Raw genomic sequence first — 114,096 nt, 5'->3', positions numbered from 1 at the left:
GTCATCGGAGAATGACTGGGAGTAGTTTTCTTCGCTCTCGGTGGTGTTACCGGTGGAAAGGCGTTTGATCCATTGAAACAGTTGAACCAGCATGGCGTTACCTCAAGTTTTGAAAGACGAAATCTGTGATGGGCAGGGCAAGAACCGGGTCTTGCGCGCCTACATTGCATGTCCGGCAGTTACGCATGCATGCGTGTTACACACCCTGAAAACGCAAAAAGCCCGTCGAGGACGGGCTTTCTTTTTATGAGTTCAGGTCTGCAGGCGTTTTCGGGGGCGATCACGAAACGGGTTCGTGAGCGTTCGGATTCGCGCCTGCGTGCCGATTTCGAAACATTTTAGAACAAATCATTTTCTCCATCTACCGCTGTCATGTAGATGTCAGACAACTGGTACTGCACAAGCGTGCGACACAGTGTCGCGCACACGTGCAAGGCCCGAAACAGGGCCACGCGCTCGCTGAATCATCAAAGCGATCAGTGAGTCAGGTTGTTTCCACAGCAGTCGGGCGCTGAGCGATAATGCCGCACTTCTTGTGTCCGTTTTCAGTCTTGTGTACTCATGTCCGACACCACTTTCATCGCCGCCCATAGCCAGGCCAGCACACTGTATCTGCCGCCGGGCCCCTGGCTGACCGTGCTCGACTGCCTGTGCGAGCGTTTCAGCGCCATTAGTCGCGAGCAATGGCTTGACCGCATCGCCCGCGGTCGGGTGCTCGATGGCGCGGGGCGGCCCATTGCCGTGGATCTGGCCTATCGCGAAGGGCTGCGCATCCATTATTTTCGCGAAGTGCCCAACGAAACGCCCATTCCAGTGCAAGAACAGATCCTTTATGCCGACGAGCATCTGGTCGTGGCCGACAAGCCGCATTTTCTGCCCGTCACGCCATCAGGGGAGTATGTCGAGCAGACCCTGTTGCGTCGCCTGATCCGTACTCTCGATAACCCCCATCTGGTGCCGCTGCATCGTATCGATCGCCACACGGCAGGATTGGTGCTGTTCTCGGCTAACAAAGAAAGCCGCTCGGCGTATCAGGCGTTGTTTCCTACACGCAAGATCGACAAACGCTACGAAGCGATCGCCCGTGCGCTGCCTGATCTGGAGTTTCCCCGCGTTCATGAAAGTTGCCTTGTTGATGGCGAGCCGTTCTTTCGCATGCAGGAAGGAGAAGGGCCGAGCAACACCGAAACCCGAATCGAGGTGTGTGAATGCAATGGCGATTTTTGGCGTTACGGGCTGTATCCGGTCACGGGCAAGAAGCATCAGTTGCGCGTACACATGGCCGCGCTGGGGGCGGGGATCTGCAACGATCCGTTTTACCCCGAGGTGATCAAGGACGCTGTGGATGACTACGCCAGGCCATTGAAGCTGCTGGCACAGGGGCTGCATTTCATCGATCCGGTGACGGGGCAGGAGCGGTTTTTCGAGAGCCGAATCAGGCTGGAGTGGTAGTGGCCTATTTCATGTAGGGCTTGTAGAAGCCCGGCTTGTCGGCGAAAGCGATGCTGAAATCTAGAGGGGGAATTGGGGCCTGCGCCGGGGTTGGTGGGGTGAGGAATTATGATTGGCTCTCGACTTTCAAAGTAGAGCTTTGAACTTGTCGAGAGCGTTCAATAAACCAGTCAGGCCAGCATCGTCCGGATCTATTCGGTGTCTCAATGGCTCTAGCCAATTGCGGACATCAGAATAGAGACAATTCAGGAATTGCTTTAGAGGTACCACTAGAGTTTGCGTTGTGTTCCAGATGGTTATGTCTGAGCCGGTTTTCTTCAGTGACAAGCAGAAAGAAGAATCTGTGCCGATGATCTGAAAAGCCTGCTGGCTTTTATTTTGGGTAAGTTCAAAAATCGAATCGAATAAGTCGCTTAAGAAGATGAATATCATCATTGATTGGCATGGCTTCCGGCCAGCGGATGTGATGGTTACCTGGTCATGTGTTAGCGCAATATCACCCAGCTCAAATCCGGTGATCTGAGAGTCGATGAGCCGCAGGATGATTTCTATTTTCATGAGTCAATGGCCTGAGATAACGGGAAACATGGTTATGACGGAGTTGTCTTTTGTATCAACAACCACCCTGACCAAATCTTTTTGTCTATTGACGATCATTTTTTTCTCAAATGTCTGCATTGGTCTGCTTGGGTCTGGCGTCAAGCGATGGCCTTTAAGTACCACTTTGGTCGCTGCTTGCTCCAACTGCCGTCTGGTCGTCCCAGCGCTGAACAGATCTCCCGGACCGTTTGGATGGTTACCTGATACATGACGTGCATCGATGTGTACCCATCCCTTTTTTAAATCTCCGTCATTGATAGTGGGTTTCGTGCGCGAACAACTCCACCCCCACGGATCCACCCACCCAACCGGATTCGGCGCGTACTGATACAGGTTCAACTCACCCGCCAATCCAATTGGGTCTGGCGTGGTGAAGCGACCTATGTCCGGGTCGTAGAACCTGAAGGTGTTGTAGTGCAGTCCGGTTTCGCGATCAAGGTATTGGCCTTGAAACCGCAGGTTCTGTGCCTCGATAGAAGTGTCGTGTTCTTCCGACAGCGTGTTGCCCCATACCTGATAGTGCGCTGACCAGACTCGCTTGCCGTCGCTATCGGTTAGCTCTTCCGGCAGGCCGTTGGGGTGGTTGTGAAAATAGTGAACGGTCCTGAACTCGCCTCGGGTGTCTATGCGAGCGAGGGGTTCGTGGCTGGAGTCGGCGTAGATGTATAGACATTGCCGTTGATGTGTTTCCTCCTGCAACAGGCGCAGGCCGTCCCAGGTGAAGCGCGTTTCGCTGATGGGTTGGTCGTGTCGGTTGCAGGTGCGTTTGGCGATGCGCCGGCCTAGCGGGTCGTAGGTCATGCGGATGACGTCGCCGTTGGGGTTGTGCACGGCGATCAGGCGGCTTTCGGCGTCGTATTCAAAGCGTTGGGTGCCGTGCTTCAGGCTGTGTTTTTCGTGCAGCCTTCCGAAGCCGTCGTAGCGGTAGCGTTTGTCCTGATAGTGCGTCAGCTGGTTGTGCCTGACGCCACCGGATGAGATGCGCCCGGTGTCGAACAGGTTGGCGGCGGCGTCGTAGGCGAAGGTTTGAGTGTGTCGGACGAGCTCGTCCTCACTGGCGATAAGGCGGGCGGTAGCGTCGTAGTGCAGGTGGTTGCGTGACGTGCGCGCGTCTGCCTGGCTCAGGCGAGTGATCAGATTGTCGGCCGGGTCGTAATCGTATTGCTTGACCCGGACCGGCGAGGACTGATCGGCGATTCGCTGAATACGCGAGCGCAGTCGGCCGCTGCGGTCATATTGGGTGCGTGTGGTGATAGGGCCTTGAGTACGCAGCACTTCGCGATGCAGGCGGTCACGCTCGAAGTCGCTGATGACCTGCCCATCGAGGTTGAGCTGGTGCAGGTGCTCGCTGCCGTAATACAGCCGGTTGAGCCAGCGGCCATCGGGGCACTGGGTTTGAATCAGATTGCCGAGTTCGTCGTAGTGATGCTGCAGGGTTGCGTTCGCGGTCTGCTCGCTGAGCAGCTGGCCCACGGCGTCGTAGGCGAAGGCGAGGTGCTGTGACCTGCCGCCATGATCGGTGAAGGTCATGGCGATCAGTTGGTCGAGCGGGTCGTAGCGGTACTCGGTGCGACCGTCCGAGGTGATCTTTGTCGTCAGCCGCCCGAGGGCGTCGCGCTCAAGTTCATGAACGATGACAGCTTCGAGTGGCTCACCTGCAACGGCTGCAGGGCGTTGTTCAACACGAATCGGGTTGTTCAGCGCGTCATGCCGGTAGTGGCGCTGACTGCCATCCAGACTGTGCTGCACGACAAGCCGATCGGCAACGTCCCACGCGAATCGGTAGCATTCACCGTTTTCATTGGTCAGGGTCTGCAGGCGACCATAGGCGTCGTAGCTGAACCGCACCTGACGTCGTAGCGCATCGGTGCGCAGGCGCAATTGGCCGCGCCGGTCATAGTCGTAGCGCGTGGTCGCGCCAGTGGGGTCGGTAAAGGTTATGAGCTGTCCGCTGGGGTTGCGTTGGTATTGGCTGAAGCGATCATCCGGTGTACGGCTGCCCAGCAGTCGGCCATAGCGGTCGTGCAGGTAGAGCGTGCGCTCGCCGAGCGCGTCGGTAATGGTGTGCAGGAATCCGCGCGCGTCGTGGGTAAACGAGGTGCAATAGCCAGAGCAGTCGACTTGTTCGACCAGTTGCCCCAGCGCATTCCAGTGCTGCACTCGGCTTTTGCCGCTCGGGTCGGTGATTTCGATGACCTGACCGAGGTCGTTATAGACATAGCGGGTGACGCGTCCCAGCGGATCGACAGCGTGGGTGCAGTTGCCCCGGCCGTCGTAGCGATACTGCCAGCTGTGGCCTGCGGTATCGGTTTGCGTTTTGGGCAGTGACCAGTGCTCAAGCCACAGGGTCAGCTCGCATTGGCCGAGCGGATCCTCGCTGCTTTCGAGGTTGCCGGCACGATCGTAGGTGTAGCGCCATTGCCCGCCCTGAGGGGCGGTGGCGCCCAGCAGTTGGCGCTCTTCGTTCCAGTGAAACTGCCAGGTGTGACCGAGGGCGTCGCTGTATTCGGTGATCTGATGCTGTGGGTTCCAGCGTCGCGTGCTGCGTCGGCTCAGGCCGTCGCTGACAACGGTCGAGCCTTGCTCCAGATCGTACTCGAAACGGTAGCGCTCACCGTCGTCGGTGTGATGGCCAACGACGCGCCACTCGCGGCCATCGATCAGCGCCCAGTCGTAAAAGCAGCGCTGGCCGCTGGGCAACTGGTGTTCGGTCATGCGCTGGCTGCTGTCGTAGGAGAATCGCCGCAGGACGTTGCCTGCGCTGTCGCGCACCTCGATCAGATCGCCGCAAGTATCGTAGGCGTAGCTCGCCAGCAACTCGCGGGTATCGTCGGCCAGCAGACGTTCAATGTGCGAGACCCGACCCGGCCATTGCGCCGAATACACCAGGCTCAGTCGCAACACATTCAGGTTGTCGTGCAAGGCGGTCAGGCGTTCCGAGGCGTCGTATAGCAGGTGCAGGCGGTTGTCGTTGCGATCGCCGATCTGGGCCAGTCGCAGCAAGGTGGGGTCGCGCAGGCTCGCCTCAAACAGTCGGTAAAGCCCGTCCTCGCTCTCGATCAGCACCCGGCCGTCTTCATGCCGTCGCACCGCAAGCCCTTCACCGGGGCTGAACACTGCGCTGCCGGGGGCGATCAGACCCATGTCGATGCGCCGCGCCTGTTCGTCGATATAGACCAGATGCTCGCGGCCCTCCGGATCGGTTGCGATACTCACGCAGACTTCGTACGGCACACTCCAGCCAGCGCCAAACAGCCCGTGCCGGCGCGTGTCACGGCTGTTGTAGAAGCGCTGCCATTCGATGGGCATCACGCCGGGGAGGGCGAAGTCCAGATCTTCTGCACCACCCAGTACCTTGGCGCCCGTGGCAGCGTGCACGGGGTGGGGAGAGCCCGAAATCGCCCGACTCAAAGCGTCAGTGACCTGACTGACGCCGTAGGCATTCACGCTGCCAAGCAGCATGCACGGCAGGTTGCTGGTGAACCGCCGGGGCCCGCCCTTGAGCATCATCAGTGCATTGACAGCCAGCCCCACGCCGGGCGGCTTGCTGCTGCGAATCGGTCGCACCACCTGTGGACCACCGCCGATACGCACGTTGGGCGAGATCTGCCCCGAGCCCACCACTGTGGCTTCACAGGTGCTGCGATCGCCGCTGCGCACAGCGGGCTGGCCATTGATGAACACCCGGTCCGAACCCTCGGCGATGTACTGCACGGGCATGGGTGCGTGGCGCTCACAGGTGATTTGATCCAGCCCCTTTGGGACAGCGCCCGGCGCAGGACTGGCCACGGTGGGCTGCCACAGCTCGGAGAAAAAGCCTTTGGCGATATCGAGAAAAGTGTCTTGCGCTGGTTCGTCATCGGGCAGTTCGACACCTCCGGCGCCTGAAGGCGGCACGGCGCCCGCCGCTCGCGCCGCTGGCAGGCCGTTAATGAAGACGTTCGAGGAGCCCGTGTCGATATGCGCGCAAACGCTGGGGGGAAAGAGGTCGTTCGCCAGGTCTTCGCAGAACTGGCCAATGCTGGCATCGGCACCGCTGAGGTTCATGCCCACGCCCACTGCGACATTGACCGCAGCGCCCAGCAGACAGGCGCCCAGGCCACCGGTGGCAACGGTCAGGCCGGCCGCGCCGACAATCGCCGCGCCAACGGCAGCCCCCACGGCCACGCTGGCAGCGACCGCCAGTACGCCGCCGAAGGCATCGGCCAGCATCGAGTTGTGGGCCAGGGCGTCGCCTTGGCGAGCGGCCCAGAGGGCGTCAGACATTCCGTGATCCGCGCTGAGAAAGCCGTGGAATCTAAGGGCTGAAAACAGGGCTGTCTGGGCGCTGAAACACAAAAGGCGTGGACTTCAGATCTTTCAGAAAGGGACTACAAAACCGTGGTATTGCGTCTTAGGCATCCGCACGAAAGGTCTGTCATTCAAGGGGCGGAAGTTTCAGAAGATTTCGGCGTGCGGAACCCTTGTACAGCCGCCGGGGTCGGTTAATTCGTGCCTGGAGAACAAATGTGATTTGTGCCCCCCGCGCTGTTTGAGGTCGTGCGACATGGCGATACTTTCAACGATTTTGTCAATTCAGAACGGGCCCACGAATGGCCGACACGAGGCTATAACAATGATTGTGTTGCAACGCGTTGCACTGCTGATGACCGCCGCCGCACTGCTCAGTGCCTGCGGGGAAAACTCCAAGCTGCCATTTCAGGCAGGGGTAGGCCCCAAGCCGCAGTTACCTGAGCCCACCACATCGCTGATCCCGACCTTGAAAGTCTCCAAGGCCGTGGGCTGGAGTGGCAGCGATATGCCCAAAGCCCCGGACGGCTTCAAGGTGCAGGCTCTGGCGGACAACCTCGATCACCCGCGCTGGCTGTACAAACTGCCAAACGGTGACGTGCTGGTGGCCGAAAGCAACACCCCGCCCAAGCCGGAAGGTGCAACTGACGGCGGCACCGGGCTGATGGCCTGGGCCAAGCGTACGGCGTCCGGGATTGTCATGGACCGCGCGGGCGCCAAGGCCCCCAGCGCCAACCGCATTACGCTGTTGCGTGATGCCGATGGCGATGGCAAGGCCGAAGTGCACAAGGTCTTCATCAGCGGCCTGACTTCGCCGTTCGGCATGGCGCTTGTGGGTAATGATCTGTTCATTGCTAACGCCGATGCCGTGGTAAAAGTGCCGTACACCGAGGGTCAGACCGAAATCACCGCCAAGCCGGTCAAGGTCACCGACTTGCCCGCCGGCATCAACCACCACTGGACCAAGAACATCGTCGCCAGCAGTGACGGCAGCAAGCTCTACGTGACTGTCGGCTCCAACAGCAACGCGGGCGAGAACGGTCTGGAGGCCGAAGAGGGGCGTGCGGCGATCTGGGAAGTGGACGCAAAAACCGGGCAGAAACGCCTGTTCGCCAGCGGTCTGCGCAATCCTAACGGCCTGGTATGGAAACCGGGCAGCACCGAGCTCTGGACCGTGGTCAACGAGCGTGACGAGATCGGCAGCGATCTGGTGCCGGACTACCTGACCTCGGTGAAAGACGGCGCATTCTATGGCTGGCCGTGGAGCTACTACGGCAATCACGTCGACGTTCGCGTGCAGCCGCCGCGTCCGGACATGGTGGCCAAGGCCATCGCTCCGGATTACGCGCTGGGCACACACGTCGCACCGCTGGGCCTGACCTTTTCCGACGCCCGCGGCATGCCGGAAAACTTCGCCAATGGCGTTTTCGTCGGGGAGCACGGTTCGTGGAACCGCAATCCGCAGGCGGGCTACAAGGTGGTGTTCATCGGATTCAATGATGGCAAGCCTTCGGGCATGCCGATCGACTTCCTGACAGGCTTCCTTAACGCGGACGGTGAGGCGCAAGGTCGGCCAGTGGGCGTGATTCTCGATCAGCAGGGCGCGTTGCTGGTGGCCGATGACGTGGGTAACAAGGTGTGGCGCGTTAGCCGGGCACGCTAGCCCAATCGGCATGTTGGACAGGGGAGCAGGCTGTGGTGTACTGCGCACCTTGCTCTGTTCCTCATCCAGTCAGCGGACGATCCGATGAACTCTTCTAACCGTTCCCACAGCCACGTGATTGGCATGTGGCTGATGGTCGGCGTGGCGTTTGTATTTGCCAGCCACGATGCGATTTCGAAAACCCTGATTCTTGCGCTGCCGGTTATGTTCGTGGCTTGGGCACGCTATCTGATTCATACCCTGATCGTCACCAGCGTGATCGTCCGGGAAAAACGCAAGAATGCCTTTCATACGCAACGGCCCTGGCTGCATGCGCTCAGGGCCGTTTTTCTGCTGGGTGACAGCCTGACCTTTCTGTTCGGGCTGACCCAAGTACCGCTGCTGAATCAACCGCACTGGTGTTTCTGGCTCCGGCGTTCGTCACGATTCTTTCGCCGCTGTTGTTCGGCATCCGCGCGGACCGTTTGCAGTGGCTGTCGGTGATCGTCGGTTTTGTCGGCGTGCTGGTGGTGATCAATCCGGGCAGCGAGGGCTTTTCCCTGTGGATGCTGTTCCCGCTGGCCTCGGCCTTCTGCTTCGCGGTCTATCAGCTGCTGACGCAACTGGCGGGAGAGTCCGACAGCCCATCGGTGTGCAGCTTTTATGTGGGCGTGTTCAGTACCGCGCTGCTGAGCCTGGTGGTGCCGTTCTACTGGGCGGCGCCGAGCCCTTCGCAGTGGGTGTTGCTGCTGATACTCGGCGGCCTCGGCATGACTGCGCATTTGCTGATTTCCAAGTCCTACCGCTATGCCTCGTCGTCGGTGCTTGCGCCGCTGGGCTACCTGCAAATCCTCTTCGCGGCCGTGTACGGGGTGCTGTTTTTCGACAGCTACCCGGTGCTGTCCTCGGCCTTGGGCATGGCGTTGATCTGCATGAGCGGGCTGTTGGTTTATCTCAAGCGCCCATCCGTAGCGGTGGCGGACTGAACGTGCGAGCCGCGCTCAGCGCGCAAATCGCCGAGCGCCGGCCACACACAGGATCACGGCCAGCGTCACGCCGACCATACCGACGCTGACGTGCTCATGCAGCAGGGTTGCGGCCAGTGCCAGGCCGAAAAACGGCTGCAGCAATTGCAGTTGACCCACTGCCGCGATCCCGCCCTGAACCAGCCCGCGATACCAGAACACGAAGCCGATCAGCATGCTGAAGAGCGAGACGTAGCCCAGGCTGAGCCACGCCGGCAGGCTGACGTTGGCGAAGGAGGATGGTGCGCTGTACCAGGTCAGCGCAAACATGACCGGCAACGACAGCACCAGCGCCCAGCAGATCACCTGCCAGCCGCCGAGGGTGCGCGACAGCTTTGCGCCCTCGGCATACCCCAACCCGCAGACCAGCATTGCCAGCAGCATCAGCAGATCACCGGTGGGCGACGCGGTAAGCCCCTGAGACACGGCAAACCCCACCACCAGCGAGCTGCCCAGAATCGAAAACAGCCAGAACACCGGGCGCGGTCGCTCGCCCCCGCGCAGCACGGCAAAAGCCGCCGTGGCCAGCGGCAGCAAGCCGACGAAGACGATTGAGTGCGCTGAAGTCACGTATTGCAGGGCCAGCGCCGTGAGCAGCGGAAAGCCCACCACCACGCCGAGCGCAACGATGCACAACGGCAGCAGATGGTTCCGAGTTGGGCGCTGTTCCTTGAGCAGCCACAGTATGCACAGCGCCACCGCTCCGGCGATGGAAGCTCGGGCAACGGTAAGGAACACCGGCGCGAAATCCTGAACGGCGATGCGCGTCGCTGGCAGAGAACCACTGAAAATGATCACGCCGATCAGGCCGTTGATCCAGCCATTCGACGCCTTTTGCGTGCTGCGTTGGGGCAGGGGCGATGCATGTTCCATGGGGGCGATATCCATTGTGGGCCGTTGCTTCGCCGCAATCCTAGGGCGCAAAATTGGTACAATCAAAAAATTGTCATGGATACATTGAGAGCCTTTGTCATGCCCCGCGCTCGCTATAAAACTCTGGTCGATACCTTCGCCCGCGACATTGCCTCGGGTGCTTTACCGCCTGGCACGCGGCTGCCCACTCACCGACAGCTCGCGCAAGAACAGGGCCTGGCGCTGGTAACCGCATCGAGGGTCTATGCCGAGCTTGAATCCATGGGCCTGATCAGTGGCGAAACCGGGCGCGGCACCTTTGTGCGGGAAATCGCGCTGCCCCTCAGTCACGGTGTCGATCAGCAGGCCGCTGTCGCCGGTGTGCTAGACCTGAATTTCAACTACCCAAGCTTGCCCGGACAGGCGGAAATGCTGCGCGTTGGTCTGAGGCAACTGGCACTTTCCGGGGATCTGGAGGGCTTGCTGCGCTATCAGCCCCATGCCGGACGCAGTCATGAACGGGCTTGCATCGCCCGGCATCTGGAGCGTCGGGGGCTGGGGGTTGATGCCCAAGAGCTGCTGATCGTCAGCGGCGCCCAGCACGGTCTGGCAGCAACCGTCATGGGGTTGCTCAAACCGGGTGACGTGGTCGCCGTCGATGCACTGACCTATTCGGGCTTCAAGGTCATCGCCGAGGCCCATCGGCTGGAAATGGTGCCCATCGCGCTGAAGGACGACGGCCCCGATCTCGATGCGCTGGAGAAGCTTTGCCGCGCGCGCCGGATCAAGGCGGTCTATACCATGCCGACGCTGCACAACCCCATGGGCTGGGTCATGGATCTTGCCTGGCGTGAGCGGTTGGTGGCGATTGCCCGGCAGCATGGGCTGATGCTGATCGAGGACGCGGCCTACGCGTTTCTGGCCGATGAGCCACCGACGCCGCTGCGCAGTCTTGCGCCGGAGTTGACGGTGTATGTGTCGGGGTTCTCCAAGAACGTCGCCACCGGGCTGCGCGTGGGTTTTGTCGTCGCGCCGCTGCCCTGGGTAGCGGCCATCGAACGCACCATCAGAGCGACGACCTGGAACACGCCGGGGGTCATGACGGCGCTGGTCTGCGGTTGGATCGAGGATGGCACTGTGGCGCGGCTTGAAGCTGAAAAACGCCAGGACTCCAGCCAGCGTCAGGCTTTGGCGCGCAAGGTGCTGGCAGGCTTGCGTATCGTCGGTCATCCAGCCTCTTATTTCCTTTGGGTTCAGCTGCCGGAGGATGCTCGTGCCGATCAGGTGGCGATGGAATTGCTGACGATGAACATCGCCGTGTCGACGGCCGAGCCTTTCGCTCTCTCAAGCCCGGTGCCCCATGCCATTCGCCTGGCGCTAGGCTCGGTGGACATGTCCGCGTTAAGCGACGCGCTGCATAAAGTTCGCCAGGTCGTGGGTCACTATGCAGGTGAGTTAGTCTGAATAAACATAGCGGGAAGTTGTTTTATTCGAGAAACCGTAAAGGACTCTTTCCGGCCACGTACCATTCGTGAAATCGATAGTTAACATCATCCATCGAGAGTTCTTTTTTTCCAGTAAAGGAGCAGGATAGAGCCATACCGAACTGGCTTTAGAAGGACACCCGCGATGAGAATTTCAACTCTGCTGACGCTTGTCGCCGTCCTGACTGGCGGTGTTGCCGCCTCCGTTCCCGCTTACGCTGCAACCTCGGCCGCAGCCACTGTTACCGACGAGCAGTCCTGCCATTTCATGCCGGTTGCCGACAGCAGCATCAGCCTGAGAAAGTCGCAGTCAGTGGGTGTGCTCTACAGCGAAAATACCGTCAACACCCTGCACTACCTTGAGCAATATCACGCTGTAGCGCTCAAAGGCGTAAAGAACGGCACGCTGGATTCGCGAATTCGTGAAGCCTTTGTGAACAGCTCCGATCCAAAACTGGCGATTGACTGGCTCAAAGGTTCGATTGCCAAAGAGTTTGCTTCGGTCACCGTTTACGACAACCTCGATGCCTTGATGAAAGCGCGTCCTGATGTGGTGGTGATGCTCGACACTTACAGCCAGTTGGTGACCCAGCGTAACAGCACGGTCCAAGCGCGCTTTGTGGCCAAGTTCTACGACTCGAACCTGCAATACGTCGGCAAGGCCGAAGGCGTCGGTGCGCAGGAACTGACCGCGGTCTGGGTGCATGACAAGGCCGCCCCTGAAATCGCGGCACAGATCGATCGGCAACGTGAGCTGCAAATCCATGCGCTGAAGCAATTCGATATGTCGCTCAAGGCGCTGGTGACTTCGGGTGAAGTGGCGCAGGTGGCGGGTAACTAGGACTTAATGGATGCGTGGCGTCTGTGGGAGTGAGCTTGCTCATGAAGGCGGCATCAAATTTTCAAACGATAGGGTGAACCTGCCGGCCTCTTCGTGAGCAAGCTCACGCCCACAGAGGTATGTACCGCTAGAGGCTGATCGAGTTTTCCAAACACCCAACAAAAACCCGCTGCCACCCAAGAGGTGACAGCGGGTTTTTGTTTATGCTCAGTTACTGGTTGTCGGGCAGCGCGTAAGCGATCACATAGTCGCCACGGTCCGCCGACTGACGGGCGCCGCCGGCGGTGATGACGATGTATTGCTTGCCGGTCTTCGGCGAGACGAAGGTCATCGGGCCGCCTTGGCTGCCCACGGGCAAGCGGGCTTTCCAGGCTTCTTCGCCGTTGGCGCTATTAAAGGCGCGCAGGTAATAGTCCTGGGTGCCAGCGATGAAGATCAGGCCGCCCTGGGTGGAGAGGGTGCCCCCCAGCGTCGGCATGCCGATCGGCAATGGCATGTGCATCTTGATGCCCATGGGGCCGGTGTCCTGCACGGTGCCGACCGGCACTTGCCAGGCGATCTTCTGGGTCTTCATGTCAATGGCGGTCAGGGTGCCGAACGGTGGCGCCTGGCAAGGGATGCCGGCGACCGACAGGAAGCGGTTCTTGTTCACCGCATACGGGGTGCCTTTGAGCGGCACGGCGCCCATGCCGGTATTCAGCGCTTCGCCGCCGCTGGAGGCCTTGGCATCTTTCTGCTGCGGCACCATCTGGCTCCACAGGCCCAGACGCATGTCGTTGACGAAGATGAAACCGTGGACCGGATCGGTCGACAGGCTGCCCCAGTTCATGCCCCCGAGCGAACCCGGGAAGCTCAACGAAACGTCAGTGCCCGGCGCGGTGTACAGGCCGTCGTAGCGCATTTTCTTGAACGAGATACGGCACAGCAGCTGGTCGAACGGCGTGGCACCCCACATGTCCGATTCGGTCAGGGTCTGCGCGCCGATTTCCGGCATGCCCACCGATTTCGGTTGGGTCGGCGAGTACGGTTCGTTCGGGATGTTCGACGGCTTGACCGGGACTTCCTTCACCTCGGTCAGCGGCTGACCGGTGTGACGATCCAGCACGTAGATTTGACCGGCCTTGGTGCCGATCACGACCGCCGGAACCTTGCTGCCGTCCTTTTTGGTGAAGTCGATCAGGCTCGGCTGCATGGGCAAGTCGAAGTCCCACAGATCGTTATGCACGGTCTGGTAGACCCACTTCTGCTCGCCGGTAGTGGCGTTCAGCGCCAGCACGGATGCGCCGTAGGTGTGGTCGAGCTGGGTGCGTTCAACGCCGTAGATGTCGGTGGACGAGCTGCCCATCGGTAGGAACACGGTATTCATTGCCGGATCGTAAGACATCGGTGCCCAGCTGTTCGGCGTGCTGCGCACGTAGGTGCCGCCGCCTTCCGGGGCTTTCTTGTCTTGCGGATTGCCCGGGTCAAAGGCCCAGCGCATTTCACCGGTGACCACGTCGAAACCACGAATCACGCCGCCAGGCATGTCGGTCTGCACGTTGTCCGCCACACGGCCACCAACGACCACGGTGGTACCTGCCATCAGCGGCGCCGACGACAGTTGGTAGTACGAGTCCGGCACGTTACCCAGGCCGGCTTTCAGGTCGATCTGGCCGTTGTCACCAAAGCCTTTGCACAGCTCGCCGGTGTCGGCGTCGACCGCGATCAGGCGCGCGTCGATGGTGTTGGTCAGCAAACGACGCTGGCAGTTGGCGCCCGCAGGGACGGCAACCGGCGCGGCAGGGGTGTTGCCATCGGTAGGCTGGGCGACGGCGGCGGCGTCGAAGTAGGCCAGGCCACGGCAACGCTGCCACACGGCGGATTTGGCGTTGGTTTCGTGCTTCCACAGCTCTTTGCCGCTGTCGGCGTCGAGCGCGATGATGTTGTTGTGCGGGGTGCAGATAAAGACCTTGTCGCCGATCTGCAGCGGGGTCATCTGATCTTCCGCGCCGTTGCCGTCGCTGATGGCCACGTCACCGGTGTGATAGGTCCAGACCGGCACCAGCCTGGAGACGTTGCTGCGGTTGATCTGGTCCAGCGCGGCAAAGCGGCTGCCACCTTCGTCGTTACCGTAGTGCGCCCAGTCTTTCTGCGCCTTGGCCGGGTCGACCTTGGTCAGCTCCGGGCCGTTGCCGGTAGGCGAAACCGAAGCGTGAGGCTGGAACATGCCCCAGAAACCGGCGGTTATTGCGATAGCGAGCACCGCGCTCATCGCGTAGCCGCCACGACCGGCAGCCAGGCCATTGGCCTTGCGCAGCATCGGGTAGATCAGCGCCACCAGCAGGCTCAACACGCCCAGGGCGAACAGGCGCGACACCAGCGGCCAGAACACCAGGCCTGCGTCGACGATGGCCCAGATCAGGGTCAGCACCATGGTGATCGCGAACAGCCAGGCACCGGCCAGGCGTTGTTTGAACATCAGGAAGGACGAGACGATCAGGCCCAGGCCTGCGAGCAGGAAGTACCAGCTGCCGCCCAGGGTGACGAGGTAGCCGCCACCTGCCGCGAATAGTAAGCCAAACACCAGCACGCCGAGGGCGACGACCCAGATGGGCCAGCGACTGACGGATACCGTAGGTCGAGACGTTGTCATGTTGCGTGATCCTGCTGACGCCGAGCGTTGCACAGACGCTCGACAGGTTGGGGAGACGGTTTTTTAAACGATGGCCCCGAAATCCGAGGGATGCGGGCTATTGAGTGAATAATTAACCAGTTAGTTAATTTGTTAAAGATACCAAAAAAAATTTCCGTCTGCGGCAAATTGTCCTCTGTGGGACGGATAAACACCGTTGTGGAATTGGTAATAATGAGCGGATACCCGCCCGCCCTGTAGCAGTACAGTTCGCTGGCGGTGGCGTATTGGAAATCGCTGCCGCTGGCAAGCCGGAGCGCTACAGGGGCGTATTCAGGGCTGCGTTACAGATCGCCATCTTCCATTGTCAGCATGATTTTCCCGACATTCGCTGACGACGGCATGCGCCCGCCTGCATCGGCAACGCGCTCGATGCTTATGCGCAGGAGCGGGCGGGGCAGCCGGTTTGAACTATCACCGGGCACTTGCGCCCTAATGCGCGAAGGCTGCAAACGCAGCGGCAGTAGGGGTGTTTTTCATGAATGAGCAAGCCAGGCAGGACATCCGCGCGCGCTATCACGGCTACATCGATTGTTTGAATCGGCAGGACTGGGCGGCCCTCGGCCAGTTCGTCGATCAGGATGTCTTCTACAATGGCCAGCGTATCGGGCTGGCGGGGTATCGGCACATGCTGGAGAACGACTTTCGGGCGATTCCCGATCTGCGCTTTGTCATCGAACTGCTGATCGCCGACCCGCCCCATGTCGCCGCGCGGCTGGTGTTCGACTGCACGCCGGTGGGCGAGTTGTTCGGGCTACCGGTCAATGGCCAGCGCGTCCATTTCAGCGAAAACGTGATCTACCAATGGCGCGACGGTCGCGTGTGTAACGTGCACTCTGTGATCGATAAGGCCGCGCTAGAGGCTCAGCTGACCGATTCTGCGCACAATGACCGCTAGCGCCTGAATAAACAGCCGGTTACGACAGCCATTGGCAACTGTCGGTGGACTCACGCCGCAGGCTTGTGACCAGGCTGCGAGCCGTTGTAGTTACCGCTGCATTCAGGTGTCTGCATGTTCAAACCCACACTCGTCGACTGAGTCGTTACCCGTCGCAGCCGCCAGTTGATCCTGCGTCTCTTTTCCGGCGATCTGCGCGCTACTGCTACTGATCGGTCTGAGCGGCTGCCTGCTGGTTCAGAACGCCCTGAATCAGGACCGCGACGTGCAGCAACGCTCGCGCATTTTTATCTCGCGCACCCTGAGCAATGCGCAACGCGGTGGGTCGTAACATCATCAACTACGCCAAGTGGGCGAGGCCTACAAACATCTGCACATGACCGTGGACAAAGTCTGGGTGGTCGAACAGCGTAACGTCGGCTCCATGGTCGAAACCCGGGAACAACTGGAGTGCCTGTAACGCTACCCGTGCGACGAAGTGCAGGGCTTTCATTTCAGTCGCGCCGTGCCGGCCGATCAACTGGCGGCGCTGTTTGCTCAGGATTCATCGCGCTTGGCGGACTGACGCATTTCCTTGTCCCGCGCCCTGCGGGGGATGAAGCGTTATAACAGGACGAAAGGACCACCGCAGAAACAGGCTTAACGGCAACGCCGCCTGCGATTGAAATGTGCTTGAGCCGCCCCAAGGTAACCGCATACCCTGAATCGTTCTGATATCACGCAGGTTCCCATGATCGACAGCAGCACGCTGCGGCGTCCCAGGGTTCACCCTCAGCGACCCCCCTTAGAGGTTTTAATTTCATGACGAAAGAAGCATACGTTCCGCCCAAGGTCTGGAAAAACGACGCCGCGTCGGGTGGCCAATTTGCCAGTATCAACCGCCCGGTTGCAGGGCCGACCCACGAAAAAGTCCTGCCGGTGGGCAAGCAGCCGCTGCAACTCTATTCGCTGGCGACCCCCAACGGCGTGAAAGTCACCATCATGCTCGAAGAGCTGCTGGCCCTGGGCAGGACTGACGCGGAATACGACGCCTGGCTGATCCGTATCGGCGAGGGCGACCAGTTCTCCAGCGGCTTCGTCGACATCAACCCCAATTCCAAGATTCCGGCCCTGCTCGATCGCAGCGTCGAGCCTGCGGTGCGCGTGTTCGAATCCGGTTCGATCCTGCTGTACCTCGCCGAGAAATTCGGCGCCTTGCTGCCCACGGACCCGGCAGGCCGCACGGAGACCCTCAATTGGCTGTTCTGGCAAATGGGCGCGGCGCCGTATCTGGGCGGCGGTTTCGGTCACTTCTACGTGTATGCGCCAGAGAAAATCGAATACGCGATCAACCGCTTCACCATGGAAGCCAAGCGTCAACTCGACGTGCTCGATCGTCGCCTGGCCGAAAGCCCTTATCTGGCCGGTGAGCAATACACCATCGCCGACATCGCAGTGTGGTCCTGGTATGGCCAACTGGTGCGCGGCACCGTCTACAACTCCGCCGAATTCCTCGACGCCCAACGCTATACCCACGTCCAGCGCTGGGCGGAAACCATCGCCAACCGTCCTGCGGTCGTACGCGGGCTGCGGGTCAACCGCACCTGGGGCGATGAAGACAAGCAGGTGCCAGAGCGGCATTCGGCGGCGGATATCAGCTGACACGATTTTTGGGGGGCAACCCCCGCTTCTGCCAGGAGGGCGTAGGAGTCCAGCTTGCTGACGATCTGCCGCGAAGCGGCAGTAAATCCGGTAACCACGTTGTGCCTGACACAATCAGGTCGCCTGATTTCGCTGCCGCTACGCGCCAGATCGCCTGCAAGCAAGGCTCCTACGCCCTTCGGGCAGAATCAAAAACATAGAAAAAGAGATTGCCTGATCCATGATCAAAGACACCCCGTTCCCCCAGGGCATCGACACGCCCATTACCCGCAGCGCGATCTTCATGGTCGCGACCATCGCACCCGGCAGTGATGCCGTCGAGGCCGTGCGGGCCTGGTGTGGGGACATTGCCGGGATGGTGCGAGCCGTGGGCAAGCGGATTCCCGATGGCAACCTGTCGTGCATCTGCGGGTTCAGTTTCAACGCCTGGGATTCGCTGTTCGGCAGCACGCGTCCGGCGTCGCTGCATACGTTCCGCGAGTTTGGCCCGCCGGAGCGCCGCGCCGTGGCGACCCCCGGCGACATCCTGCTGCATATCCGTGCCGAGCGCATGGACCTGTGCTTCGAGCTGGCCACTCAGCTGCTGGAACCTTTGGGCGCTGCAATCTCTGTGGTCGAGGAAGTCCACGGCTTCCGTAACTTCGACATGCGCAGCATCATCGGCTTTGTCGATGGCACCGAAAACCCCGAAGGCAAGCGCGCAGCAGAGGCGACCATCGTCGGTGACGAAGATCCCGGTTTCGCGGGGGGCAGCTACGTCATCGTGCAGAAATACCTGCACGACATGAGCGCCTGGAATCAACTGACCGTCGAACAGCAGGAGCTGATCATCGGCCGCAAGAAACTGTCGGACATCGAACTCGACGACTCGGTAAAACCGAGCAACTCCCACAGCGCCCTGACGGTGATCGAAAAGGACGGCAAAGAGGTCAAGATCCTGCGCCATAACATGCCATTCGGGCGACCTGGGGCAGGGGAGTTCGGCACCTATTTCATTGGCTACGCACGTTCGCCTGAGCCGCTGGAACAGATGCTGGAAAACATGTTCGTCGGGCGACCTGCCGGCAATTACGACCGGCTGCTGGATTTCAGCAAGGCGGTCAGCGGCGCGCTGTTCTTCGTGCCGTCCACGGATTTCATGGCAGCGCTGGGAGACTGACTCCTCCTTGAGGGTATCGGCCGTCGGGGTAACTCCGTCGGCCTTGCGAGACTTTCCGCTGAAAAACCGGATAATGGCCGCCATTCGTTTTTCACGCTGCCGGTACCCTCATGGAAATCAAGGTCAACTTTCTCGACAACCTGCGACTTGAAGCCAAGTTCGACGACTTCACGGTGATTGCCGACCAGCCCATCCGCTACAAAGGCGATGGCTCGGCACCGGGGCCGTTCGACTACTTCCTGGCGTCGTCGGCCTTGTGCGCGGCCTATTTCGTCAAGCTGTACTGCCAGACCCGCAACATCCCCACCGACAACATTCGCCTGTCGCAGAACAACATCGTCGACCCGGAAAACCGCTACAACCAGATCTTCAAGATCCAGGTCGAGCTGCCCGCCGACATCTCCGAAAAAGACCGTCTGGGCATCCTGCGCTCCATTGACCGCTGCACCGTGAAGAAGGTCGTGCAGGCCGGCCCCGAGTTCGTCATCGAAGAGGTGGAAAACCTCGACGCCGACGCCCAGGCCCTGTTGATGCCTGCTCTTAATGAAGAGGGCGTCCACGGCGCCAACACCTACATTCTGGGCAAGGACCTGCCGCTGGAGCAGACGATCGCCAACATGTCCGGGATTCTCTCGAACTTAGGCATGAAGATCGAAATCGCCTCCTGGCGCAACATCGTGCCCAACGTCTGGTCGCTGCATATTCGCGACGCCCACTCGCCGATGTGCTTCACCAACGGCAAGGGTTCGACCAAGGAAAGCGCGCTGGCGTCGGCGCTGGGCGAGTTCATCGAGCGCCTGAACTGCAACTTTTTCTACAACGACCAGTTCTGGGGCGAAGACATCGCCAACGCCGAGTTCGTGCATTACCCGAGCGAGCGCTGGTTCAAACCCGGCCCGAAAGACGAGCTGCCCAGCGAAATTCTCGACGACTACTGCCTGAAGATTTACAACCGCGATGGCGAGCTGCGCGGCTCGCATCTTTTCGACACCAACTCTGGCAACACCCAACGTGGCATCGTCTCGCTGCCGTTCGTGCGTCAGTCCGATGGCCAGACGGTGTACTTCCCGTCCAACCTGATCGAGAACCTGTACCTGAGCAACGGCATGAGCGCCGGCAACACCCTCGCCGAAGCCCAAGTGCAGTGCCTGTCAGAAATTTTCGAGCGCGCCGTGAAGCGGGAAATCCTCGAAGGAGAACTCGCCCTGCCAGACGTGCCGCAAGACGTCATCGCCAAGTACCCCGGCATTCTCGCCGGGATTCAGGGCCTGGAAGCCCAGGGCTTTCCGGTGCTGGTCAAGGACGCATCGCTGGGCGGGGAATTTCCGGTCATGTGCGTGACCCTGATGAACCCGCGTACCGGCGGCGTGTTTGCCTCGTTCGGCGCCCACCCAAGCTTCGAAGTCGCCCTTGAGCGCAGCCTGACCGAACTGCTGCAAGGTCGCAGCTTCGAGGGCCTGAACGATCTGCCGCAGCCGACTTTCGAAGGTCAGGCGGTGATCGAGCCGAACAACTTCGTCGAGCACTTTATCGATTCCAGCGGCGTGGTGTCGTGGCGTTTCTTCAGTGCTGCCGCCGATTACGAGTTCGTCGAGTGGGACTTCACAAGCAATGGTGAAGACGCCAACGCCGAAGAAGCCGCGACCCTGTTCGGCATTCTCGAGGACATGGGCAAGGAAGCGTACATGGCCGTCTACGACGACCTGGGCGCCAACGCCTGCCGTATTCTGGTGCCGGGTTATTCGGAGATCTACCCGATCGAAGACCTGATCTGGGACAACACCAACAAGGCGCTGCAATTTCGCGCCGACATCCTCAACCTGCACAGCCTAAGCAAGGTGGGCCTGCGCACCCTGGCCCAGAACCTGGAAGCCAGCGAGCTGGACGACTACACCGACATCACCACGCTGATCGGCATCGAGTTCGACGACAATACCGCGTGGGGGCAGCTGACCATTCTGGAACTCAAGCTGCTCATCTACCTGGCCTTGCAGAAGTTCGAAAAGGCCAAGGATCTGGTGGAAGCCTTCCTGCAGTACAACGACAACACCGTCGAGCGCGGCCTGTTCTATCAGGCGGTCAACGTGGTGCTGGAGATGCAACTGGACGAGGATCTGAACCTGGCCGACTACGAGCTGAACTTGCGCCGCATGTTCGGCAACGAGCGTATGGACGCGGCAATTGGTTCGGTGGACGGCAGCGTGCGCTTCTACGGTTTGACGCCGACCAGCCTGAAACTTGAAGGGCTGGACCGTCATCTGCGTCTGATCGACAGCTATAAAAAGCTGCATGCGGCGCGGGCCAAGGCCGCTTCAAAACTGTAAAAACTCAGCTGCGGTCAAGTTTGCCCGGTGGGCGCCGGCTGGCTGGCGCCCACCGGAACCGCGTCGAACCAAAGCATCTGTTACCGAGCAAAAACCATGAACCGTCGCAAGAAAATCGTCCAATTGCTCAAGGCTCACGCCAAGAAAGCCAACGCCAAACTGGCGCCCAAGAGCAACAAGCCCAAATACATCAGCAAGGCCGACCGCGCGAAGCTCGAGGCTGAGGCTGGCGAAGCGTCGACCGGTTCTGTTGAGTCCTGATCAGGCGTGACTCAGGCGTTTTCGCTGACAATCGCAAGTACAAAGCGAGCGGTGCCGCTCTCGGCTTCATCGTGAACTGCCAGGTCCGCGACGAATCCGCAGCGCGTCAACACTTTCTGCGAGGCTACATTGCCGGTATAGGCGTAGGCCACCAGCTGCGCCAGCCCCAAACGCTGTCTGGCATAATCGATCAGAAAATTGAGCGCCCGTGTGGCAAGGCCTTGGCCGCAGGCCTTCTCGGCGATTCGATAACCCACCTGCGCCGTGCCCGAAGTCGTATCGATGCTCTTCAGATTGGCGCGACCAATGATGTGGCCCTCGGCGTCCTCGATTACAAAGCTGTGCCAGATCCCCTGAGCGTGGTCCACCAGATACCCCGTAACGTGCTCAGTCACGCCTTGCGTCGAATAGAACGAGGGCGCGCGGGGCTCGATATGGGATTCAAACCAGGCCCTATTCAGGGCTTCAAAGGTCAACAGGGCGTCGACATCGGTGGGTTTCAGCTGGCGAATGCGCAACGCGTCCATGCTTTCTCTGCTCGTGTGAAGAATTCAGGCAGCGAGTAAAACACGAGAAAGGCATTGCGTCTGCATGGCCATCCGGTGCTCCTGCAGACGCTAGCGGGCAAAAGGAGCAGGCTCAGCTTCTCAAGTCGGTACTTTTGTCTTCGCTGGAGACTTCCGGTTTTTCAAGAGGGCGGAATTCACCTTTGACTTCCAGTGCCTTGAAATGCTCGCCCAGCTTGTTTTCGATACCGCCAACGGCATCGAGGTCCTTGAGGTCCTCGACCACCAGCCATAATCGCGGCAGGTTCTGAAAATAGGCTTCGTCGATCTCGACATCCTGGGTCAGTTCGCGGTCTGCGCGCCACAGGCACTCACGCTCTGATCGTTCAGGGTCCTGCGGCCAGTTTTCGGAGGTGGTGAGCCAGATTTCGTAGAAATCCTTGAGCTCATCCCTGTGCATTTTTTCCAGTTTTTCCAGCGGAACGAATGTATTCACGGCGTCACCTGTATGCGTGTTGATTCCATGGCCCGACATCATGTCCAGGCCTGCCCCCGGTCTCGGCACGGTTGCAGAGGCGTACTCCTATGAGGCCAGAGCCGCTCGCGGGAGTTCCATCAATCGTGCAACAACGCCTGCATCGGCAGCCTCACGCAGACTTCCAGACCGCCCTTTCTCCGGTTTTTGAGGCTCAGGCTGCCACCATGTTCCAGCACGATGGCCCGTGCGGCGGGCAGCCCCAGGCCTACACCTCCGGTGTTCTTGTTGCGTGAGGCTTCGATGCGAAAGAAAGGCGTAAACACGCGTTCCTGATATTCCGGCGCGATGCCGGGGCCGCGGTCGGTGACGCGGATTTCCACGCCAGCGCCATGGCCCTGCAGACTGACGCCCGGTTCTGCGGCGTATTTGATGGCGTTCTCGATCAGATTGACCAATGCACGCTTGATGCCGATAGGGCGGCCGACGTAGACGAAGCGCTGCGGGCTGATCAGCGCGACATCGATCCCTGCATCCTTGAAGTCATCGACGATGGTGTGCAGCAGCTCGGCCAGATCAAACGCCGTCGCCTGTTCCAGTCGTGCGTCGTCGCGGAAGAAATCCAGCGCCGAATTGACCATCGCCTGCATGTCGTCGACGTCCCTGAAGAGCCGGGATTGCTGCTCGGTGTCTTCGATGAATTCGCCACGCAGGCGCATGCGCGTCAGGGGCGCACGCAAATCGTGGGAGATGGCTGCGAGCATTTGCGTGCGGTCGTGCAGAAAGTGCTGGATCTGCGCCTGCATGGCGTTGAAGGCAAGGATCGCCTGGCGGATTTCCTGAGGGCCGATCACCGGAATCGGCGGCGCCTTGAAGTCCACGCCAAAGCGTCGGGCACCTTGGGCGAAGCGCTCCAGCGGCGCTGCCAGATGCCGCGTTGCGATCAGCGCCACGATCAGGGTCGAGGACAGCATCAGCGCAATGATGATCAGGTTGCGCGGCAGCTCACCCAGCCCCCAGCTACGTGTGGGCACCCCGTACATCACCCACGATTGATCCGTTAGCTCGATGAGCAGGGCGTATCGGCCATCCGCTGTGTTCGACGTCCAGTCGGCGGGTTCATAGGCTTCGATTCGCGCATGCGGCTTACCCAGCAGTTGGCGCAACAGCGGGGCGCCGGAGCGAAAATCCGGATCGTCGATCGCAGGCATTCGGGCGTCTTCGTGACGCGGCAACCACTGAGTGTTGAACCCTTGATCGCTGGCGGCGCGGGCGATATCGGGACGTTGTTGTGGGGGGATCGAGTCGAGGATGCGGGTGATCGCCGCGGCCTTTTCCATCAGTCCGGTTTCCATCAGTGGCGGACGGGCCCAGACCCCGCCCAGCAGGCTGAACACGCCATTCAAGGCCAGTGAGGTGAGCATCGCGGCCAGGGTGGTCAGGGCAATCCAGCGCGCGACCGTTTCCCGGGGCCGGGTCAGGCACAGACGCAACGCGTTGAGCCGCTTCACCGGTTTACCACGCTGGGGGTGAACAGATACCCCACATTGCGAATCGTGCGAATCATCGGCGCGCCCGTGGGGTCGGATTCAAGTTTGCGCCGCAGGCGGCTGACCTGAACGTCGATGCTGCGATCGAACGCGTCGTGGCGTTCCCCTCGCGCCATGTCCAGCAATTGCTGGCGGGTGAGCACCCGGCGCGGATGCTCGGCGAAGACCAGCAGCAGTTCGAACTCCCCGGCTGACAGCGGAATCATCACGTTGTCCGGGGAGCGCAGCTCACGACGGGTGACGTCCAGTTGCCAGTCGGCGAACGTCAGAATCGGCCTGGCTCCTTCATTGGCGACGCTGCGCGCCTCGCCGGTTCGCCTGAGTACGGCACGCACTCTGGCCAGCAGTTCCCGCGCGTCGAAAGGCTTGGTCAGGTAGTCATCGGCGCCCAGTTCCAGGCCGACGACCCGGTCGCTCGGCTCGCCCAGCGCCGTGAGCATGATCACCGCGACGCTGTGTTGGGCCCGCAAGCGCTGACATAGCACCAGGCCGCTGTCGCCGGGCAGCATCACGTCGAGGATGATCAGGTCAGGCACGCGGCGTTCCACAGCCTGCCACAGCGACGTGCCGTCGGTGGCCACCTCGACACTGTAGCCGTGTTGCTGAAGGAATTTCTGCAGAAGGGCGAGGACTTCAAGGTCATCGTCGACCAGAATGAGATGGCTCACGGTTGGACACGCTGTCAGGCTGGAAACAGGTGCCTATCTAAAATCATTCAGCGCCCCGCGTCATATATTTCAATCCGGCAACAAAGCGACCGGCTCGCAAAAAAACGGCAATCTTCGGGCAAGAAAGCGCAGGCAGCATCGCCAGCAATCCTTGTCGAGATGCCCGCATGCCCATCCTCAAACCTGCTTTGCCTTGCGTTCGATTTGCCGCCGCTGGTGTTCTGGCCTTGCTGGCCAGCGGCTGTGCGACGTCATCTTTCCCCGAGCCTGCGTCTTGTGAACGCCTCGAGTACCCGGTTCATGACCCGGCGCAGTCGATCAACCGGGGAATCTTCGCCTTCAACCGCGCCGTCGACGATTACGCCGTGGCGCCAGTCGCTCGGGGCTATCTGCACCTGCCTGGCTTCTTGCAGACCGGTGTACACAACTTCGTTGCCAACTTCGGCGAGCCCAAGGTCTTCATCAACGATCTGCTGCAAGGCAACGGTCGGCGCTCGGTCAACACCCTGGGGCGGTTCGTCATCAACACCACGATTGGGGTGGTTGGCCTCATCGACGTGTCGGGCAAGCTGGGTATCGAGCGGCACAAGGCCGATTTCGGCCAGACCTTCGGCGTCTGGAACATCGCTGATGGGCCCATCGTCGAACTGCCGCTGCTCGGCACCGCCAACCTGCGGGACGCTACGGGCAAGGTGTTGAGTTTTGCCGTCGACCCGTTCGGCGACAACAGCGACACCGTCCAGACCCTGAGTACGATCAATACGGTCGGCGGCATCGTCGATGGACGGGCACGTCTGTTGCCGGTGACTGACAAATTGCGGCAGGAGCCGGATGACTACGTGGCGCTGCGCGATGCCACGGCGGCGAAGCGGGCTGACTTCGTTCAGCAGGGAAAGCTTGGAACGGCCAAGGGCGAGGCGTCGGAGTGCTTGCTGCCTAATGCCGATTGACCTGCCCCCGGTCCGGCCCGTCCCCCGGGGTGTGGATGCGGATGTGCCGGGCGCGGGTTTGGTCGGGAGTCACGCGCAGCAGGAATATGCTCAACAGGCCATTTTCAAAGGTCGCTCCCTGCACCTCGATGTGGTCGGCCAGGTGAAAGACCATGCGAAACGCGCCATGGGCGATGCCCTGATGCAGGTAGGTGGCGCCGCCGTCGGTGGCCCGTTCGCCGCCGCAGACGGTGAGTACGTCTTTCTCGACGAGCAGGTCCAGGTCGTCGGCGGACAAGCCTGCGGCGGCGATGACGATGCGGTAATGGTCGTCGCCGTAGCGCTCGACGTTATGAGGGGGGTAGCCCGTGGCTGTTTCGCTGTGCAGCGCCGACTCGAAGAAATCGTTGAAGCGATCGAATCCCACCGATTGGCGGAACAACGGAGCCAGTGAGCTGGGAGTGGCCATGTCCAAATCTCCTGACGATTCTGGTGATCAAGACGCGAGTCGCAGATCGGCTTCGCACACTAAGGAGTTAGGCTCACTGGCGGTAAAACACAAGCGGGAAACAGGAAATATTCGGCTGAATCCTTTTAGGTCGCCCTTCAATTCTGCACGTGCGGGGCCTCGAAAATATCCAGCAGATCCTGAACCGTGCTTTGCAGGTACTCACCGGCGCGGTAGGCCGGTTTCAGCGCATCGCCCCCTTCAATCACTGCCTCTGGCCGCTCGATGAAACGTCCGACCGGCTCAAAGGCATCGTCGAGCACCAGCACGAACGGAATGGAAATCCGCTCGAGATTCAGGCGCTGTTTCAGAGCATCCTCCGCGCGAGCCTTGGAGATGATTGCCAGCTCGATATTGGGCTGGGTGCGTTGCAGGTAATCCATGACGGTGACGTTGATCTGGCAATCCGGGCACCACATCTCAGCGGCGATGAGCAGATGAAAACGTCTGTTAACGGCGCCGAGCCGCTGCCGGGTCACCGGGGTCAGGGCATCTGGCGTGGCGAGTTTGTGCTGGATCACGCGCACCGCGCTGATTTCCCCGGGCAGGCCGTGTTCGACGAAGGCGTCGAAAGTCTGGCCGATGGCGAAGAGGTCCTGATACGACGTCATGGTGGGGCTCACTTTTCAAATCCGATGGCGCATCCCAGCAGAAATGCGCGGGGGCTGCAATGGCGGTCAGGTGGGAGGCTGTTCCCTGAACTGCCGAACATGATCCACCAGCGCCCGCAGCTTGGGCGCCAGGTTGTGTCGATTGGGGTAATAAAGAAAGAACCCCGCAAATGGCGTGAGGTATTCATCCAGCACGCTGACCAGTTCGCCGCGCTGCACATACGGGCGGAAGGTGTCTTCGATGCCGAAGGTGATGCCACTACCGGCCAAGGCCGTGCGTACCATCAGCAGCATGTCGTTGGTGGTGATCTGCGGCGCGACAGCCACGTCGAACGCGCGGCCTTGCTCGCTGAATTCCCAGCGCCACGGCGCGACGTCCGGTGCCGGGCGCCAGCCGATGCAGCGATGGCCGGCCAGGTCGCGGGGGTGCAAAGGCCGACCGTGGCGTTCAAGGTAGGCGGGCGTGGCGACAGCGACTTCGCGCTGCTCGCCGGTGATGGGGATGGCGATCATGTCCTGCTCGATCACTTCGCCCAGCCTCACGCCGGCATCGAAACCACGCTCGACGATATCGAATGTTTCATCGGTGACGGTCACGTCCAGCGTCACCTCCGGATAGGCCTCCACGAAACTGGCGATCAGCGGCCCGTCGAGAAATCGCTCGGCAATCGAGGTCACGGCCACCTTCAGCAATCCCCGAGGCGGACCCTTGAGGGCAGCGTTATCCAGTGCGTGGCCGAGTGTCGAGAGCGCCCCGATCGTCTGTCGATACAGCTGTTCGCCGGCCTCGGTCAGGCGCACATTGCGGGTAGAGCGCTGCACCAGCGAGACACCGAGGTTGTCCTCCAGGCGGCGAATGCTCTGGCTCACCGCCGAGCGACTGACATCCAGGCGGTCGGCGGCAGCGCGGAAGTTATGCAGTTGCGCAACGGCGGCGAAGACCTTCAGCAAGTTGAGATCAATATCCATTGGTAAGCTCGGTTAACCAATACAGTCAGTCTGGAGGGAGTTATCGCGACAATGCCTTGGGGTTAACGTGTCCGTCAAATTCACTGACACGAGGTTGCAGACATGGGCATCGACAAAATCATTCTGATCACGGGCGCATCCAGCGGCATCGGCGAAGGCATCGCCAGAGAGCTGGGCGCGGCCGGCGCGACCCTGCTGCTGGGAGCGCGCCGCACCGATCGTTTGCAGACGCTGGTCGAAGAGATCAACGCCGCGGGGGGCAACGCCGAATTCCGGCGTCTCGACGTCACCGACAAGGTCGATGTGCAAGCCTTCGCTGAACACGCGCGGCAGCGCTGGGGCAGGGTCGACGTGATCATCAACAACGCCGGGATCATGCCGCTGTCGCCGCTGGCCTCAATGAAAACCGAGGAGTGGGACCGCATGGTCGACGTCAACATCAAGGGCGTACTGCATGGCATCGCCGCGGTATTGCCGGAATTCACTCAACGCGGTTCGGGCCACGTCATCAACATCGCTTCCATCGGTGCGCTGGCGGTGTCGCCCACGGCAGCGGTGTATTGCGCGACCAAGTTCGCCGTGCGGGCGATCTCCGACGGCTTGCGCCAGGAACGCCCGGACATTCGCGTCACCTGCATTCATCCGGGTGTGGTGGAAAGCGAACTGGCCTCGACCATCACCGACGACAGCGCAAAATCGGCCATGGCCGCGTACCGGGCGATCGCGCTGAAACCGGACGCCATTGGCCGGGCCGTGCGCTACGCCATCGAGCAGCCGGAAGATGTCGACGTCAACGAAATCGTCGTGCGCCCGACCCGGGCGTTTCACTGAGGCGGTGTGTGCCCGGCGTTTGCTGCATCGTCCCGCGCCGAGGCCAGCAGCCACTGGCGCAAGACCTCGGCGCAGGGCGACAGCGGGCGGTGTTTTACCGACACCAGAAACTCGCCGAAACCGGTGATGCATTGAAAATCGGTGACCCGTTGCAACTCACCCCTGGCTACCGCGTCGTCGCCCATGAAGGTCCAGGCCAGACCAATGCCCATGCCTTGCTGCACGGCGCGGAAGGCCAGGGTCAGCTGGTTGAACACCGGCGCGTTGTCGGGCGGCGAGTAGTCGTGGCCCAGGTGCCGGAACCACTGCTGCCAGTCCAGGCAGTGCCAGGCCGAGGTGTCGATCTGCACTAGATTCGCCTTGGCCAGGTCCTCCAAAGTCTTGATATCAGAGGCGTCGAACGCAGGGTGAGCCGCGGGATAGACGATTTCCGGTAGCAGGAAATCGCTGTTCAGCGTGGGCCATTCGCCTGAACCGTAGAGCACGCCCACGTCGAAGTCGTTGAGGCTGGCGTCGTCGATTTCATTGATCGCGTGGACGTGAACGGCGATCTCGGGGTAGGCCTTGTTGAACTCGATGAGCTTGGGAAACAGCCAGAACTGAGCCAGCGCATGGGTGGCCAGCACCGACACGGCGTTGGACTGGTGAACGTTGCGAATCCGCGTGACGCTCTGGTACAGGGTGGTGAGCATGACGTTGACCGTTATCAGCAACTCCTCGCCAGCGCGGGTCAGCGCAACACCTCGAGGCTTGCGCTCGAACAGCGGCACACCGACGCATTCTTCCAACTGGCGCATCTGCTTGCTCACCGCGCTCTGGGTCAGGAACAGCTCGGAGGCGGCGGCCGTGAAACTGCTGTGGCGTCCCACGGCTTCGAAGGTGATCAGTGTTTCCAGCGGCGGCAGGGTACGCAGATAACGGTTGATGATGGCTCTCCTGAAGCAGAAAACATCCCGGCATTCCCGGCGGGAATGGGTCGCTGACTTTTTATCGCATGTGGAGCGTATTGGCCATCGCTAGAATCTCGCCAAACCAATCGGCGAGTGGACGTCATGAACAGTGGGATAGCGTACGCGCTGTTGGCAGGGGCCATCTGGGCCGGTGTGATCATGGCGCCTTCGCTGTTGCCGGAATTCAACGCGGTGCTGATCAGCAGCGCGCGCTTCGCCCTTTATGGCTTGGTGTCCCTGCTGATCGCCTTGCCGTTCGCGTCTCGCCTGTTCTCCCGGCTGACCCGCAGCGACCTTGGCATGCTGCTGCGATTGTCCCTCACCGGCAACGTTTTGAACTACGCCTTGCTGGGCGCTTCGATCCAGCTGTGCGGCGTCACGGCTGCTGCGCTGATCAACGGCATGATGCCGATTGCGATCACGTTTCAGGGGCGCCACGACAGCGACTCGCTGCCCCTTTCGAAACTCAAGCTGCCGCTGGCCATGGTATTCCTGGGAATCGTATCGATCTGCTTGCAGCATGCGGTGCAACCTGCGACAGAGGTGTCGCCGTCTTCGCAGTTGCTGGGCCTGGCTTGCGGGCTGTCCGGGGTGGTGAGCTGGTCCTGGTACGCCACCCGCAACAGCCGCTACCTGAAAAAGAGCACCTTCAACAGCAGTGAGTGGTCGACATTGCTGGGCATCGTCACGGGTGCGGTGGCCATTGTCTTCGGCCTGTTGGCGCTGATGCTGTTTCCTAACCTGATACCGACGAACATCGACAGCGCCCGCTGGGAAACCTTTCTCTGGGTCAGCCTGTTCCTGGCTTTTTGCGGGTCGTGGCTGGCCAACGGCCTGTGGAACGCCTGCTCGCGGCGCATGGCGGCGTCCCTGAGCGGGCAGATGATTGTCTTCGAAACCGTGTTCGCCTGCGTCTACGGTTTTATCTATGCCCGGCATTTCCCGGGGGTGGTGGAGGTGATGTCGATCCTGTTGCTGGTAGGCGGCGTGACCTGGTCGGCACGCCGCCATCAGGTGCCGGTGGTGAAGCTCGATCAGCCGAGCTGCTGATCGTCGCTGTCGCTGTCCGGCGTATCGTCAGCCTGAGTCGTGGCGTAGCGTCCGGGCGGCATGCCGACGTGGCGGGTGAAAGCGACGCCAAATGAGCTCACCGAGCTGTAGCCCACGCGCTCGGCGATTTCGCTGATCGCCAGCACCTGCTGACGCAGCAGTTGCTTGGCCAGGGCCATGCGCCAGGTCAGCAGGTATTCCATCGGCGGCATGCCCACGGCGCGGCCGAACCCTTCAAAAAACGTCGACCGCGACATGCCCGCCGCGCTTGCCAGTTGCGCGACGCTCCAGGGCGCAGCGGGTCGCTCATGCAGGCGCCGCAAGGCCAGCGACAGCTTGGGGTCGGACAAACCTCTCAGTAACCCAGGGGACGGGGCACTGGTGCCGGTTGAGCGCAACGCTTCGATCAGCAGCACTTCCAGCAGGCGCGCCATGACGATGTCCCGCGCGGGCCGCTGGGTGCGGGACTCATCGCCCACCAGTTGCACCAGCGTTGCCAGGCGTTGCTCGCCCGCCACATGCACCCAGCGCGGCAGCAATGGCACCAGCAGCGACGCATCCGGCGAGCCGAACACGCAATTGCCCACCAGCAGGCGCGCATCCACCGGGGCGTGCGGATCACCCACCCGCGCGCCGCCGGGCATCGAGACAATGGGCGTCGTCAGCGCTTCGCCTTCAAGAGGTGGCTGTCGATCCAGGCTGGAGGTGGCAAAGGCTCGCGCCGCAGGAATCAACACGAAGTCGCCCTGATTCAGGGTGACCGCGTCGCGACCGCCGGGGCTGTCAATGGCCAGCCGACAGGCGCCTTCGAGCACCACGAAATAGAACGGGCGACCGGTTTCAGCACGCCGTACCGCCCAGGGGGCCGACGCCGCGACAAGTTTGGAAAAGGGCGCCGTGGGTTGCAGCAGCGCGACGACTTCAGCCAGAGGATCGACCATGCCGGACTGTCTCGACAAAGAACAGGACGTTGGAGTGTAGGTCGTCTGACGGCTTCGATCTATGGTGGAGCGGTCATTCATTTGCTGGAGTTTTCAGATGGCTATCGCTTCCACTGTTTTGATCACCGGCTGCTCATCGGGCTTCGGCCTTGAGACCGCGCGTTTGTTCCTCGACCAGGGCTGGAATGTCATCGCCGCCATGCGCACGCCGCAAGAAGGCCTGCTGCCACCGTCGCAGCGCCTGCAGTTGCTGGCCCTTGATGTGACCAACGCTGAGAGCATCGCCCGTTGCCTCAATGAGGCCGGGCCAATCGACGCGCTGGTCAACAACGCCGGCATCGGTTTGCTCGCGCCGCTGGAAGGCCTGGCCCTGGCCGATGCGCGGCAAGTTTTCGAGACCAATACTCTGGGCACCATCGCCATGACCCAGGCCGTGCTGCCGCAGTTCCGGCAGCGCGGGGCGGGCGTGGTGGTCAACGTGACCTCCACCGTCACTCTCAAATCCTTGCCGTTGCTGTCGGTCTACACGGGCAGTAAAGCGGCGGTGAATGCGTTCACCGAGTCGTTGGCGCTGGAGCTTGAGCCGTTCGGTGTGCGGGTGAGATTGGTGTTGCCGGGCAGGGCGCCGACCACCCGCTTTGGCGATAACGCGCGGTGCTTCATGGCGGCGAGCATTCCTGAGGCGTATGTGGCCTTTCGCGAGAGGGTGTTCGAGTCGGTTCGCGACATGAATTCGCCGGTCACCCACTGCGAAGACGTGGCCCAGGCAGTATGGTGTGCGGTGACCGACCCGACGGCCCCTATGCGCATTCCGGCGGGTGCCGATGCGGTGGTGGTGAGTGAAGGGCGCGATCAGCCATGACGCAGTCCGGTTTGGCGGCGAGGTGATGCTAACGACGCTTTCGCCAGCAATCCGGGCTGCGACAAGCAGCGATTTCAGGCCGGGGTGGCGTCGCTGCCTTGCACCAGCAGCATGCGGTAATCCGCGCCTTTCAGACGATGCTGGCGTGCTTGTTGATTCGCCGGGTTTTCATACCAGGCGCGGGCCTCCGCCGACAGGCCGTCCCTGTCAGGCGTTCTCGTTGCCCGGTCGGGTGAAGGAATAGCGGTCGATGTCCTGACGCAGCTTCCAGCCCTGTTTCTGCCAGAAGCGGGCGGAGGGGATGTTGGTTTTGAGCACGTCCAGATGGCATTTGCCGATACCCAGCGCTTGCAGGCTCGACAGACAACGCTGCACCAGCTCTTTGGCAATGCCCTGACCCCTGAAATCAGGCAGCACCAGTAAATGCTGCAGGTAGCCGCGGCGACCGTCATGGCCGCACATCACACAACCGCACAGCCCGGAATCGCTTTCGGCGACGAAGCTCATGCCGGGGTTTCGCGCCAGGTAACGCGCGGTGGATGCGCGGGAGTCGGCGTCGCGGATCGAGATGCCGGGGGTGTTGCTCATCAGTGCGAGGACGGCGTCGTAGTCGTCCAGGGTCATGACGCGGATATCGATCATGGCAGGGCCTGTCGGGATGCGGATCGGGCAGGTTAGCAGAGCGTTTTTGGCAGCGGTATGACAGCCGAATGTCGGGCGCTGACAGAGCCGCTCTATCAGCCCTTAATGCTCCGGCTATTAGACCTCTCGGCGAACGGGGCTACCCTAGATCTAGCGTCGGCGAATGCCGTCCGGTTCAAACCTGATAAGGCGATAACAATAAGCACCCTGTGCTACTGAGTTCACTCATCCCGACCGCGACACCCGCGAGGGCCAGCGGGGAGAATGATCCCGATCAAAGGTAGAGGAAAACATGGCAACCGAATCGAAATGCCCGTTCAACCATGCTGCTGGCGGCGGCACCACCAACCGCGACTGGTGGCCCAATCAGCTGAATCTGAAAATCCTCCATCAACATTCCTCGCTGTCCGATCCCATGGGCGAAGGCTTTGACTACGCCAAGGCGTTCAAGAGCCTGGACTTTGACGCGGTCAAGAAAGACCTGCTGGCCGTCATGACCCGATCCCAGGACTGGTGGCCGGCCGACTTCGGTCACTATGGCCCATTGTTCGTGCGCATGGCCTGGCACAGCGCCGGGACGTACCGCACCGCCGACGGACGCGGCGGTGCGGGGGCAGGGCAGCAGCGGTTTGCGCCGCTCAACAGCTGGCCCGATAACGTCAGCCTCGACAAAGCCCGGCGCCTGATCTGGCCGGTCAAACAGAAATACGGCCGCAAGATTTCCTGGGCCGACCTGATCGTCCTCACCGGCAACGTCGCGCTGGAATCCATGGGCTTCAAGACCTTTGGTTTCTCGGGCGGCCGCCCCGACGTCTGGGAGCCGGATGAAGACGTTTATTGGGGATCTGAAACCACCTGGCTCGGTGGCGAAGAGCGCTACGGCGCGCACAAGGCCATGGAACAGCCCGGTCAAGGCGATCTGGTGGCTGAGCCTGCCAAGCACGGCGAAGAAAAAAGCCGTACCGCTGGTGATCGCACGCTGGAAAAACCGCTGGCCGCCGTGCAGATGGGCCTGATCTACGTCAACCCCGAAGGGCCCGATGGACATCCTGATCCCAAAGCGTCGGCCATCGACATTCGCGAAACCTTCGGCCGTATGGCCATGAACGATGAGGAAACCGTCGCCCTGATCGCGGGCGGCCATGCCTTCGGCAAGACTCACGGCGCAGGTCCGGCAGACAACGTCGGCCCGGAGCCTGAAGCGGCCGGGCTTGAAGAACAGGGTCTGGGCTGGCGCAACACGTTCGGCACTGGCAAAGGCGGCGACACCATCACCAGTGGCCTGGAAGTGACCTGGACCTCGACCCCGACCCAATGGAGCAACGAGTACCTGGAAAACCTGTTCAATTTTGAGTGGGAGCTGACCAAAAGCCCGGCCGGGGCCAACCAGTGGAAACCAAAGAATGGTGCAGGGGCGAACGCCATTCCTCACGCCCATGACCCCAGCAAGCGTCAGGAACCGCGCATGCTCACCTCGGACCTGGCCCTGCGTTTCGACCCCGAGTACGAGAAGATCGCTCGCCGCTTCAAGGACAACCCCGAGCAACTCGACGATGCCTTCGCCCGCGCGTGGTTCAAGCTGACCCATCGCGACATGGGCCCGTTGGCCCGCTACCTGGGCCCGGAAACCCCCGGCGAGGAACTGCTTTGGCAGGACCCACTGCCCGATGCCCAGGGCCCGGCGCTGGATGACAGCGATGTCTCGGCATTGAAGAGCAAGATCCTCGATTCGGGATTGAGCGTCTCGCAACTGGTCTCGACCGCCTGGGCCGCCGCCTCGACCTTTCGCGGCTCCGACAAACGCGGCGGCGCCAATGGCGGGCGCCTGCGTCTGGCACCGCAGAAGGACTGGGCAGCCAATCAGCCCCAGGAACTGGCCAGGGTCCTGCAGGTGCTCGAACGCATCCAGGGTGAGTTCAATGGCGGTCAGGGCAAGAACGTCTCGCTGGCAGACCTGATCGTCATCGCCGGTAACGCGGGTGTCGAGAAGGCCGCCAGGGACGCCGGTCAAACCGTCACCGTGCCGTTTGCGCCAGGCCGGGTGGATGCCTCACAGGAGCAAACCGACGTTGAGTCGTTTGGTTTTCTGGAGCCCATCGCCGATGGCTTCCGCAACTACCTCAAAGGCCAGTACAAGGTCTCGGCCGAGAAACTGCTGGTGGACAAGGCGCAGCTGCTCACCCTGACCGCGCCGGAAATGACCGTGCTGCTGGGCGGCCTGCGGGTGTTGGGCAATAACGTCGGGCAGAGTAAGCACGGTGTGTTCACCTCGCGGCCAGGGGTGTTGACCAACGACTTCTTCAAGACCCTGCTGGACATGAGCGTCGAGTGGAAGCCCACCTCAGGCAGCAGTGACACCTTCGAGGCCCGCGACCGCAAGACCGGCGACGTCAAGTGGACGGGTACGCGGGTGGATCTGGTGTTCGGCTCGCACGCGCAGCTGCGGGCCATTGCCGAGGTGTATGGCAGCGATGATGCCCACGAGAAATTCGTCAAAGACTTCGTCGCGGCGTGGACCAAGGTGATGAATCTGGATCGCTTCGATCTGGCCTGATCGGTGTTTTAGCGTCCTGCAACACACGACGCCTCCTTAGGGAGGCGTTGTTATATCTGTCGAATTCCCCACGGGAATAGGCCCATGAAAAAGCTGAATTTCCTTTGTGCCGGGCATTCTCGTAGCGTGGTGTTTCCCCAAGACGAATAGGTAGATCGCCCCTGTGAACGCTGCCCGCCTACGCCTGTACGTCGACGCTCAATTCACCAGCCCTTACGCCATGTCAGTCTTCGTCGCGTTGCGCGAGAAAGGCATCGACTTCGAGCTGATCGCCGTGGACCTGGATGCCCGGGAAAACCACGCGCCTGACTACGCCAACCTGTCCCTGACCCAGCGAGTGCCGACGCTTGCGGACGGGGATTTTGCCCTGTCGGAATCTTCGGCGATTACCGAGTACCTGGAAGAGCGTTTCCCTCCCACCCCGATCTACCCTCGGGACCTCAAGCAGCGAGCCCGCGCGCGACAAGTGCAAGCGTGGCTACGCAGCGATCTGATGCCGGTGCGGCAGGAGCGCTCGACGCTGGTGGTGTTCTACGGGCAGAAGGGCGGGCCGCTGACGCCGGTGGGCACGGCTGCCGTGGCCAAGCTGGTTAGCGCGGCTCAGGCGTTGCTGGCCGATGGTCGCGAGTACCTGTTGGGTCAGTGGTCGATTGCCGACGTAGATTTGGCGCTGATGCTCAACCGGCTGATCCTCAATGGCGACGAAATCCCCGCAGCGCTGGTGCAATACGCGCAGCGTCAGTGGCAGCGGCCCAGCGTGCAGGCGTGGGTGAGCCTGCAACGGCCACCGCTATGAAGGCAATGGAATCCATCTGATCCGTATTTTTCTTCAATATCTGGCGCTGTATTGAAACAGTCGTCGCGCTCACAATACGTGCCATCCCCAGCCTCCCAACGAGGCTGGCCTGAGCCTTCAAACGAAGTGTGTTCGTCTGTATCGCGAACATTGAGAGGTGATTTCATGGGCAAGATGACGCTGTTTCTGCTGGGCTTCCTGGCGCTGACCATTTCCATCGGCCTGCTGGCGACCATTCCGCCGGGCTGATGCCCTTCAAGCACGCAATCAAGCGAAAGCGTTGCTCAGTCATCGAACCCATAAAGCTGCGCCGGGTTGTCCACCAGAATCGCCTGACGTGCCGCGTCGCTGTCGGTCCAGTCCCGTAACAGGTCCAGCAGGCCCGCATCATCAGGTTTGTGCGCCTCGGTGACGTGGGGCCAGTCGCTGCCCCACACCATGCGTTGCGGGGCGAAGGTGGCGAAGTCCCTGGCCAGTTCTCTGACGTCGGCATAACGAGGGCCGCCCAGCGCGGTGTTCAGGTACGGGCCGCTGAGCTTGACCCAGGCTTTGTCGGCATCGACCAGCCCGGCGATGAAACGAAACGCCGGGTGGCTGGCGTTGGCCCCCGCAGGCAAGCGGCCCATGTGATCGAACACCACCTGCACCGGCAGCCTGGCCAGCAGCGCCTGCTGTTCGAGGATCTGCTCGGCGCCCATGTGAATCTGCACGTGCCAGCCGAATTCGGCGATGCGCTCGGCGAGTGGCTTGATCATGTCGACGCTGATCACCTGATTACCCGCGTTCCACAGGCTAAAGCGCAAGCCCCGAATGCCGCCTTCGTGCAGGCGGATCAGCTCCCGCTCAGTCACGCCGGTATCCACCACGGCAATGCCCCGCGCCTGGCCATTCATCTGCGCGATGGCGTCCAGGGTGCAGCGGTTGTCGGTGGCGTAATACTTGGGCTGCACGATCACCGCACGACGCAGGCCAAGAGGCGCGCGCACCTTGCGGTAATCGGCCATGGACTGCCCATGGGCGATGGGCGTTGCAGGATCGGCCGGCGCGAAACGCGGGTCGATGATGTGGATGTGCGCGTCGCAGCTGTTGGTTGGTGTTTTCAGATCAGCAGTTTTCATGGGTTCCTGGCTCTTTAGGCTCGCTTTCAGGGCATACGTCCATTTCTGTGGGAGCGAATTCATTCGCGATGCGGCGTGACAGGCGACGAACTCCGATTGACTGCACCGACGTCTCGCGAATGAATTCGCTCCCACTGGGGAAGGTGAGCATCCGCAGGGCTTACACCAACAGCAACAATGCTGCACCGTAGGCCACCGCCGCCACCAGAAAGGTCACGAAGGTAAAGCCCAGCACCCGCTGCACGCCCACCCCGGCCATGGCCACGACGGGCGCTGCCCAGAACGGCTGCATCATGTTCGACACCTGCTCGCCCATTGCCACGGCCATGGTGGTGGCCGGCAGCGAAGCGTGCAACTGCACCGCCGCCGGGATCGCGAACGGCCCTTGCACCGCCCAGTGACCGCCGCCGCTGGGAATCAGGAAGGTCACCAACAGCGAGCACACATAACTCCAGAACGGCAGGGTGTGGGTGGTGGAAACCGCCACGAACACCTTGGCGATCACCCCCGGCAAGCCGGTGGCTTCCATAATGCCCATGATTCCGCCGTACAGCGGGTACTGCAGCATCATCGAGCCGCTCTGCTTCGCTGCCGCCTTGACCGCGTTGGCGTAGGCCAGCGGGCAGCCGTGCAGGAGGATGCCCAGGGTGAACATGATCACGATCACGCCATTGACCCCGGACAATTGCAGCTGACCGGTGAACGAATAAGCGACCACGGCAATGCCCAGCACGCCCATGATCACGCTGCCCAGCGGCGAGTATTCAAGAAACTGGGCGAAGCTGCGTTTGCCTTGCGGGCGTTTGGCAGGCTCGGAGTCCGGGTGCTGGCTGATGTCCAGGCACACGGCGTCTTCATCGCGCGGGCGCAGGGCGGCGAGTACGAACGGCATGACCACCAGCAAGGCAATCGTGGGCACCATGTTGTAGGGCACGAACACCATGTCGCCCAGGCTGAGCACCTGGCCGGTGAGCTTCTGCACCACGTTCATCGGATTACCGGGTGTGGTCTGCGCCAACACGATGGAGCTGGACAGCCCACCGGCCCACACCACCCAGCCGGAGAAGCCGGCGGCGACGATCCAGGCGAAGTCGACGCGCATACGCTTGGCGATCTCCCGGGCGAGCAGGGCGCTGAGCACCAGGCCAAAACCCCAGTTGAAGAACGAGGTGATCGCCACGCAGAGGAAGATCATCGCCCCCGCTTGCGCCGGGGTACGCGCCAGGGACACCAGCCGGGTGAAGAAGCGCTGCACGATCGGCGCATGGGCCAGCGCGTGGCCGAGAACCAGCACCAGGGTGATTTGCAGGGCGAAGGTGAAGATGTTGCAGAAGCCCTTGTACCAGCCACCTAGGAGCGCATCGAAGGAGGCATTCGGCGCCACCAGCCAGGAGGCCGCCGCGACGATCGCGGTAATGAAAATCGCCAGCACGAAAGGATCGGGAATGGTCCGTTCGAACAGGCGGATGGTGCTGTCGGTGAAACGGGTGCGCAGGGTGCGCGGCGCGCTGATGGCGGTGTTCATGGGCAGGGCCCTCCGTGCAGACGGAGTGCGGGCGTGGTGCTGGTCATGGGGTGATCCCTTTTATTGTGTTTGTGGGAAGTCGTCTGGATCAGGCGCTCAGATAGTCAATCTGGACGCAGATCCTCTGTGGGAGCGAATTCATTCGCGAGAGGCCGGGACATCCGAACCACCTCTGCCGGCTGTACCACCGCATCGCGAATGAATTCGCTCCCACAGGTTGAACAGGTGTCTCGTATCAGTGCAGCGCCCCGTTGGCGCGAAGCTGCGCAATCTGCTCCTCGGTCAACCCGTGTTCGGCCATCACGCGGTCCGAATCGGCACCAAACACCGGCGCGGCAAACGGCTCAGGCCCCGGCGTGCGGCCAAAAGTGATGGCGCGGGTGAAGCCCTGATAACGGCCCACCACCGGGTGATCGAACTCGGCAATCAGCGCCTCGGCCTCGCATTGCGGATGGTCGAACATGTCCTCGACCCGGCGTGCAGCGGCGCAGGGCACGGCCTCGCCGAAGATCGCTTCCCACTCCAGTGCGCTGTGCTGCTGCAGGGCTTCGTGCAGTTGCGGGACGATGATCTCGTGGTGGATCGCGCGGTTGCGCACCGTGTTGAAACGCTCGTCCTTCGCCAGATGCCCCAGGCCGGTCATGTTGCACAACGCCTGCCAGAAGTGTGGGGTGTTGGCCGACAGGTACAGGTAGCCTTCGCGGGTCGGGTGAATCCCGGTAATGCCACCCGAACGCATGTCGCGGTCCAGTGAGCGCGGTTCGCTGTCGGCCCAGACCAGCCGCGCCGACTGCATCGCCAACGCACTGCGCAACAACGACACACCGACCTCCTGGCCAAGGCCGGTGCGTTCCCGTTCGAACAACGCCGAGGACACGCCACCGGCCACCAGCGAGGCGGCATAGTAGTCGACCACCGAGCCGTAGAGAATTTCCGGCGGACCGTCGGGCTTGCTCTGCGCCGCGCACATGCCGGTCATGGTTTGCAGCACCTGGTCGTAACCGGCCTTGGCCTTGAGCGGGCCCTGTTCGCCGTAGCCGGTGACCGCGCAATAGATCAGCCGTGGGTTGACCGTCTGCAACTGCTCATAACCAATGCCCAGACGCTGGGGCACGCCAGGGCGGAAGTTGTGCACCAGCACGTCGGCCTGACGCACCAGGGTCAGCAGCGCATCCAGGCCGCCGGGGGATTTGAGGTCCAGCACCACGCCGGATTTGCTGCGATTGACCCCCAGAAATGCGCGGCTTTCCGAGGCCAGCGTGGATGGATACTTGCGCAGGTTGTCGCCGGTCGGGGGTTCGATCTTGATCACGGTCGCGCCCTGATCGGCCAGCAAGGAGCAGCCGTAAGGGCCGGCGATGTAGGCGCTGAGGTCGAGGACGGTGATGCCGGACAGCGGGCCGGTGGCCGAAGTCGGTCGGGAGGGATGCGACATGAAGGTTTCTCCGATCTTGTTATCACTGTCCGGAGCAACAGGTGAGGGCTCCGATGCAGCACATGGGAGCCATTCTGGTCAGCGTGATTGAGAAATAAAATGCGTTTTAGCTAGCTTTAGAATCCATAAAAAATGGATTCAACGCTGGCCGAGGTGTTCGAACAACACTTTGCAGAACACATCGATCAAACGCTCCTTGGCGCCATTGCGTTTCCATAACAGACCGATCGGTCTATACAGCCCCGCCCCCGGCAGCGGGATCTGCGCCAGCTCGCCCAGCTGCGCGTGCATCGGCCGCCATTGCGGCACCAGCGACACCCCCAGGTTGCCTTTGACCATCGCCGCGATGGCGTCCAGCGCGTCCATTTCGAAGCGCTCCTGGGGCTGAATCCCTGCCTGCAGCAGATACCGGTCCGCCAGCACGCCACCCCAGGAACGGCGGTGATAACGAATGAACGGCTGACTGCGCAGCACCTCGTGAGGGTGTTGATCGGCCAGGTGCGGCGGGGCCAGAACAACAAAAGGCTCGTCACGTACCGGGCGCCAGACGAACTCCTTGGGCAGCTCGAACTGCGGCGCGACCATCATGGCGATGTCGGTTTCGCCCGACAGCACCTTGCGGTACAGATCGGTGGAAAACGCAGGCTCCACGTGGGGGCGCAGGTGCTCGTAATTGGCGATGAGCGTGGCGAGCACGTCGGGCACCAGATAGGCCAGCGCCGTGGTGATGCAGCCGATGCGCAGCTCGCCGGCTACGGCATCCAGGGCGGCGATGGCGCGCAGGTCCCGGGCCCGCACCAACAGTTCTCGGGCAGGACCCAAGAGCGCGGAGCCAGCGGCGGTCAGCTGCATGTTGCGACCGGTGCGGCTCAGCAGCGGCTGACCGATTTCGTGCTCCAGCGCCTTGATCCGTTGGGCGACGGCGGTGGGGGTGAGGTTGAGCTTGCGCGCGGCGGCGGCGGTGGAGCCCAGTTCAGCGACCTGCAGGAAGCTGTCGAGGTAGCGTGTGTCCATAGTCTAAAAATTCTGGATTCTAAACGTAGAAATACGCACTTTAGTTAGCTTTTGCGCTTTTGCAATATGGGCCTGGTTTTCAAGCACAGTCCCGGGTCCAGCCACCCGGCTTCCAAGAACAATGCCGGGTATGGGATGCGATCCTGTCATCCGGCGCGACGCTGCAACGCTTCTTTGGCGGCGTCGTCATCAGGTGAGTCGCCCATGCGCAGTAAACTGTTCGTCCCAGGATCGCGCCCTGAACTCTTCGAAAAAGCCTTGGCCTCCCGCGCCGATGGCATCAGTTTCGATTTGGAAGACGCGGTGGCCGAGTGCGCCAAAGCCGATGCCCGTCGTCAGCTCGCAGGCTTTCTGGTCCGATTGGCTGACACCGACAAGACCCTCGTAGTGCGGGTGAACAGCCAGGATTCGGTGCATTACCAGGCCGATCTCGAGGCGCTGGTCGGCAGCCGGCTGGACATCATCAACCTGCCCAAGGTCGAAGACCCCGAGCAAATCCTGCGACTGGTGGCCGACCTTGAGCGCCTCGAACGCCAGCAGCCATCGGCAGCCAACATCCGCATTCTGGCCAACATCGAATCCCCGCGCGGCCTGCGCCTGGCCGCTGAAATCGCCTGCGCCCACCCGCGGGTGATGGGCCTGCAACTGGGGTTTGCCGACCTGCTGGAGCCGCTGGGCATCAACCGTCGCGAAGCCAGCGTGATCCGGCAGATTCAGCTCAGCGTGCGCATGGCCGCGGGGGAGGCGAACATCGCCGCCTTTGATGCCGCCTTCGCCGCGATCAAGGACCCTGACGCCTACCGCGAAGAAGCCCGTTATGCCCGCAGCCTGGGCTTCACGGGCAAGTCCTGCATCCACCCGACCCAGATCGACATGGCCAACGAGGCGTTCATGCCTTCGGCCGAGGAGATCGACCGCGCGCAGCGCTTTGTCGCAGCAGCCGATGAAGCCGAGGCCGCAGGAGTAGGGGCCTATCAGGTCGACGGGCAAATGGTCGATGCGCCGTTCGTGATTCGCGCGCGCAGGGTGCTGGAACAGGCCCGTCACGCGGGGCTGCTGACCCACTGACGCCGCAGCAGATCCCTGGCAACAAACCGCTCTACAACAATAAAAGAAAACGAGGTTTCCCATGCACAATGCCGAATCGTTGGCCAAGCCCGCCGTGGCCGCCCCAGAGGCGGGTCGCGACCCGCTGTTCTGGCGGCTGATGGACATCCGCATCAGCTTCATTCCCCTGCCGGTGTACCTGCTGCTGCTGGGGTTGGTGGTCGGGCTGTTGCTCACCAAGGAACTCAAGGCCGACCTGCCGACCATGGTCGCGATCATCGGCCTGGGCGGCGCCACCTGTGGCGAAATCGGCAAGCGCCTGCCGTTCTTCGGCAAGATCGGCGGCGCGGCCATTGTCTCCGCGTTTCTGCCCTCGTATCTGGTCAGCCTTGGCTGGGTGCCCCAGGACATCATTGCGCCGGTGACCACCTTCACCAAGTCGAGCAACTTCATTTACCTGTTCGTCTCGGCGGTGGTGGTCGGCAGCATTTTCACCATGGACCGCAACCTGATCATCAAGGGTTTCGCCAAGATATTCGTGCCGCTGCTGGTGGGTTCGGTGCTTGCGCTGTTCGCCGGGATCGCTGTCGGCATGCTTTGCGGGCTGGAGCTGCGTCAGGTGCTGTTCTTCGTCATTGTGCCGGTGATGGGTGGCGGGCTGGGCGAGGGCGCCATTCCGCTGTCGGTGGGCTACGGCGAAATCCTTGGCATGGACTCGGGCAAGATTCTCGCGCAATTGCTGCCGATCATTTTGCTGGGCAACCTCTGCGCGATCATGGCCTGCGGCGCGCTGGATCTGTTGGGCAAACGTTTCCCGCACCTGACCGGCAACGGTCGTCTGCAGATGCTGGAGTTGCCTCAGGATGACGCCAAGGTTGGCGTGGAGAAGGACGTCAGTTTCGACGGGCAGATCGTCAATCAGGTGATTGCCGCGGGTATGTGCGCGATCACGCTGTACCTAGCGGGGGTACTGCTGCACGCGTTGTTCGGCCTGCCGGGGCCGGTGTGCATGCTGTTTCTCGCGGTGCTGCTCAAGCTGTGCAACGCCGTGCCGCAGCGGCTGGAAGCGGGGGCGCAGGTGCTGTTCAAGTTCTTCACCACCTGCGTGACCTATCCGCTGCTCTTCGCCAACTCCATCGCCGTGACCCACTGGAGCGAGCTGACCGCCGCCTTCCACATCGGCAACGTGCTGACCATCGCCACCACGGTGCTGACCCTGGTGCTGACTGGCTTGGTGATTGGCCGGAAGATGGGCATGTACCCGATCGAAACCGCCATCGTCAACGGCTGCCACAGTGGTTTGGGCGGCACCGGTGACATCGCCATCCTGACCGCCGCCAACCGCATGCAACTGCTGCCGTTTGCGCAGATTTCCACGCGCATCGGCGGGGCGATCACGGTGATGGGGGCGTTGTTGATTCTGGCGAATCTGCCGGGGGTTTAGCGTCCTGGGTCTCGCCAGATCGGTACTTGCATGATCGATGATGTCTTCTGTGGGAGCGAATTGATTCGCGAGAGGCCCGTACATTCGGCACATTTCTGTCGCCTGAAAGATTGTCTCGCGAATGAATTCGCTCCCACAGAGAGGTCCGCCGCGCCGAGGCTTCAGGTGATACCCATGTGATGCAGGGGCGTGGCTGCTGACCGGGCTGGACGTGCGCAGTCGCGATTTCAAATAAACGACTGGACTGCGATATTCCTGTGGGAGCGAATTGATTCGCGAGAGGCCCCTACACTCGGCACATTCCTGTCGCCTGAATGTCTGTCTCGCGAAATGAATTCGCTCCCTCAGGTGGAGTCGGGTGGCCCGATCGACCTCTGTGCGGCCCGCTTACAACGTCGCCTTGACCTGCAATCCAAGGATCAGCGTGTTGTCGATGTCCTCACCATAAAACGCCCCAGGCTCGATGATGTACTGCACCGAGGGGCGAATCGTCAGCCACGGCGCCACTTGTGCGCCGTAGGTCATCTCCACCAGCGCTTCGCCGCTGGCCAGATCCGGGAAGTCTTCTGCGCGTGTCAACGCAGCATTTTCCTGAACGTCGCGGCTGCGCGAGTTGAACACTGCGCGGCCATAGCCGATGGCTACGGTGTCGTTGGGGCGCGAAACGAACGGCTTCTTCAGTGCGAAACCGGTCGAGTACCAACGACGGAACGGCGAAGCGGCGGCGCTGGCGTTGGAGAACTGGCCGAACATGTGCACGTTGCGGCCGCTGACGTCGCTGGAATTCCAGATCGTCTGGTCCATCAGGAAATACGAACCTTCACGACCGGCGACTTCCTTGTTGGTGCCGATGCGCGGCGCGTCCGAGGTGTCGTAGTAATAGCCGACGCGGTACTCGCCGGGCATGTCGCCGAGCACGTTGTAGATCGCCTCGATGGGCAGCACGTTGCCGGTGCTGTCTTTGGGCGTGACATGCCAGGCGCGACTGGAGTCGCCGTTGCTGGCGGCGTCGACCTGGAACGCTGCGACCTGCACCGCGAAGTTCGGGTTGAAGCGGTACTTGGCCATGCTGCCCAGGTGCGCGTTGGGGTAGTTGCTCCAGCCGCTGCCGCCGGACATCGCCAACGGATGGCCGCAGAAGCCGGCGTTCATGAAGTTGCACAGGATGCCACTGGAAAGGCCGCCGAGGTCGTTGCCCATGGCCATGTAGCCGAGCTTGACGTTCAGCGCGGGGGTGAACAGGGTGTTTTCGTAGCTCAGTTCCGTGAGGCGGGTGTAGAGGCCGCCGTAGTTTTCCTGCACCGGCAGGCGGTTGCCCACCAGGTCGCCGGAGCCATCGTTGCCGCGTCGGTCGTTGATGGTCAGTTGCACCTTGCCGCCGCTCTCCAGGTCCAGCAGCTTGCCCAGATCGAACTGCGCGCCGAGCTTGATGTTCTGCGAGTAACGCGTGCCACGCTGCTTGCCGCCGTGGGCGTTGTAGACGGTTTCACCGCTGTAGTCGCCAGTGATCTTCACGCCTTGCGCGGCCAGGCGGCTGCGATTGCCGCCCCAGTCGCCGGTCATGGTCGGCTGGTCCAGCCAGTCATCGGCCAGGGTCGGCGCGGACGCGGCCATCACCAGCACGGAGCCCACGGCCAGCGCCGTAGAGAACCCGCGGCGCGAGCCGGGATCTGCGAGGTGTTGCGAAGGATTGCTCATCAAAAAAACCTGAAGTGCGAAAAACCGTCTTCACAGGCGAGGACGGCAGAAGAGAGGCACGCGCGGGTGCGCTCGAAAGCGGGCAAGATAAAAACATATTAATGTACCAACTGGTTAATTCATTTTAACGATTGCGACTATCGCCGTTGGCCATAGTCTGTGAGTAGTAGCGCGTGTGGCTTGCGCGCCGACGATTCAATGGCCTTGAGGGCTGTGTCGATGGCGTGCAGACCGACACCGTCAGCTCAATGGCCGTAGCGCCCGTGTTTTCTTCCAGCCGATGGAGTGTGGTGGTGCGGGGAATGGGCATGATCCAGGGTTTTTGTGCGAGCAGCCAGGCGAGGGTGACTTGTGTGGGGGTAGCACCTTTGCTTTGCGCCAGTTGGCCGAGGATGTCTACGAGCTGCGCGTTGGCTTTGCGGTTTTCCTCTGAAGCGCGGCACGATGTTGCGAAAATCGCCTTATCCTCAACAATCTGCCGGCTGTTGCATGGCTACCTGAGGAGAATTCACAAGTGATCCGTGCCGATCTGCCTGAACTGACGGCGTTCATCGCCATTGCCGAACACCAGAGCTTCAGCGGCGCCGCCCGCGTGTTGGGGGTTTCTCCTTCGGCGCTGAGCCACTCGATGCGTAACCTGGAAGCGCGGTTGGAGATGCGCCTGTTCAACCGCACCACGCGTTCGGTGGCGTTGACCGAAGCGGGGGAACAACTGCTGCACGGTGTGCGCCCGCTGCTCATCGACCTGACCAATGTGGTCAATGAAGTCACCTCCGCGCGTAACACGCCATCAGGTTCGATCCGCATCAGTGCGTCGGAATCCTCGATCAAATTGCTGGTACGTCATGTGGTGCCGGACTTCCTCAAGACCTACCCGCGGATTCACATTGAGTTCGTCGCCGACAGTCGTTTCGTCGACATCGTCGGTGACGGCTTCGACGCGGGAGTTCGGGTGTTCGAAGACGTGCCCAAGGACATGATCGCGGTGCGCTTTGGCGCGGATGTGCACTTTGGGGCCGTGGCCTCACCCCAATACCTGACGCATCACCCCGCGCCGCAGGTGCCCCACGACCTCAAGCAGCATCGCTGCATTCGCTTCAAGTTCGCCAGTGGCGCGCTGTTTCGCTGGGATTTCGAGTACCTGGGACAGAGCGCCAGCATCGACGTCGGCGGCCCGCTGACCATGGACAACGTCAATGTGATGATCGACGCCGCACTCGGCGGCATTGCCATCGCCTGGGTGCCGCTGGCGCAAGTGCAGGAGCATTTGCAGTCGGGGGCGCTGGTGCACCTGCTGCCGGAGTGGGGGCCGGTTTACCCTGGCGTGTGCCTGTATTACCCCGCCAACCGCCACCCACCGCTGGCACTGCGATTATTTGCCGACGCCGTGCGGCAATGGGCGTCGCGGGGCGAAGGGCGTTGAACGTGTGCCTGGCTGTGACTTTTGGGGTGACTGAACTGACGCATTCGCTGCCGTCGTAACCTCCGGCGTCTCCCACAAGGATATGCGTCGTGCCGAAGGAAGGTGACCGACGCCAAACCTGTGGGAGCTGCTGGAGCTGTGCGACAGTGGCGAAGGCGGTTTGTCTGACACACCGCCTTCGTGGCCGTCGTAACCTCCGGCGTCTCCCACAAGGATATGAGTCGTGCCGAAGGAAGGTGACCGACGTCAAACCTGTGGGAGCTGCTGGAGCTGTGCGACAGTGGCGAAGGCGGTTTGTCTGACACACCGCCTTCGCGGCCGTCGTAACCTCCGACTGCTCCTACAGGAATTTGTATTGATCGCCGCTGTTTTATCCCGAGTTCAGCGCAGATACCGGGTCTGTATCAGATAGCGCAGCGACGCGGGCAAGGTCTCGCCGTGGCTCATGCCCGCGAGATTGTGGTACTCAAGCTTCAACCCCGAGACCGTTTTCAAACGCGCCACCATCTCTTTGGCCAGCTTGTCCGGTTCAGCCGTGGCGGGGCCTCGCGGCGTAGCCGGTTCTGCGCTGCCGCGCATCAGCAGCAGGCTGAGGTGTGAGCCTTTCAGCTGCTGGCTTTCGGCTGAGATCAACGCCTCGTCCCACCACAGCGACGGACTGGCCGCCGCGTAGTGATTGAACATCTGTGGTCGGGTGAACAGCGTGTGCAGCACCAGCAGCCCGCCATAAGAGTGGCCCCACAGGGTCTGGTCGTGGGCATCCAGTTTTACCTGCTCGGCCACTTGCGGACGAATGCGATCGCGCAGCAGGTCAAGGAAGGCGTCGGCACCACCGCTGGGCACGTCAGTCAGCGGGTCTTTCTGTTCACTGATACCGCTGCGCCTTGGGGTGTAGTCCAGGGTGCGACTGTTGCGTTCGATGCGCAGGGGCGTTTGATAGCCGATAGCGACCAGCAGCGGGGCACGCCCCTTGGCCAGGCCTTTGAGCAGGCCTTCGTCAAGGGCGCCGACAGCGGCGTTGCCGTCGAGCATCCACAGCGACGGGTAGCCTTTGGCCGGGGCAGGATGGTCGGGTTTGCCAATCCAGATGCGGTAGTGGCGCTGGCCATCCGCCGAGTCCAGATCCAGCGTGTTGAAGGTGTAGGGCAAGTCCTGGCGTTGCAGGATCTGCGTGTCCATTGGCTGGTCCGGCGCAGGCCGCGCCAGGGTGGTCAACCCCGGCGCCGCCAGCAGCAGGACGAGCGCCAGGGGTCTCATCAGAAGGTTCATCGGGCGGTCTCGTCAGGTCAGAACGATGCGGTCAGGCTGGTGTACAGCGTGCGGCCGGGCTCGTTGTAAGTTGCGGCGCCCGCACCGTCGATGTTGGTCACGCCCTGGGCGTTGCCCTCGCGGAACAGGCGCTTGTCGAACAGGTTGTCGACGCCGGTGGTCAGGCTCAGGTTTTTGCTGATGGCGTAGGTGCCGCTGACGCCGACGATGGCATAAGGCGACAGCTGATTGTTGGAGCTGCCAGTGACGCGGTTGCCGTGGTAGTCGTATTTTTTCGGCGTCTGCTTGCCATACCAGGCCACGCTGGTCTGCAAGGACAAGTCGTCGGTGGCCTGCCAGTCGAGCATCGAGTTGAGGGTGTACTTCGGCGTCACCGAGAGCACGTCGCCGGTTTCCTTGTTCTTCGATTGCAGCATGTAGGTGAAGTTGTTGGTCCAGGTCAGTTGTTCGGCCAACGGAATGGTCAGGTTGCCTTCTAGGCCCTCGACCAGCGCCTTGGGCACGTTTTCCCACTGATACACCGCCGCGTTGGCGTAGGTGCCGCTGCCGCCGGTGGCGCTGCTGATCGGGCTCAGACCCGACTCGATCTTGTTCTTGTAGTCGTTGCGAAAGTACGTCAGCCCCACGACCCAGCCATCGGACTTGTACTCGATGCCCAGTTCCTTGTTGATGCTGTTTTCTGCCTTGAGGCTGTCGTTGCCTTGCAGGTAGCAGCTGGTGGTCTGGCCGTAGCAACCTTGACCACGGCTGTAGAGCAGGTAGTTGGGATTGAGTTGATACAGGTTCGGCGCCTTGTAGGCCCGCGCGATACCGGCCTTGAGGGTCAGGGTGTCAGTCAGTTGGTGCGACAGGTTCAGCGACGGGCTCCAGTTGTCGCCGACGATGTCGTGATGGTCGAAACGCAGTCCCGGTGTGAGCATGGTGCCGGGGAACAGCTCGATGTTGTCCTCGGCGAACAACGAGAAGATGTGCGCCTCGGAGCGGGTGTCGCGCCCGGTGCTGCTCAGACCGCTGACGGCGCCGCCTTCGCTGGTGGTCTGGGTGTTGGCGCTCGGGTCGTCGAGGTTCTGCTCGACCCATTCGGTGCCCAGGGTCAGGGTCTGATCGACCCCTGCGTGCAGCGGCAGATTGACCTCGCCGTGGGCGGTCAGGTCGCGCAGGGTGGCGGTGTAGAAATCGCTGTTGCTGAAGATGCCTTCGGTGCCGCCGGCCAGGCCTTCGTTGATGCGGGTGTTGCGGGTTTTTTCGTATTGCAGATAGGCCAGGGTGCTGCCGAAATCCCAGTCGCCGCGGTGGGTGAGCGAGTAGGTTTCGCGGTAGGTGCGGTTGGTCTCGTGACCGAGCAGGCTGTTGACCGTGGCGTTGGTGTTGGTGTTCTGGGTGTCGCCGGTGTAGATGTTGCCTTGGCGGCTGAAGCCGGTTTCCAGGTCCAGCGTTTGTTCGGGCGTGAGGTGCCAGCTGAGCAGGGCGTTGACGTCCTTGTTGCGCACGCCTTCGCGGCCTGCCGGCAGCGTGCCGACCTGGTTGCCGGTGCGCAGCGACTCGTGGCCTTCGTTGATGTCGGCGTCGTCCGCGTCGGTCTTGGCGACGTTGCCGTAGACGCGGTAGCTGAGGGTGTCGGTCAACGGGCCGTTGAGGCCGAAGCTCATGCGCTTGGTCGCGCCTTCGTCACCGTGGCTGGGGAAGGAGTTGTACACCGTGGCGCTGCCGTGGGTTTCGGCGCCAGCCTTCTTGGTGATGATGTTGATCACGCCGCCTGCCGCGCCGTTGCCGTAACGTGCAGCCGCCGGGCCACGGATGACCTCGATGCGCTCCACCTGATCGGCGGGTACCCAGTTGGTGTCGCCACGGCTGTCGCGCTCGCCACGCCAGCCGTAACGCACCGAGTTGCGGCTGCCGACCGGTTTGCCGTCCACCAGAATCAGCGTGTTTTCCGGGCCCATGCCGCGAATGTCGATCTGCCGGTTGTTGCCGCGCTGGCCGCTGCTGGAGTTACCGGTCAGGTTGACCCCCGGCATGGTGCGAATGATCTGCGACAGGTCGTTGGCCGGTGGACGTTTCTTGATGTCCTCGGCGGTGATCACCGACACACCGGGCGCCTGCTTGATTTCTTCTTCGGCGGTGGCGACCACATTCTGGTCGGGCAGCTGCAGGGCGGCGGGGTTTTGCGGCTGGGTCGCAGCGTGAACGGCAGTCGCCAGCAGGCAGCTGGACAGCAGCACGAACGGGGTGAGGGTCGGCAGGGGACGAAACGACATCGATGATCTCCGAGGGAACGACGTGACGCGAGAAGATCACGGATGATAATGACTGACGTTTGCGAGTAAAGCGCATTAACTTTCTAAACATTTGCGGTCACCCGCGATGTCTTTTGATTCTGGCCCAGGCCGGAGTTCAGCTTGCTGCGGACCGCGATCGGGCGATTTGCTGCGCCGCAGCAGTAAGTCCAGCGCATGCGGTACATCAGACACAACGGAGTCGTCTGGTTTTGCTGCCGCTTCGCGCCAGATCGCGAGCAAGCTTGCTCCTACGCCCTCCGGGCAGAAGCTCGATCCGAGTCAACTCGATACCGGCAACGTCATATGCATGATCAACCCCGGCTGCCCGTTACTGGCCCACAACCTGCCGCCCTGCAACTCCACCGCGCGACGGGCGATGGCCAGGCCCAGGCCGAAGCCTTCGGTGCTGTTGTCCAGTCGCTGATAGGGCACGAAGATACGCTCCAGATCCGCCTCAGCCACGCCCGGTCCTTCGTCCTGCAGGCACAGGTGCCAGTGGTCGTCCTCGCGCCAGCCGGTGAGGGTGATCTTGCCGTTGTCGGGGGAGAAGCGGATGGCGTTGCGCAGCAGGTTTTCCAGCGCCTGGGCGACGCTGTCAAGGTGCACCTGCACGCAACAGTCGGTGCCCAGCAGGCAGATGAAACGCTGCGCTGGCCAGCCACTTTCGAAGCAGGCGTCCTCGCACAGCGCTTCCCAGATCGACAGCATGAGCACCGGTTCAGTGGGCAGTTGCGGGCGTTCGGTGTCGAGCCAGGCAAGGTCCAGGGTGTCTTCCAGCAGGCGCTGCATGTCGCCGATTTCCCGATCCAGTCGCTCACGCAATTGCGCCGGGGGCAGCTCGCTGTCGTGGGCAATGCGCAAACGCGCCAGCGGCGTGCGCAGTTCGTGGGACAACGTGCGCAGCAACAGGCGCTGTTGATTGAGGCTGTGACGCAGCCGGTCGGCCATGTGCTCGAAAGCGCTGGCCAGTTCTCCCAGTTCGTCGCGCCGATGCATCAGCGGCAGGCCAGGCCCGTCGCTGTCCAGATCGTCGGCCCGCAGGCTGTCGGCGCGGTCACGCAGGCGATTGAGCGGCACCACCAGATGGCGGTAGATCAGCAAGCCCAGCAGCGCTGCCAGCAAGGTCGGCATCACGCCGTGGCTGAGCACGTGGGTCCAGGGCGTCAGGCCGCCGGGCAGCAGACGTTCGGGCAGTTGCATCACCAGCCGGCCCTCTTGCGGCGCGTCAGGAAACTCGATGCTGACAAAGGGCAACTCGTCCTGCAGGCGTCGGCTCATGGGCCAGTCGAGCTTGCGCATGAAGGTCAGGTGGCTCGATTCCAGCGCCGACAGTGGCGTGGTTCCAAGGCTCTCCAGATGCGGCCCGATCACCGCCACCCAAGTGTCTTCTTCGCTCGACAGTCGCTGACGAAAGCGCTCGACGCCGGCATGGCCGTCGTTGCGCCAGGCGTCTTCAGCTTGCTGCGCATAGCGGGCCAGATAGAGACGGTCGGCCTGATCGAGAAAGTAGGTGCTGCGCTCGGCCGACAGGCCCCAGGTCCAGATGATCCAGGTCAGCAGCAGACAGAAGGAAATCTGCAGAAGCGCCAGCTTCCACAGCAGGGGATGGCGGCGCATCAGGCTTTGTTCGCGTCGATCAGGATGTACCCCTGACCGCGCACGGCCTGAATCTGCAGGTGTTGCACGCCGATGGCGGCCAGCTTGCGGCGCAAGTTGCAGACATGCACGTCGAGCCCGCGATCCAGTCGGGTGTAGATGCGGTGCAGCACCTGTTGATAGAGAAACGGCTTGCTCAGCGGCTCACCCGCCTGCTCGCGCAGGGTCATCAGCAACCGGTATTCCGAGCTGGTCAGGCCCGCCTGCTGGTTAGCGTGAACAACGTCCTGCAGCCCGTCGTCGAACTGCACGGCGGCATCTTCACGGTGCGATTGGAGTGCTGGCAGGCGAGTCATGCGGCGCAGCAGGGCGTTGGCGCGGGCGTCCAGTTCGGCGAGGCTGAACGGCTTGGGCAAGTAATCATCGGCGCCACAGGTGAAGCCGATGATGCGGTCCTGTTCGGCACCCAGCGCGGACATCAGCATCACCGGCGTGTCGTCGACATCACGCAGTGCCTCGAGCAGCGACAGGCCATCGATGCCCGGCAGCATGATGTCCAGCAGCACCAGATCGAAGCGCGACGTGCGCACGGCAGCCAGCCCCTGATTGCCAGACTGGCAGGCGGTCACGGCAAAGCCGCGCTTTTGAAAATGCAGGTCCAGATCGTTGCGCAGGCGCGCGTCGTCTTCGACCAGCAGCAGAGTAGGCGTCATGGGATGCTTAGGTGAAAAGGTCTTTATGAGAATGGTTCGCGGTTGCGAATATCGCACTGTTGGCTGTTTTGCGCAAATGCTGAGTGATGTCGATTGGCCTTAGTCCAGGCCACAGAAGAGCATGCGCCACCGTAGATTCCATGAGGCAGCACGTGAGGCAGCTGCACGTTCGGGCCATGCGCTGGAACAGGGTATGATGCGCGAGCCCGGCATTGCTACGCCGGGCAGCCTCCACCCCGACTCAGGATCGCCATGTTCACCATCACCCGCCTCGAAAGCTCTCCGCCGGATTCCATCGACAGCCAGATCATGCAGATGGTGGTCGATTACGTCACTGACATCAGCATGGTCGGTATTGTCCCGAGCAATCCGCTGTACCCGCTCTATCAATATGGCGTCGGCCACGAGGTGCATCAGTATTTGCAAGCCATGAACGGTTCGCGCGGCTTTGCGGTGGAGCTGATCGTGGCGCTGGACGACGAAGACCCGTCGATCGTTTCAGGTTTCCTGCTGTACTTGCCGGTGCAGGGCGATACCGAGGCCTGTTCAGTGGCGTACATGGCGGTCAAGGCCGATCAGCGACGTCGCGGCATTGCCCGGGCGATGCTGCAAAAAATGCTCGACCGCTATCCCCATGCCGAGCTGGCCTGTTTCGTGGGCAAGGTGCCGTACTTCGAAGCCATGGGGTTTCGTGTCCTCAACGCACGGGGGCCGCAGGTGCTGATGAACACCCGTGATCACCAGACCGATGGGTTGCTGGCGGTGCTGGACATCGCGCCGATCTACAACTCGGTTGAGGTCAGGCAGATACACGCCTACCTGCTCAAACAGCACGGCAAGCGCGCCATGATCGACGCTGAAAAACAGCGCGACCGGCACATGGATCAGCTGGCGCGGCAGGCGCGGGTGTTTGTGCAGGAGCGGCTGCTGGACAGATCCCGGACGTGAAGCTGGCCGCAGGCCGCAGGAGTCCAGCTTGCTGACGAGCAACGCTCCTACGCCTTCCGGGAAGAAGCAGACAGCGGCAGCCCAAACGCCTGTTTTCTACATGCCTGATTTCTACTCTGCGATTTCTTCATTCAGATCAATCCCGCCCGGCTGCAGGCTCCACATCTCCAGCAGAAAGTCCGTTTCATCGTGGCGCAGGGTGCGCTGCATCGGCAAGTGTCGGGCGAGCAGCTCGTGGGCGTGGCGGCCCTGCATCGGGCAGCCTTCAATGGGATGCTGCCAGTGGCAAGCCAGCACCGCGCCGTCGGGTTTCAGACTGCCGGCAATGCGCTGGATCACCTGCACGAACACCTCAGGCTCCAGGTAATACGCCCATTCGCTGACCACGATCAGGTCGAACGATCCTTCAGGCCAGTCCTGCGGCAGACACCCCTGAATCACCTTCGCCAGAGGCAGGTGATCCAGGCGCTTGCGCGCGAGCTCCACGGCCCGTGCGTTCATGTCCATGCACACCAGCTCATCGCTGCGCTCGGCCAGGCGCAGGCTCAATTCGCCATTGGCGCAGCCTGGCTCGAAGACCCTTGCGTAGCGCTGACGGGGCAGGGCGGCGAGGGTCAGATCGCGTTTGCGCTGTTCATACCAGCGGGTGCGAAACGCCCAGGGGTCATCGTTCTCGGCGAACAGTTCGTCGAAATAATCGGCAGGCATGCTCATATAAATACCAGTTCAAAGGACTGCAACAGACGCTGCAAGGTCGTGGGATCGAGCACGGGCGCAGCGCCGGTGCTGGGGTCGGATTGCAGCTGGCTGATGTGCGCAGCGATCGCCTGACGTTTGCGCAGCTGCTGCTCATCGCTGAGCCACAGCTTGCGCGCCCGGTCCCATGGAATGCGCGGATCGTTGGGCTCGGCCCAATGCCAGGCCCAGACCGGCATCTCCAGCAACGTGGCCCCGGTGTTGGCAGCCGCCTGCGCGGCGCAATGCCCTACGGCCTCGTGATCGCAGTGACCGTCATGGCGCCAGGTGCTGAGCAGGATGTCGCCTGCGTGCAGATCCTGACTGAGCAGCGCGATCAGCGATTCGGAGTGCGCCGCGACGTCGCCATCCGGCATGCCGAGGCGGTGCCAGCTGATGCGCGATGCATCAAGACCCAGGCTTGCGATGGCGCAACCACTCTCCTCGATACGCTGGGCCCGGAGCCGCGGTTGCGGCCATTGAGTGGAGCCCGGATGACTGCCTTCACCGTCGGTCACCGAAATCAGCTGCAGGTCGTTCTGACGGTCGACCATCCCGGCCAACAAGCCGCCGCAGGCCAGCACCTCGTCGTCCGGATGAGGCGCCAGAACCACCAGGCGCGAGCCCGATGGCACCAGCGCGTCGAGGGTTACAGGCTGGACACCGCTCAGCGCGACGCTGTTTTGCCAGTCGCGCAAGGACGTGCCTTGAACGCCAAAGGGTTGTGATGCAGTCATAGCGACCAGTCCTCAGCCTCAAGGCCCGCGAGTAACTGGCCCAGCCCCGCCAGATCCCTTTCGGCGTGGCTCTGGCGGATGAACACGGGCAGGTCGACAGCCAGACGGGCGAACTGTGGATCGCGGCAAAAGGGTGCCGCGCCCAGCGCCCGGCCTACGTGGCGACAGACCTGTTCAACGGCCTGTTCCACCTGAGCGCGAACCCGCTGTACGGGCAGTCGCGCGTCATCCTGAGGATGGGCGTCGATCCAGGCAGCGCACTCCCGCAAGGCTGCCGCAGCGCCTGAGAGCGCTGCGTCGACGCTGCCCAGATGCGCGTCGGCATGGGCGTCGGGTCGGCCTTGCTGGCGTTGACGATGAAGCGCGCGCGCCAGCGATGCGGCGGCACCGTACCAGGTCGCAGCGATCCCGGCGCCGCCTTGCCAGAAGCCGGGGCGCGACAGGTAAGCGCCGCTGGCACCGATGGGGTAACCGATCGCGTTGTCGAAGTGCACATCGACGCTGGCGGTGCTGGCCATGCCCACCGCCTGCCAGGCTTGCGCGTCAATGCTGATACCCGGCTGATCAAGGTGTACGGCGATCAGATAGGGGGTGTCGTCGGCGCCCCAGGCCGTCAGTAATGCATAGTCGATCTGCTGGGCGCCAGAGCACCAGGCCTTGCGTCCATTGAGGCGGACCTGCTGACCAGAATCCGGCGTTACCTGGACTTTGGCATTGGGCGGCTCTGCAGCCCAGACGCCCCAGATACCGGGCTCGGCAAAGGGTGTACAAGAGAGTTCGGCGAGAATGGCCAGCGCATCGGTGTGGCCTTCGAAAAGCTTGAGCAGCGCCAGATCGATGCCACCCACCGTTGCCAACTGGCGCCAGCGCTCGAGAGTTTGTCCGCTGCCGGGCAGGGGCAGCTGATCCAGGCCGCGCTCGATGCACTGACACATCGCGTCACGCAATCGGTCGTCGATCATTGGCGTGTTGGGGCGGCGGGCGAAATCTGCCAGCACCGCATCAAGGCCTAGTGCGTCATCGTCCATGCCTGAAGGTCTCCCGGCGTTTCGGGGGCTGGCGCGAGATGCGCAGGCTACCCATGAGCTTCGGCAGCCGGGGCGGGGCAGGGTTCAAACAATCTGCCGCTGGCCTGCCTGCGCGGTTTTGTCGCACCCAGTGATCAGGCCCGGAAACATGCCCCGGTGCGCGACGATGTAGAATGTCGCCCCATGAAATTCGTCCGCACCCATCAATCGCTCATCGCCTGGATGCTGTATGGCTTCGTCCTGTTCGGCGGGCTCGTGTGCAGCCTGAGCCATGGGCAGATGTTGCGGGCGTTCAACCTGATGATCCCCGGTGTTGAGTGCAGCACGCAGCACGACCTGGCCGGGCCCATGGACATGGCGCAGATGGGTGATCACGCCCAACTGATGAAACTGTCGATGACCGATTGCGCTTTTGCCGGGGCCGTTGTCTTGGCGCTGGTGTTCTTGATCGGTCTGGGCTGGCTGGCGCGAGTCCCGCGCAAGGCCGTCCTGCCTTCTGATTACCTGCTGCGCAAACCGCCTCGAAAGGTCTTTCCTGGCTGGTCGCCCCAGGCGCCCTGATCGCCGACGTATCACTGGCACTGTTTAGCGTCGTCCCCGGTCCGGCCTCAAGGCCAGGCGGGGGGCGGTCAAAGGTCGGCGCCAACGCCGACCGCATCAGAGAGTTCGTCACATGAATGATTTACTGACCCGCCGCCAGGTGCTTGGTGGCATGGGCATTCTGGGCCTGGGCCTGCTCGCCGGTTGCGATGGCTCGACCACCGCGCTGAATTTCAAGTACGGCAAGGACCTGAGCAACGAAATCCGCGGCCGTACCTTTAAGCTTACCGACACCGAAGGCCAGACCAAGACCCTGTCCAGCTTCCGGGGCCTCATGCCGATGGTGTTCTTTGGCTTCACCCAGTGTCCGTCGGTGTGCCCCACTGCGCTGGCTCGCGCTGCGCAGATCAAGAAGATCATGGGCGAGGACGGCAAGACCCTGCAGGTGATTTTCATCACCGTCGACCCGGAACGTGACACGGCGCAGATCCTCGACGCCTACGTGAAACAGTTCGATCCCAGCTTCGTCGCCCTGCGTGGCACCCTGGAGCAGACGAAACAGGTGGCCAAGGAGTTCGGTGTGTTCTACGAGAAGGAGCCGATCGGCGACACCTACACCATGTCCCATACCGCCACCAGCTTCGTCTTCGACTCGCGGGGCAATCTGCGCCTGGGCCTGTCGCCGTCGCTTTCCGCCAAGCAATGTGCGGAAGATCTGCTCACTGTCATGGAGGTCTGCTGATGACCGCGCTGTTCACTCAATGGGTTTCCCGTTCGCTGCTGGCGATGTCTCTACTGGTGGGCGTCAGCCTCTCGGCCATGGCCCAGACCCGCGTCGACGACGCCTGGGTGCGCACCACCGTGCCGGGCCAGCCGTCGTCCGGGGCCTTCATGCGCATCACCGCCGACACCGATAGCAAGCTGCTGAGCGTCGCCTCGCCGGTGGCCAGTAACGTGCAGATCCACGAGATGAGCATGACCAACGACGTGATGCACATGGGGCCGGTGGACGCCGTGGCGCTGCCGGCCGGCAAGACCGTGTCGCTGGACCCGGATGGCTATCACGTGATGCTCATGGGGCTGTCCGCGCAGATCAAGGAAGGTGATCAGGTGCCGCTGACCCTGACCGTGGAAAACGACAAGGGCGTACGCGAAACCCTTCAGGTCACGGCCCCAGCGCACACCATGCAGGAGTCGATGGACATGGGTCACGATCACGGCGCCAGTCATTGACTCGTACCTGTAAGAGTCACCAGCCCGCCGCAGATCCCCTGTAGGAGCAGTCGGAGGTTACGACGCCGCGAATGCGGTATTTCAGGTGCGGATGTGGTGCCTGACATGCCGCTTTCGCCACTGTCGTAACCTCCAGCAGCTCCTACAGGTTTAGCGTTGGTCATGAGTCACCGGCACGCCGCGGATTCCCTGTAGGAGCAGTCGGAGGTTACGACGGCCGCGAATGCGGTATATCAGATATAGGTGATGTGTCAGATACACCGCGTTCGCCACCGTCGTAACCTCCGGAAGCTTGTACAGGTTTTGCGTTGGTCTTGAGCATTGGGTCTTGATCAAGCCGTCGACACGTCAGTCGCCGAACATCCCCAGCAGCAACACCAGATTCAGGCCGATGATCAGCAACGCAATCGCCCAGGCCAGGGTCGTCAGCACCGGCCCTGTGACCAGGGTGCCCATCAGCTTGCGATCCGAAACGAAGCGCACCAGCGGCACGATGGCGAAGGGCAGTTGCATCGACAGGATGACCTGGCTCAGCACCAGCAGTTTCGCCGTGCCGTCGGCGCCATACAGGCTGGTGACGACGATCACCGGAATGATCGCCAGCCCACGGGTCAGCAGGCGGCGTATCCATCCCGGCAGTTTCAGCCTGAGAAACCCTTCCATGACAATCTGCCCGGCCAGGGTGGCGGTCACCGTCGAGTTGATGCCTGAGGCCAGCAAGGCCACGGCGAACAGCGTCGAGGCCAGGCCCACTCCGAGCATTGGCGAGAGCAGATGATAGGCCTGCTCGATTTCCACCACATCGGTTTTCCCCGCTTTGTGAAAGACGGTCGCGGCGGTGATGAGGATCGCGGCGTTGACGAACAGCGCCAGGGTCAGCGCAATGGTGCTGTCGGTGACCGACCAGCGCAGGCCGATGCGCCGGCCTTCCTCAGTGCGCGGGTAGGCGCGGGTCTGCACGATGGATGAGTGCAGGTACAGGTTATGGGGCATGACCGTGGCGCCGATGATGCCGATGGCCAGATACAGCGCTGCCGGGTTGGTGACGATTTCAGCCTTGGGAATGAAACCGCCAAACAGCTCGGCCATGTCCGGGCGGGCCAGCACCATCTGGATCGCGAAGCAGCCAAAAATGATCAGTAGCAAGGCGATGACGAACGCCTCCAGTGCGCGGAAGCCCTTGCCCATCAGCAGGAAGATCAAGAAGACGTCGACCGCCGAAATCACCGCGCCCCACACCAACGGGATGCCAAACAGCAGGTTCAGGGCGATGGCGGTGCCGATGACTTCGGCCAAGTCGCAGGCGATGATCGCGATCTCACAGGCCAGCCACAGGGCGATGCACACCGGCCGGCTGTAGCGCTCGCGGCACGCGCGGGCCAAGTCCCAACCGGTGACGATGCCCAGGCGCGCGGACAACGCCTGCAATACGATGGCCATAAGGTTGGAGAGCAGGATCACCGACAGCAGCATGTAACCGAACTGCGAGCCACCGGCAAGGTCGGTCGCCCAATTGCCGGGGTCCATGTAGCCCACGGCAACCATGTAGCCGGGCCCGGTAAAGGCGAGCAGGCGCTTGAACCAGTTGCCGGTCTTGGGCAGGGCGACACTGGCGCTGGGCATGCCGCCGCCCAGTGTGTCGTCACCGGGGTTGGCCCGGTTTTTCATCGGTTGCATTGCGCGCGTTCCCGCTCAGATGAGGTCGGCCGGCGCGCAGCCTGAAGACCTGAGCGGACCGTTCAGTGCTGCGTGCGTAGTGAGGGTTAGCCTAATAACGTTTGAGTCGCCAGTGAATTTAGATAGTCGCCGAAGCCTTCCCGGCAGCGACAGTCCTTGCGTGCACTGGTGATCACACTGTTGCGTGCCGTCCAGACAATCCGTGCGCCAGTGCGCTGCAGGTCTTCGACCAAATGCACATCTTCATGGGCGGCCAATGCCTTGAAGCCGCCGGCCCGTTGATAAGCCACGGCTGAAACCCCGAGGTTGGCGCCGTGGATGTGCCGATGGTCGTCCACCGGGCGATAGTGTTCGTCGTAACGCCTACGCACGTGCTCGGTGTGTTCGGACCAATCATCCACCTGCACGATGCCGCACACCGCATCGGCCCCAGACCCGACCTGTTCGGCCAGCCAGCCATAGGGCACCACACTGTCAGCGTCAGTGAACGCCAGCCAACGGGCGCCGCGTTCCAGCATCAACTGCGCGCCGAGGGCGCGGGTCATGCCGACGTTGCGATGCTGGCAAGGGTGGACGTTGACGCCGTGGGACAGGGCGATGGCCTGTGAGCCGTCAGTGCAATCATCGAGCATGATCAGTATCTCAACCCTTTCATCACCCAATGCTTCGTGATGAGCGGCGGCAATCAACGATTTGATGCAGTCATTCAAGCAACGCTCTTCGTTATGCGCGGGGACGATGATTCCGATCATGGGCTGGCCTCATGGCGGCACGTGCGACGATCGCATTAGCCTTTCGATGTCGACCTGAATCGCGAAATATTGGTTGCAAGTATTTTCTGTTATGACGACCGAATGCGCCGACGCGCCCATTGGCATCGACACAAACGGCCGGGAAGCGGGGCTTTACGCAGCCCGCAGCGACTCACCGATGGCCTCGCTGAAGGCAGGCAGATCGTCCGGGTTGCGCGAAGTGATCAGGGTCCAGCCGTTGGCGTCGCACTCCTTGACCTCTTGATCGACCCAATCCGCCGCATGCGCATTAAGCAGGTCGGTGCGCACGCTGGGGTAGGATGTCAGCGTCTTGCCGTCAACCACACCCGCATCGATCAGCAGCCAGGGGCCGTGACAAATGGCGGCAACGGTCTTGCCGGCGTTGGCGAACTCCTTGACCAGACGCTGCGCATCGGCGTCCTGGCGAAGGGTGTCGGCATTGACTGTACCGCCGGGGATCACCAGGGCATCGAATTGATCAGCCGACAGACCTGCCAAGCGGGTATCGGAGGTGACGCGGGTGTCCTTGTCGGTATCGTGCAGGAAGGTCTGCGTCTCGCCGCCCTCGATGGACGCGTGGGTGACGCTGGCGCCCATGTCTTTCAGGGCCTTGAGCGGTTTGAGCAGTTCATCGCGCTCGATGCCGGTGTTGGCGGTGATGATCAGAACTTTCTTGCCTTGCAGTTGCATGCTCATGGCGGTGATTCCTCTTGAGTGAAAACGTCACCCGACACTGGGGTGTTGTCGTTCTCTGAGGGAGTCGAAAAACCGAAAGTTCAGCCCGATTGCATCACCGGCCATGACCAGCGCATCGGTTCAGAGGCAATCGCGTGCGGCTTTTTCCAGTGCACTGCGACCGAATGCTGAGGCCAGCGGCGCGCGTTGATACAGAAATGCGCGGGTATTGGGGTTGCCTTTGAAGACTTCGAGAATATCGTCCTGGGACAATTTGCCGGATACCAGCAGTTTGTAGTGGCCCTTGCTCTCAGTCAGGGTGGTCGACGGCTTGATCGCCTGCCACTTGGGCAATACGCATTGCACGTAATCAGCAGCCGGCTTGGGGGTTTCGAGATTGACCGAAGGGTTGTTCGGGGTCGAGCCGCAGCCCGCCAAGGTCAGCGCCAGCGCGCTGGTGAGCAGTGGGAAACGCATCTATTTCATCCTGAAATGAAGAGTGTGAATCACTTCGCAAGGCCACGGAGCATCACGCCATATCAATTTAATATCATTGATGGCGTGTCTGGCGTGGGTTCAGAAGTGCACGTTTATTGGAAGTTGTTGCGAATCTTAAGTTGAGAAACGCTATCGTTTGCGTTGGTCAATCTAAGGCCCGTTATTCAATGACGCATATGGTGCCGAGGTGGCGCTTAAATGGAAAGAGTCACGGCTGAAAATATCGGCGGCGACCAGTCAGGGCCCAACTGAATGTTTATCCGGCCTGACTCGTTCACTCGATGTCCGACCCCAGGGTTGCCCGATGTTGGAGATGCAGGCGGCGGATATTCAAATGCTCTGCTCGGTGCTGATAGGTTTTGACCTGTAATCGAGCATTGACAATCAATCTGTTGGGATTAAAGTGAGCATAAACGAGCATTGCCCGATTGATGTTTCATGACCGAGCATGCCTTTTCGCACTAGCCACAGGATCCCTCATGTCAATTGAACTGCAACGCGCCGCTTACTCAGTCCTCTTGCCTGCCTTTGCCGGGCTTGATCTGGATGACGCCGTTCGGCGGTATCTGGAGCGAGGCGGGGTCTCGATTCTTCTGGGGGAAAGCCGTGATGAATACCTGGCGCGCAATATGAGTTTCGAGCGGCGTTGGCGTGAAACTCAGACGCATTTCATGGGAATAGCGCAAGAGGCGGCTGAGTGTGCAGGTTCTCCGGTGCTGGTGGCGGTGGACCAGGAACTGGGCGGGATCCAGCGTTTGCATCGCTTGGTGCCGGGGATGCCGACCGCCGACGAGCTCAAGGGCTTGAGTGACCAGGAGATTGAGGCGCGCAGTTATGAGATGGCCAGTTCGGCAAGGGTCATGGGGGTCAATCTGTTCCTGGCACCTGTCGTCGATGTGGTCACCGGCAGCAATCCCTGGCTGCACAATCGCACATTGGGGACGGACCCGCTCGAAGTGTCGCGCATAGCCTGTGCCTTCATTCGTGGAGTGCAGCGGGCGGGGGTGATAGCCACTGCAAAGCATTTTCCCGGTCATTACCACACCGAGCACGATCCCGCAGTGGCGCTGGCCAGTGTGCCAGATTCGGTGGACGACCTTGAGCAAGGCCTGGGCGTGTTCCGTGACGTCATCGCGGCAGGTGTGCAGGCGATCATGCCGGGGCCAGCGGTGTTTCCGGCGCTTGACCCGTTGCAGTCGGCCAGCACCTCGGCGAAGGTCATCGGCCTGTTGCGCGAGCATCTGGGTTTTGGCGGGCTGATCATCTCCGACGATCTGGACGCTGTGTCGATTCTGCGCGGCAACAGCATTGCCGACACCGCCGTCACTGCCTTGGGTGCCGGGGCGCATCTGCTGCTGGTATCCAGCGAATCGGGGCTCGATGACATCGCGCAGGCAATCGTCGATGCGGTGGAAAACGGGCGGCTGGATCGTTCGCAGTTGCTCAGTGCCTCGCAGAAAGTGCGCGATCTGGCGCAAGCTTCGAAAGCGCAGGTCGATTCAGGGCTGTACGTGTCCTACCCGATTCCCGGAGGTCATCTCACGCGTCGGGTGACGCGCTAGGCAAACCCGGACATCGTAGGCAGGCGACAGGGGTGGGGGGGCACAATGGCCCACGCCACAGACCTCATTTGCCAAGCGTCTGCCACCCACTGTTCACGCCTGTCGCCTTCGAACGGATAGGGCGCGCCTGATCGGCGGTCATGCGTTGTGCTCCTCGTTTGTACTCCCACGCGACAGGCTTTACCCTCCACGGCACCCCTCATGTCAGAAGGAATGCCTGATGAGCTGGTCTGCCAAGCAGTATTCGATGTTCGAACAGCAACGCACTCGCCCGGTCCGCGACCTGGTCGCTGCCATCCCGACGCAATCGGTGAAGACAGCGATCGATCTGGGGTGCGGCCCCGGCAATTCCACCCAAGTGCTGGCCGAGCGTTTCAGTGATGCGTTGATCACCGGGCTCGACAGCTCGGACGACATGCTCGGCGACGCCCGCCAGCGCTTGCCGAACATTGAATTCGAACGGGCAGATATCGGCCTGTGGAAGCCGGAAAAAACTTATGACGTGATTCTCGCCAACGCGTCATTGCAGTGGGTGCCGGATCATGCCGAGCTATATCCGCGTCTGGTCAGCCTGCTCAATCCCGGTGGCAGCCTTGCCGTCCAGACCCCGGACAACCTCGAAGAACCCGCACACCGGCTGGCCCGCGAGATCGCAGCAAGCGGGCCTTGGGCGAGCAAGATCGCGTCCGTCAAACACCCTGATCGCCATCCGGCGGCTTATTATTTTGAAGTGCTGCAGCCCCATTGCGCTGAGGTCGATGTCTGGCGCACCACGTATCACCATCCTTTGGCCGGTGGGCATGGCGCGGTGGTGGAGTGGTTCAAGGGCTCGGCGTTGCGGCCTTATCTGCAAAAGCTCGATGAGCGCGAGCAGAAAGCCTTTCTCGACGCCTATCTGCAAGCGATTTCCCAGGCGTACCCGGCGCTGGCGGATGGCTCGGTATCGCTGCCGTTTCCGCGTCTGTTCATCGTTGCCACACGCTGATGTTCTGATACGGCAGGTTCTGTGTAGCCGCCCGGCCGGGCGGCTACAGGAGCAAAAGCCAGGAGTGAAAAATGGATAAGCCGCAAATGGATCTGGCCTCACGGCTGATCCGCAACTTCAATGAAGTCCCGTTGCAGGACGAGCGCCGCGATCCGCTGTACCAAAGCCAGGCCGCGCGTCTGGGTACCGGCACTGCCGCGCAAAAGCTCGGCGCCTCGGTGGACATCGTCGCCCCCGGCAAACGCTCGTGCCCTTACCATTTCCATTACGCCCAGGAAGAGATGTTCGTGATCATTGACGGGCAGGGCACGCTGCGGGTGGCGGGTGAGATGCTGCCGGTCAAAACCGGTGACGTGATCTTCATCCCGCCGGGCCCTGAGTACCCGCATCAGCTCATCAATACGTCCCGGGCGCCGCTCAAGTACCTGTCCATCAGCACCCGCGAGACGCCGGAAGTTTGCGAATACCCGGACTCAGGTAAGTACCAGGCAATGGTCACGATCAACGGCGCGAGGGCGTTCACCGCCGTTCAGCGCCCTGGCACTACGCTGGATTACTGGGATGGCGAGCCCTGAGCCTTGGACGCTGAATGATTTGGTTATAACCATAGATCCTTTCGATCTACGCTTCATATAAGAAAAGCGGAGGGCTTTAGACGAAAAATCGCTATCCTGCGCGCCAGTTTTTCCAGCGTGTCGGGCAAATCAATGGATTTTGGCAATACAGGTTTCGTGGTCGCCGGGCTTGTCGTCGGCTTCATCGTCGGTATGACCGGCGTGGGTGGCGGTTCGTTGATGACTCCGATTCTGCTGTGGTTCGGTATCAACCCGGCCACCGCAGTGGGCACCGATCTGCTGTACGCCGCCATCACCAAGAGCGGTGGCGTGCTGGTGCACAAGAAGAACGACAACATCGACTGGGGCATCACCGGCTGGTTGACGCTGGGCAGCGTGCCGGCGGCTGGGCTGACCCTGTGGTTCCTCAACAGCCTGCACACTGCGCCCGATGCGATGAACGCCGTGATCAAGCAAGGTCTGGGGTTTGTCTTGCTGCTCACGGCGCTGGCGATCTTCTTCAAGAAACGCCTGCTGGCCTTTGCCCAGCGTCATGCTGGCGATCACTACCGCCTGAGCGACAAGAGCCTCAATGCGCTGACAGTGGTCACTGGCGTGGTGCTGGGCGTTATGGTTGCGCTGACTTCCATTGGCGCTGGCGCACTGGGCACGGTGGCGCTGTTCATTCTGTATCCGTTCCTGGACACCCGTCGCCTGGTGGGCACCGAGATCGCCCACGCCGTGCCGCTAACCCTGATAGCAGGCCTCGGCCACGCCAGCATGGGCAACATGAACTGGGCGATGCTGGGCTTCCTGCTGATGGGTTCGCTGCCGGGCATCTATATGGGCAGCCACTTGACCGGGCGCGTTCCCGATGGCGTGCTGCGCCCATGCCTTGCGGTAATGCTGATCGCCATCGGCTACAAGCTGGCGTTCTGATCGGCCAGAACCTTTGCAGGGCGCCGTCACATTCACGCCAGGAGGGAGCATGGACATCATCGCCGAGCCGCAACTGATCCAGCTGGTGACTGAAAGGTTGATCCTGCGCCCTGCGTTGCCGACCGACGCTGCGCAGATCCGCGCCTACAACCTGTTCAATCACAAACATCTGCAGCCTTGGCAACCGACCCGTCCTGCCGGTTTTTTCGACATTGACAACATCGCCATCCGCATCGCCCGCGTGGAGCGTGATCGCCTGGCCGGTCGCTGCCTGCATTTGCTGATGCTCGACCGCGCCACCGGGGACATGGTCGGCGAGTGCAATTTCAGCAACGTCGTGCTGGGAGCTTTTCAGGCCTGTCATCTGGGCTATTCGCTGGCGCAAAATGCGCAGGGCAAAGGGCTGATGCGTGAGGGGTTGAAGCGGGCGATTGCCTATGTGTTCGAGGATCTGCAACTGCATCGGGTGATGGCCAACTACCGACCGGAAAACGAGCGCAGTGCGCGAGTGTTGTCGGCGCTGGGTTTCGAGCGCGAGGGTTTTGCCAAATCCTATCTGCAGATCAATGGCCAGTGGGCCGACCATGTGTTGACGGCGCTGGTCAATCCTGCACAACGTTGAGCTCATCGCGTGGTGCTACAGCGTTGAATCCAGACCATAAAAAACCGCTGACCACCCGAAGCGCCAGGTGATCAGCGGCAAGTCACGTCTTAGCAGAGCTTGTCGATGACGCGAACGCCGGGCTCTTTCTTCGCGGCACCCCATTCACTGCTCAGGGTGTCCAGTACCTGGCCCAGGAACTGTTTGTCGGCGGCTGCCTTCTTGCCGACATAGCCATGCCCCTTGCGGTACATCTTCAGCCGCGCACGCATGTGCGGATGCTGTTCGTCGAACTCTTGTTCCTCGGTGCAGGCGCCCAGGCCGTCCATGTGCACATCGCCTTTCTCACAGACCCAGAGAATGTGGCTATCGAGGGAGTCCTTCTGCGCCGCGAACAGTCGAGCCAATTGATCAATGGTGGGTTGATTGTTCAGATTCATGATTGGATACCCCTTTTTGCCCATTTGTTAGCTATCTGGTTAGTTCACACGTAATGGCGAATCGTCCGTCGATTCGCAGTCCTTTCTCACGCTGACAAACAAGGTCCGTCGATGAGCCGGAGCCGCTGCCGGGCGCGTTGAATGTCGTATCGATGAACGCTGTGGCGGGATGATCAGAAGCGCAGGAGAGAGTGGCGGGCGTCGTTGGACACTGGCGACTTTGCGTGGTCGACCACAAGTGTCATGAGGACGTTTCGCCAGCGCTCGGCCTATGGGTCGATCATGCCGGTTCAGCTTCATCAATCTGCCTTGTGGGCAGCACACATCCAGAGGTTGTTCGACGGCTATGCCGAACGGGCCCGGAATACTTTTGCCAGCTCTCCCGATCGGGGAGACGGCCTCACTATGCAATTGCAAAACGGCTTCGTCAACCGTTTTGTAGTGAATATTTTCATGAACTACATATTTTGTAGTTCCAATACACAAAGGTCCGTTCGTGACTACAAAGTCAGTGTTTACGGGCCTTTGACGCCATTGAAGTGTCAGCGCTGGCAGGTGGGTCGCTGTTGACAGGCTATGGCGTCGGAACAGCTTTCTCGCCATGACGATCTGTCATTATCTGGACAGAATGACAGTTGCGCACTACTGTGTACGGCATCGATCACCGGACCCAAGGCCGCCACGCCATGAAAAACCCGCCCCACGGCAGCGCGCATCTGCTGCAACAAATCAAGCTGATCGCCGAGGGCCTGGCCGAGACCTTCGCGCCGTTCTGCGAGGTGGTGGTGCACGATCTCAAGGACACCGATCATTCGATCCAGGCGATCCACAACAACCTCTCCGGCCGCCAACCCGGTGACCCGACCACGGAGCTGGGCCTGGCGAGGATTGCTGATCCTGCGTATCCGCAGATCATCGCCAACTACGCCAATCGTTTTGCCGACGGTCGTCAGGCCAAGAGCACATCCATCGGCATCAAGGGCGAGGATGGTCAGTACGTCGCTGCGCTGTGCCTGAACATCGACCTGACGCTGTTCCAGAGCCTGCAATCGGCAATGGCGCAGTTCACCCGTGTCGAGGCCAAGGTCAGCGAGTCGCTGGACCCTGGCAGCGCCGACAGTATTCGCGAGTGTATCGACCAGTTCGCCGCGCGCCTGGCCAGTTCCCCCCGCGCGCTGAAGCCTCCCGAGCGCCGTCAGCTGCTGCAGGAACTCAAACAGGCGGGCTATCTGGACATCCGCAAATCCATGGAAGTGGTGGCGCAGCACTTGGGTGTGTCCCGCGCCGCCGCCTACAGCTACGTCAAATGATCGAGGTTTTTCCGATGCCAGATGCCATTGTGTGCAGCAACAGTCCGGCGTTGCCGACCCCCGCCGGGCACTACTCTCATGTCTGCGCGGCGGGCAATCTGCTGATGATTTCCGGGCAGTTGCCGGCGAGGTCCGACGGGCGAACCCTTGAGGGTGAGTCGTTCGAGGTGCAGGTGCGGCAGGTGCTCGCCAATATCGATGCCTGTCTGGCACAAGGGGGCGCCGACAAATCACGGCTGGTGCAGGTGCGCGTGTATGTGACCGACATGCAGCACTGGCCGCTGTTCAACGCGCTCTACGCGCAGTGGCTGGGTGACCATCGCCCGGCCCGAGCGGTAGCCGGTGTCGCGCAGTTGCATTACGGCCTGGCGGTGGAAGTGGAAGCCATGGCACTGCTGCCGGGCTGATTGAGCACCAACTGGTTATTTTCTGACCCCGGCAAAGCGGGGGCTTCTCTGCATCGAACCTTAGAGGATGAATATGGAAACGCTCGTGCTCCCGACGTATGACGATGTGGTCGCAGCCGCGAAACGCATCGAAGGCCATGCCCACAAGACCCCGGTCCTGACTTCGCGCACTGTTGATCGCGAGTTGGGGGCCGAGGTGTTTTTCAAGTGCGAAAACTATCAGCGCATGGGCGCGTTCAAGTTTCGCGGGGCGTTCAACGCGCTGTCAAAGTTCGATGCCAGCCAGCGCAAGCGGGGCGTCGTGGCGTTCTCGTCTGGCAACCACGCCCAAGGCATCGCCCTGTCAGCGCAGTTGCTCGGCATTCCGGCGACCATCGTCATGCCCCACGACGCCCCCGCCGCCAAGGTGGCGGCGACCAGGGAATACGGCGCGACGGTGGTGATCTACGACCGCTACAAGGAGGACCGCGAAGCGATTGGTCGCACGCTGGCCGAGGAGCACGGCCTGACGCTGATCCCGCCTTACGACCACCCGGACATCCTCGCGGGGCAGGGCACAGCGGCCAAGGAGTTATTCGAGGAGGTGGGCCCGCTGGATGCGTTGTTCGTCTGCCTGGGTGGTGGCGGGCTGCTCAGTGGTTCTGCGCTGGCGACCCGCGCCCTGGCGCCGAGCTGCAAGCTTTACGGTGTCGAACCCGAAGCCGGTAACGATGGCCAGCAGTCCCTTCGCAGCGGCCATATCGTCAAGATCGAAACCCCGAAAACCATCGCTGATGGCGCGCAGACGCAATACTTGGGTCACTACACCTTCGGCATCATCCAACGCGACGTCGACGACATCCTCCTGGCCAGCGACGCGCAGCTGGTGGACGCCATGCGCTTCTTCGCAGAACGCATGAAAATGGTGGTCGAGCCGACCGGATGTCTGGGTTTTGCGGCAGCGCGAGAGAGAGCTGCCCAGTTGAAGGGGCAGCGGGTGGGGGTGATCATCAGCGGCGGGAATATCGACCTGAACACCTACGCGAAGCTATTGGCGCGATAACCCTGGTTGCCGATGCCTTGGCACACAGGTAAAGCCTGGGGAGAGCAAGCGCCCGGTCATGGCGGACTGCGGCGGCGCACCAAAACAATCTCTGCCGCGCGTTAACCGCTTGATTTTGGGCACTGCGCACTCGCGCTCGATAGCTCCACCCCGCGGCTTTTCACGAAGTCGGTGATGGCACTGTGCTTGCAGCATCTCCCGGACACACGGAGGGAGATGCCGAATGTTTTCATTGCGCGCCAACAAACGCCGAGCCCATGACGATGACGCCCTGAACCTGTTGTTCGAGGATCTGGACCTGACAGTGCAACTGTCCGAGCATTCGCCGTTGAACGCTCGCCTCAACGGCTTCAGCAAGACCTTGCACTCGCGTCTGGGGGAGAGTCTGGCCGCATCGGTGGACATCGCCGCCCATGCGCCGGAACTGGCGCGTATCGCGCGCGCCACCGAGCAAAGCGGGCAGATGCTGGCCCAGGCGTCGGAGCTGATCGCCAGTGCCAGCGAGCAGGTCAGTACCTCGCTGGACACCGAGCTTGTACCCGGCGCCGCCCAGGTGGCCAAGTTGTCCAGCGAAGTGACGCTGACCCTGCGCCAGTGCCAGCAGACGGGCGAGCAGGTGCTCGGGCAGGTCGATGCCATCGGCGCCAGCGAAGAGAAGCTGGAAGCGGTGATCGGCCAGTTATTCGGGCAGTTGGAGGAAGTCAGTCAGGTGCTCGGCGTGATCGCCAGTATCTCCCAGCAGACCAACCTGCTGGCCCTCAACGCGGCCATCGAAGCCGCCCGTGCTGGCGAGCATGGTCGGGGCTTTGCGGTAGTGGCCGATGAGGTGCGTCGGCTGGCGGGGCACACTACTGAATCGACGGCCCGGGTGAGCCAGATCATCGAGCGTTTTCGCGCGGACATGGACCAACTGGGTGCGGCCGGGAAGATCATGCACGCCGCTGTGGCGGATGGCCGAGACGGCATGACGCGCATGGGCGAGGACCTGCTCAGCACGCAGGCGGCCATGGACCAACTGGATCAACGGGTTGGCCATATCGCCTCAGGCACCGAACACATTGGCATTGCCGTGCATGCCATCAATCGGGACGTGCAAAACATCGCCGGTGTGGCCGCCGAGTTGCTCGGCAACGCCGGACAGGTGCTGACCCACAGCGATGCCGTGCGCAACAGTGGCGATCACCTGCTCAATGGGTTGGGTGGGTTTCGCTTGCAGATGCACAAGGCGATTCAGCATTCGGTGGAGCGGCTTGGCAGCGAGGCGGCCATGCACGGCGATGTGCAGGCGGCCGAGCGTTTCATGCTGGAGACCCTGCGTCGTGATCAGCGTTTCGAGCTGTTCTACATGGTCGATCGCAACGGCACGCAAATCAGTGAAAACATCGGCCTTGAGACCGATGCCAAGGCGCCGAGCTGCAAGGGACGCAACTGGGCGCAACGGCCCTGGTTCCGGGAAGTGGCCGAACAGTTGAGCAGCTACATCACGCCGGTGTATCGCTCATCGGCCACCGATGCGTTTTGCATCACGGTGTCGGTGCCGATCTTTGCGGCGAACGGGCAGTTGCATCGGGTATTGGCGGCAGACGTGCGGTTGTCGGCGCTGTTGTAAAACGTTGGCAATACCGCTGAACCATTACAGCCAATAACCCTGTGGGAGCGAATTCATTCGCGAGACGTTCGAACAATCGACACATTTCTGTGACTGGTCCAATGTCTCGCGAATGAATTCGCTCCCACAGGGGGAAGACTGCATTTTCCGGGGGCGGAATGTTGAACCCTTTGTAGCAGCACGGCTTGCCGGCGGTGGCGATTTCACGGACGCCACCGCCGACAAGCCGGACCGCTACGAGGGGGATTTCGCGTTACGCCTCTTCCTCCTTCTGCAACACGAACAGCAACAGCGAGCGCGGCGTCACGGTGTATTCGGTGCCGAATTCAAAGCGTTCCTTGCCCTTGATGTCCGGCTGGTTGGTGTCGACCAAGCTGATCCAGTTCACGCCCTCAGGCACTTCCGGCAGGGTGAAATTGACCCCCTCGTGGTGCGAGTTGACCACCAGCAGCATGGTCGCATCGGCACCGCGACGACGGATCCCGGTTTCCTGGGCGCGGCCGTCGATGAGCATGCCCACGCAGCGGCCGTTAGGGTCTTCCCATTGCTCGATGGTCATCTCCTCGCCGCTCGGCGACAGCCAGGTGACGTCCTTGACCCCCAAATCTTCGTTGTATTCGCCCACCAGGAAGCGCCCACGACGCAGGATCGGGTATTTCATCCGCACTTTGATCAGCTTCTGCACGAAGTCGTGCAGCGCTTTGCCGTCTTCATCCCAGTCCCAGTTGACCCAACCGATTTCGCTGTCCTGGCAATAGGCGTTGTTGTTGCCGTTTTGCGTACGGGCGAACTCATCCCCGGCAACGATCATCGGCGTGCCTTGGGAAAACAGCAGCGTGGCGAAGAAGTTGCGCATCTGACGCAGGCGCAGTGCGTTGATTTCCGGGTCGTCAGTCGGGCCTTCGACACCATGGTTCCAGGAGCGGTTATCGTTGCTGCCGTCCTGGTTGTTCTCGTCGTTGGCTTCGTTGTGTTTGTCGTTGTACGACACCAGGTCGTGCAGGGTAAAGCCATCGTGGGCGGTTACGAAGTTGACCGACGCGTAAGGCCTGCGACCCCGCTGGTTGAACATGTTGCCGGAGGCGGTCAGGCGGCTCGCAAGGTCGGCCAACTGGCCTTCGTCGCCTTTCCAGAAGGCTCGCACGGTGTCGCGGAATTTGTCGTTCCACTCGGCCCAGCCCGGCGCGAACTTACCCACTTGATAGCCGCCCGGGCCGCAGTCCCAAGGCTCGGCAATGAGCTTGACCTGACGCAGCACCGGGTCCTGACGGCAGGCGACGAGAAAGCTGTGGCGCTCATCGAAACCATCATGGTAACGACCGAGAATGGTCGCCAGGTCGAAGCGGAAACCGTCGACATGCATCTCGCTCGCCCAGTAGCGCAGGGAGTCGGTGACCATCTGCAGCACGCAGGGATGGCTCAGGTCCAGGGTGTTGCCGGTGCCGGAGTCGTTGATGTAGAAGCGCTTGTCGTCCGGCATCAGGCGGTAGTACGAGGCGTTGTCGATGCCGCGCATGGACAGGGTCGGGCCGCGCTCGTTGCCTTCGGCGGTGTGGTTGTAGACCACGTCGAGAATCACCTCCAGGCCTGCATGGTGCATGTGCGCGACCATTTCCTTGAACTCGGCGATCTTGCCGTGGGCCAGGAAGCGCGGGTCCGGCGCGAAGAACGCGATGGTGTTGTAGCCCCAGTAGTTGGTCATGCCTTTTTGCAGCAGATGCTGGTCGTTGACGAACGCATGGATCGGCAGCAGCTCGACCGAGGACACGCCCAGGCCTTTGATGTGCTGGATCACGTCGTCGACCATCAGGCCAGAGAACGTACCCTTGAGCTCATCGGGCACCGAGGGGTGACGCATGGTGAAACCGCGGGTGTGGGTCTCGTAGAAAACGGTTTTCTCCCACGGCACATTGACCCGCTGATCACGACCCCAGGTGTACGCCGGGTCGATGACCTTGCACTTTGGCACGAAGGGCGCGCTGTCGCGCTCGTCGAAACTCAGGTCGTCATCGGGATGGCCGATGGTGTAGCCGAACAAGGCTTCGGACCATTTCAACTCGCCTACCAGTTGCTTGGCGTAGGGATCGATCAGCAGCTTGTTGTGATTGAAGCGATGGCCGTTTTTCGGGTCGTACGGGCCGTATACGCGATAACCGTACACCAGTCCGGGATGGGCATCGGGCAGGTAACCGTGGAAGATCTCATCGGTGTATTCCGGCAGTTCGATGCGTTCCAGTTCGGTCTCGCCGGTGGAGTCGAACAGGCACAGCTCGACCTTGGTGGCGTTGGCCGAGAAGATCGCGAAGTTGACCCCCAAGCCATCCCAGTTTGCGCCAAGCGGGAAGGGTAGGCCTTCACGGATGCGCGAGACGTGGGCTTCCGGGCTGTCGGCCTTGCTGGATTCATTCTGGGGGGCGGCGTTCTTGTCTTGCTTGCTCATGATGATTCCTGATGTTCGAATGATTTCCTGAAGGCGAACAGAGCCTTTGTCGCAGGCTGGGACTGCGCCATTGGTTAAAACAGGCAAGGGGGTTACCGCAGGGGAATATCGTTTCAAGCGATCCCTGCGGTAGAGGTTTGCTGCGCGAACAGTCTTCGGCGAAACCGAAGACTCAAGGCGCGGGTGGCTTCGCAGCCGGAGCTTTTTTGGCCGCAGGTTTCGCAGCGGGCTTGGCAGCCGGTTTTGCAGGCTCCGCACCGCTTGCAGCGACCTTGGGCTTGGCGGGCGCCTTGGCTTTGGCAGCCGGCTTGGCCGCAGGTTTTTCAGCGGCTTTCGCGGCTGGCTTCGGCGCTGCCTTGGCGGCAGGTTTCGCAGCCGCAGCCTTGGGTTCAGCTTTTGCTTTGGCAGCCGCTTTTGGCGCAGCTGCTTTTTTCGGTGACTTGGCTTCGGCATCCGCTAACTTGCGGGCCTGCTCCCAATGGATGGCATCCTTACCATGAGGCTTGCCTTCAGATTCCCAGATCTGATGGGCGAGCTCTTTGATTCGTTTTTCGTCGGCACTCATCTCGACACTCCCGGGTATTACAAGGTTTGAATAAGCAGATTGACGGAAAATTCCTTGAGCGCTGCGCTGAGCGACAATTCCTTGTTGTCTGTGACTGTAGCTTGCGCGAAAAGTCCCTTCCAATTTGGATTTGAATCAGCGAACGGCAGGATGATTCGTGTATCGCCCCAATTTGCCGCGTTGATGAATGGAGTTTGCGCGGTGCCCAATAGTTCAGCCGGCAAACGCGGTACCACAACGATAGCCCGTATATCCTCCTTTACCCGGGCAAATGCCAGGACGTGTGCGGCCTGTTCGCCGATCACTTCCAGGGGGTGGTAGCGGCCTTCACTGAACAGAGTCGGGTGTTGATCGCGCAGCATGAGCACCTGCGCGATCAGCGCCTGTTTGACGCGGCCGTCCTGCCACTGGGCGAGCAGCTCGGTGAGCGGCGTGGCTTCGCTTAACGCGCGCTGGCGAGCGGAGTAGTCCACCGGACGACGGTTGTCCGGGTCCACCAAACTGAAGTCCCAGAATTCAGTGCCCTGATACAGATCAGGGACACCGGGCACCGTCATTCGCAGCAAAGTTTGCGCCAGACTGTTCAGGGCGCCCGCCGTGGCGATCCGGTTGGCGGTGGCACCGATGGATTGACGCAACGCCAGAGCGTCGGCGCCAAGCAGCAGGGTCTGCAAAAACTCGCGGCAGGCCGTTTCGTAGGCCTCGTTGGGCGCGCTCCAGCTGCTCTGCAATTTGGCCTCGCGCATGGCCTTTTCCTGCCATTGGGTCAGGCGCTTGGCATAATCCTCAAGCGCGCCTTCACCCTGCATGTTCAGCGGCCAGCTGCCCAGAATCGCCTGGTACAGCATCAGCTCATCGCCGGGGCTGATCGGATGCTCGCCTGTTTTCAGCGGGGCAGAAAGCTGCAGCCAGCGCTCGACCTGCTCGGCGTACCAGTCAGCAGTTTCGCTGAGCACGGCAAGGCGTGTGCGGGTGTCTTCGCCGCGCTTGTGGTCGTGGGTGGCGGTGGTCAGCAGGTTGTTCGGAAAGCTTGCACCGCGCTCGGTGCATACCTGATGAAACGCCTCGGCCGGTGCACTGAAATGTTGCGGATGAAAGCCCACATCGTTGCGCGAAAGCAGCACCGCAGAGCGATAGAACGAGGTGTCTTCCACCGACTTGGCGGCCACCGGCGAGGTGAGTTGCTGGAAGCGATTGCACGCCTTGCGACGCATTTCCCGCAACGGGCCGGTGGGGTAGTCGCGCAGGCTTTCGCCGCCCAGCCAGCGGGCCAGGTAGTCCAGCACCGGCCAGTCGCCTTCGCTGAGCATCTCTCGGGCGCCGGTCATCGCCTGCTGGAAGAAACGCTCGTCTTCGTCAGAGCGCCCGCACGCCGTGATGTAAGTGCGATACACCGGGAAGTTGCCCACCAGCGCCAGCAGCGCACGGCGAATGGCACCCAGGGTCAGGTCGCGGCTCATGACGTCGCTGCGGGCGACTTGCAGCAGCGCCTGGGCAAGGTTTTCGAAGTCCCCGGCGAGGGTGCCATGCAGCACCAGATCGCGGGCCTCCAGCACTTCCTGATTGAAGTCGCTGGTGCGTCCGCTGATGCGGCTCCACAGCTCGCCAAGCACCGCTTCACCCTTGGGGTCGTGCTGCAGCAAGGAGACCTGATTCATGAATTCATAGCCGGTCGTGCCATCGACGTTCCAGTCCTTGCGCACCTGTTCGTCGGCGCCAAGGATCTTCTCGACGAAGATCGGCACATGGCTCAACTCGGTGCCTGCAGGGCGTTGGCTCAACAGGCTCTCGACCCGCCGATGCAGCTTGCGGCAGTAACCCCGTGGGTCGGCCAGGCCGTCGATGTGGTCGATGCGCAGGCCATCCACCAAACCTTCGGCGATCAAATGAAAGATCTTGCCATGGGTCGCTTCGAACACCTGCGAGCGTTCGACCTTGAGGCCGCCCAGTTCGTTGATGTCGAAGAAGCGCCGCCAGTTGATATCGTCTCCCGCGGTGCGCCAGCTGGCGAGGCGATAGTCCTGACGCTCAAGCAGTTGATGCAACTTGTTAAAGCCGTCGAGCTTGCGAGAATCGAACTGCGCCATGCCGCTCTCGATGGCCTGAGCGAGCTCGGGTTGAGTCTTGATCAATGCAGCCAGATCCGCTTTTGCGTCGATGGCTTTCTGATAAGCGTCGGGGTCAGTTTCCAGAGCGGCAAAGCGCTCGGCGAGTTCATCCAGCTCTGCCCGGTTCGCGGCTTTAAGCAACGGCTGGTAGGTGCCCGGATTGATCGGGAAATGATGCTGATAGTGCTCCACGCGGAAGCTGCCCTGTTCGGCGTCGAAGCGCAGCGGCACCTCGCCGTTTTGCAAGACGGTACCGTAGTCGGTGCTGAGGAATGGCAGCAGCAGCTGGCCTTTGAGCAGCGGATCGGGGGAGTTCCACTGGATGTCGAAGAACTTCGCGTAGGGGCTGCGCTGACCCCATTCCAGCAGGTCCAGCCACCACGGATTGTCCGCGCCGCCGACGGCCATGTGGTTGGAGACGATGTCGAGAATCAGCCCCATGCCGTGCTTGCGCAGTTCGGCCACCAGCCGACGCAGCGCAGGCTCGCCGCCGAGTTCCGGGTTGATGACCCGAGGGTCGACCACATCATAGCCGTGCATGGAGCCTGCACGGGCCTTGAGCAGGGGCGAAGCGTAGAGGTGGCTGATGCCCAGTTGAGCGAAGTAGGGCACCAGCGCCGTGGCGTCGTCGAGGGTAAAGTCTTTATGAAATTGCAGGCGCTGGGTGGCGCGCAGGGACTTGAGAGGTGGGTTCACAGGTTGACTCATTGATCACGCTCCGCGGCTTGTTGACGTGCTGCGGCAAGAATCTCCAGACGACGCGCCGCGTTGGCGTTGTCCAGTAATGCAGCGCTGTCGCCGGGCAGGCGCCGGCGCCAGTTGGGGTGGCTGTCGATGGTGCCGGGCAGGTTAGCCTGCTGCTCGATACCCAGGGCATCTTCGATGGGCAACAGCACCAGCGGCGCACGGGTGTGGCCCAGGTAGCGGACGCTGCCGTCGATCATGTCGCTCTCGGTGCTGTTCTTGATGCCATAGTTGAGCCGCAGGGCTGCGCGCAGACCCTCGCGTTCGCGCTCGCGGCCCTGGCGCCATTGGCGTTCTGTCTCGTCGTCGATGTGCCCCAGGGTTTTGTTCCACTCGATGTCCAGTTCACTGAGCCAGCCGGTCAGGGTTGGCAGATCGTGGGTGCTGGTGGTGGCCAGGGCGTCGTCGGACCAACCCATGATCGGTTTGAAGTGGGCATTGTCCTGTTCGAACAACAGCACGCGCATGCCGAGAATGCCGCGGGTCGAGAGCTTCTCGTGCAGGCCTTCGGGGACGGTGCCAAGATCCTCGCCGAGGACCACGGCCTTATGCCGCCAGGACTCCAGGCACAACAGGCGCAGCATGTCGTCGATCGGGTAATTCAAATAGGCGCCGTCGCTGGGCGGCGAGCCGTCGGGCACGACCCACAGGCGTTGCAGGCCCATCACGTGGTCGATGCGCAGGCCGCCGGCATGGGCAAAGTTGGCGCGCAGCATTTCGATAAAGGCGCGAAATCCATTGCGCCGCAGGCCTGTGGGTGAGAATGCCGAGATGCCCCAGCTCTGGCCGGAGCGATTGAGAATGTCGGGCGGTGCGCCCACGGTAAGCGCCGAGAGCAGTTCGTCCTGCCGGCTCCAGGCTTGACTGCCAGCGCCGTCGGCACCCACGGCCAAGTCACCGATCAGACCGACGCTCATGCCGCTGCCTCTGGCGGCGCTCTGGGCGCGTTCCAGGCCCCGAGCGATCAGCCATTGGGCGAAGGCGTGAAAGCCGATCTGCTCGCCATGGTCAGCAGCGAAAGCGTCGATGACCTTACTGCGCGGGTTCTTGTATTCCTCCGGCCACTCATGCCAGTTGCCGCTGATGCCGAGTACGTCGCATTGATCGCGCATGGCCTCGAAACGGCAATGGTTTTCCAGCGCTTCGCCACCGGCGTGACGGAAGCTCTTGAAGTCTTCGTGCAGGGGGTGAGCGCTGCCGATGAACCCTGAGTAAAGGGCGCGATAGAGCTTCCATTTGGCCGCTGCGGCGGCAGGCCAGTCGATCAATTGCAGCCCTTCAAGGCGCTTGAGCTCGTCGCCAAGGCCCGTTTCCTCGATGGCCATGCGCACGGCACGTTCGCCGAGAATCGCACCCGGCGCCGCATACAGCGCATTGAGAAACAGACGGCTGGACGGCGAGTAAGGGCTGAAGCGCTCGCTGTCGTTAGAAAACATGGCATGCACCGGGCTGATCGCAATGGCCGCCGCCCCCCGTTCACCCGCCGAGCGGACAAAGGTTTCCAGCGCCTGGGTGTCGCCGAACCCGCCATCGCCTTCGCGACGCAGGTAGTAGAGCTGCAAGGTCAGGCCCCAGGCGCGCGGCACGCTGACGTCCGTGGCCATCGCCAAGGTATAGGCCGTCTTGGGTGCGACAGCGATGGTCAGATGCTGGCCATCGATTTCCAGTTGCTGATAGCCGACTGTGGCCAGGGCTGGCAGTTCGGCCTTGGCTGTGAGTTTGGCGTCCAGCCGCGAGCCGTCTTCGAGCTTCAGCACAAAAGGGGTTTGAGGCTTGAACCAGAGCGACAGGTCGAGGTTGCTGCCGTGATCGACGGTCAGCAGCGGTGGCGGGGTGGTGGACAGGTTCTGATCCTGCAGGCGCTTGAGGCTGGTTGCGATCTGTTCATCGTTTTCGGCGGGGTAGCCCAGGCCGTCGAGGACCTTGCGCAGCACATCCGGGCTTACCCGTTGCGGCCTCGCGTTGGCGTCTTTCCAGTCCACCGACAACCCGGCTTCGGCTGCCAGCATTTCCAGTTGCTCATTGCTCATCCTGTTCCTCCACAACGTCACTCGATATCAGGCTGACAATGGCCGTGTATGGATTGAGGTTGCCGTTTTGGGAAAGTTCTGCTGATTTTGGATGGGACTCATGAAGAACCTGTTGCACGCTGTGCTCATCGATTTCAACGGGGTGCGCACCCAGATTCAGGTCAATGCGCAAAAGGGTGCCATCGCCCAGTTGCCAGCTGGCGGTGACGGCCTTGTCGGCCAGCACCTGCGTGCCCAGCGCCTTCACACCGACCAGGCGCGGGACGATCTGCTCGCGGCGGATCTGCAGCAGTTCCCGGTACAGTGCCAGCCAGTTGCGATGGTCCTGACCTTCGTCGGTTTCCAGCAGCAGGGCATCGAACGCCGGGCGTGAGGCCTGGAAGGTCTGCAAGGCATTGGGGTCGGGAATGCGTTCACGCTTGGCCGGATCGGCGAAGGCTGCAAAGTCGGCGAACTCGCCACGACGACCCTCGCGCACAGCGTCGGCCAGCTCATCGTGAAAGTCGGTGAAGAACAGAAACGGCTCGCTGGCGCCCCACTCATCGCCCATGAACATCAACGGAATCATTGGCGAGAGCAGCAACAATGCAGTGGCGGCCCGCAGCGCTTCAGGCGGGCTCAACTGCACCAGACGCTCGCCCAGTGCGCGGTTGCCGATCTGGTCGTGGTTTTGCAAAAACAGCACGAACGAGGTGGGCGACAAATGCGCGCTGGGCTCGCCCCGCGCATGGCCGTGGCGGGTGGATTCGCCCTGATAGACGAAGCCTTCGCCCAACAGACGCGCCAGTTTATGCGTCGGCTGCTCGGCAAAATCGGTGTAGTACGCGTCGGTTTCGCCGGTCAGCAGCACGTGCAAGGTGTTGTGCCCGTCATCGTTCCACTGCGCGTCAAAGCCCTGATCCATGCGATGGGCTTGGTTGAATTCGTTCTCCAGCATCAACCAGATGTGGCGATCCGGCGGCGTCTCCTGGCGAACCCGTTCGGCCAGCTCCTTGAGGAAGGTCGGGTCCTCGATGGCATGCACGGCGTCGAAACGCAGGCCGTCGAAGCGATAGTCCTGCAACCACATCAGGGTGTTGTCGATGAAAAAATCGCGCACTTCACCACGGCGAAAATCGATGGCATCGCCCCATGGCGTCTTCTTGTCACTGCGGAAAAAATGCTTGGCATAGGCGCCCAAGTAATTGCCGTCCGGACCGAAGTGGTTGTAGACCACGTCGAGAATGACAGCCAGCCCCAGACCATGCGCGGTGTCGATCAGGTGCTTGAGTTGTTCGGGGGTACCGTAGGACGACTGCGGTGCGTAGGGCAGGACGCCGTCGTAACCCCAGTTGCGGTCGCCGGGAAACTGCGCGATGGGCATCAGCTCAATGGCCGTGACGCCGGTGTCGACCAAATGCTGCAGGTGCTGTTCCACCCCGCAAAAGCCACCCAGGGCGCCGACGTGCAGCTCGTAGATGACCGCCTCGACCCAGGGCCTCCCACGCCAGCCGTGGTGCTGCCACTGATAGGCGCCATGATCGACAACCACGCTGTGACCGTGCACTGCGCTGGCCTGAGCCCGGGAAGCCGGGTCAGGTACATTGAGGTTGTGATCGATGACGTAGCGGTAGTGCGAGCCGGCAGGACAGCGTGTTTCGAGAACGAACCAACCGTTCTCCTGTGGCAGCAGGGCCTGAGCAGGCCCGTGTCCAATTTCAACACTTACGTCTTTTGCATCCGGGGCCCACAGGGCAAACCGGGTGTGTTCAGAGTCCAGCAAAACGGCGCCGTGGCGCCACTTCTCATCCGTGCGCGAAGGCATCCGTCACCCCTTTATCCGTTCATGAATCAGTAGTGCAACGCAACACCCACGTTTTTCTTCAACAGTTCCTGGTAAAGATCGGCGTACGGTTCAACGGCTTTATGCCAGTCGAACGGGGCGGCCATGGCGCGGCAGCGCATGGCGTTGAGCAGCGTTGGGTTGGCAAATACGTTGAAGGCGCGGGTCAGGGCTTCGGTGTAGCTCTCGACGGTAGACTCGTCGAACAGAAAACCCGTGCAGCCGTCCTCGATGGTGTCCGCCAGACCGCCTGTGCGACGGGCCACAGGCAGCGACCCGAAGCGCTGGGCGTACATCTGGCTCAGGCCGCAAGGCTCGTAACGCGAAGGCATCAGCAGAAAATCGCTGCCGGCGAACATGCGACGGGCGTCGGTTTCGTTAAAGCCCACGCGCACGCTGATCTGGCCCGGGAAGCGGGCGGCGAGGGCGCGCATGGCGTCTTCTTCTTCCGGCTCGCCACGGCCGATGATCGCGATCTGGCCACCCTTGCTGACGATGTACTCGGCCACGCCAATGGTCAGGTCCAAACCCTTCTGGTAAACCAGACGCGACACCACGGCGAACAGTGGGCCGGTGGAAGGCTCAAGCTTGAACAGTTCGCGCACGTGGTCGGCGTTGATCTCTTTGCGCGTCCACTCATTAGGCGCGAAGTTGCACACCAGGTGATCGTCGGTCGCTGCGTCCCAGCTTTCGTCGATGCCGTTGGGAATCCCGCTGAGCTGGCCGCGATTGGCCTTGCTTTGCAGGAAGCCCTCCAGACCGCAGCCGAAGTCAGGAGTCGTGATTTCCTGGGCGTATGTCGCGCTCACCGTGGTGATGTGGCTCGCGTAGGCCATGCCTGCTTTGATGAAGGACAGTTGGCCGTAGAATTCCATGCCGTCGGGACTCAACGCGTGATCGGGAATCCCAAGCTCGCGGCTTGACGCCGTGCTGACGAAGCCCTGATAGGCCAGGTTGTGAATGGTGAAAATGCTTGGCGTGCTCTGGCCGCGCCATTTCATATAGGCAGGGGCGAGACCCGCTGGCCAGTCGTGGGCGTGAACCAGCTCCGGGCACCACTGAGTTTTGACCGCCCCGGCTGCGAAATCGGCAGCGGCCAGGCCCAGACGGGCAAAGCGGATGTGGTTGTCGGACCAGTCGCGACCATCATTGTCGCCATAAGGGGTGCCTTCGCGTTCGTACAGTTCCGGGCAGATCAGTACATAAATGACCAGACCGTCTTTCATGTCCATACGGCCGATCTTGCAGGGCGGCAGCGCCGCATGCCCGCTAAGGGAGCTGATGATGTGGATCGGGTTACCGCTATTGATGACCTGTGGATAGCCGGGAATCAGCACGCGTACATCGTGCAGGTGGCGCATGGCGCGCGGCAGTGCGGCAGACACATCACCCAGGCCGCCGGTTTTCACCAGATCGGCCATTTCCGAAGTGACAAACAGGATTTTTTTCCGGTTCGCCATGGATATGCCTGGTTGGACAGGGGGCAGTTGCAGCACAGGTGCGCTCGTCGATGCGAAGACCGGCAGATGGGTCAGCTCGCTGGCCGGCTGATTAAAACTCTCTCCCTTCTGGGTTTTGACAGCGGCACTAATCATCGTTTTCTCCCATTCGATACGCAGTGTTGGTACAGCACTTAGTTGTCATCGGCCATGTCCTATGGCCACGCACACAAGACCTACGCAAAATCGATACCCATTTACCGACTGCATAGTGAAGGACAAGGGTGAAAGCGGCCTCTGCTCGGGCTTCAACCAATAGCATAGGCGCTCTAATCACCTGACCCAGGGCGTTTGTAGAAGTTTCGACTTTTTTCCAAGGAAATGTCTGGCACGCGGGATGGCCGCTTTTTGTAGGAAAAAATTCATCTCGCTACAGAATCTCCGCAGCCACGGAATGCGCTGTTCTGGGGCATGAATCGTCTCGGGAAAGTGTTACAGACCGTCGGTCGGATTGTTCGACAATCAAACCAGCGTGACCGGGAGAGCATCGTCGGGCGCGGTTTTTTTTGGACCGGTCAGTCACGAATCGCCGGCGTCGCCTTTTCTCGGTGCAGAGCGGGTCAATTCCTGTGCGTGAGAAGAAAATTCCTACTTTTGTCGCGGGATCTTTTGGTGCACGCCACGGTAGAATCCTGGCACGCGGCTGTCGGCGATCGTTGATCCCGTCGCCTGAAAACTCCCAGGATGTTGAGGAAGTCAATGCAAGCCCCTGAGGTGCTGGTCCTGCAAGCCAGCTATAGCAACCCCGTCCACGCTGAAGCCATTGGCTTTCTGCTCAATCAATACGCCGAAGACGCCATGGGTGGCGGACAGTCGCTGTCTCTGGATACCCGGGAGCAGCTGGCGATCGAACTGGCCAAACGGCCCCATGCGTTCAGCGTGCTGGCGTTCATCTCGGGTGAGCCGGTGGGCCTGGTCAACTGCTTCGAAGGCTTTTCCACCTTTGCCTGCCGCCCACTGGTCAACATCCACGACGTCGTGGTCATCGCCTCGGCCCGTGGTCAGGGCATCAGCCAGAAAATGCTGATTAAGGTCGAAGAGATTGCCCGTCAGCGCGGCTGCTGCAAGATCACACTGGAAGTGCTGGAGGGTAACGCAGTGGCTCAGGGCGCTTACCGCAAGCTTGGGTTCAGCGACTATCAGCTCGACCCACAGATGGGTCGCGCGCTGTTTTGGCAGAAGTCACTCTAATTCACTGACAGCCCTGTTTCGGCTGGTTCAACCCTGTGGGAGCGAATTCATTCGCGAGAGGGCGGTACATCCGATAGAGGTCTGTCGGATGTGATACCGCCTCGCGAATGAATTCGCACAGGTTATCTGCGGCGCGAGTCAGGTCATCAGATGAGAGTGAGATTTCCGAAGCTTGCTGTTGCTCCGGCAACACCATCCAAAACATTTGTAACAGTTCTATCCTGTAAGACAATTCCGCGGGCGATGTAGGATCGCCTCCCGTATTGATTTAGGACACCCATGTCTCTTTCACTGGAACCTCCCAGTCGATCCCGTCCACTGATCCCGGATCACCTTGATCCCAACCCCTGCGCGGCTCTGCGCATGACCACGATGACTGTTTCAGGTCTCGGCCCATGAACCCGTGCGCCGGGCTTCGCTGTACCTGTCTCCCTGCCACTGAGGTTTTCATATCCCCAAGGGCTACCTGTACGCGGCGATCGGGTTCTCGATTCTCATCGAGCTGTTCAATCAGATTGCCCGTTCCCGTCGCAAGCGCAGCCTCAAGGGGCACCTGCCGCGCCGGGAGCGCATGGCTCACGCGGTGCTGCGTTTGATGGGGGGCTGTAAGCCGGGTGTCGAGGAGGTGGGCGAAGACATCGTCGACATGCTCGACGGCGATAGCGAAGAGGTGGTGTTCGACCGGAGCGAGCGAGTAATGATCAGCGGCGTGCTGCAACTGGCCCAGCGTCCGATTCGCTCTGTGATGACCGCGCGCAACGATGTCGACGTGATCGGTCTGAGCGACGACCAAGAAAGCATCCGGCAGCGGTTGATGGCGTCGTCTTACTCGCGATTGCCGCTGGTTCGCAACGGTCGCGTCGAGGAGCCTTTGGGCTTCGTGCACAAGAAAGAGCTGCTCAATGGGTTGCTGGCGGGCAGCCAGCCGAACCGTGAACACCTGAACCGCAGTGCGATCAATTTGCTGGACAGCTTCTCGATCCTCAATGCGCTGGATCAGATGCGTGCCCAATCGACGCATATCGCTTTCGTGGTAAAGAATTCGGCGATTTTGTCGGCATTCTGACCATGACCGACATACTCGAATCTATCGCCGGTGAGTTGCCCGACACCAGCGAAGCCGAGGGCTCGGATCTGGTCGAGGAGGGCGAGGGCGTGCGGGTCAATGCTGCTATGAACCTGAGCCATCTGCGTGAGCGCACCGGCTTCAAGGCGCCCGCCACCGATGAGTATCAAACGCTGGCCGGGCTGATCATGAGCCTGCTGGACCGGCTGCCGGTGATTGACGACGAGGTCCAGTGGGATGGCTGGGCGCTGAGGGTGGTGCAAGTTCAGGAGCGGCGGGTAACACGCTTGTTGTTGCGCAAACACGCCCACTGAAGTCCTCATCCCGTTGAAGAAAAAAGGCCTGCATCGCGCAGGCCTTTTTTGTTCCTGTCACGTTTGTCGCTTACCTCGCCACCGCCACCTCGGGCGCGGTGGTCTGTTGCTTGCCCACCTTTTCCATCACGGCGAAGTCGCTCAGGCCCTTCTGAGCGTAGGGGTCGCCAATCAGCCGTGGACGCGCCTTGAAGTCGAAGCTGACAAGACTTTTCGTGGTGTCCAGCTCGTCGAAGCTCAGCCCGGCCAGTTGCGCCCAAGTGTGGATCAGGTCCGAGCTGCTGTAAGGGCGGCTGTGGATGCTGTCGAAGTTCCAGTTGTGGCTCTCGCGCCATTTTGGCGAGGCGTAGGCAATGAACGGCACCGTGTACATCGCAATCGTCGGTTTCGCCTCGTTGCGCCCCAGGGTGTCGTGGCCCGGCGAGTCGTAAACGTCTTCGCCGTGGTCCGAGAGGTACAGCAGGAAGCCATTCGGATCGGTCTTGCTGTAGGTCTTGATCAAGCTCGAGACGACGAAATCGTTGTACAGCACCGCGTTGTCGTAGCTGTTGTACAGCTCGAGCTTGCTGTCATCGATGGCCGCTGGCACGCCGTCACGGCCGGTGAATTTCTCGTAATCCTGCGGGTATCGGTACTGATACGCCATGTGCGTGCCCAGCAGGTGCACGACGATCAGCTTGCGCGGCGCTGCGTCGTTGAGGGCCTTGGCGAACGGCTCCAGCACGTCGCCGTCGTACTGGCGGGCGTTCTGGTTGCGGTTGTTGTTCAGGTAGACCTGCTCGTCGGCCTGCTCGGAGAAGGTCGTGAGCATCGTGTTGCGCTTGGTCATCGTCTGCTGGTTGGTGATCCAGAAGGTCTTGTAGCCCGCTTGCTTCATCACGCTAACGATGGACGGGGTCTTCAGGTAGAGGTCCGGGTTTTCCTCGTCGGCGAAGGTCAGCACCTGTTGCAGCGCTTCGATGGTGTAAGGACGCGGGGTGATGACGTTGTTGAAGACCTGCAGCTCGTCCTTCATGGCGTCCAGGTTGGGCGTGGTCTGTCGCGGATAGCCGTACAGATGCATGCGGCCACGGTTGGTCGACTCGCCGATGACCAGCACCAGGGTGGTGGGCAAGCCGGCCTGCTGGTCCTTGAGGTTTTTCAGCGGGGCGATGTTGCTGCTGGTGGTCAGCATGTCCTGCATGCTGTCCAGTTGCTGGGTGTAGCGATGATAGGCCACCAGCATCTGCCATGGCACGGCAGGTTCGATCCGCGATTCGAAGGCTTCGAGGCCCGCAGCGGTGGTGTCGAAGCGTGACATCTGTTTGGCCAGCGGGTAGCCGACGATGGCCACCACAATCACCGTAGCGGCGACGAGCGCGCGGCCACGGGGCATGTACACCGGGCGCAGACGGGTCCAGAGGAAAATCGCGAAGGCGGTGTGGGCGATGAACGCCAGCACGATCCACCAGGCAAAGTACTGAGTCATGTACTCGCCTGCTTCCGAGATGTTCGACTCGAACATGATGAAGATGACGCTTTGCGAGAACTCCTGCTGATAAATGAAGAAATAGCCCAGGCTCGCCATGGAGCAGGCCCACAGCACCACGCCGATGACAGCCGCCATGATGCGGGCCTTGTTGGGGAACAGCAGCATGGGCGCCAGCCAGATACCGCTCATCAGGAAGGCCTGACGGAAGCCGGCAAAACCGGTGATGCCGGTCAGCTGGATCAACAATTGGGTGATGCCCGAAAAGTACCAGAAGAAGACGAACATCCAGGCCAGGCCGGCCCAGTCGAAGCGTTTCGGAGTCGTGGTGCTCCGTTTTGTTGTTGCCATCAGGCGCTCCCGCACTTAACACTTGTCCAGCGGCCAGGAGCCACCAGGTGAACTGCAGAGGGCAGACTGCGCCCGTCACAACGTCGCAGCCGCTCTCCAGAGGGTCGCGAGTATGTTTTTTGATACGTGAAAAAAACGTGAGCTGAGCGTGAGCCGCGTGTTGAGAAGCTCAAGATCCAGATTTTGCAAGGCGGCGGAACGTTACTGCGTGTGTCGAGTCCGAAAAGGAGCCGAAAACATGCGCAGTCTTCAAGAAGGAAGGAGAGGGTGTTTCAGGAGGGCAAGCCAGCGGATCGGGCTTGCCGCGAATCAGGGTAGACGTGAAACGATCAGGCTTGCAGGGCAGTGCCGTGACTGGCGATTTGTGCGTGTTGCAGCATCATCGTCAATTGGGCGACTCTCTTTTGCAGCTGGTCACGTTCTTCCTTGAGCAGACGCAGTTCGTCGCGACGAACGGTTACATAGAGGGTTTGTGGAGCGTTTGCTGGTAGTACTGTGCCCATTGCTCACCTCGCAAATGGCGGGATTCAACGTCGTAAGGTTCAAGCAAATGACAGCCTTATTACCCGACTGGTCTGTGCTCCTACCTTTATCGGCGCGGATTCTGATTTCTTTTGACGCAAAAGGGAACTTTTTATTTTTGAATTGTCGCTAACGTGCCGGCGTGGCGACAAACGGCGTCGTAGAGCGGGCCTGACCCGTCAACATGAAACTATTTTCACCGGGAAACCTTCGTTTGCCTCCCCGGACTAACCCTATAAGCGGCACTGGGCTATAAAATGAGGCACCCTTTGTTTTCGATTTAAGGAGCACCTCTACATGCAACTCGGGATTGTTGGACTAGGCCGCATGGGCGGCAACATCGCACGTCGACTGATGCTCAATGGCCACACCACTGTGGTCTACGACCGCGATGAGCAGTCTCGTGCCGCGCTCGCCAACGAAGGTTCGACGCCAGCCAATGACCTCAAGTCACTGGTTGCCGCGCTGGACAAACCGCGAGCCGTGTGGGTGATGTTGCCTGCTGGCGCTCCAACGGAAGACACCATCAATGAACTGGTCGGGCTGCTGGAGCCGGACGATGTGATCATCGATGGCGGCAACACTTACTACAAAGACGACATCCGTCGTTCGGTCGCGCTGAAAGAAAAGAGCCTGCACTACGTCGACGTCGGCACCTCCGGCGGCGTCTGGGGACTTGAGCGCGGCTACTGCATGATGATCGGTGGCGAAACCCAAGTCGTTGATCGCCTGGATCCGCTGTTCAAGACCCTGGCCCCGGGCATCGGCAACATTCCACGCACCAGGGACCGCGCCAAGGATGCCGACCCACGCGCCGAGCAGGGCTACATCCACGCAGGCCCACCGGGCGCCGGTCACTTCGTCAAGATGATCCACAACGGCATCGAGTACGGGATGATGCAAGCCTTCGCCGAGGGCTTCGACATCCTCAAGACCAAGAACTCGGACAGCCTGCCGGCCGACCAGCGTTTCGATCTGAACATGGGCGACATCGCCGAGGTCTGGCGTCGTGGCAGCGTGGTGTCCTCCTGGCTGCTGGACCTGACCGCCGACGCACTGGCCACCGACCCTCAGCTCAATGCCTACTCAGGCTCGGTGGCTGATAGCGGGGAAGGCCGCTGGACCATCGAAGCCGCCATCGAGCAGGCCGTACCGGTGCCGGTACTGTCCAGCTCGCTGTTCGCGCGCTTCCGTTCCCGTCAACAAAGCACTTACGGCGACAAGATGCTCTCGGCCATGCGTTTCGGATTTGGTGGCCACAAAGAACCTAAATAAGGAAGCCTCCCAATGGGTTTATCCCGCAGCAAGCAAAAGGCTCCGGTCGCACCTGCGACCACGTTGTTCCTGTTCGGCGCCCACGGTGATCTGGTCAAGCGGCTGTTGATGCCGGCCCTCTACAATCTCTTCCGCGACGGACTGGTTGGTGAGGACCTGCACATCGTCGGTGTCGACCACAACACCGTGAGCGATGCCGACTTCGCCAAAAAGCTCGAGGATTTCATTCGTCAGGAGGCGGCCAGCAAGGTCGCCCAGGGCGGGGAAGACCCTCTGGACCCGGCGTTGTGGGGCAGTCTAGCCAAGCGCATTACCTACATCACGGGGGATTTTCTCGACGAGGGCACTTACGCGGCCATCGACGAAAAGATCAAGAGCACCGGCACGCAGAACGCTGTGTTCTACCTGGCCACTGCGCCGCGCTTCTTCAGTGAAGTGATCAAGCGGCTCGGCTCGTCGGGTCTGATGGTGGAGGGCGACGAGTTCTTCCGTCGCGTGGTGATCGAAAAGCCGTTCGGCCACGACCTGCCCAGCGCGGTCGCACTGAACAATTGCTTGCTGAAGGTGATGAGCGAGAAGCAGATCTACCGGATCGACCACTACCTGGGTAAGGAAACGGTGCAGAACATTCTGGTCAGCCGTTTCTCCAACGGGCTGTTCGAGTCGTTCTGGAACAATCATTACATCGATCATGTGCAGATTACCGCGGCGGAAACCGTGGGTGTCGAGACGCGCGGCAGTTTCTATGAAACCACCGGAGCGTTGCGCGACATGGTGCCCAACCACCTGTTTCAGCTGCTGGCCATGGTTGCCATGGAACCGCCTGCCGCGTTCGGCGCCGATGCCGTGCGCGGCGAGAAAGCCAAGGTCATCGGCGCCATCCGGCCCTGGTCGGAAATGGAGGCCCTGGCCAACTCGGTGCGCGGTCAGTACACCGAGAGCACCATCGGCGGCAAAAGCCTCACCGGTTACCGTGAAGAAGACCGGGTGGCCGCCGACAGCACCACGGAAACCTACGTGGCGCTCAAGGTCATGGTCGACAACTGGCGCTGGGTCGGCGTGCCGTTTTATCTGCGCACCGGCAAGCGCATGAGCGTGCGCGACACCGAGATCGCGATCTGCTTCAAGCCTGCGCCGTACGCGCAGTTCCGCGACACGGACGTGGACCGCGTCGAGCCCAACTTCCTGAAAATCCAGATCCAGCCCGACGAAGGCATGTGGTTCGACCTGCAGGCGAAAAAGCCGGGGCCGACCCTGGACATGCAGACCATCGAGCTGGGGTTCGCCTATAAGGACTTCTTCGAGATGCAGCCGTCGACCGGGTATGAAACCCTGATCTACGACTGCCTGACCGGTGATCAGACCCTGTTCCAGAGGGCCGACAATATCGAGAATGGCTGGCGCGCCGTGCAGCCTTTCATCGATGCCTGGGCGAAGGATCCGCGCGTGGAGTTTTACAAAGCGGGCGAGGACGGTCCGGCGGATGCCGATGAGCTGTTGGCGCGCGACGGTCGACACTGGCAACGTCTGGGATGAGTGAGTCTTCGCAACCCCTCATCCGCTTCATGCTCTCCGACATCGACGGCACGTTGCTGCGACCCGATCACAGCCTGAGCCCGGCTAACATCGACGCGGTGCGCAAGCTGCGCGAGGCCGGGATTCAGTTCTCGGTCGCCAGCAGCCGGCCACCACGGGCCATGCGTCAGCAGATCGAAGCCCTGGGCATCGACCTGCCGACGGTGAGCTTCAATGGTGCCAACATCGTCAACCCCGATGGCAGCCTGCTCAAGGCGCACCGCATTGATCCCGATGCGGCGCGCATCAGCCTGGAGCTGTTTGCCGGGGAGAAGGTGTCGGTCTGGGTGTTTGCCGACGATCAGTGGCTGCTGCTCGACCCTCAAGGGGATTACGTCGAACACGAGCGCAACACGCTGGGTTACGACTTCGTTCAGGTCGCGCATTTCGAGGATTACCTCGATCGCATCGACAAGATCGTCGCCGCCAGCAATGACTTCAAGCTGCTCAAGCGCCTCGAAGCCCGGCTCAATCCGTTGATCGCCCACACCGCACGGGCGGCCCGCTCGCAGTCCTACTACCTCGATGTCACGGCGCTGGACGCCAACAAGGGCACGGCGCTGGCCACCATCGCCCAGGCGCTGGGGGTCGAGCTGGCGCACACGGCGGCCATCGGGGACGCTGGCAACGACGTGGCGATGTTCCTGCGTGCAGGGCTGTCGATTGCGATGGGGCAGGCGGAAACCGGCGTCAAGACCCACGCCAACTACGTCACTGGCAGCAATCTGGAGGACGGACTGGCCACGGCCATCGAACGTTATATCCTGCCGGGCTGAATCTGCAGCCCGGCAACCTCTGCGGGCGCGTGACACGTCGCGCCGGCAGTCACAAGAGGGATCATCACCCCATGGCTGTATTGATTGAAGACTACGCGCTGCTCGGCAACTGCCATACCGCAGCGCTGGTGGCCCGCGACGGGTCGCTGGACTGGTTGTGCTTCCCGCGTTTCGACGCCCCTGCCTGCTTCTCTGCCCTGTTGGGCGACAGCGACAACGGTCGCTGGAAAATCGCCCCCCATGGTGCCAACTGCCAGAGCGCGCGCCGCTATCGCGACGGCACATTGATTCTCGAAACGTGTTTCACCACCGACACAGGTTGCGCGTTGCTGCTGGACTTCATGCCCGTGGGCGTCGACAGCAGCGTGGTGCGTCTGGTCATCGGCCTGGAAGGACGGGTGGAATTTTCCATGGACCTGGCCATCCGTTTCGACTATGGCAGCACCGTGCCCTGGGTCGAAAAGCGCGAGCCGCACACGATGACAGCCGTTGCAGGCCCGGAGATGCTGGTGCTGCGCACGCCTGCCGAACTGCATCCGCTGGATCACCACACCGAGAGCCGTTTCACCGTAGAAGCGGGGCAGCGCCTTGGGTTTGCGCTGGGGTGGCAGGCGTCCCATGAGCCTGTGCGCGAGCCATTCGACGTCGAGCAGGCGCTGGAGAGCACCGAGCGTTTCTGGCGCGAGTTCTCTGACCGTTGCCCGGATGTCGGGCCCTGGACCGCTCAGGTCAAGCGCTCGCTGATCACGCTCAAGGCCATGACCTACGCCCCCACTGGCGGCATTGTCGCGGCGGTCACGACCTCGCTGCCCGAGCAACTGGGCGGTGAGCGCAACTGGGACTACCGCTTCTGCTGGCTGCGTGATGCAACCATGACCCTGCTGGCGTTCATGAACCTGGGCTATTTCGACGAAGCGACCGCGTGGCGCAACTGGCTGCTGCGCTCGGTGGCCGGCAACCCCGAGCAGGTGCAGATCATGTATGGCCTGGGCGGCGAGAGACGCTTGCCGGAGTATCAGTTGCCCTGGCTGAGTGGCTACGAGAACTCGCGTCCGGTGCGCATCGGCAATGCCGCTGCCACGCAGATGCAGCTGGATGTCTACGGCGAAGTGGCCGACGCCATGACCCAGGCGCTCAAGAGTGGCCTGCCACGTCTGCCGCGCAGCACGGAAATCCAGAAGGTCATCATGCCGTTTCTGGAAAAAGTCTGGCATCTTCCCGATGCCGGTATCTGGGAAATCCGCTCCGAGCCCCGGCATTTCACCCACTCCAAGGTCATGGCCTGGGTGTCGTTCGATCGAAACGCCGGAGTGCTGGCGCAGAGTGATCACCCTGAAGACCGCGAGCGCGGTCGGCATTACCGGGCGATCGCTGACGAGATCCACGCCGACGTCTGCGCCAATGGCTATGACGCTCAGCTCGGCAGCTTCGTGCAGACCTATGGCGGCAAGGAGCTGGACGCCAGCCTGCTGCAGATCGCCCTGACCGGGTTTTTGCCGGTGGACGACCCTCGAGTCCGCGGCACTGTGGCGCAAATCGAAAAGGCGCTGATGCAAGATGGGCTGCTGCTGCGTTACGACAGCGAGCGCAGCACCGATGGTGTGTCGGGCAGCGAAGGCACGTTTCTGGTGTGTTCCTTCTGGCTGGCGGACGTGTATGTGCTGCAAGGGCGCGAGCAGGAGGCCAGCGATCTGTTTGATCGCTTGTGCGGCCTGTGCAATGACGTCGGTCTGCTCGCCGAGCAATACGACCCTCGTGCCGGGCGCATGTTGGGAAATTTTCCCCAGGCGTTCAGCCATATCGGGATCATCAATACCGCGTTGAACCTGCATCGAGTGGTGTGTCCGGTCAAAACCCGGGCGGCTGTTCAGGCAGAGGTCGTCGCGCAGTAGGCTTAATCTGTGGCAGCGAATTCATTCGCGAGGGGCCGTACATCCGAAAATTTCTATCGTCTGTACCTACGTCTCGCGAATGAATTCGCTCCCACAGGTTTGCGTTGGGGTCGGGGTATTCAGCAACGGTGAGGTAACTCAGCGCGCCTTGCGAAAGGTGAAGTTGATACGCTGTTCACCCAGTTGCGGATGCTCGGCCTGCTTGATCGGCATGACGCCGTGATAGCGCAGACGATCTTCTCCGCCCCAGACCACCACATCGCCATGGAACAGCGGCACTCGCTGGGTGGCGTCACCGCGGGCGTGGCCACCGAACAGGAACATGGCGGGAATGCCCAGTGACACCGACACCACAGGCCAGTGCTGGTCGCGCTCATCCTTGTCCTGATGCAGGGCCAGTTTCGCGCCGGGGATGTAGCGGTTGATCAGGCAGGCATCGGGAACGAAATCCATGAAGCCCGCAGCCTGCGCGGCCGAACGTGCCAGGGTCAGGAATATCGCAGGCATCTCGGGCCAAGGCTGACCGGTTTGCGGGTCGATCCGCGCGTATTGATAGCCGTGGCGGTCCGTGGTCCAGCCAAAGGTGCCGCAACTGCTCAGCGCCACCGACATGGTGTAACCGCCAGGCGTCACCATGTGGCGAAAAGGCGCCCGGGACAGGGTGGCCTCAAGGGCCGGGAGCAGTTGTTCCACCAGCGGCAGCGCAAAGCCACGAAAGACGAACGACTGCGCGCCGATCTGCTCGGTCGACGGCGGTTGTGGCGCATCGTCGGCGAACAGGTCCCGTGTGGCGGGGGTAGTACCCTTGCGTTGCATCATTGCGGCGTTACCGGGTGGTGGGCCTGGGTTACCGGGCGGTTTACAGCGCCTTGCTGACCTTGACGTCGCTGATCACGTCGTCGCTGCCGCTGTGCATTTTCTGCAGGGCGGCCAAGGCTTCTTCAGCCGAAGGCGATTGCAGCAGCGCGAATTCAAAGCGGCGTTCGCCATTGAGCTTGTAACTGATGGCGTATTTGATGACAGGGGCGGAAGATGTGCTCACAAAAGTTTCCTTGATGGCGTTCAGCAGGCAGCGTGAAGCACGAAGCTTTCACGCAGGCTCATGTTTAATCGGATCAGCGAAGGCGCGAAGAGGAGCGGCGAACGATCTTGATTGAGTGGGTGAAGGTGGTCTTGCGACCGCCGCCATGGCTGTCCATCTTGCGTCCGGCGGTGTCGATGGTGATGTTCCAGAAACCGGTGCTGGGCACTTCGATCTTGGCCGGGAAACGATCAAAAGAACCGCCGTGGTAGGTATGGCGACCGCCGTTTTTGAAGCTGCGGAAATTCGCGTCGCTCATCAGGCGAATGTTGCAAAGCTGGGAGCACTCGATGACGACCACGTCGTCTTCGTTGAGATGCTCGCGCTGGTGTACGAATTTCATGGGTGTCTCCGGAGACGGTATTCTCGAAAACCCGAAACGATAGCACGACGCGCCGGGGCATTGATGGCCATCGGCGTTTTTATTATCCGGGTCTTGCCTGAAAAAAATCGGGCGGCCGGGGATTTTATCGAGGCGGTGCGTGTCGTAGCACCTTTACTGGAGGGATTGTATGAAACTGGCTGTTGTTGTTCTGGCGTTGGCGATGACCGGCTGCGCCAGCGTGGCGGATATCGAGCACACCCCCCCGACCATGAATGTGATGTCCGGCAAGAATCCGCAGGAATACGCCGAGTGTTTCATCTCCAGAATCTCCGACAGCCGCAGTCCTGCGCAGGTCGAGCCGCACAAGGAAGGGTTACGGCTCATCGTGCCGCAGAAATTTTCCAGCGGCACGCCAACGGCGATCGTCGACATCGAGAAGCGCTCAGGGGGCAGCTCGATCAAGCTGTTCGAAAGTGGCGGCAACAATCCATTGCGGCCCAAGGACATCCAGCACGCCGTGACGGCGTGCATTTCCGGCGAATAAGCCTGACTTCACTTGCAGACCACCAGCACGCTGCGGGTCTTGTAGTTGCCAACGTCAACGCCCAGGGTCTTGTCCGCTTCCTTGGGCTGCGGGGTGCCATTGGTGCTGACGATGTTGTAGCCGGTGCCGGCGCAGGAGGCATCCGCCTTTTCATAGCAGGCGGCCCAGGACATGGCTTCGCCTGAGCAGTCGATACTCAGCGCCTGCTGGCCGTTCTTGAGGTAGGTGTTTTGCGCGGTCGCGCAGCCAGTCAGGCCCAGTACAGCGATGACGGACAGGATCTTGATCATTTTCGAATGCTTCGCGATGAGGGCCGGGGTTGAAGAATCAGCATTTCTCAGACTGATCGACAGTGCCATCGTTCCGGCATCACGGAAACATTTTTCGTCGTCGCAATGCGATCCGGCCCTCTGTGACGGGGCCGGACGGCACACGCCTCAGGATTTCTTGTCGGCGCGACGGCTTGGCGCCGGCGTGTCTTCAAACACAGCAGCAACTTCGCACGCGCTGCTTTCGCTGTGGAAAGGCCCTGCGACGGCTTCTTCGTCGTGGCCGACCAACCACCACTGGCCGTCCTGCAGTTTCTTGATCTGGTAGCCGTTTACAACTTTGACTTGCGCCATGATGCGTCTCTACAAATGATTCAGGCGGCCATGATACGGCGTGCGCAGATATTTTTCCTACGCAAACGAGGGAAGGCGGCTACGCTTGTGCCTGTCATTGCGCGGTCGTTTTGAGGAAATGGATGGTCTCTTACGAGTGATGTGTCGTACATCAAGCCAGCATAGGTCTTACAAACGTTTGCGACGACCAGTGGGTCGCTCGCCGTTGTTCAGTGGTCGCAATATTTGGAATGTGTGCGGAACTATCTGCACGACCGTTCCTCTACCAAGGCAGCGAACGGCCAGCAGCGGGGCATTGTAAGGTGATCGCCTCCTGATTAGACTGCGCCGCAACACCCCCAGCCCCATCAAGGACTTATATGATCAAGAAATGCTTGTTCCCTGCAGCCGGTTACGGTACTCGCTTCTTGCCAGCGACCAAAGCCATGCCTAAAGAGATGCTGGCAGTTGTCAACAAGCCACTGATCCAGTACGGCGTGGAAGAAGCACTGGCTGCGGGTTTGAACGAAATCTCCATCGTGACCGGCCGCGGCAAGCGCGCGCTGGAAGACCACTTCGACATCAGCTACGAGCTGGAACACCAGATCAAGGGCACCGATAAAGAGAAGTACCTGGTCGGTATCCGCCGCCTGATCGACGAGTGCAGCTTTTCCTACACCCGTCAGACCGAAATGAAAGGCCTGGGCCACGCCATCCTCAGCGGTCGTCCGTTGATTGGTAACGAAGCGTTCGCTGTGGTGTTGGCGGACGACCTGTGCGTGAACCTGGAAGGTGATGGTGTGCTGGCCCAGATGGTCGCCTTGCACAAGCAGTACAAGTGCTCGATCGTGGCCATCCAGGAAGTCGACCCGAACGAAACCAACAAGTACGGCGTCATTGCCGGTGAAGAAATCAAGCCCGGCCTGTTCCGCGTGACCGACATGGTCGAGAAGCCAAAGCCTGAAGACGCACCGTCGAACCTGGCGATCATCGGTCGCTACATTCTGACCCCGGACATCTTCGAAAAGATCGAACAGACCGAGCCAGGCAAGGGCGGCGAAATCCAGATCACTGACGCCCTGATGAAGCAGGCCGCCGAAGGCAACGTTCTGGCCTACAAATTCAAAGGCAAGCGTTTCGACTGCGGTGGCGCTGAAGGCTACGTGGAAGCGACCAACTTCTGCTTCGAGCACTTCTACAAAACGGGCAAGTCCACCCAGTGATGCAACTGTGCCGATAAACCCTCGGCTATCTGTATTGCTGCACAAAGCCACCTTCGGGTGGCTTTGTCGTTTCTGCCGCGCAGACCTTGCCGAGCGCGCTGGAGCGGTTATGCTAGCCCTCCTGCCAAGGAGAAATTAATGAGCTACGACTTCGACCTTTTCGTCATCGGTGCCGGTTCCGGCGGTGTGCGCGCGGCGCGCTTTTCCGCAGGTTTCGGAGCCCGCGTCGCGGTTGCCGAAAGCCGCTATCTGGGCGGCACTTGCGTCAACGTCGGCTGCGTACCCAAGAAGCTGCTGGTGTACGGCGCGCATTTTTCCGAAGATTTCGAAAATGCCAGATCCTTCGGCTGGACCGTGGGCGAACCCGAGTTCAACTGGGCTCACCTGATCGCCAACAAGAATCAGGAAATCAGCCGTCTCAACGGTATCTACCGCAACCTGTTGAACAACAGCGGCGTGACGCTGATGGAGGGTCACGCGAAACTGCGCGGCCCTCACGAAGTGGAAATCAATGGGCAGGTCCACACCGCCGAGCACATCATGATCGCCACCGGTGGCTGGCCGCAGATTCCGGATATCCCTGGCCGCGAGCACGCCATCACCTCCAACGAGGCATTTTTCCTTGAGAAACTGCCCAAGCGGGTGGTGGTGGTCGGTGGCGGTTATATCGCCGTCGAGTTCGCGTCCATCTTCAATGGCATGGGTTCCGACGTCACGTTGATGTACCGCGGCGAGCTGTTCCTGCGCGGTTTTGACGGCGGCGTGCGCGAACATCTGCGTGAAGAACTGACCAAGCACGGCACGAATCTGCGCTTCAACACGCAGATCGAAAAGATCGAAAAACGCGCCGATCGCACTCTGGACCTGACCCTCAACGACGGCAGCACCTTCAACACCGATTGCGTGTTCTACGCCACCGGCCGCCGTCCGATGCTCGATAACCTGGGGATGGAAACGGTCAACGTCGAACTCGACGACAAGGGCTTCATCAAGGTCGATGACAACTACCAGACCAGCGAGCCGTCGATCATCGCCATCGGTGACATTACTGGCCGCGTGCAGCTGACCCCGGTCGCTCTGGCCGAAGGCATGGCCGTTGCCCGACGTTTGTTCCAGCCGCAGCAATACCGCCCGGTCGATTATCGCCACATACCCACAGCCGTCTTCAGCTTGCCCAATATCGGCACGGTGGGTCTGACCGAAGAAGAAGCGAAAAAAGGCGGCTACGATGTGCAGATATTCGAGAGTCGTTTCCGCCCGATGAAGCTGACCCTGACCGACAATCAGGAGCGCACCCTGATGAAACTGGTGGTCGATGCCAAGACTGACCGCGTGCTGGGCTGCCACATGGTCGGGCCCGATGCGGGCGAGATCATTCAAAGCATGGCCATCGCTCTCAAGGCGGGCGCGACCAAGCAGATTTTTGATGACACCATCGGTGTGCACCCGACAGCGGCTGAAGAGTTCGTCACCATGCGAACCGTGACGCGCTGATCTGAATCCCGGCCTCATGGATGAGGTCGGGCGAACCATCGTTTAAGAGGAAGGACCCGCCGTGCCCCGTAAGAGTTTTCCGGCTGCCATGCCCTTGAATCCCATTGATCCTGATGACCGGGCCGCTGACGATCGCTCACCCAGTCAGGTCGAGGCGCTCTACGAAAGCGAGCGCCAGTTCCGCACGCTCGCCGACAACATGAGCCAGCTGGCGTGGATCGCCGATCCTGTCGGCAAGATCCACTGGTACAACGCGCGCTGGTACAGCTACACCGGCACCTCCTTCGAAGCCATGATGGCGCTAGGCTGGCGCTCGTTACATCACCCTGATCATCTCGAGCGCGTCGATTCGCGCATGAAACGTTGTTTCGCCACCGGGTCGATCTGGGAGGACACCTTTCCGCTGCGGGGCAAAGACGGCCTCTATCGCTGGTTCCTGTCTCGAGCGCTGCCCATTCGGGACGAGCAGGGCAACATCACTTACTGGCTCGGCACCAGCACTGACATCACGGCGCAGGTGAAGGCTGAAGACGCCCTGCGCGAACTCAATGAAAGCCTCGAGCGCCGGGTTGCCGAGCGCACCCGTGAGCTGGCCGAAATCAACGAACGGCTGCAGGTCGAAATCAGCGAACGTGCCCAGACTGAAGAAGTGTTGCGTCACGCCCAGAAGATGGACGCCATCGGCCAATTGACCGGGGGCATCGCCCACGACTTCAACAACATGCTGACCGGGGTGCTCGGGGCGCTGGACCTGATCCAGCGTCGCGTCGCCGCCGGGCGCGTGTCGGAGATCGACCGCTACATCGATGCCGCCATGAGTTCGGCCAATCGCGCGGCGTCATTGACCCATCGCCTGCTGGCCTTCGCGCGACGCCAGTCGCTCAATCCGCAGCCAGTGGATGTCAGCGCCATGGTGATGTCGATGGAAGAACTGGTGCGGCGGACCATTGGCGAAAGCATCGAGCTGGAAGTTGATCTCAACACGGCGCTGCGCATGACCAACACCGATGAACATCAGCTGGAAAACGCGCTGCTCAATCTGGTCATCAATGCTCGGGATGCGATGCCCGAGGGTGGGCGTTTATTGATCCAGACCGAGGTCGTGCATATCGCCGTGCTGCATGACTCGCTGGCGCCGGGGGATTACGTTCGGCTCAGCGTGCAGGACACTGGCAGCGGGATGTCTGGCGAAGTCATCGCCCGGGCCTTCGACCCATTCTTCACCACCAAGCCGATCGGGCAGGGCACCGGGCTGGGGCTGTCGATGGTCTACGGCTTCATCAATCAGACCGGGGGCCAGGTGCAGATCGACAGTACCGAGGGGCAGGGCACGCGCATCGATCTTTACCTGCCTTGCCATTTCGAAACTGTCGAACGGCACCTCCCGGCTGATCAGGGGCAGACGCCGCCACGCGCCACTCAAGGTGAACGCGTTTTGGTGGTGGAGGACGAGCCGGATGTGCGCATGCTGGTGGTCGACGTGTTGCGTGAGCTGGGCTATTCGGTGGAAGTGGCGGCTGATGGCGCCGCCGCGTTGCCGTTTTTACAGGATGCCCGGCGCATCGATCTGTTGGTCACCGATGTCGGGTTGCCGGGGATGAACGGGCGGCAGCTGGCGGAAATCGCCCGTCAGCATCGGCCCGGCTTGCGCGTGCTGTTCATGACCGGCTACGCGCGCAACGCTCAAGTGCGTGGGGATTTTCTCGATGCCGGAATGGACATGCTGACCAAACCGTTCAGCATCGACGACCTGGCGCAGCGTGTTCGCGGGTTGATAGAAGCACCGACTCAGGACTGACCGTCCGCTGAGCTGTCGGCCTGAGGCTGGCCTGAGCGCGCGTTCTCCAGTGCCACTTCGGTTTTGATCAGGATCAGCTCCAGGACGCGATTCTGCTGGTCACGCTCGGTCAGGCGTTCCTGAAGCTTCTCGATTTCCTGCTGAGCATTGTTCAGGCGCTCTTGCAGCAGTGCGCTTTGGGTGTGTGCGCTCAGATGTTGGTCTTTTAGCGAGCGGATCTGCTCATCCTTGTCCTGCAAACGCGCGCGGGTGTCTTCAGCGGCCTGGGTCAGGCGCGCGTTCTCTTTCTGCTCGGTCTGCAGCGCCTGCTGGGTGCTGAGCAGCGTCGCTGTCTGCGTGCCGAGCTTGGTGGTTTGCGCGGCATGGCGGTCGATCAGATCGGCGAGCTGACGTTGCGTCGCCTGCAGGGCGGCCTGCAATTCCTTCTTCTCGGCGTCGAGACCGGCGCGCGCTTCGTCGATCTGTTCTTGCGCCTGTCCCCTCAAGCGGCCGGCGAGACGCGTGACCAAGCTGTTCAGCTCGTCATCGATCTGCGTGGAAGAGGCTCCGTCTTCGGTCGCATCGAGTTCGCGCATCAAGCGGTGAATGGTGCTCTTCGAGCCGGTATTGCCCATCTCGATTCGTACTGCATCGATACTGGCGTTTGCTCCCCGGGCGATGAGGGAAAGGCGTGCAGCCTGCACGTCAGACTTGTTAATGCCGCTTCGGGCCATGGCGCGTCCTGTTGTTTCATACCGAATACGTATGCTGGTTACATACTACGAATGGCGGCTACTTTGCCCGAAGTTTTGAAAGTTGTCTGCCTGCCATTGAGGGTTTTCGCCTTGAACAGGAATCATTGAAGTGGGTAGGCTGGTGTGGCGTCAGTGCTACCTTGCGCAGAGGGGATCAGTGTTCGCGAAGGTGTAACTGAATTCTTCTATTAATAAGGTTCCTTTATAGCCAAAACCAATCACCAGCATCAGGTTTGCCAATGAGCCCTTGCCGAGGATTGTGCGTAAGATCCTTCCCATCGAATTCAAACCCGATTTTTTCAACCCTAAGGAGATCCACCCGATGCCTATCATTAACAGCCAAGTAAAACCGTTCAAAGCTACCGCTTTCAAAAACGGCGCTTTCGTTGACGTTTCGGATGCTGACCTCAAAGGCAAATGGTCTGTGGTGTTCTTCTACCCAGCCGACTTCACCTTCGTCTGCCCAACCGAACTGGAAGACCTGGCTGACAACTACGACGCGTTCCAGAAACTGGGCGTTGAAATCTACTCCGTGTCCACCGACACCCACTTTGCTCACGCTGCCTGGCACAACACCTCGCCAGCGATCGGCAAAATCCAGTACACCATGATCGGTGACCCAACCCTGACCATCTCCCGCAACTTCGACGTGCTGATCGAAGAAGCGGGTCTGGCTGACCGCGGTACTTTCGTGATCAACCCAGAAGGCCAGATCAAAATCGTTGAGCTGAACGACGGCGGCGTAGGCCGTGACGCCTCCGAGCTGCTGCGCAAAATCAAGGCTGCTCAGTACGTTGCTGCCCACCCGGGCGAAGTTTGCCCGGCCAAATGGCAGGAAGGCGAAGCTACCCTGGCTCCTTCCCTGGACTTGGTTGGCAAGATCTAAGTCGCCATGACCGGATCGGGGGCGATGAGCCCATAAGCACGTAAACCGCATCGCCCCCAAAAACGCCCGGGCGGTCATCGCCTGGGCGTTTTTATTTCAAGCATCACCGTTCTCGACCTTGAACACGAAGAAAAGGAAATCCGAATCATGTTGGACGCCAATCTTAAAGCTCAGCTGAAGTCGTACCTGGAGCGGATCACTCGCCCGATCGAGATCGTCGCGTCCCTCGATGACGGCGCGAAATCCCAGGAAATGCTGGCCCTGCTCAACGACATTGTCAGCAGCTCCAATCAGATCACCCTGAACACCGACGGCACCGATGCACGCACGCCTTCCTTCGCCCTGAACAGCCCGGGCCAAGACATCAAGCTGCGTTTTGCCGGCCTGCCAATGGGTCACGAATTCACCTCGCTGGTGTTGGCGTTGCTGCAAGTCGGCGGCTACCCGTCCAAGGCCAGCGAGGAAACCATCGAGCAGGCACGTGCCCTGACCGGTGAGTTCAAATTTGAAACTTACTTCTCGCTGACCTGCCAGAACTGCCCTGACGTGGTCCAGGCGCTGAACCTGCTGGCCGTGCTCAACCCGAACGTGCAGCACGTGGCCATCGAAGGCGGCCTGTTCCAACAGGAAGTCACCGACCGTCAGATCATGTCGGTGCCGAGCATCTACCTGAACGGCGAGCTGTTCGGCCAGGGCCGCATGGGCCTGGAAGAGATTCTGGCGAAGATCGACACCAGCGCCGGTGACCGTCAGGCCGAGAAGCTGAACGCCAAGCAAGCCTTCGACGTGCTCGTCGTCGGGGGTGGCCCGGCCGGTGCCGCTGCTGCGATCTACGCTGCGCGTAAAGGCATCCGCACCGGGGTTGCGGCTGAGCGTTTTGGCGGCCAGGTGCTCGACACCATGGCAATTGAAAACTTCATTTCGGTGCAACACACCGAAGGCCCGAAACTGGCCGTGGCCCTTGAAGAACACGTCAAGGAATACGAAGTCGACATCATGAACCTGCAACGCGGCGATCAGCTGATTCCGGGCAAGGATGGCGCTCTGCACCAGGTCAAGTTCGCCAGCGGCGGCGTGCTGAAATCCAAAACCGTGATTCTGGCGACCGGCGCCCGCTGGCGCGAAATGAACGTGCCGGGTGAACAGCAGTACCGTAACAAAGGCGTGGCGTACTGCCCGCACTGCGACGGCCCGCTGTTCAAGGGCAAGCGCGTTGCGGTGATTGGCGGCGGTAACTCCGGCGTTGAAGCGGCGATCGACCTGGCCGGTATCGTGTCCCACGTGACCCTGCTGGAGTTCGACAGCAGCCTGCGCGCTGACGCCGTGCTGCAACGCAAACTGCACAGCCTGCCGAATGTGACCGTTTTGACCAGCGCGCTGACCACCGAAGTGACCGGTGACGGCCAGAAGGTCAACGGCCTGCGCTACAAAAACCGCGTCACTGGTGAAGAGATCAATGTCGAGCTTGAAGGGATCTTCGTGCAGATCGGGTTGCTGCCGAACACCGAATGGCTGAAAGGCACCATCGAGCTGTCGCCCCGTGGCGAGATCGTGGTCGACAACCGCGGTGAAACCTCGATTCCGGGTATCTTCGCTGCAGGTGACGTGACCACTGTGCCGTACAAGCAGATCGTGATTGCGGTGGGTGAGGGCGCCAAGGCCTCGCTGAGCGCTTTCGATCACCTGATCCGCACCAGCGCCCCGGCGTGATGCCTGGCTGAGTTCGCGCGCAACTAAAAAACCTCATGAGCGATCATGAGGTTTTTTTGTGCATTACCGGTCACCGCAGGAGCGTGCTTGCCCGCGATGGCGCTGTGTCATTGACTCATTCCTCACTGGCACAAGCGGTCGCGGCAAGCGCGCTCCTGCAACAGCGGTGGCGTTATTCCGAGACTGGCGTTGGCTGGATGATCTCGACCCAGTAGCCGTCCGGATCTTTGATGAAGGCCAGGCTCTTCATGCGGCCATCGGTCAGGCGTTTCTGGAAATCCACGCCCAGCGCTTCAAAGCGTGCGCAGGCGACGTGCACATCCGGCACCGAGATGCAGATGTGGCCGAATCCGCGTGGGTCGGTGTTGCCGTTGTGGTAGCTGAACGCGGCATCTTTTTCGGTGCCGTGGTTGTGGGTCAGTTCAAGGATGCCGGGGATGCCTTTCATCCAGGTGGTGCGCGCCGCGGCGTCAGCGGGGATCTGCGCCTTATCCACCAGGGCCAGGAAGTACAGGCTGAATTCGGCTTCGGGAAAGTCGCGTTTTTCCACCAGGCTGAAGCCCAGTACGCGGGTGTAGAAGTCCAGCGAGGCCGTGATGTCCTTGACCCGCAACATGGTGTGGTTGAACACGAATTGCGCGGTGGCCGCGTCGGGCTGAGCGGTGACGCCCGGGAAAGTGTTCAGTTCGTGCAGACTCATGATGACTCCGGTTTGATCCTGTAAATGTTGCCTCATGATACGGGACCTGGCGCCTGAGCCAAACCCGAAAATACTGACGTCTTGTCGCAGGCCTTGTGAGCATGAGCCGTGTGGCTCACACTTGCGGCTCGACGTTCAGGTATCGATCATGGCTTTCGCGTTTCGCCTCTGTTCCCTTGCAGGCCTGTGCCTGTCCCTCGGTTTCAATACGGCGCTGGCAGCCGATGCGATGATCGTCTGGCCCAGTGACTGGGAGGTCGAGGCATTGCCGCCCACACAGGCCAGCGCCGATGGCCCGTCCGTGCAGATTCGTCAGCGCGCGGTCAAAAACGACGCCAATGGCGATCCGGCGATGGTCGTGGAATTGACCCAGACCCGCCTGCAGCCCGGTCACGCGGTAAATGTTCAGGGTGTGTTGCTGGAGATGCGCAAGGCCGTGCAGGTCAATTTCGTGCATGGCGGCTTCCAGAGTGTCTGCACGCAGATGAAACAGAGCACCCTCAGCCAGGTGCCAGCGATGGAAACCACCTGCACGATCACCCAGAACGGCGCCCATGTGATGACCCAGACGCTGGTGGCGGCGGCCAACAAAGAAATGGCGTGGTCGTTGTCGTACGCAGGGTCGAAAGAGGGTTACGCGGCCAACAAGGACGAAGTGCTGCGCATCCGCGACAGCCTGCGCCTTGACGTCAACCCATGATCGGGAAATGAGTATTCGTCAGGCATAAAGAAGCCCGCCGAAGCGGGCATGGGGCGCTAATCCTTTAGCAGCCTTCATCCTGTAGAAGTGCATGTGAAAAAAACGTGAAGGGCCTTTTCCTTTGGTCGAAAGTGGGCGCTGATGACTGGCCAGTCGTCATGTCACCTGGCGCACGAAGCGATTAGCTGGCAAGTCAATTATTGTTGTGCTTAATAACACCAATGGATTATTGCTTCGTATTGATCTCGCGGCTTTTGATCTTCTGCGATGTCGACATAGGCATCGTGAATCAGCGATTCAATATCAGAAGTTGGTACGGCCTCTCGGCTGAGCAAGATTCCCGCGATGCTGTTCAGTATATCGATCAAGGCCTGAAGATTAATAATGGTTATAAAAAAGCCCCGCAGAGCGGGGCTTTTTTAATAGCGATGGGTGCTGCACAAGCAGGGATCAGCCCCGCAGCCAAGAGTCGACGGTTTCAACGCCGTATTGCTCTTTCCAGGCTTTCAGGCCGCGATGGTTGCCACCTTTGGTTTCGATCAGTTCGCCTGTGTGCGGGTTGTGGTAAACCTTGACCACGCGTGCACGGCGGCGCTTGGGACCGGCAGGAGCAGGTGCTGCCGCCGACGGGTTTGGATCAAGGATGGCGATGACGTCACGCAGGCTCTTGTCGTAGGTGCTCATCAGCGCCTGGAGCTTCTGCTCGAATTCGATCTCCTTCTTCAGTCCGGCATCATTCTTCAGGTTTTCCAGCTGAGCCAGCTGTTCCTGAAGGGCTTTTTCTGCGGCGCGAAACTCGGCAAGTCTGGACAAAAATAGTACTCCGGCGGTAAACGGCTGTTGTCAGCCCAACGCAAGCGACATAGACCCGAATCCGGGGCTTGTGCTCATTTATTCACTACCCGGTGCCTTGACGTTGTCGTCAGATCGAGAAACTAACGGTGAGTTGTCAGTCGCGATGAGGTCATGGGGTAGTTGTGATGCGCTACGGGTAAATAATGCACGTTTTTTTCGAGTTGGAAAATAGGTCGAGCACATTTGTTATATGAAACTTGCAGGCAAAGATAACCGGGTCTGACAAAAAATGCCGGGACATGCGCTAATCGTTGTAAGTAATTTCTCAAACTTTTTCCCTGAGAGAAACTATCGACTTGCGTCGCACGCCCATATTGGCGTGCGTTACAGACCTTGCTGCAACGCCGGGTCGTCTGGATTGAGCTGTTCGAGTTCGGCCAGCAGTATCTGCACTTTCTGCAGTTGGCCGGTTTCTTTCCAGTAGCGAATCAACAGCACCCGGGCGTTACGGTTGGCCGGCTGGCGTTGCAGAATGTCCTCCAGCTGGCGCTGAGCCGGTTCCATCTGCTGAAGATCGTGCAGGGCAACTGCCAGCTCATAGCGATAGGTTGTGTTTTCGGGCTCCAGCTCCACGGCCTTGGCCAGTGCCAGCAATGCGTATTCATGTTGTTGGTGATGCAATAGCCAGCGTCCCAGCGCATGTTGCAGCAACGACGATTGCGGGTGCTTATCGAGCCACTGAGCCAGTTGCTGACGGGAGCGATCGGCCTGACCTTGCTGGTCCAGCAGGTCAACTTGCGCAAGACCGGCCTGCACATTGTCGGGCTCCAGCTTCAGGGCCAGATCCAGGGCGTCGGACGCTTTACGGGTGTCACCCCGATTGATAAACAGTTTCGCCAGTTGCAACTGACTCTGGCCGCTGGGTGGCTGGGAGGCGAGGGCGTTCTCGTAGTCTTCGGCGGCTTGCTGCAGCGAGCCGTAATACAGCCCGACGTCATCCGGTGACAGGCCGAGCAGGGCGCGCACGGCAGCGAAACGCACCCCTTGGTCGGGGTCGTCGAGCAATGGGCCAATGAGCACACTGCGCTGCGCTTCGGGAATGAGCGCGGTGACAGCGTCAATGGCCGCCTGCTGAACGAGAGGTACGTGACGCTTGAGATCGCCATCGAGAATCTTCAGCGCCTGGGCGCTCGGGTAGTTGACGAGTTCGGTCAGCAGCCCTGCGCGACGAATGTCTGACAGATCGGTGCGACTCAGTTGCTGATACAGCACTCGCGCGGCGCCAGGCTTGCCGTTATGGGCCTGCTCCAGCGCTTCGGCGTAGCTGTGGTTGACCACCGGGGCTGCGGGCGGCGCGGTCCAGTTGCGCACCAGCAGCGCTGCCGCGATGACCAGCAACGCTACGATCACTGCAATCGCGATCGTCCAGCGACGGCGCGTTTTCAGGTGAGGGGGGGAGTGCTGTTCAGAAGCCTTCGACATACTGATATCCATTTCTGCGTGCAGGGAAGCTTCGGGGAGTGCTGGCCGGGTGTCAAACGGTCGCGCAAATAAAAAGCCCCGGACCTTGTGAGTCCGAGGCTTGAGCGGCGCGGCAGGCAAAGCTACCGCGCAATCAAGATGGCCGGTGAATCAGGCATTCGGCTGCCAGCCGCCGCCCAGCGCCTTGTAGATCGCAACGATGCCGCGGTACAGGTCGATTTCGGCCTGGGCCTGGCTGTCTTCGGCGGCCAAGCGCTCGCGCTCGGCATCGAGCAGGACGAGGAAGTCAGCGGTGCCTTCCTTGTACTGAATGCTCGCGAGATTGGCCGCCGAACGGCTGGCTTCGCTCTGACGCACCAGCGACACCAGACGTTGCTGACGCTTGTCGTAGTCGCTGAAGGCGTTTTCGGTTTCTTCCAGGGCCAGCAACACTTGCTGCTCGTAGTTGGCCAGTGCACCTTCGGCATCGGCGTTGGCGCCACGAATGCGCGCTCTCACGCTGCCCAGGTCAAACGCGGCCCAGGTGATGCTCGGACCAAGGCCCCAGGCCTGGGCTGCGCCCGAGCCGATTTGCGATCCACGGCTGGCCGTAAAGCCGAGGAAGCCGCTCAAGCTGACCCGTGGGAACAGGTCGGCGGTCTGCACGCCAATCCGTGCGGTTTGCGCGGCCAGTTGACGCTCGGCGCTGCGCACGTCCGGACGGTTCTCCAGCAGCCTGGTCGGATCACCGATCGGCAAGGCCTTGGAAATCGCCGGCAGTTTGGCCGGGGCGAGGGTGACAGTCATGGCGTCCGGGCGCTCGCCCAGCAGGGTGGCGATGCGGTTGCGCTCACGCACCTGCTCGGCTTGCAGCTGCGGAATGCTGGCCTCTACGGCGGCCAGACGCGCATCGGCACGCACCACGTCGATTTCGTTGCCCACGCCTTCGTCACGCAGTTGCACGGTCACAGTGCGCGAATCCTGCTGGTTCTTCAGGTTGTCGCGGGCAATGTTTTCGCGCAGTTGTGCGCCACGCAGCTGACCGTAGGCATCTACCAGCTCGGCGATCATGGTCACCTGCAGCTGATACAGATTGGCCTCGGCCACTTGCTGATCGGCTTCGCTGGCTTCCAGTTCGCGCTGGATGCGGCCGAACAGGTCGATCTCCCAGGCCATGTCCAGGCCCAGGTCGTAACGTTCCTGATTGACGCGGTGCTCGGTCTGACCGGGCACCTGCGCACGGCCCAGGTCGCTGCTGGCACGGCTGGTCACCACTGGCATGGCATCGTTGCTGATGTCGTCACGAATGGCGCGGGCCGCTTTTAGGCGGGCGAAGGCCACGCGCAGTTCACGGTTGCCTTGCAGCGATTGGGCCACCAGTTGGTTCAGGGTTGGGTCGTCGAACTGCTGCCACCAGATGGTTTCTGTGCGGCTGCGGTCATAAGCGCCTTGTGCAGCGGCCTGAACGTTGGCCGCTGCGGTGTCCGGCTTCTTGTAGTCCGGGCCGACGGCACAGGCCGCCAGCGCCAGGACCAACAGGCTCGGCAGGAAGAGTTTTGCAGCCTTCATCAATGAGCCTCCGGAGCGATGGTCTGAACGCGTTGAGCCTTGGCCGCCTTGCGGGCCTCTTTGCGTTCCACGAAATTACGAATCAGGACATAGAACACCGGTGTCAGCAGCAGACCGAAGAAGGTCACGCCGAGCATCCCGGAGAACACCGCCACACCCATGGCGTGGCGCATTTCGGCACCTGCACCGCTGGAGAGCACCAGAGGCACTACACCCATGATGAACGCGAAGGAGGTCATCAGGATCGGACGCAGACGCAGGCGGCAGGCTTCCAGAACGGCTTCCAGCGGGGTCTTGCCTTTTTCCTGTTCGTCCTTGGCGAATTCGACGATGAGAATGGCGTTCTTACAGGCCAGGCCCACCAGTACGATCAGACCGATCTGGGTGAAGATGTTGTTGTCACTTCCGGCAATGATCACACCGGCGATGGCCGACAGCAGGGTCATCGGTACGATCAGGATGACCGCCAGTGGCAGGCTCCAGCTTTCATACAGCGCCGCCAGCACCAGGAACGCCAACAGTACGCAGAGCGGGAAGACCAGCAGCGCCGTGTTGCCCGACAGGATCTGTTGGTAGGTCAGGTCGGTCCACTCGTAGGTCATGCCGTTGGGCAGTTCCTCTTTGAGCAGTTTGTTCATGGCCGCTTCTGCCTGACCCGAGCTGTAGCCTGGGCCTGCCGCGCCGTTGATCTCGGCGGTGATGAAGCCGTTGTAGTGCATCACGCGGTCGGGCCCCGAGGTATTGGTGACCTTGAGCAGCGTCGCCAGCGGAATCATCTCGCCCAGGTTGTTGCGCACTTTCAGTTGACCGATCTGCTCGGCGTCCTGACGGAACTGTTGTTCAGCCTGAACATTGACCTGATAGGTGCGACCAAAACGGTTGAAGTCGTTGGCATACAGCGAACCCAGGTACACCTGCAGGGTGTCGAAGATGTCGCTGATGGCCACGCCGTGAGTCTTGGCCTTTTCGCGGTCGATGGCGGCGTCCACTTGCGGCACGTTCACGGTGTAGCTGGTGAACAAGGCTGCCAATTGCGGCACGCTGCGGCTCTTGGCGATGACGTTCATCGTCTCTTTATAGAGTTCGTCGTAACCCAGGTTGCCACGGTCTTCGATCTGCAGACGGAAACCGCCGATCGTGCCCAGGCCCTGTACCGGCGGCGGCGGGAAGATCGCCATGTAGGCTTCCTGAATCGCCGCGTACTTGCCGTTGAGTTCGCCGGCGATGGCGCCCGCCGATTCACTGGCCAGCTTGCGTTCTTCGAACGGCTTCAAGGTCACGAACACGATCCCGGAGTTGGGGCTGTTGGTGAAGCCGTTGATCGACAGGCCCGGGAACGCAACGGCACTTTCAACGCCCGGTTGCTTGAGGGCGATGTCCGACATGCGCTTGATCACGTCTTCGGTGCGGTCAAGGCTGGCGGCGTCCGGCAATTGCGCAAAGGCCACCAGATACTGCTTGTCCTGTTGTGGGACAAAACCCGTTGGGGTGGTGGAGAAGCCCAGCCAGGTCATCACGATCAGACCGGCATACACCACCAGTGCCACGCCGCTGATGCGGATGACCCGGCCCACGGTGCTGACGTATTTGCTACTGGCCTTGACGAAGAAACGGTTGAACGGACGGAACAGCCAGCCACCCAACAGTTTGTCGAGAAAACGCGAGAAACCATCCTTCGGCTCGTCGTGGCCCTTGAGCAGTACGGCAGCCAGCGCTGGCGACAGGGTGAGGGAGTTGAACGCCGAGATCACCGTTGAAATCGCAATGGTCAAGGCGAACTGTTTATAGAACTGCCCCGTCAGACCGGAAATGAACGCTGCGGGTACGAACACCGCGCACAGCACCAGGGCTGTCGCGATGATCGGGCCGGTCACTTCGCGCATGGCGATTTGTGTGGCCTCCATCGGTTTGTGGCCGAGCTCGATGTTTCGCTCGACGTTTTCCACCACCACGATGGCGTCGTCCACCACGATACCGATCGCCAGTACCAGGCCGAACAGCGACAGCGCGTTGAGCGAGAAGCCGAACAGGTGCATGACCGCGAACGTACCGATCAGCGACACCGGCACGGCGGCCAGCGGGATGATCGACGCACGCCAGGTTTGCAGGAACAGGATCACCACGAGCACAACCAGAATCAGCGCTTCGAACAGGGTGTGAACCACTGCCTCGATGGAGCCACGCACAAAGATGGTCGGGTCATAGACGATGCTGTAGTCCATGCCTTCGGGGAAGCTCTTCTTCAGCAGTTCCATTTCGCCGCGCACTTCGTTGGAAATGTCGATGGCGTTGGAGCCTGGGCGCTGGAAGATCGGGATGGCCACGGCAGGCTGGTTGTTCAGCAGCGAACGCAGGGCGTACTGGCTGGAACCCAGCTCTACGCGGGCGATGTCTCTGACGCGCGTAATCTCGCCGTTTTCGCCAGCGCGAACGATGATGTTTTCGAACTCTTCCTCAGAGACCAGGCGGCCTTGGGTGTTGATCGACATCTGGAAGCTGGTGGCGCTCGGCGAAGGTGGTGCACCCAATTGGCCGGCGGCAACCTGGCGGTTCTGCTCGCGAATGGCGTTGACCACGTCGGTGGCCGTGATGTTGCGCGAAGCGGTCTTGTTCGGGTCCAGCCAGACGCGCAGCGAGTAGTCGCCCATACCGAACAGCTGCACGTCACCCACACCGTTCAGACGCGCCAGCTCATCCTTGATGTTGAGCACGGCGTAGTTGGACAGGTACAGCATGTCGTAGCGTTTGTCGGGGGAGGTCAGGTGGACGACCATGGTCAGGTCAGGGGAGGCCTTGTCCACGGTGATACCGATGCGGGTCACTTCTTCCGGCAGCTTCGGCTCGGTCCGCGTTACGCGGTTCTGAACCTGCACCTGCGCGGTGTCCAGGTTGGTGCCCAAGGCGAACGTGATGGTCAGGGTCAGCTTGCCGTCGGCGGTGGCTTGCGAGGACATGTACAGCATGTTCTCGACACCGGTGATGGCCTGCTCCAGTGGCGCGGCCACGGTTTCGCCGATCACTTTCGGGTTGGCGCCGGGGAAGTTGGCGCGCACGACCACGGTCGGCGGCACGACTTCGGGGTATTCACTGATCGGTAGCTGGAACAGCGAGATGGCGCCGGCGATCAGAATCAACAGCGAGAGCACCGCTGCGAAGATCGGACGCGTAATAAAGAACTTTGAAAAATTCATCGAGTGTGTCCCTTAACCGCGTGGCGAAGCGGCAGCGGCAACCTTGGCGTCCAGTTTTTTCTGGGCCTGGGGTTGGTTGCTGGCTTCAAGTGCTTGGCGCTGTTGTTGCAGAGCAGCGAGCGTTTCGGGGGTGGCCATCGGCGTGTCTTGCGGGTCGATCGGCGAGCCCGGACGCACACGTTGCAAACCGCTCACGACGATGCGGTCGTCTTTGCCCAGGCCGCTGCGCACGATACGCAGGCCTTCAAGCTTCGGCCCCAAGTCGACATTGCGATAGGTCGCCTTGTTGTCCTTGTCGACCACCAGCACGAATTTCTTGCCAAGGTCGGTGCCCACGGCCTCGTCCTTGATCAGCATCGCCGAGTAAGTGCCGCTGCCCACCAGTTTCAGTCGCGCATACAAGCCCGGGGTGTAGTCGCCCTTGCTGTTGTCGAACACGGCGCGACCGCGGATGGTGCCGGTACGCGGGTTGACCTGGTTGTCGACGAAGTTCATCTGACCCTGGTGCGGGTTTTCAGCCTCGTTGGACAGGCCCATGTACACCGGCGTGGTCGCGCTGCGTTTGCCGTCGCGAGCCAGTTGGTTGTATTTCAGGAACACCCGCTCGTCGGCGTCGAAGTAGGCGTAGACCTTGTCGGTCGACACCAGGCTGGTAAGGATCGATTGATCGGCGGTGACGATGTTGCCTGCGGTGATTTCCGCACGGCTGACGCGGCCAGTGATCGGCGCGGTGACGCGGGTAAAGCTCAGGTTCAGTTTCGCCAGATCCAGCTGCGCTTGAATGGCCGCCACAGCAGCCTTGGATTCCTGCGCGGTGGTGGTGCGCGAGTCGGCCAGCTCGGCGGAGATCGCGTTATTGGTGCGCAGGCGCTCACCACGCTGGGCTTCGTTATTGCTGCGAACCGAGGCAGCCTTGGCCTGTTGCAGTTGTGCTTCGAGACGATGCACTTCGGCTTCGAACGGGCGTGGGTCGATCTGGAACAACAGATCACCTTTCTTCACCAGCTCGCCGTCGGTGAACGCAACGGAGTCGATCTGACCCGAAACGCGAGGGCGAACCTGTACGGTTTCCGGGGCTTCCAGGCGGGCGGTGACCTCGTCCCATTCGTTGACGGGTTGTTCGAGGACCTTGGCCACGTTGACCTTGGCAGCGGCTGGTGCCTGGGCGGCCGTTTCCGGGCCTTTTCCACAAGCACTGAGCACCACCAGAGCCAACGCGGCAAGGGGGTAGCGCAGAGGAGTAAGTGACTGAACCATGGGAAAATCCGCCGATGTTATTGAGATGGGCGGATTCTGTTCTCGGGGGTTCTATTGCACGAATCGAATACGGCGAAGGTAAATATCAGTGGGAATGATATTTCCGGTTACAAAGGCTCTATTCCGGGGTTTCGCTCCAACGGGGTTGACGCGATTAGGATCGCCCCGAACTCGGTGCATGCAAGTGGCTTCACAATAGAGGGATGCCGGCTTTGAAGTCAGCGTGACTGGACCTCTGCCCAGTCACAGGATGTCGATGAGACCAGTGCATCCCAGTCATCGGGCGGGTTGCCCTTGCCTAGCATCTTTTCGAAGACGGCATAGGGATCGGAGCGGCTGCCGGCGGACCTCAAAGTCTGCTCATCGTTGACCCAGGCATAGACGATTATTCTGGCTGTCGAGTCGTAGCGGAAGAAGAGCCGAAAGCGCCTGCCGATTTTTGCTCTTCGCCAGTGGCGGTAGGCTGTGCCCAACGTATTGCCCTGGCGGAACTCATCCCTGGCAGGGTCAACTGGCACGCCGTTGAGGATCAATTGACTCAGTGCGCGGAATAATTTGACGTTAGCGTTGCTCGCAAAACCCTGCGGGTCGTTCTGTTCGGCCCGCTCTGCGGCGCACTGAAGTTTGTGCAGCTGGGCGATCACACCCTCATGGAACAGCAGTGTCCATCCATGGCGCTGCATCAGAGTTCAACCTCACCCTCGATGTCTTCGTCCAGATTCACCTCGTGGTCTGCGTTGGCCAGCATCGTAAGCGCCAGATCTTTTGGCAACGCTTCGATATGTCTGCCCGCGCGAATATCGGCCTCAAGCAGGCTGAGGAACGCACCGATGGCCGGGTCTTCATGGGGTGCATTTGCACGTGTCACGACAATTTCACCGCCGCGCACGTCGAAAGCGATCTTGCCACCTGCATCCAGCCCCAGCAGTTGCCGAACGGATTTAGGCAGGGTGATTTGACCTTTGGAGGTGAGCGTGGCGATTTCGTGGATGGCGGGCATGACGGGTCTCCTAACGAGCTGAGCGACAAGGTAAGGAATATTCCTTACCTTTGTCAATCGGGAGTCATCATGTTGGAAGGTCGTTTCAGACGTGCTGACGAGTATACAACTTCGTTTTACAAGCTGTCCGGATCGCCAAAGAACATTTTGACTTGGCTCTAGGACGGTAGTTTCAGTTTGAAAAAATCTTGATATGCCCCCAATTTTGCCCCCAATCCTATGCCGTACACGAGCGATCACGAATGGCGACTCCTGACGAAATCCAGTATGGCTCTGGGTGCGTAACCGGAACATATCGCTTAAGAGGCGGGCATGATGTCTCTGCCAACCAGTGGTTTGATGCTGATATGAATCGACTTCCCTAATCGGAGATAAGCACGAAACCTGCGCCCTCAATAGAGCTCATTTACTGCGGCGCGGTGAGTCAGAGTAGGGCTAACGTACGCATAACCACATAAGCGAGGTTAACTGACACCGTAAGCGTCCGAGCTACACCGCCTTGCAACTCAAACCTAAATCCGTTTAAACCACTGATTCACGCGCTCGCACTCA

The 114,096-nt window shown here is 61.1% G+C and carries 98 protein-coding genes and 4 pseudogenes (1 of these 102 only partly in view); 47 read left to right on the top strand and 55 right to left on the bottom strand.

Features of this window, described 5'->3' with window-relative positions; translation table 11 throughout:
• Window positions 1-93, bottom strand: the 5' portion of a protein-coding gene (locus AC07V9_RS13110; protein WP_495016133.1) for a hypothetical protein. Its footprint begins 174 nt before the window's first position; 93 of the gene's 267 nt are visible here — the first part of the coding sequence; it begins with the start codon at window positions 91-93; its stop codon lies off the left edge, out of view.
• 468 nt (window positions 94-561) lie between these two features.
• On the opposite strand from AC07V9_RS13110, the gene AC07V9_RS13105 reads away from it, so the two are divergent.
• A complete protein-coding gene (locus tag AC07V9_RS13105) occupies window positions 562-1,452 on the top strand; it encodes a pseudouridine synthase (protein ID WP_495016132.1) in 891 nt (296 codons plus the stop codon).
• 126 nt (window positions 1,453-1,578) lie between these two features.
• Here the strand turns inward: AC07V9_RS13105 and AC07V9_RS13100 are convergent, their stop codons facing one another.
• Both AC07V9_RS13100 and AC07V9_RS13095 read right to left on the bottom strand, forming a co-directional pair.
• A complete protein-coding gene (locus tag AC07V9_RS13100) occupies window positions 1,579-2,010 on the bottom strand; it encodes a hypothetical protein (RefSeq protein WP_495016131.1) in 432 nt (143 codons plus the stop codon).
• Between the two features lie 3 nt (window positions 2,011-2,013).
• The gene (locus tag AC07V9_RS13095) at window positions 2,014-6,318 is read right to left on the bottom strand and encodes an RHS repeat-associated core domain-containing protein (RefSeq protein ID WP_495016130.1); all 4,305 of its coding nucleotides are present in this window, start codon (window positions 6,316-6,318) and stop codon (window positions 2,014-2,016) included.
• 349 nt (window positions 6,319-6,667) lie between these two features.
• Between AC07V9_RS13095 and AC07V9_RS13090 the strand changes: the two genes are divergently transcribed.
• The 3 genes from AC07V9_RS13090 to AC07V9_RS13080 all read left to right on the top strand — a co-directional run bounded on the left by AC07V9_RS13090 (window position 6,668) and on the right by AC07V9_RS13080 (window position 8,970).
• Window positions 6,668-8,005 carry a PQQ-dependent sugar dehydrogenase gene (locus AC07V9_RS13090; RefSeq protein ID WP_495016129.1) on the top strand — a complete coding sequence of 446 codons (1,338 nt, stop codon included), beginning with the start codon at window positions 6,668-6,670 and terminating at the stop codon, window positions 8,003-8,005.
• 84 nt (window positions 8,006-8,089) lie between these two features.
• Window positions 8,090-8,488, top strand: coding sequence for a hypothetical protein (locus AC07V9_RS13085; protein ID WP_495016128.1), 399 nt, complete (start codon window positions 8,090-8,092; stop codon window positions 8,486-8,488).
• Complete coding sequence (locus AC07V9_RS13080; RefSeq protein ID WP_495016127.1) at window positions 8,404-8,970, top strand: DMT family transporter; 567 nt, start codon at window positions 8,404-8,406, stop codon at window positions 8,968-8,970. The genes AC07V9_RS13085 and AC07V9_RS13080 overlap by 85 nt, the downstream gene beginning before the upstream one ends.
• 15 nt (window positions 8,971-8,985) lie before the next feature.
• On the opposite strand, the gene AC07V9_RS13075 is transcribed toward AC07V9_RS13080, so the two are convergent.
• The gene (locus AC07V9_RS13075) at window positions 8,986-9,882 is read right to left on the bottom strand and encodes a DMT family transporter (protein ID WP_495016126.1); all 897 of its coding nucleotides are present in this window, start codon (window positions 9,880-9,882) and stop codon (window positions 8,986-8,988) included.
• Between the two features lie 99 nt (window positions 9,883-9,981).
• Between AC07V9_RS13075 and AC07V9_RS13070 the strand changes: the two genes are divergently transcribed.
• Both AC07V9_RS13070 and AC07V9_RS13065 read left to right on the top strand, forming a co-directional pair.
• Window positions 9,982-11,325 (top strand): aminotransferase-like domain-containing protein, encoded by a 1,344-nt coding sequence (locus tag AC07V9_RS13070; RefSeq protein ID WP_495016125.1) that lies wholly within the window; start codon window positions 9,982-9,984, stop codon window positions 11,323-11,325.
• 165 nt (window positions 11,326-11,490) lie between these two features.
• Window positions 11,491-12,186, top strand: a complete 696-nt coding sequence (locus AC07V9_RS13065; RefSeq protein ID WP_495016124.1) for an ATPase — start codon at window positions 11,491-11,493, stop codon at window positions 12,184-12,186.
• 211 nt (window positions 12,187-12,397) lie between these two features.
• Here AC07V9_RS13065 and AC07V9_RS13060 read toward each other — a convergent pair whose 3' ends face one another.
• Entirely contained in the window at window positions 12,398-14,818 is a 2,421-nt protein-coding gene (locus tag AC07V9_RS13060) for a glucose/quinate/shikimate family membrane-bound PQQ-dependent dehydrogenase (protein WP_495016123.1), read from the bottom strand.
• A 517-nt stretch (window positions 14,819-15,335) separates the two neighbouring features.
• Between AC07V9_RS13060 and AC07V9_RS13055 the strand changes: the two genes are divergently transcribed.
• From AC07V9_RS13055 to AC07V9_RS13035, 5 genes are all read left to right on the top strand, one after another.
• The gene (locus AC07V9_RS13055) at window positions 15,336-15,755 is read left to right on the top strand and encodes an ester cyclase (RefSeq protein ID WP_495016122.1); all 420 of its coding nucleotides are present in this window, start codon (window positions 15,336-15,338) and stop codon (window positions 15,753-15,755) included.
• An 801-nt stretch (window positions 15,756-16,556) separates the two neighbouring features.
• Window positions 16,557-17,396: a glutathione-dependent disulfide-bond oxidoreductase gene (gene yghU / locus AC07V9_RS13050; protein ID WP_495016121.1), complete on the top strand. Its 840-nt coding sequence runs from the start codon at window positions 16,557-16,559 to the stop codon at window positions 17,394-17,396.
• Window positions 17,397-17,616: 220 nt separating this feature from the next.
• On the top strand, window positions 17,617-18,555 hold the full coding sequence (locus AC07V9_RS13045; protein ID WP_495016120.1) for a Dyp-type peroxidase: 939 nt from the start codon (window positions 17,617-17,619) through the stop codon (window positions 18,553-18,555).
• Between the two features lie 110 nt (window positions 18,556-18,665).
• Window positions 18,666-20,879 (top strand): OsmC domain/YcaO domain-containing protein, encoded by a 2,214-nt coding sequence (locus AC07V9_RS13040; RefSeq protein ID WP_495016119.1) that lies wholly within the window; start codon window positions 18,666-18,668, stop codon window positions 20,877-20,879.
• Between the two features lie 96 nt (window positions 20,880-20,975).
• Window positions 20,976-21,140, top strand: coding sequence for a DUF2986 domain-containing protein (locus AC07V9_RS13035; RefSeq protein ID WP_495016118.1), 165 nt, complete (start codon window positions 20,976-20,978; stop codon window positions 21,138-21,140).
• An 11-nt stretch (window positions 21,141-21,151) separates the two neighbouring features.
• Here AC07V9_RS13035 and AC07V9_RS13030 read toward each other — a convergent pair whose 3' ends face one another.
• The 4 genes from AC07V9_RS13030 to AC07V9_RS13015 form a co-directional block, all read right to left on the bottom strand.
• Window positions 21,152-21,667 carry a GNAT family N-acetyltransferase gene (locus tag AC07V9_RS13030; RefSeq protein ID WP_495016117.1) on the bottom strand — a complete coding sequence of 172 codons (516 nt, stop codon included), beginning with the start codon at window positions 21,665-21,667 and terminating at the stop codon, window positions 21,152-21,154.
• Window positions 21,668-21,779: 112 nt separating this feature from the next.
• Complete coding sequence (locus AC07V9_RS13025) at window positions 21,780-22,142, bottom strand: hypothetical protein (protein WP_495016116.1); 363 nt, start codon at window positions 22,140-22,142, stop codon at window positions 21,780-21,782.
• A 119-nt stretch (window positions 22,143-22,261) separates the two neighbouring features.
• On the bottom strand, window positions 22,262-23,632 hold the full coding sequence (locus AC07V9_RS13020) for an ATP-binding protein (protein ID WP_495016115.1): 1,371 nt from the start codon (window positions 23,630-23,632) through the stop codon (window positions 22,262-22,264).
• Complete coding sequence (locus AC07V9_RS13015; RefSeq protein WP_495016114.1) at window positions 23,629-24,339, bottom strand: response regulator; 711 nt, start codon at window positions 24,337-24,339, stop codon at window positions 23,629-23,631. Before AC07V9_RS13015 ends, AC07V9_RS13020 begins: the two co-directional genes overlap by 4 nt.
• Window positions 24,340-24,506: 167 nt before the next feature.
• On the opposite strand from AC07V9_RS13015, the gene AC07V9_RS13010 reads away from it, so the two are divergent.
• Window positions 24,507-25,289, top strand: coding sequence for an MlaA family lipoprotein (locus AC07V9_RS13010; protein WP_495016113.1), 783 nt, complete (start codon window positions 24,507-24,509; stop codon window positions 25,287-25,289).
• Here the strand turns inward: AC07V9_RS13010 and AC07V9_RS13005 are convergent.
• The 3 genes from AC07V9_RS13005 to AC07V9_RS12995 form a co-directional block, all read right to left on the bottom strand.
• Window positions 25,276-25,737, bottom strand: coding sequence for an Hsp20 family protein (locus AC07V9_RS13005; protein WP_495016112.1), 462 nt, complete (start codon window positions 25,735-25,737; stop codon window positions 25,276-25,278). The genes AC07V9_RS13010 and AC07V9_RS13005 overlap by 14 nt on opposite strands.
• Window positions 25,738-25,874: 137 nt before the next feature.
• On the bottom strand, window positions 25,875-26,387 hold the full coding sequence (locus AC07V9_RS13000) for a thioredoxin family protein (protein ID WP_495016111.1): 513 nt from the start codon (window positions 26,385-26,387) through the stop codon (window positions 25,875-25,877).
• 66 nt (window positions 26,388-26,453) lie between these two features.
• Window positions 26,454-27,356: a LysR family transcriptional regulator gene (locus AC07V9_RS12995; protein WP_495016110.1), complete on the bottom strand. Its 903-nt coding sequence runs from the start codon at window positions 27,354-27,356 to the stop codon at window positions 26,454-26,456.
• A 102-nt stretch (window positions 27,357-27,458) separates the two neighbouring features.
• On the opposite strand from AC07V9_RS12995, the gene AC07V9_RS12990 reads away from it, so the two are divergent.
• Window positions 27,459-28,187 (top strand): SDR family oxidoreductase, encoded by a 729-nt coding sequence (locus AC07V9_RS12990; protein ID WP_495016109.1) that lies wholly within the window; start codon window positions 27,459-27,461, stop codon window positions 28,185-28,187.
• On the opposite strand, the gene AC07V9_RS12985 is transcribed toward AC07V9_RS12990, so the two are convergent.
• A complete protein-coding gene (locus AC07V9_RS12985; RefSeq protein ID WP_495016259.1) occupies window positions 28,181-29,113 on the bottom strand; it encodes a LysR substrate-binding domain-containing protein in 933 nt (310 codons plus the stop codon). The two genes, AC07V9_RS12990 and AC07V9_RS12985, sit on opposite strands and share 7 nt — an antisense overlap.
• Window positions 29,114-29,239: 126 nt before the next feature.
• Between AC07V9_RS12985 and AC07V9_RS12980 the strand changes: the two genes are divergently transcribed.
• The gene (locus AC07V9_RS12980; RefSeq protein ID WP_495016108.1) at window positions 29,240-30,187 is read left to right on the top strand and encodes a DMT family transporter; all 948 of its coding nucleotides are present in this window, start codon (window positions 29,240-29,242) and stop codon (window positions 30,185-30,187) included.
• On the opposite strand, the gene AC07V9_RS12975 is transcribed toward AC07V9_RS12980, so the two are convergent.
• Window positions 30,172-31,128, bottom strand: coding sequence for an AraC family transcriptional regulator (locus AC07V9_RS12975; RefSeq protein WP_495016107.1), 957 nt, complete (start codon window positions 31,126-31,128; stop codon window positions 30,172-30,174). The two genes, AC07V9_RS12980 and AC07V9_RS12975, sit on opposite strands and share 16 nt — an antisense overlap.
• Before the next feature lie 97 nt (window positions 31,129-31,225).
• Between AC07V9_RS12975 and AC07V9_RS12970 the strand changes: the two genes are divergently transcribed.
• Window positions 31,226-31,990: an SDR family oxidoreductase gene (locus tag AC07V9_RS12970; RefSeq protein ID WP_495016106.1), complete on the top strand. Its 765-nt coding sequence runs from the start codon at window positions 31,226-31,228 to the stop codon at window positions 31,988-31,990.
• 207 nt (window positions 31,991-32,197) lie between these two features.
• Here AC07V9_RS12970 and AC07V9_RS12965 read toward each other — a convergent pair whose 3' ends face one another.
• Window positions 32,198-32,632: a GNAT family N-acetyltransferase gene (locus AC07V9_RS12965; RefSeq protein WP_495016105.1), complete on the bottom strand. Its 435-nt coding sequence runs from the start codon at window positions 32,630-32,632 to the stop codon at window positions 32,198-32,200.
• Between the two features lie 292 nt (window positions 32,633-32,924).
• On the opposite strand from AC07V9_RS12965, the gene katG reads away from it, so the two are divergent.
• Window positions 32,925-35,186, top strand: coding sequence for a catalase/peroxidase HPI (katG, locus tag AC07V9_RS12960; protein WP_495016104.1), 2,262 nt, complete (start codon window positions 32,925-32,927; stop codon window positions 35,184-35,186).
• Window positions 35,187-35,349: 163 nt separating this feature from the next.
• Window positions 35,350-35,982 (top strand): glutathione transferase, encoded by a 633-nt coding sequence (yfcF, locus tag AC07V9_RS12955; RefSeq protein WP_495016103.1) that lies wholly within the window; start codon window positions 35,350-35,352, stop codon window positions 35,980-35,982.
• A 284-nt stretch (window positions 35,983-36,266) separates the two neighbouring features.
• Here yfcF and AC07V9_RS12950 read toward each other — a convergent pair whose 3' ends face one another.
• From AC07V9_RS12950 to AC07V9_RS12935, 4 genes are all read right to left on the bottom strand, one after another.
• Window positions 36,267-37,100, bottom strand: coding sequence for an amidohydrolase family protein (locus AC07V9_RS12950; protein ID WP_495016102.1), 834 nt, complete (start codon window positions 37,098-37,100; stop codon window positions 36,267-36,269).
• 160 nt (window positions 37,101-37,260) lie between these two features.
• Window positions 37,261-38,625, bottom strand: a complete 1,365-nt coding sequence (locus tag AC07V9_RS12945; RefSeq protein ID WP_495016101.1) for a TIGR00366 family protein — start codon at window positions 38,623-38,625, stop codon at window positions 37,261-37,263.
• 235 nt (window positions 38,626-38,860) lie between these two features.
• Window positions 38,861-40,060: a CaiB/BaiF CoA transferase family protein gene (locus AC07V9_RS12940; protein ID WP_495016100.1), complete on the bottom strand. Its 1,200-nt coding sequence runs from the start codon at window positions 40,058-40,060 to the stop codon at window positions 38,861-38,863.
• 138 nt (window positions 40,061-40,198) lie between these two features.
• Entirely contained in the window at window positions 40,199-41,074 is an 876-nt protein-coding gene (locus tag AC07V9_RS12935) for a LysR substrate-binding domain-containing protein (protein WP_495016099.1), read from the bottom strand.
• 204 nt (window positions 41,075-41,278) lie between these two features.
• Here AC07V9_RS12935 and AC07V9_RS12930 point away from each other — a divergent pair, with 204 nt between their 5' ends.
• Both AC07V9_RS12930 and AC07V9_RS12925 read left to right on the top strand, forming a co-directional pair.
• The gene (locus tag AC07V9_RS12930; protein ID WP_495016098.1) at window positions 41,279-42,142 is read left to right on the top strand and encodes an HpcH/HpaI aldolase/citrate lyase family protein; all 864 of its coding nucleotides are present in this window, start codon (window positions 41,279-41,281) and stop codon (window positions 42,140-42,142) included.
• Between the two features lie 61 nt (window positions 42,143-42,203).
• Window positions 42,204-43,565: a 2-hydroxycarboxylate transporter family protein gene (locus AC07V9_RS12925; protein WP_495016097.1), complete on the top strand. Its 1,362-nt coding sequence runs from the start codon at window positions 42,204-42,206 to the stop codon at window positions 43,563-43,565.
• Window positions 43,566-43,952: 387 nt separating this feature from the next.
• Here AC07V9_RS12925 and AC07V9_RS12920 read toward each other — a convergent pair whose 3' ends face one another.
• Together AC07V9_RS12920 and AC07V9_RS12915 are read right to left on the bottom strand one after the other, a co-directional pair.
• Window positions 43,953-45,179: a carbohydrate porin gene (locus tag AC07V9_RS12920; protein WP_495016258.1), complete on the bottom strand. Its 1,227-nt coding sequence runs from the start codon at window positions 45,177-45,179 to the stop codon at window positions 43,953-43,955.
• A gap of 322 nt (window positions 45,180-45,501) precedes the next feature.
• A pseudogene (locus AC07V9_RS12915) lies at window positions 45,502-45,721 on the bottom strand (aldo/keto reductase); the annotation flags it as partial.
• A 56-nt stretch (window positions 45,722-45,777) separates the two neighbouring features.
• On the opposite strand from AC07V9_RS12915, the gene AC07V9_RS12910 reads away from it, so the two are divergent.
• On the top strand, window positions 45,778-46,686 hold the full coding sequence (locus tag AC07V9_RS12910) for a LysR family transcriptional regulator (RefSeq protein WP_495016096.1): 909 nt from the start codon (window positions 45,778-45,780) through the stop codon (window positions 46,684-46,686).
• A gap of 381 nt (window positions 46,687-47,067) precedes the next feature.
• Here the strand turns inward: AC07V9_RS12910 and AC07V9_RS12905 are convergent, their stop codons facing one another.
• From AC07V9_RS12905 to AC07V9_RS12890, 4 genes are all read right to left on the bottom strand, one after another.
• Complete coding sequence (locus AC07V9_RS12905) at window positions 47,068-47,955, bottom strand: alpha/beta hydrolase (protein WP_495016095.1); 888 nt, start codon at window positions 47,953-47,955, stop codon at window positions 47,068-47,070.
• 17 nt (window positions 47,956-47,972) lie between these two features.
• Entirely contained in the window at window positions 47,973-50,213 is a 2,241-nt protein-coding gene (locus tag AC07V9_RS12900) for a TonB-dependent siderophore receptor (protein WP_495016094.1), read from the bottom strand.
• Between the two features lie 300 nt (window positions 50,214-50,513).
• Window positions 50,514-51,851 carry a HAMP domain-containing sensor histidine kinase gene (locus AC07V9_RS12895; protein WP_495016093.1) on the bottom strand — a complete coding sequence of 446 codons (1,338 nt, stop codon included), beginning with the start codon at window positions 51,849-51,851 and terminating at the stop codon, window positions 50,514-50,516.
• Window positions 51,851-52,543: a response regulator transcription factor gene (locus tag AC07V9_RS12890; RefSeq protein WP_495016092.1), complete on the bottom strand. Its 693-nt coding sequence runs from the start codon at window positions 52,541-52,543 to the stop codon at window positions 51,851-51,853. The genes AC07V9_RS12895 and AC07V9_RS12890 overlap by 1 nt, the downstream gene beginning before the upstream one ends.
• A 252-nt stretch (window positions 52,544-52,795) precedes the next feature.
• On the opposite strand from AC07V9_RS12890, the gene AC07V9_RS12885 reads away from it, so the two are divergent.
• Complete coding sequence (locus AC07V9_RS12885; RefSeq protein ID WP_495016091.1) at window positions 52,796-53,491, top strand: GNAT family N-acetyltransferase; 696 nt, start codon at window positions 52,796-52,798, stop codon at window positions 53,489-53,491.
• A gap of 111 nt (window positions 53,492-53,602) precedes the next feature.
• Here the strand turns inward: AC07V9_RS12885 and AC07V9_RS12880 are convergent, their stop codons facing one another.
• Genes AC07V9_RS12880 through AC07V9_RS12870 form a run of 3 tightly spaced genes read right to left on the bottom strand, consistent with a single transcriptional unit; the run spans window position 53,603 to window position 55,991 of the window.
• Window positions 53,603-54,205, bottom strand: coding sequence for a class I SAM-dependent DNA methyltransferase (locus tag AC07V9_RS12880; protein ID WP_495016090.1), 603 nt, complete (start codon window positions 54,203-54,205; stop codon window positions 53,603-53,605).
• Complete coding sequence (locus AC07V9_RS12875) at window positions 54,202-54,963, bottom strand: PIG-L deacetylase family protein (RefSeq protein WP_495016089.1); 762 nt, start codon at window positions 54,961-54,963, stop codon at window positions 54,202-54,204. The genes AC07V9_RS12880 and AC07V9_RS12875 overlap by 4 nt, the downstream gene beginning before the upstream one ends.
• On the bottom strand, window positions 54,960-55,991 hold the full coding sequence (locus AC07V9_RS12870; RefSeq protein WP_495016088.1) for an acyl-CoA dehydrogenase family protein: 1,032 nt from the start codon (window positions 55,989-55,991) through the stop codon (window positions 54,960-54,962). Before AC07V9_RS12870 ends, AC07V9_RS12875 begins: the two co-directional genes overlap by 4 nt.
• A 183-nt stretch (window positions 55,992-56,174) precedes the next feature.
• Here AC07V9_RS12870 and AC07V9_RS12865 point away from each other — a divergent pair, with 183 nt between their 5' ends.
• From AC07V9_RS12865 to AC07V9_RS12855, 3 genes are all read left to right on the top strand, one after another.
• Complete coding sequence (locus AC07V9_RS12865; RefSeq protein ID WP_495016087.1) at window positions 56,175-56,552, top strand: hypothetical protein; 378 nt, start codon at window positions 56,175-56,177, stop codon at window positions 56,550-56,552.
• A gap of 112 nt (window positions 56,553-56,664) precedes the next feature.
• Window positions 56,665-57,273, top strand: coding sequence for an SCO family protein (locus AC07V9_RS12860; RefSeq protein WP_495016086.1), 609 nt, complete (start codon window positions 56,665-56,667; stop codon window positions 57,271-57,273).
• Window positions 57,273-57,764 carry a copper chaperone PCu(A)C gene (locus AC07V9_RS12855; RefSeq protein ID WP_495016085.1) on the top strand — a complete coding sequence of 164 codons (492 nt, stop codon included), beginning with the start codon at window positions 57,273-57,275 and terminating at the stop codon, window positions 57,762-57,764. The genes AC07V9_RS12860 and AC07V9_RS12855 overlap by 1 nt, the downstream gene beginning before the upstream one ends.
• Before the next feature lie 348 nt (window positions 57,765-58,112).
• On the opposite strand, the gene AC07V9_RS12850 is transcribed toward AC07V9_RS12855, so the two are convergent.
• The 4 genes from AC07V9_RS12850 to AC07V9_RS12835 form a co-directional block, all read right to left on the bottom strand.
• Entirely contained in the window at window positions 58,113-59,432 is a 1,320-nt protein-coding gene (locus AC07V9_RS12850; RefSeq protein WP_495016257.1) for an Nramp family divalent metal transporter, read from the bottom strand.
• Window positions 59,433-59,527: 95 nt separating this feature from the next.
• Complete coding sequence (locus AC07V9_RS12845) at window positions 59,528-60,193, bottom strand: glycosyltransferase family 2 protein (RefSeq protein WP_495016084.1); 666 nt, start codon at window positions 60,191-60,193, stop codon at window positions 59,528-59,530.
• Window positions 60,194-60,346: 153 nt separating this feature from the next.
• On the bottom strand, window positions 60,347-60,910 hold the full coding sequence (locus AC07V9_RS12840) for a type 1 glutamine amidotransferase domain-containing protein (protein WP_495016083.1): 564 nt from the start codon (window positions 60,908-60,910) through the stop codon (window positions 60,347-60,349).
• A 120-nt stretch (window positions 60,911-61,030) separates the two neighbouring features.
• Window positions 61,031-61,366, bottom strand: a complete 336-nt coding sequence (locus AC07V9_RS12835) for a hypothetical protein (protein ID WP_495016082.1) — start codon at window positions 61,364-61,366, stop codon at window positions 61,031-61,033.
• Between the two features lie 500 nt (window positions 61,367-61,866).
• Between AC07V9_RS12835 and AC07V9_RS12830 the strand changes: the two genes are divergently transcribed.
• The 5 genes from AC07V9_RS12830 to AC07V9_RS12810 all read left to right on the top strand — a co-directional run bounded on the left by AC07V9_RS12830 (window position 61,867) and on the right by AC07V9_RS12810 (window position 66,049).
• Window positions 61,867-62,949 carry a glycoside hydrolase family 3 N-terminal domain-containing protein gene (locus AC07V9_RS12830; protein WP_495016081.1) on the top strand — a complete coding sequence of 361 codons (1,083 nt, stop codon included), beginning with the start codon at window positions 61,867-61,869 and terminating at the stop codon, window positions 62,947-62,949.
• A gap of 220 nt (window positions 62,950-63,169) precedes the next feature.
• Window positions 63,170-63,934, top strand: coding sequence for a trans-aconitate 2-methyltransferase (tam, locus tag AC07V9_RS12825; RefSeq protein WP_495016080.1), 765 nt, complete (start codon window positions 63,170-63,172; stop codon window positions 63,932-63,934).
• Between the two features lie 71 nt (window positions 63,935-64,005).
• The gene (locus AC07V9_RS12820) at window positions 64,006-64,509 is read left to right on the top strand and encodes a cupin domain-containing protein (RefSeq protein ID WP_495016079.1); all 504 of its coding nucleotides are present in this window, start codon (window positions 64,006-64,008) and stop codon (window positions 64,507-64,509) included.
• A gap of 132 nt (window positions 64,510-64,641) precedes the next feature.
• Entirely contained in the window at window positions 64,642-65,427 is a 786-nt protein-coding gene (locus tag AC07V9_RS12815; protein WP_495016078.1) for a sulfite exporter TauE/SafE family protein, read from the top strand.
• Between the two features lie 49 nt (window positions 65,428-65,476).
• Window positions 65,477-66,049 (top strand): GNAT family N-acetyltransferase, encoded by a 573-nt coding sequence (locus AC07V9_RS12810; RefSeq protein ID WP_495016077.1) that lies wholly within the window; start codon window positions 65,477-65,479, stop codon window positions 66,047-66,049.
• 89 nt (window positions 66,050-66,138) lie between these two features.
• Here AC07V9_RS12810 and AC07V9_RS12805 read toward each other — a convergent pair whose 3' ends face one another.
• A complete protein-coding gene (locus tag AC07V9_RS12805; protein WP_495016076.1) occupies window positions 66,139-66,468 on the bottom strand; it encodes a hypothetical protein in 330 nt (109 codons plus the stop codon).
• 635 nt (window positions 66,469-67,103) lie between these two features.
• Between AC07V9_RS12805 and AC07V9_RS12800 the strand changes: the two genes are divergently transcribed.
• The 5 genes and pseudogenes from AC07V9_RS12800 to AC07V9_RS12780 all read left to right on the top strand — a co-directional run bounded on the left by AC07V9_RS12800 (window position 67,104) and on the right by AC07V9_RS12780 (window position 70,836).
• Window positions 67,104-67,778 carry a helix-turn-helix transcriptional regulator gene (locus tag AC07V9_RS12800; protein WP_495016075.1) on the top strand — a complete coding sequence of 225 codons (675 nt, stop codon included), beginning with the start codon at window positions 67,104-67,106 and terminating at the stop codon, window positions 67,776-67,778.
• Between the two features lie 14 nt (window positions 67,779-67,792).
• A complete protein-coding gene (locus AC07V9_RS12795; protein ID WP_495016074.1) occupies window positions 67,793-68,185 on the top strand; it encodes a RidA family protein in 393 nt (130 codons plus the stop codon).
• A gap of 73 nt (window positions 68,186-68,258) precedes the next feature.
• Window positions 68,259-69,227, top strand: coding sequence for a threo-3-hydroxy-L-aspartate ammonia-lyase (locus AC07V9_RS12790; RefSeq protein ID WP_495016073.1), 969 nt, complete (start codon window positions 68,259-68,261; stop codon window positions 69,225-69,227).
• Between the two features lie 223 nt (window positions 69,228-69,450).
• Window positions 69,451-70,278, top strand: a pseudogene (locus AC07V9_RS12785) (methyl-accepting chemotaxis protein); the annotation flags it as partial.
• A gap of 165 nt (window positions 70,279-70,443) precedes the next feature.
• The gene (locus AC07V9_RS12780; protein WP_495016256.1) at window positions 70,444-70,836 is read left to right on the top strand and encodes a PDC sensor domain-containing protein; all 393 of its coding nucleotides are present in this window, start codon (window positions 70,444-70,446) and stop codon (window positions 70,834-70,836) included.
• 253 nt (window positions 70,837-71,089) lie between these two features.
• Here the strand turns inward: AC07V9_RS12780 and glgX are convergent, their stop codons facing one another.
• From glgX to glgA, 6 genes are all read right to left on the bottom strand, one after another.
• On the bottom strand, window positions 71,090-73,276 hold the full coding sequence (glgX, locus tag AC07V9_RS12775) for a glycogen debranching protein GlgX (protein ID WP_495016072.1): 2,187 nt from the start codon (window positions 73,274-73,276) through the stop codon (window positions 71,090-71,092).
• Between the two features lie 172 nt (window positions 73,277-73,448).
• Window positions 73,449-73,841 carry a DUF2934 domain-containing protein gene (locus tag AC07V9_RS12770; protein ID WP_495016071.1) on the bottom strand — a complete coding sequence of 131 codons (393 nt, stop codon included), beginning with the start codon at window positions 73,839-73,841 and terminating at the stop codon, window positions 73,449-73,451.
• Window positions 73,842-73,858: 17 nt separating this feature from the next.
• On the bottom strand, window positions 73,859-76,657 hold the full coding sequence (locus AC07V9_RS12765) for a malto-oligosyltrehalose synthase (RefSeq protein WP_495016070.1): 2,799 nt from the start codon (window positions 76,655-76,657) through the stop codon (window positions 73,859-73,861).
• The gene (malQ, locus tag AC07V9_RS12760; protein WP_495016069.1) at window positions 76,654-78,723 is read right to left on the bottom strand and encodes a 4-alpha-glucanotransferase; all 2,070 of its coding nucleotides are present in this window, start codon (window positions 78,721-78,723) and stop codon (window positions 76,654-76,656) included. The genes AC07V9_RS12765 and malQ overlap by 4 nt, the downstream gene beginning before the upstream one ends.
• The gene (treZ, locus tag AC07V9_RS12755) at window positions 78,713-80,527 is read right to left on the bottom strand and encodes a malto-oligosyltrehalose trehalohydrolase (RefSeq protein WP_495016068.1); all 1,815 of its coding nucleotides are present in this window, start codon (window positions 80,525-80,527) and stop codon (window positions 78,713-78,715) included. The genes malQ and treZ overlap by 11 nt, the downstream gene beginning before the upstream one ends.
• Before the next feature lie 26 nt (window positions 80,528-80,553).
• The gene (gene glgA, locus AC07V9_RS12750; protein ID WP_495016067.1) at window positions 80,554-82,140 is read right to left on the bottom strand and encodes a glycogen synthase GlgA; all 1,587 of its coding nucleotides are present in this window, start codon (window positions 82,138-82,140) and stop codon (window positions 80,554-80,556) included.
• 603 nt (window positions 82,141-82,743) lie between these two features.
• On the opposite strand from glgA, the gene AC07V9_RS12745 reads away from it, so the two are divergent.
• The gene (locus AC07V9_RS12745; RefSeq protein WP_495016066.1) at window positions 82,744-83,235 is read left to right on the top strand and encodes a GNAT family N-acetyltransferase; all 492 of its coding nucleotides are present in this window, start codon (window positions 82,744-82,746) and stop codon (window positions 83,233-83,235) included.
• A 442-nt stretch (window positions 83,236-83,677) separates the two neighbouring features.
• Window positions 83,678-84,615, top strand: a pseudogene (locus AC07V9_RS12740) (transporter associated domain-containing protein); the annotation flags it as partial.
• Window positions 84,616-84,685: 70 nt separating this feature from the next.
• Here the strand turns inward: AC07V9_RS12740 and AC07V9_RS12735 are convergent.
• Both AC07V9_RS12735 and AC07V9_RS12730 read right to left on the bottom strand, forming a co-directional pair.
• A complete protein-coding gene (locus AC07V9_RS12735; protein WP_495016065.1) occupies window positions 84,686-86,434 on the bottom strand; it encodes a phosphoethanolamine transferase CptA in 1,749 nt (582 codons plus the stop codon).
• Between the two features lie 329 nt (window positions 86,435-86,763).
• Window positions 86,764-86,937, bottom strand: coding sequence for a DUF6026 family protein (locus AC07V9_RS12730; protein ID WP_495016064.1), 174 nt, complete (start codon window positions 86,935-86,937; stop codon window positions 86,764-86,766).
• Between the two features lie 316 nt (window positions 86,938-87,253).
• Here AC07V9_RS12730 and gnd point away from each other — a divergent pair, with 316 nt between their 5' ends.
• The 4 genes from gnd to AC07V9_RS12710 all read left to right on the top strand — a co-directional run bounded on the left by gnd (window position 87,254) and on the right by AC07V9_RS12710 (window position 92,474).
• Window positions 87,254-88,231 (top strand): phosphogluconate dehydrogenase (NAD(+)-dependent, decarboxylating), encoded by a 978-nt coding sequence (gnd, locus tag AC07V9_RS12725; protein ID WP_495016063.1) that lies wholly within the window; start codon window positions 87,254-87,256, stop codon window positions 88,229-88,231.
• A 12-nt stretch (window positions 88,232-88,243) separates the two neighbouring features.
• Window positions 88,244-89,767, top strand: a complete 1,524-nt coding sequence (zwf, locus tag AC07V9_RS12720; RefSeq protein WP_495016062.1) for a glucose-6-phosphate dehydrogenase — start codon at window positions 88,244-88,246, stop codon at window positions 89,765-89,767.
• Window positions 89,764-90,582 carry an HAD family hydrolase gene (locus AC07V9_RS12715; protein ID WP_495016061.1) on the top strand — a complete coding sequence of 273 codons (819 nt, stop codon included), beginning with the start codon at window positions 89,764-89,766 and terminating at the stop codon, window positions 90,580-90,582. Before zwf ends, AC07V9_RS12715 begins: the two co-directional genes overlap by 4 nt.
• Window positions 90,583-90,653: 71 nt before the next feature.
• Window positions 90,654-92,474: a glycoside hydrolase family 15 protein gene (locus AC07V9_RS12710; RefSeq protein WP_495016060.1), complete on the top strand. Its 1,821-nt coding sequence runs from the start codon at window positions 90,654-90,656 to the stop codon at window positions 92,472-92,474.
• 138 nt (window positions 92,475-92,612) lie between these two features.
• On the opposite strand, the gene alkB is transcribed toward AC07V9_RS12710, so the two are convergent.
• From alkB to AC07V9_RS12695, 3 genes are all read right to left on the bottom strand, one after another.
• Window positions 92,613-93,290, bottom strand: a complete 678-nt coding sequence (gene alkB, locus AC07V9_RS12705) for a DNA oxidative demethylase AlkB (protein WP_495016255.1) — start codon at window positions 93,288-93,290, stop codon at window positions 92,613-92,615.
• 43 nt (window positions 93,291-93,333) lie between these two features.
• A complete protein-coding gene (locus AC07V9_RS12700; RefSeq protein WP_495016059.1) occupies window positions 93,334-93,516 on the bottom strand; it encodes a hypothetical protein in 183 nt (60 codons plus the stop codon).
• 73 nt (window positions 93,517-93,589) lie between these two features.
• On the bottom strand, window positions 93,590-93,898 hold the full coding sequence (locus AC07V9_RS12695; RefSeq protein WP_495016058.1) for a DUF1883 domain-containing protein: 309 nt from the start codon (window positions 93,896-93,898) through the stop codon (window positions 93,590-93,592).
• Window positions 93,899-94,067: 169 nt separating this feature from the next.
• Between AC07V9_RS12695 and AC07V9_RS12690 the strand changes: the two genes are divergently transcribed.
• A complete protein-coding gene (locus AC07V9_RS12690; protein WP_495016057.1) occupies window positions 94,068-94,424 on the top strand; it encodes a hypothetical protein in 357 nt (118 codons plus the stop codon).
• Between the two features lie 8 nt (window positions 94,425-94,432).
• On the opposite strand, the gene AC07V9_RS12685 is transcribed toward AC07V9_RS12690, so the two are convergent.
• Window positions 94,433-94,714, bottom strand: coding sequence for a hypothetical protein (locus tag AC07V9_RS12685; protein ID WP_495016056.1), 282 nt, complete (start codon window positions 94,712-94,714; stop codon window positions 94,433-94,435).
• 147 nt (window positions 94,715-94,861) lie between these two features.
• A complete protein-coding gene (locus AC07V9_RS12680) occupies window positions 94,862-95,047 on the bottom strand; it encodes a hypothetical protein (protein ID WP_495016055.1) in 186 nt (61 codons plus the stop codon).
• A 359-nt stretch (window positions 95,048-95,406) separates the two neighbouring features.
• On the opposite strand from AC07V9_RS12680, the gene galU reads away from it, so the two are divergent.
• The 3 genes and pseudogenes from galU to AC07V9_RS12665 all read left to right on the top strand — a co-directional run.
• Entirely contained in the window at window positions 95,407-96,249 is an 843-nt protein-coding gene (galU, locus tag AC07V9_RS12675; protein WP_495016054.1) for a UTP--glucose-1-phosphate uridylyltransferase GalU, read from the top strand.
• A 138-nt stretch (window positions 96,250-96,387) separates the two neighbouring features.
• Window positions 96,388-97,743 (top strand): glutathione-disulfide reductase, encoded by a 1,356-nt coding sequence (gene gorA, locus AC07V9_RS12670; RefSeq protein ID WP_495016053.1) that lies wholly within the window; start codon window positions 96,388-96,390, stop codon window positions 97,741-97,743.
• A 115-nt stretch (window positions 97,744-97,858) separates the two neighbouring features.
• Window positions 97,859-99,541: pseudogene (locus AC07V9_RS12665) on the top strand (hybrid sensor histidine kinase/response regulator); the annotation flags it as partial.
• Here the strand turns inward: AC07V9_RS12665 and AC07V9_RS12660 are convergent.
• A complete protein-coding gene (locus AC07V9_RS12660) occupies window positions 99,532-100,254 on the bottom strand; it encodes a DNA-binding protein (protein WP_495016052.1) in 723 nt (240 codons plus the stop codon). The pseudogene AC07V9_RS12665 and the gene AC07V9_RS12660 overlap by 10 nt on opposite strands.
• A gap of 343 nt (window positions 100,255-100,597) precedes the next feature.
• Here AC07V9_RS12660 and ahpC point away from each other — a divergent pair, with 343 nt between their 5' ends.
• Both ahpC and ahpF read left to right on the top strand, forming a co-directional pair.
• Window positions 100,598-101,161 carry an alkyl hydroperoxide reductase subunit C gene (gene ahpC, locus AC07V9_RS12655; protein ID WP_259103120.1) on the top strand — a complete coding sequence of 188 codons (564 nt, stop codon included), beginning with the start codon at window positions 100,598-100,600 and terminating at the stop codon, window positions 101,159-101,161.
• Window positions 101,162-101,308: 147 nt separating this feature from the next.
• Entirely contained in the window at window positions 101,309-102,871 is a 1,563-nt protein-coding gene (gene ahpF / locus AC07V9_RS12650; protein ID WP_495016051.1) for an alkyl hydroperoxide reductase subunit F, read from the top strand.
• A gap of 172 nt (window positions 102,872-103,043) precedes the next feature.
• Here ahpF and gloA read toward each other — a convergent pair whose 3' ends face one another.
• The gene (gloA, locus tag AC07V9_RS12645) at window positions 103,044-103,571 is read right to left on the bottom strand and encodes a lactoylglutathione lyase (RefSeq protein ID WP_495016050.1); all 528 of its coding nucleotides are present in this window, start codon (window positions 103,569-103,571) and stop codon (window positions 103,044-103,046) included.
• A 148-nt stretch (window positions 103,572-103,719) separates the two neighbouring features.
• Here gloA and AC07V9_RS12640 point away from each other — a divergent pair, with 148 nt between their 5' ends.
• Window positions 103,720-104,271: a DUF4946 domain-containing protein gene (locus AC07V9_RS12640; protein ID WP_495016049.1), complete on the top strand. Its 552-nt coding sequence runs from the start codon at window positions 103,720-103,722 to the stop codon at window positions 104,269-104,271.
• Between the two features lie 450 nt (window positions 104,272-104,721).
• Here the strand turns inward: AC07V9_RS12640 and AC07V9_RS12635 are convergent, their stop codons facing one another.
• The 7 genes from AC07V9_RS12635 to AC07V9_RS12605 all read right to left on the bottom strand — a co-directional run bounded on the left by AC07V9_RS12635 (window position 104,722) and on the right by AC07V9_RS12605 (window position 113,544).
• Entirely contained in the window at window positions 104,722-105,084 is a 363-nt protein-coding gene (locus AC07V9_RS12635) for a histone-like nucleoid-structuring protein, MvaT/MvaU family (protein ID WP_495016048.1), read from the bottom strand.
• Window positions 105,085-105,450: 366 nt separating this feature from the next.
• Entirely contained in the window at window positions 105,451-106,548 is a 1,098-nt protein-coding gene (locus AC07V9_RS12630; protein ID WP_495016047.1) for a tetratricopeptide repeat protein, read from the bottom strand.
• A gap of 150 nt (window positions 106,549-106,698) precedes the next feature.
• Window positions 106,699-108,096, bottom strand: coding sequence for an efflux transporter outer membrane subunit (locus AC07V9_RS12625; protein WP_495016046.1), 1,398 nt, complete (start codon window positions 108,094-108,096; stop codon window positions 106,699-106,701).
• A complete protein-coding gene (locus AC07V9_RS12620) occupies window positions 108,096-111,287 on the bottom strand; it encodes an efflux RND transporter permease subunit (RefSeq protein WP_495016045.1) in 3,192 nt (1,063 codons plus the stop codon). Before AC07V9_RS12620 ends, AC07V9_RS12625 begins: the two co-directional genes overlap by 1 nt.
• Before the next feature lie 12 nt (window positions 111,288-111,299).
• Window positions 111,300-112,544, bottom strand: a complete 1,245-nt coding sequence (mexE, locus tag AC07V9_RS12615) for a multidrug efflux RND transporter periplasmic adaptor subunit MexE (protein ID WP_495016044.1) — start codon at window positions 112,542-112,544, stop codon at window positions 111,300-111,302.
• Between the two features lie 218 nt (window positions 112,545-112,762).
• Window positions 112,763-113,227: a type II toxin-antitoxin system YhaV family toxin gene (locus AC07V9_RS12610; RefSeq protein WP_495016043.1), complete on the bottom strand. Its 465-nt coding sequence runs from the start codon at window positions 113,225-113,227 to the stop codon at window positions 112,763-112,765.
• Window positions 113,227-113,544, bottom strand: coding sequence for a type II toxin-antitoxin system PrlF family antitoxin (locus AC07V9_RS12605; protein ID WP_495016042.1), 318 nt, complete (start codon window positions 113,542-113,544; stop codon window positions 113,227-113,229). Before AC07V9_RS12605 ends, AC07V9_RS12610 begins: the two co-directional genes overlap by 1 nt.
• Window positions 113,545-114,096: the final 552 nt, after the last annotated feature.

The sequence above is a fragment of the Pseudomonas sp. GW821-FHT02A11 genome (assembly GCF_059421985.1).
Note: the sequence above shows the minus strand (reverse complement) of the source record. Positions and strands in the feature narration are given on the sequence as shown.

Excerpts from the sequence above, each read along its gene's own strand:
- AC07V9_RS12945 (WP_495016101.1), bottom strand. The coding sequence starts at position 38,625 with ATGAACACCGCCATCAGCGCGCCGCGCACCCTGCGCACCCGTTTCACC.
- gloA (WP_495016050.1), bottom strand. The coding sequence starts at position 103,571 with ATGAGTCTGCACGAACTGAACACTTTCCCGGGCGTCACCGCTCAGCCC.
- ahpF (WP_495016051.1), top strand. The coding sequence starts at position 101,309 with ATGTTGGACGCCAATCTTAAAGCTCAGCTGAAGTCGTACCTGGAGCGG.
- AC07V9_RS12745 (WP_495016066.1), top strand. The coding sequence starts at position 82,744 with ATGCAAGCCCCTGAGGTGCTGGTCCTGCAAGCCAGCTATAGCAACCCC.
- AC07V9_RS12620 (WP_495016045.1), bottom strand. The coding sequence starts at position 111,287 with ATGAATTTTTCAAAGTTCTTTATTACGCGTCCGATCTTCGCAGCGGTG.
- AC07V9_RS12860 (WP_495016086.1), top strand. The coding sequence starts at position 56,665 with ATGAATGATTTACTGACCCGCCGCCAGGTGCTTGGTGGCATGGGCATT.
- AC07V9_RS12905 (WP_495016095.1), bottom strand. The coding sequence starts at position 47,955 with ATGAACCTTCTGATGAGACCCCTGGCGCTCGTCCTGCTGCTGGCGGCG.
- AC07V9_RS12875 (WP_495016089.1), bottom strand. The coding sequence starts at position 54,963 with ATGACTGCATCACAACCCTTTGGCGTTCAAGGCACGTCCTTGCGCGAC.
- treZ (WP_495016068.1), bottom strand. The coding sequence starts at position 80,527 with ATGCCTTCGCGCACGGATGAGAAGTGGCGCCACGGCGCCGTTTTGCTG.
- AC07V9_RS12795 (WP_495016074.1), top strand. The coding sequence starts at position 67,793 with ATGCCAGATGCCATTGTGTGCAGCAACAGTCCGGCGTTGCCGACCCCC.
- AC07V9_RS12850 (WP_495016257.1), bottom strand. The coding sequence starts at position 59,432 with ATGAAAAACCGGGCCAACCCCGGTGACGACACACTGGGCGGCGGCATG.
- AC07V9_RS12865 (WP_495016087.1), top strand. The coding sequence starts at position 56,175 with ATGAAATTCGTCCGCACCCATCAATCGCTCATCGCCTGGATGCTGTAT.
- mexE (WP_495016044.1), bottom strand. The coding sequence starts at position 112,544 with ATGGTTCAGTCACTTACTCCTCTGCGCTACCCCCTTGCCGCGTTGGCT.
- AC07V9_RS13065 (WP_495016124.1), top strand. The coding sequence starts at position 11,491 with ATGAGAATTTCAACTCTGCTGACGCTTGTCGCCGTCCTGACTGGCGGT.
- AC07V9_RS12900 (WP_495016094.1), bottom strand. The coding sequence starts at position 50,213 with ATGTCGTTTCGTCCCCTGCCGACCCTCACCCCGTTCGTGCTGCTGTCC.
- AC07V9_RS12995 (WP_495016110.1), bottom strand. The coding sequence starts at position 27,356 with ATGGATATTGATCTCAACTTGCTGAAGGTCTTCGCCGCCGTTGCGCAA.
- AC07V9_RS12840 (WP_495016083.1), bottom strand. The coding sequence starts at position 60,910 with ATGAGCATGCAACTGCAAGGCAAGAAAGTTCTGATCATCACCGCCAAC.
- AC07V9_RS12885 (WP_495016091.1), top strand. The coding sequence starts at position 52,796 with ATGTTCACCATCACCCGCCTCGAAAGCTCTCCGCCGGATTCCATCGAC.
- AC07V9_RS12830 (WP_495016081.1), top strand. The coding sequence starts at position 61,867 with ATGTCAATTGAACTGCAACGCGCCGCTTACTCAGTCCTCTTGCCTGCC.
- AC07V9_RS12890 (WP_495016092.1), bottom strand. The coding sequence starts at position 52,543 with ATGACGCCTACTCTGCTGCTGGTCGAAGACGACGCGCGCCTGCGCAAC.
- AC07V9_RS12895 (WP_495016093.1), bottom strand. The coding sequence starts at position 51,851 with ATGCGCCGCCATCCCCTGCTGTGGAAGCTGGCGCTTCTGCAGATTTCC.
- AC07V9_RS13060 (WP_495016123.1), bottom strand. The coding sequence starts at position 14,818 with ATGACAACGTCTCGACCTACGGTATCCGTCAGTCGCTGGCCCATCTGG.
- AC07V9_RS12710 (WP_495016060.1), top strand. The coding sequence starts at position 90,654 with ATGGCTGTATTGATTGAAGACTACGCGCTGCTCGGCAACTGCCATACC.
- AC07V9_RS12805 (WP_495016076.1), bottom strand. The coding sequence starts at position 66,468 with ATGAATCTGAACAATCAACCCACCATTGATCAATTGGCTCGACTGTTC.
- AC07V9_RS13010 (WP_495016113.1), top strand. The coding sequence starts at position 24,507 with ATGCCCATCCTCAAACCTGCTTTGCCTTGCGTTCGATTTGCCGCCGCT.
- AC07V9_RS12965 (WP_495016105.1), bottom strand. The coding sequence starts at position 32,632 with ATGATCGATATCCGCGTCATGACCCTGGACGACTACGACGCCGTCCTC.
- AC07V9_RS13005 (WP_495016112.1), bottom strand. The coding sequence starts at position 25,737 with ATGGCCACTCCCAGCTCACTGGCTCCGTTGTTCCGCCAATCGGTGGGA.
- AC07V9_RS12715 (WP_495016061.1), top strand. The coding sequence starts at position 89,764 with ATGAGTGAGTCTTCGCAACCCCTCATCCGCTTCATGCTCTCCGACATC.
- AC07V9_RS12680 (WP_495016055.1), bottom strand. The coding sequence starts at position 95,047 with ATGGCGCAAGTCAAAGTTGTAAACGGCTACCAGATCAAGAAACTGCAG.
- AC07V9_RS12810 (WP_495016077.1), top strand. The coding sequence starts at position 65,477 with ATGGACATCATCGCCGAGCCGCAACTGATCCAGCTGGTGACTGAAAGG.
- AC07V9_RS12660 (WP_495016052.1), bottom strand. The coding sequence starts at position 100,254 with ATGGCCCGAAGCGGCATTAACAAGTCTGACGTGCAGGCTGCACGCCTT.
- ahpC (WP_259103120.1), top strand. The coding sequence starts at position 100,598 with ATGCCTATCATTAACAGCCAAGTAAAACCGTTCAAAGCTACCGCTTTC.
- gnd (WP_495016063.1), top strand. The coding sequence starts at position 87,254 with ATGCAACTCGGGATTGTTGGACTAGGCCGCATGGGCGGCAACATCGCA.
- AC07V9_RS12610 (WP_495016043.1), bottom strand. The coding sequence starts at position 113,227 with ATGCAGCGCCATGGATGGACACTGCTGTTCCATGAGGGTGTGATCGCC.
- glgX (WP_495016072.1), bottom strand. The coding sequence starts at position 73,276 with ATGAGCAAGCAAGACAAGAACGCCGCCCCCCAGAATGAATCCAGCAAG.
- AC07V9_RS13100 (WP_495016131.1), bottom strand. The coding sequence starts at position 2,010 with ATGAAAATAGAAATCATCCTGCGGCTCATCGACTCTCAGATCACCGGA.
- AC07V9_RS12975 (WP_495016107.1), bottom strand. The coding sequence starts at position 31,128 with ATGGTCGATCCTCTGGCTGAAGTCGTCGCGCTGCTGCAACCCACGGCG.
- gorA (WP_495016053.1), top strand. The coding sequence starts at position 96,388 with ATGAGCTACGACTTCGACCTTTTCGTCATCGGTGCCGGTTCCGGCGGT.
- AC07V9_RS12920 (WP_495016258.1), bottom strand. The coding sequence starts at position 45,179 with ATGGCCGCGTCCGCGCCGACCCTGGCCGATGACTGGCTGGACCAGCCG.
- AC07V9_RS12820 (WP_495016079.1), top strand. The coding sequence starts at position 64,006 with ATGGATAAGCCGCAAATGGATCTGGCCTCACGGCTGATCCGCAACTTC.
- malQ (WP_495016069.1), bottom strand. The coding sequence starts at position 78,723 with ATGAGCAATGAGCAACTGGAAATGCTGGCAGCCGAAGCCGGGTTGTCG.
- AC07V9_RS12765 (WP_495016070.1), bottom strand. The coding sequence starts at position 76,657 with ATGAGTCAACCTGTGAACCCACCTCTCAAGTCCCTGCGCGCCACCCAG.
- AC07V9_RS12630 (WP_495016047.1), bottom strand. The coding sequence starts at position 106,548 with ATGTCGAAGGCTTCTGAACAGCACTCCCCCCCTCACCTGAAAACGCGC.
- yghU (WP_495016121.1), top strand. The coding sequence starts at position 16,557 with ATGACGAAAGAAGCATACGTTCCGCCCAAGGTCTGGAAAAACGACGCC.
- AC07V9_RS12980 (WP_495016108.1), top strand. The coding sequence starts at position 29,240 with ATGAACAGTGGGATAGCGTACGCGCTGTTGGCAGGGGCCATCTGGGCC.
- AC07V9_RS12690 (WP_495016057.1), top strand. The coding sequence starts at position 94,068 with ATGAAACTGGCTGTTGTTGTTCTGGCGTTGGCGATGACCGGCTGCGCC.
- galU (WP_495016054.1), top strand. The coding sequence starts at position 95,407 with ATGATCAAGAAATGCTTGTTCCCTGCAGCCGGTTACGGTACTCGCTTC.
- AC07V9_RS12790 (WP_495016073.1), top strand. The coding sequence starts at position 68,259 with ATGGAAACGCTCGTGCTCCCGACGTATGACGATGTGGTCGCAGCCGCG.
- AC07V9_RS12930 (WP_495016098.1), top strand. The coding sequence starts at position 41,279 with ATGCGCAGTAAACTGTTCGTCCCAGGATCGCGCCCTGAACTCTTCGAA.
- AC07V9_RS12855 (WP_495016085.1), top strand. The coding sequence starts at position 57,273 with ATGACCGCGCTGTTCACTCAATGGGTTTCCCGTTCGCTGCTGGCGATG.
- AC07V9_RS12695 (WP_495016058.1), bottom strand. The coding sequence starts at position 93,898 with ATGAAATTCGTACACCAGCGCGAGCATCTCAACGAAGACGACGTGGTC.
- AC07V9_RS13045 (WP_495016120.1), top strand. The coding sequence starts at position 17,617 with ATGATCAAAGACACCCCGTTCCCCCAGGGCATCGACACGCCCATTACC.
- AC07V9_RS12940 (WP_495016100.1), bottom strand. The coding sequence starts at position 40,060 with ATGTCGCATCCCTCCCGACCGACTTCGGCCACCGGCCCGCTGTCCGGC.
- AC07V9_RS12625 (WP_495016046.1), bottom strand. The coding sequence starts at position 108,096 with ATGAAGGCTGCAAAACTCTTCCTGCCGAGCCTGTTGGTCCTGGCGCTG.
- AC07V9_RS12990 (WP_495016109.1), top strand. The coding sequence starts at position 27,459 with ATGGGCATCGACAAAATCATTCTGATCACGGGCGCATCCAGCGGCATC.
- AC07V9_RS13035 (WP_495016118.1), top strand. The coding sequence starts at position 20,976 with ATGAACCGTCGCAAGAAAATCGTCCAATTGCTCAAGGCTCACGCCAAG.
- AC07V9_RS13105 (WP_495016132.1), top strand. The coding sequence starts at position 562 with ATGTCCGACACCACTTTCATCGCCGCCCATAGCCAGGCCAGCACACTG.
- AC07V9_RS13040 (WP_495016119.1), top strand. The coding sequence starts at position 18,666 with ATGGAAATCAAGGTCAACTTTCTCGACAACCTGCGACTTGAAGCCAAG.
- tam (WP_495016080.1), top strand. The coding sequence starts at position 63,170 with ATGAGCTGGTCTGCCAAGCAGTATTCGATGTTCGAACAGCAACGCACT.
- AC07V9_RS12815 (WP_495016078.1), top strand. The coding sequence starts at position 64,642 with ATGGATTTTGGCAATACAGGTTTCGTGGTCGCCGGGCTTGTCGTCGGC.
- AC07V9_RS13095 (WP_495016130.1), bottom strand. The coding sequence starts at position 6,318 with ATGTCTGACGCCCTCTGGGCCGCTCGCCAAGGCGACGCCCTGGCCCAC.
- AC07V9_RS13070 (WP_495016125.1), top strand. The coding sequence starts at position 9,982 with ATGCCCCGCGCTCGCTATAAAACTCTGGTCGATACCTTCGCCCGCGAC.
- AC07V9_RS12950 (WP_495016102.1), bottom strand. The coding sequence starts at position 37,100 with ATGAAAACTGCTGATCTGAAAACACCAACCAACAGCTGCGACGCGCAC.
- AC07V9_RS12880 (WP_495016090.1), bottom strand. The coding sequence starts at position 54,205 with ATGAGCATGCCTGCCGATTATTTCGACGAACTGTTCGCCGAGAACGAT.
- AC07V9_RS12770 (WP_495016071.1), bottom strand. The coding sequence starts at position 73,841 with ATGAGTGCCGACGAAAAACGAATCAAAGAGCTCGCCCATCAGATCTGG.
- katG (WP_495016104.1), top strand. The coding sequence starts at position 32,925 with ATGGCAACCGAATCGAAATGCCCGTTCAACCATGCTGCTGGCGGCGGC.
- glgA (WP_495016067.1), bottom strand. The coding sequence starts at position 82,140 with ATGATTAGTGCCGCTGTCAAAACCCAGAAGGGAGAGAGTTTTAATCAG.
- AC07V9_RS12925 (WP_495016097.1), top strand. The coding sequence starts at position 42,204 with ATGCACAATGCCGAATCGTTGGCCAAGCCCGCCGTGGCCGCCCCAGAG.
- AC07V9_RS13090 (WP_495016129.1), top strand. The coding sequence starts at position 6,668 with ATGATTGTGTTGCAACGCGTTGCACTGCTGATGACCGCCGCCGCACTG.
- AC07V9_RS12970 (WP_495016106.1), top strand. The coding sequence starts at position 31,226 with ATGGCTATCGCTTCCACTGTTTTGATCACCGGCTGCTCATCGGGCTTC.
- AC07V9_RS12605 (WP_495016042.1), bottom strand. The coding sequence starts at position 113,544 with ATGCCCGCCATCCACGAAATCGCCACGCTCACCTCCAAAGGTCAAATC.
- zwf (WP_495016062.1), top strand. The coding sequence starts at position 88,244 with ATGGGTTTATCCCGCAGCAAGCAAAAGGCTCCGGTCGCACCTGCGACC.
- alkB (WP_495016255.1), bottom strand. The coding sequence starts at position 93,290 with ATGCAACGCAAGGGTACTACCCCCGCCACACGGGACCTGTTCGCCGAC.
- AC07V9_RS13000 (WP_495016111.1), bottom strand. The coding sequence starts at position 26,387 with ATGACGTCGTATCAGGACCTCTTCGCCATCGGCCAGACTTTCGACGCC.
- AC07V9_RS12685 (WP_495016056.1), bottom strand. The coding sequence starts at position 94,714 with ATGATCAAGATCCTGTCCGTCATCGCTGTACTGGGCCTGACTGGCTGC.
- AC07V9_RS13075 (WP_495016126.1), bottom strand. The coding sequence starts at position 9,882 with ATGGAACATGCATCGCCCCTGCCCCAACGCAGCACGCAAAAGGCGTCG.
- AC07V9_RS13030 (WP_495016117.1), bottom strand. The coding sequence starts at position 21,667 with ATGGACGCGTTGCGCATTCGCCAGCTGAAACCCACCGATGTCGACGCC.
- AC07V9_RS12735 (WP_495016065.1), bottom strand. The coding sequence starts at position 86,434 with ATGGCAACAACAAAACGGAGCACCACGACTCCGAAACGCTTCGACTGG.
- AC07V9_RS12780 (WP_495016256.1), top strand. The coding sequence starts at position 70,444 with ATGCACAAGGCGATTCAGCATTCGGTGGAGCGGCTTGGCAGCGAGGCG.
- AC07V9_RS12640 (WP_495016049.1), top strand. The coding sequence starts at position 103,720 with ATGGCTTTCGCGTTTCGCCTCTGTTCCCTTGCAGGCCTGTGCCTGTCC.
- AC07V9_RS12835 (WP_495016082.1), bottom strand. The coding sequence starts at position 61,366 with ATGCGTTTCCCACTGCTCACCAGCGCGCTGGCGCTGACCTTGGCGGGC.
- AC07V9_RS12845 (WP_495016084.1), bottom strand. The coding sequence starts at position 60,193 with ATGATCGGAATCATCGTCCCCGCGCATAACGAAGAGCGTTGCTTGAAT.
- AC07V9_RS12730 (WP_495016064.1), bottom strand. The coding sequence starts at position 86,937 with ATGGGCACAGTACTACCAGCAAACGCTCCACAAACCCTCTATGTAACC.
- AC07V9_RS12935 (WP_495016099.1), bottom strand. The coding sequence starts at position 41,074 with ATGGACACACGCTACCTCGACAGCTTCCTGCAGGTCGCTGAACTGGGC.
- AC07V9_RS13085 (WP_495016128.1), top strand. The coding sequence starts at position 8,090 with ATGAACTCTTCTAACCGTTCCCACAGCCACGTGATTGGCATGTGGCTG.
- AC07V9_RS12870 (WP_495016088.1), bottom strand. The coding sequence starts at position 55,991 with ATGGACGATGACGCACTAGGCCTTGATGCGGTGCTGGCAGATTTCGCC.
- AC07V9_RS13055 (WP_495016122.1), top strand. The coding sequence starts at position 15,336 with ATGAATGAGCAAGCCAGGCAGGACATCCGCGCGCGCTATCACGGCTAC.